The organism is Bernardetia sp. Wsw4-3y2 (genome assembly GCF_037126295.1).
Lineage (GTDB): Bacteria > Bacteroidota > Bacteroidia > Cytophagales > Bernardetiaceae > Bernardetia.
The window spans coordinates 2,878,061-2,993,403 of record NZ_CP147017.1 but is presented as its reverse complement, the minus strand read 5'-3'; the positions used below and the strand labels follow the sequence as shown (position 1 = coordinate 2,993,403).

97 protein-coding genes (2 of these 97 running past the window's edge) are annotated in these 115,343 nt (G+C 30.8%); 45 read left to right on the top strand and 52 right to left on the bottom strand.

The features are described from left to right. The 4 genes from V9L05_RS12180 to V9L05_RS12165 all read right to left on the bottom strand — a co-directional run. Positions 1-849, bottom strand: the 5' portion of a protein-coding gene (locus tag V9L05_RS12180) for an alpha/beta hydrolase (protein ID WP_338812157.1). Its footprint begins 27 nt before the window's first position; the window shows 849 of its 876 coding nt (coding positions 1-849); it begins with the start codon at positions 847-849; its stop codon lies beyond the left edge, outside the window. Between the two features lie 85 nt (positions 850-934). Continuing rightward, on the bottom strand, positions 935-2,113 hold the full coding sequence (locus tag V9L05_RS12175; RefSeq protein ID WP_338812155.1) for a type I restriction enzyme HsdR N-terminal domain-containing protein: 1,179 nt from the start codon (positions 2,111-2,113) through the stop codon (positions 935-937). Positions 2,114-2,297: 184 nt separating this feature from the next. Beyond that, positions 2,298-3,458: a glycosyltransferase gene (locus V9L05_RS12170; RefSeq protein WP_338812154.1), complete on the bottom strand. Its 1,161-nt coding sequence runs from the start codon at positions 3,456-3,458 to the stop codon at positions 2,298-2,300. 75 nt (positions 3,459-3,533) lie between these two features. Continuing rightward, positions 3,534-4,271: a YjjG family noncanonical pyrimidine nucleotidase gene (locus V9L05_RS12165; RefSeq protein WP_338812153.1), complete on the bottom strand. Its 738-nt coding sequence runs from the start codon at positions 4,269-4,271 to the stop codon at positions 3,534-3,536. Here V9L05_RS12165 and V9L05_RS12160 point away from each other — a divergent pair. The 3 genes from V9L05_RS12160 to V9L05_RS12150 all read left to right on the top strand — a co-directional run bounded on the left by V9L05_RS12160 (position 4,242) and on the right by V9L05_RS12150 (position 10,446). Continuing rightward, a complete protein-coding gene (locus V9L05_RS12160; RefSeq protein ID WP_338812152.1) occupies positions 4,242-6,293 on the top strand; it encodes a DUF885 domain-containing protein in 2,052 nt (683 codons plus the stop codon). The genes V9L05_RS12165 and V9L05_RS12160 overlap by 30 nt on opposite strands. Positions 6,294-7,734: 1,441 nt before the next feature. Continuing rightward, the gene (locus V9L05_RS12155; protein ID WP_338792983.1) at positions 7,735-8,244 is read left to right on the top strand and encodes an META domain-containing protein; all 510 of its coding nucleotides are present in this window, start codon (positions 7,735-7,737) and stop codon (positions 8,242-8,244) included. Positions 8,245-8,322: 78 nt separating this feature from the next. Next, a complete protein-coding gene (locus V9L05_RS12150) occupies positions 8,323-10,446 on the top strand; it encodes an OmpA family protein (RefSeq protein WP_338812151.1) in 2,124 nt (707 codons plus the stop codon). Positions 10,447-10,563: 117 nt separating this feature from the next. On the opposite strand, the gene V9L05_RS12145 is transcribed toward V9L05_RS12150, so the two are convergent. The 6 genes from V9L05_RS12145 to V9L05_RS12120 all read right to left on the bottom strand — a co-directional run bounded on the left by V9L05_RS12145 (position 10,564) and on the right by V9L05_RS12120 (position 15,743). Beyond that, positions 10,564-11,295, bottom strand: a complete 732-nt coding sequence (locus tag V9L05_RS12145; protein WP_338812150.1) for a YwqG family protein — start codon at positions 11,293-11,295, stop codon at positions 10,564-10,566. 135 nt (positions 11,296-11,430) lie between these two features. Continuing rightward, positions 11,431-11,781, bottom strand: coding sequence for a hypothetical protein (locus V9L05_RS12140; RefSeq protein ID WP_338812149.1), 351 nt, complete (start codon positions 11,779-11,781; stop codon positions 11,431-11,433). 115 nt (positions 11,782-11,896) lie between these two features. Continuing rightward, positions 11,897-11,998, bottom strand: coding sequence for a riboflavin kinase (locus tag V9L05_RS12135; protein ID WP_338812148.1), 102 nt, complete (start codon positions 11,996-11,998; stop codon positions 11,897-11,899). A 54-nt stretch (positions 11,999-12,052) separates the two neighbouring features. Further along, entirely contained in the window at positions 12,053-13,174 is a 1,122-nt protein-coding gene (locus V9L05_RS12130) for a serine hydrolase domain-containing protein (protein ID WP_338812147.1), read from the bottom strand. Between the two features lie 196 nt (positions 13,175-13,370). Next, entirely contained in the window at positions 13,371-14,618 is a 1,248-nt protein-coding gene (locus V9L05_RS12125) for a hypothetical protein (RefSeq protein ID WP_338812145.1), read from the bottom strand. 189 nt (positions 14,619-14,807) lie between these two features. Next, positions 14,808-15,743: a bifunctional riboflavin kinase/FAD synthetase gene (locus tag V9L05_RS12120; protein ID WP_338792988.1), complete on the bottom strand. Its 936-nt coding sequence runs from the start codon at positions 15,741-15,743 to the stop codon at positions 14,808-14,810. 237 nt (positions 15,744-15,980) lie between these two features. Here V9L05_RS12120 and V9L05_RS12115 point away from each other — a divergent pair, with 237 nt between their 5' ends. Next, entirely contained in the window at positions 15,981-16,520 is a 540-nt protein-coding gene (locus V9L05_RS12115) for a transcriptional regulator (protein ID WP_338812143.1), read from the top strand. 68 nt (positions 16,521-16,588) lie between these two features. Then, positions 16,589-17,362, top strand: a complete 774-nt coding sequence (locus V9L05_RS12110) for an SDR family oxidoreductase (RefSeq protein WP_338812141.1) — start codon at positions 16,589-16,591, stop codon at positions 17,360-17,362. A gap of 25 nt (positions 17,363-17,387) precedes the next feature. Here the strand turns inward: V9L05_RS12110 and V9L05_RS12105 are convergent, their stop codons facing one another. From V9L05_RS12105 to dinB, 4 genes are all read right to left on the bottom strand, one after another. Continuing rightward, a complete protein-coding gene (locus V9L05_RS12105; protein ID WP_338812139.1) occupies positions 17,388-18,533 on the bottom strand; it encodes a hypothetical protein in 1,146 nt (381 codons plus the stop codon). A 2-nt stretch (positions 18,534-18,535) separates the two neighbouring features. After that, positions 18,536-19,774: an HD domain-containing protein gene (locus V9L05_RS12100; RefSeq protein ID WP_338812137.1), complete on the bottom strand. Its 1,239-nt coding sequence runs from the start codon at positions 19,772-19,774 to the stop codon at positions 18,536-18,538. 241 nt (positions 19,775-20,015) lie between these two features. Beyond that, positions 20,016-20,984: a bile acid:sodium symporter family protein gene (locus tag V9L05_RS12095; RefSeq protein WP_338812136.1), complete on the bottom strand. Its 969-nt coding sequence runs from the start codon at positions 20,982-20,984 to the stop codon at positions 20,016-20,018. A 67-nt stretch (positions 20,985-21,051) separates the two neighbouring features. Further along, positions 21,052-22,143, bottom strand: a complete 1,092-nt coding sequence (gene dinB / locus V9L05_RS12090; RefSeq protein ID WP_338812135.1) for a DNA polymerase IV — start codon at positions 22,141-22,143, stop codon at positions 21,052-21,054. A gap of 252 nt (positions 22,144-22,395) precedes the next feature. Between dinB and asd the strand changes: the two genes are divergently transcribed. After that, positions 22,396-23,280, top strand: a complete 885-nt coding sequence (gene asd / locus V9L05_RS12085; protein ID WP_338812134.1) for an archaetidylserine decarboxylase — start codon at positions 22,396-22,398, stop codon at positions 23,278-23,280. A gap of 346 nt (positions 23,281-23,626) precedes the next feature. Here asd and V9L05_RS12080 read toward each other — a convergent pair whose 3' ends face one another. Continuing rightward, positions 23,627-24,283, bottom strand: a complete 657-nt coding sequence (locus tag V9L05_RS12080) for a hypothetical protein (protein ID WP_338812133.1) — start codon at positions 24,281-24,283, stop codon at positions 23,627-23,629. Between the two features lie 90 nt (positions 24,284-24,373). Next, positions 24,374-25,459 carry a glycosyltransferase family 9 protein gene (locus V9L05_RS12075; protein ID WP_338812131.1) on the bottom strand — a complete coding sequence of 362 codons (1,086 nt, stop codon included), beginning with the start codon at positions 25,457-25,459 and terminating at the stop codon, positions 24,374-24,376. Between the two features lie 134 nt (positions 25,460-25,593). On the opposite strand from V9L05_RS12075, the gene V9L05_RS12070 reads away from it, so the two are divergent. The 5 genes from V9L05_RS12070 (at position 25,594) to V9L05_RS12050 (ending at position 31,166) form a co-directional block, all read left to right on the top strand. After that, positions 25,594-27,375, top strand: a complete 1,782-nt coding sequence (locus V9L05_RS12070; protein WP_338812129.1) for a M61 family peptidase — start codon at positions 25,594-25,596, stop codon at positions 27,373-27,375. 341 nt (positions 27,376-27,716) lie between these two features. Beyond that, positions 27,717-28,970 carry an alpha/beta hydrolase-fold protein gene (locus V9L05_RS12065; RefSeq protein WP_338812127.1) on the top strand — a complete coding sequence of 418 codons (1,254 nt, stop codon included), beginning with the start codon at positions 27,717-27,719 and terminating at the stop codon, positions 28,968-28,970. A 214-nt stretch (positions 28,971-29,184) separates the two neighbouring features. Continuing rightward, positions 29,185-29,976 (top strand): 3-deoxy-8-phosphooctulonate synthase, encoded by a 792-nt coding sequence (gene kdsA, locus V9L05_RS12060; RefSeq protein ID WP_338812126.1) that lies wholly within the window; start codon positions 29,185-29,187, stop codon positions 29,974-29,976. A 114-nt stretch (positions 29,977-30,090) separates the two neighbouring features. Then, complete coding sequence (locus V9L05_RS12055; RefSeq protein ID WP_338812125.1) at positions 30,091-30,834, top strand: SDR family NAD(P)-dependent oxidoreductase; 744 nt, start codon at positions 30,091-30,093, stop codon at positions 30,832-30,834. Between the two features lie 152 nt (positions 30,835-30,986). Next, the gene (locus V9L05_RS12050; protein ID WP_338793001.1) at positions 30,987-31,166 is read left to right on the top strand and encodes a hypothetical protein; all 180 of its coding nucleotides are present in this window, start codon (positions 30,987-30,989) and stop codon (positions 31,164-31,166) included. Between the two features lie 62 nt (positions 31,167-31,228). Here V9L05_RS12050 and V9L05_RS12045 read toward each other — a convergent pair whose 3' ends face one another. Both V9L05_RS12045 and V9L05_RS12040 read right to left on the bottom strand, forming a co-directional pair. After that, positions 31,229-32,446, bottom strand: a complete 1,218-nt coding sequence (locus V9L05_RS12045; protein ID WP_338812123.1) for a GTP-binding protein — start codon at positions 32,444-32,446, stop codon at positions 31,229-31,231. Positions 32,447-32,481: 35 nt separating this feature from the next. Beyond that, a complete protein-coding gene (locus tag V9L05_RS12040; protein ID WP_338812122.1) occupies positions 32,482-32,847 on the bottom strand; it encodes a MerC domain-containing protein in 366 nt (121 codons plus the stop codon). Between the two features lie 165 nt (positions 32,848-33,012). Between V9L05_RS12040 and V9L05_RS12035 the strand changes: the two genes are divergently transcribed. Continuing rightward, positions 33,013-33,384, top strand: coding sequence for a transcriptional repressor (locus tag V9L05_RS12035; protein WP_338812121.1), 372 nt, complete (start codon positions 33,013-33,015; stop codon positions 33,382-33,384). Between the two features lie 155 nt (positions 33,385-33,539). Here V9L05_RS12035 and V9L05_RS12030 read toward each other — a convergent pair whose 3' ends face one another. The 10 genes from V9L05_RS12030 to V9L05_RS11985 all read right to left on the bottom strand — a co-directional run bounded on the left by V9L05_RS12030 (position 33,540) and on the right by V9L05_RS11985 (position 48,066). Beyond that, positions 33,540-35,651, bottom strand: a complete 2,112-nt coding sequence (locus V9L05_RS12030) for a VWA domain-containing protein (RefSeq protein WP_338812120.1) — start codon at positions 35,649-35,651, stop codon at positions 33,540-33,542. Between the two features lie 238 nt (positions 35,652-35,889). Beyond that, positions 35,890-36,585 (bottom strand): hypothetical protein, encoded by a 696-nt coding sequence (locus V9L05_RS12025; RefSeq protein WP_338812119.1) that lies wholly within the window; start codon positions 36,583-36,585, stop codon positions 35,890-35,892. Positions 36,586-36,617: 32 nt separating this feature from the next. Then, complete coding sequence (locus tag V9L05_RS12020) at positions 36,618-38,828, bottom strand: M48 family metallopeptidase (RefSeq protein WP_338812117.1); 2,211 nt, start codon at positions 38,826-38,828, stop codon at positions 36,618-36,620. Between the two features lie 91 nt (positions 38,829-38,919). After that, the gene (locus tag V9L05_RS12015) at positions 38,920-40,107 is read right to left on the bottom strand and encodes a glycosyltransferase family 4 protein (RefSeq protein ID WP_338793008.1); all 1,188 of its coding nucleotides are present in this window, start codon (positions 40,105-40,107) and stop codon (positions 38,920-38,922) included. A gap of 31 nt (positions 40,108-40,138) precedes the next feature. Further along, the gene (locus V9L05_RS12010; RefSeq protein WP_338812114.1) at positions 40,139-41,440 is read right to left on the bottom strand and encodes a hypothetical protein; all 1,302 of its coding nucleotides are present in this window, start codon (positions 41,438-41,440) and stop codon (positions 40,139-40,141) included. A 9-nt stretch (positions 41,441-41,449) separates the two neighbouring features. Beyond that, on the bottom strand, positions 41,450-42,727 hold the full coding sequence (locus V9L05_RS12005; RefSeq protein WP_338812113.1) for a hypothetical protein: 1,278 nt from the start codon (positions 42,725-42,727) through the stop codon (positions 41,450-41,452). Further along, positions 42,705-44,027, bottom strand: a complete 1,323-nt coding sequence (locus V9L05_RS12000; RefSeq protein ID WP_338812111.1) for a glycosyltransferase — start codon at positions 44,025-44,027, stop codon at positions 42,705-42,707. The genes V9L05_RS12005 and V9L05_RS12000 overlap by 23 nt, the downstream gene beginning before the upstream one ends. Before the next feature lie 443 nt (positions 44,028-44,470). Next, a complete protein-coding gene (locus V9L05_RS11995) occupies positions 44,471-45,694 on the bottom strand; it encodes a hypothetical protein (RefSeq protein WP_338812109.1) in 1,224 nt (407 codons plus the stop codon). 24 nt (positions 45,695-45,718) lie between these two features. Beyond that, positions 45,719-47,065 carry a glycosyltransferase gene (locus V9L05_RS11990; RefSeq protein WP_338812108.1) on the bottom strand — a complete coding sequence of 449 codons (1,347 nt, stop codon included), beginning with the start codon at positions 47,063-47,065 and terminating at the stop codon, positions 45,719-45,721. Between the two features lie 47 nt (positions 47,066-47,112). Continuing rightward, a complete protein-coding gene (locus V9L05_RS11985; protein WP_338812107.1) occupies positions 47,113-48,066 on the bottom strand; it encodes a glycosyltransferase family 2 protein in 954 nt (317 codons plus the stop codon). Between the two features lie 315 nt (positions 48,067-48,381). On the opposite strand from V9L05_RS11985, the gene V9L05_RS11980 reads away from it, so the two are divergent. Then, positions 48,382-49,392, top strand: coding sequence for an IS110 family transposase (locus V9L05_RS11980; protein WP_338789949.1), 1,011 nt, complete (start codon positions 48,382-48,384; stop codon positions 49,390-49,392). A gap of 89 nt (positions 49,393-49,481) precedes the next feature. Here V9L05_RS11980 and V9L05_RS11975 read toward each other — a convergent pair whose 3' ends face one another. Genes V9L05_RS11975 through cmk form a run of 4 tightly spaced genes read right to left on the bottom strand, consistent with a single transcriptional unit; the run spans position 49,482 to position 54,975 of the window. Then, positions 49,482-51,752 carry an NAD-dependent epimerase/dehydratase family protein gene (locus V9L05_RS11975; RefSeq protein WP_338812106.1) on the bottom strand — a complete coding sequence of 757 codons (2,271 nt, stop codon included), beginning with the start codon at positions 51,750-51,752 and terminating at the stop codon, positions 49,482-49,484. A gap of 57 nt (positions 51,753-51,809) precedes the next feature. Continuing rightward, complete coding sequence (locus tag V9L05_RS11970) at positions 51,810-52,757, bottom strand: glycosyltransferase family 2 protein (protein ID WP_338793016.1); 948 nt, start codon at positions 52,755-52,757, stop codon at positions 51,810-51,812. 8 nt (positions 52,758-52,765) lie between these two features. After that, complete coding sequence (locus V9L05_RS11965) at positions 52,766-54,259, bottom strand: hypothetical protein (RefSeq protein WP_338812105.1); 1,494 nt, start codon at positions 54,257-54,259, stop codon at positions 52,766-52,768. After that, positions 54,259-54,975, bottom strand: a complete 717-nt coding sequence (cmk, locus tag V9L05_RS11960) for a (d)CMP kinase (protein WP_338793018.1) — start codon at positions 54,973-54,975, stop codon at positions 54,259-54,261. Before cmk ends, V9L05_RS11965 begins: the two co-directional genes overlap by 1 nt. Before the next feature lie 211 nt (positions 54,976-55,186). Between cmk and V9L05_RS11955 the strand changes: the two genes are divergently transcribed. The 6 genes from V9L05_RS11955 (at position 55,187) to V9L05_RS11930 (ending at position 62,457) form a co-directional block, all read left to right on the top strand. Beyond that, positions 55,187-57,493 (top strand): transglycosylase domain-containing protein, encoded by a 2,307-nt coding sequence (locus V9L05_RS11955; protein WP_338812104.1) that lies wholly within the window; start codon positions 55,187-55,189, stop codon positions 57,491-57,493. A 23-nt stretch (positions 57,494-57,516) separates the two neighbouring features. Continuing rightward, positions 57,517-58,758: a hypothetical protein gene (locus V9L05_RS11950; protein WP_338812102.1), complete on the top strand. Its 1,242-nt coding sequence runs from the start codon at positions 57,517-57,519 to the stop codon at positions 58,756-58,758. 139 nt (positions 58,759-58,897) lie between these two features. Continuing rightward, positions 58,898-60,049: an endonuclease/exonuclease/phosphatase family protein gene (locus V9L05_RS11945; protein ID WP_338812101.1), complete on the top strand. Its 1,152-nt coding sequence runs from the start codon at positions 58,898-58,900 to the stop codon at positions 60,047-60,049. Positions 60,050-60,155: 106 nt separating this feature from the next. Further along, the gene (locus V9L05_RS11940) at positions 60,156-60,692 is read left to right on the top strand and encodes a YcxB family protein (RefSeq protein WP_338793022.1); all 537 of its coding nucleotides are present in this window, start codon (positions 60,156-60,158) and stop codon (positions 60,690-60,692) included. Between the two features lie 69 nt (positions 60,693-60,761). Beyond that, positions 60,762-61,307: an NADH-quinone oxidoreductase subunit A gene (gene ndhC, locus V9L05_RS11935; protein ID WP_338812100.1), complete on the top strand. Its 546-nt coding sequence runs from the start codon at positions 60,762-60,764 to the stop codon at positions 61,305-61,307. 79 nt (positions 61,308-61,386) lie between these two features. Then, positions 61,387-62,457, top strand: coding sequence for an MraY family glycosyltransferase (locus V9L05_RS11930; RefSeq protein WP_338812099.1), 1,071 nt, complete (start codon positions 61,387-61,389; stop codon positions 62,455-62,457). Positions 62,458-62,598: 141 nt separating this feature from the next. Here the strand turns inward: V9L05_RS11930 and V9L05_RS11925 are convergent, their stop codons facing one another. From V9L05_RS11925 to V9L05_RS11885, 9 genes are all read right to left on the bottom strand, one after another. Next, positions 62,599-63,042 carry an STAS/SEC14 domain-containing protein gene (locus tag V9L05_RS11925; protein WP_338812097.1) on the bottom strand — a complete coding sequence of 148 codons (444 nt, stop codon included), beginning with the start codon at positions 63,040-63,042 and terminating at the stop codon, positions 62,599-62,601. Positions 63,043-63,150: 108 nt separating this feature from the next. Continuing rightward, the gene (locus V9L05_RS11920; RefSeq protein WP_338812096.1) at positions 63,151-64,233 is read right to left on the bottom strand and encodes an aminotransferase class V-fold PLP-dependent enzyme; all 1,083 of its coding nucleotides are present in this window, start codon (positions 64,231-64,233) and stop codon (positions 63,151-63,153) included. Between the two features lie 7 nt (positions 64,234-64,240). Beyond that, complete coding sequence (locus V9L05_RS11915) at positions 64,241-65,053, bottom strand: lysophospholipid acyltransferase family protein (protein WP_338812095.1); 813 nt, start codon at positions 65,051-65,053, stop codon at positions 64,241-64,243. Between the two features lie 268 nt (positions 65,054-65,321). Next, positions 65,322-66,044 carry a tRNA pseudouridine(55) synthase TruB gene (gene truB / locus V9L05_RS11910; protein WP_338812094.1) on the bottom strand — a complete coding sequence of 241 codons (723 nt, stop codon included), beginning with the start codon at positions 66,042-66,044 and terminating at the stop codon, positions 65,322-65,324. A 31-nt stretch (positions 66,045-66,075) separates the two neighbouring features. Then, on the bottom strand, positions 66,076-66,705 hold the full coding sequence (locus tag V9L05_RS11905) for a TMEM175 family protein (protein ID WP_338812093.1): 630 nt from the start codon (positions 66,703-66,705) through the stop codon (positions 66,076-66,078). 36 nt (positions 66,706-66,741) lie between these two features. Beyond that, a complete protein-coding gene (locus tag V9L05_RS11900) occupies positions 66,742-67,032 on the bottom strand; it encodes a rhodanese-like domain-containing protein (protein ID WP_338812091.1) in 291 nt (96 codons plus the stop codon). A gap of 181 nt (positions 67,033-67,213) precedes the next feature. Beyond that, positions 67,214-67,672 (bottom strand): rhodanese-like domain-containing protein, encoded by a 459-nt coding sequence (locus tag V9L05_RS11895; protein WP_338812090.1) that lies wholly within the window; start codon positions 67,670-67,672, stop codon positions 67,214-67,216. 97 nt (positions 67,673-67,769) lie between these two features. Beyond that, positions 67,770-68,669, bottom strand: a complete 900-nt coding sequence (gene lipA / locus V9L05_RS11890) for a lipoyl synthase (protein ID WP_338793032.1) — start codon at positions 68,667-68,669, stop codon at positions 67,770-67,772. Positions 68,670-68,781: 112 nt separating this feature from the next. Then, positions 68,782-69,801, bottom strand: a complete 1,020-nt coding sequence (locus tag V9L05_RS11885; protein WP_338812088.1) for a hypothetical protein — start codon at positions 69,799-69,801, stop codon at positions 68,782-68,784. Positions 69,802-70,069: 268 nt separating this feature from the next. On the opposite strand from V9L05_RS11885, the gene V9L05_RS11880 reads away from it, so the two are divergent. The 8 genes from V9L05_RS11880 to V9L05_RS11845 all read left to right on the top strand — a co-directional run bounded on the left by V9L05_RS11880 (position 70,070) and on the right by V9L05_RS11845 (position 77,784). Continuing rightward, on the top strand, positions 70,070-70,381 hold the full coding sequence (locus tag V9L05_RS11880; protein WP_338793034.1) for a hypothetical protein: 312 nt from the start codon (positions 70,070-70,072) through the stop codon (positions 70,379-70,381). Positions 70,382-70,495: 114 nt separating this feature from the next. After that, positions 70,496-71,572 carry a class I fructose-bisphosphate aldolase gene (locus V9L05_RS11875; protein ID WP_338793035.1) on the top strand — a complete coding sequence of 359 codons (1,077 nt, stop codon included), beginning with the start codon at positions 70,496-70,498 and terminating at the stop codon, positions 71,570-71,572. Between the two features lie 288 nt (positions 71,573-71,860). After that, complete coding sequence (locus tag V9L05_RS11870; RefSeq protein WP_338812087.1) at positions 71,861-72,379, top strand: hypothetical protein; 519 nt, start codon at positions 71,861-71,863, stop codon at positions 72,377-72,379. Positions 72,380-72,534: 155 nt separating this feature from the next. Continuing rightward, positions 72,535-73,620 carry a pyruvate dehydrogenase (acetyl-transferring) E1 component subunit alpha gene (gene pdhA, locus V9L05_RS11865; RefSeq protein ID WP_338812085.1) on the top strand — a complete coding sequence of 362 codons (1,086 nt, stop codon included), beginning with the start codon at positions 72,535-72,537 and terminating at the stop codon, positions 73,618-73,620. A 57-nt stretch (positions 73,621-73,677) separates the two neighbouring features. After that, complete coding sequence (locus V9L05_RS11860) at positions 73,678-74,535, top strand: hypothetical protein (RefSeq protein ID WP_338812083.1); 858 nt, start codon at positions 73,678-73,680, stop codon at positions 74,533-74,535. A 38-nt stretch (positions 74,536-74,573) separates the two neighbouring features. Then, complete coding sequence (locus V9L05_RS11855) at positions 74,574-75,404, top strand: hypothetical protein (protein ID WP_338812082.1); 831 nt, start codon at positions 74,574-74,576, stop codon at positions 75,402-75,404. A 127-nt stretch (positions 75,405-75,531) separates the two neighbouring features. Further along, a complete protein-coding gene (locus tag V9L05_RS11850; protein WP_338793043.1) occupies positions 75,532-76,416 on the top strand; it encodes a DnaJ C-terminal domain-containing protein in 885 nt (294 codons plus the stop codon). 69 nt (positions 76,417-76,485) lie between these two features. Further along, positions 76,486-77,784, top strand: a complete 1,299-nt coding sequence (locus V9L05_RS11845; RefSeq protein WP_338812081.1) for a ribonuclease D — start codon at positions 76,486-76,488, stop codon at positions 77,782-77,784. A 16-nt stretch (positions 77,785-77,800) separates the two neighbouring features. Here the strand turns inward: V9L05_RS11845 and V9L05_RS11840 are convergent, their stop codons facing one another. Further along, the gene (locus tag V9L05_RS11840) at positions 77,801-78,595 is read right to left on the bottom strand and encodes a class I SAM-dependent methyltransferase (protein WP_338812080.1); all 795 of its coding nucleotides are present in this window, start codon (positions 78,593-78,595) and stop codon (positions 77,801-77,803) included. A 115-nt stretch (positions 78,596-78,710) separates the two neighbouring features. After that, a complete protein-coding gene (locus V9L05_RS11835; protein WP_338812079.1) occupies positions 78,711-79,583 on the bottom strand; it encodes a 1,4-dihydroxy-2-naphthoyl-CoA synthase in 873 nt (290 codons plus the stop codon). A gap of 85 nt (positions 79,584-79,668) precedes the next feature. Between V9L05_RS11835 and V9L05_RS11830 the strand changes: the two genes are divergently transcribed. Together V9L05_RS11830 and V9L05_RS11825 are read left to right on the top strand one after the other, a co-directional pair. Beyond that, positions 79,669-80,001 carry a hypothetical protein gene (locus V9L05_RS11830; protein ID WP_338793047.1) on the top strand — a complete coding sequence of 111 codons (333 nt, stop codon included), beginning with the start codon at positions 79,669-79,671 and terminating at the stop codon, positions 79,999-80,001. Further along, positions 79,998-80,456, top strand: coding sequence for a PIN domain-containing protein (locus V9L05_RS11825; RefSeq protein WP_338793048.1), 459 nt, complete (start codon positions 79,998-80,000; stop codon positions 80,454-80,456). Before V9L05_RS11830 ends, V9L05_RS11825 begins: the two co-directional genes overlap by 4 nt. 3 nt (positions 80,457-80,459) lie before the next feature. Here the strand turns inward: V9L05_RS11825 and nth are convergent, their stop codons facing one another. The 3 genes from nth to V9L05_RS11810 all read right to left on the bottom strand — a co-directional run bounded on the left by nth (position 80,460) and on the right by V9L05_RS11810 (position 83,325). Then, the gene (gene nth, locus V9L05_RS11820; protein WP_338812076.1) at positions 80,460-81,152 is read right to left on the bottom strand and encodes an endonuclease III; all 693 of its coding nucleotides are present in this window, start codon (positions 81,150-81,152) and stop codon (positions 80,460-80,462) included. A gap of 123 nt (positions 81,153-81,275) precedes the next feature. Further along, the gene (locus V9L05_RS11815; protein ID WP_338812075.1) at positions 81,276-82,454 is read right to left on the bottom strand and encodes a phosphatase domain-containing protein; all 1,179 of its coding nucleotides are present in this window, start codon (positions 82,452-82,454) and stop codon (positions 81,276-81,278) included. A 40-nt stretch (positions 82,455-82,494) separates the two neighbouring features. Then, positions 82,495-83,325 carry a hypothetical protein gene (locus tag V9L05_RS11810; protein ID WP_338812074.1) on the bottom strand — a complete coding sequence of 277 codons (831 nt, stop codon included), beginning with the start codon at positions 83,323-83,325 and terminating at the stop codon, positions 82,495-82,497. 98 nt (positions 83,326-83,423) lie between these two features. On the opposite strand from V9L05_RS11810, the gene V9L05_RS11805 reads away from it, so the two are divergent. The 4 genes from V9L05_RS11805 (at position 83,424) to V9L05_RS11790 (ending at position 86,425) form a co-directional block, all read left to right on the top strand. Further along, entirely contained in the window at positions 83,424-84,296 is an 873-nt protein-coding gene (locus V9L05_RS11805) for a nitrilase family protein (protein ID WP_338812073.1), read from the top strand. Positions 84,297-84,312: 16 nt separating this feature from the next. Beyond that, complete coding sequence (locus V9L05_RS11800) at positions 84,313-85,065, top strand: OmpA family protein (protein ID WP_338812071.1); 753 nt, start codon at positions 84,313-84,315, stop codon at positions 85,063-85,065. A gap of 177 nt (positions 85,066-85,242) precedes the next feature. Beyond that, positions 85,243-85,689 carry a hypothetical protein gene (locus V9L05_RS11795; protein WP_338793054.1) on the top strand — a complete coding sequence of 149 codons (447 nt, stop codon included), beginning with the start codon at positions 85,243-85,245 and terminating at the stop codon, positions 85,687-85,689. A 190-nt stretch (positions 85,690-85,879) separates the two neighbouring features. Further along, a complete protein-coding gene (locus tag V9L05_RS11790) occupies positions 85,880-86,425 on the top strand; it encodes a hypothetical protein (protein WP_338812070.1) in 546 nt (181 codons plus the stop codon). Positions 86,426-86,656: 231 nt separating this feature from the next. Here V9L05_RS11790 and V9L05_RS11785 read toward each other — a convergent pair whose 3' ends face one another. Then, positions 86,657-88,672: a LysM peptidoglycan-binding domain-containing protein gene (locus tag V9L05_RS11785; RefSeq protein WP_338812069.1), complete on the bottom strand. Its 2,016-nt coding sequence runs from the start codon at positions 88,670-88,672 to the stop codon at positions 86,657-86,659. 580 nt (positions 88,673-89,252) lie between these two features. On the opposite strand from V9L05_RS11785, the gene V9L05_RS11780 reads away from it, so the two are divergent. The 4 genes from V9L05_RS11780 (at position 89,253) to V9L05_RS11765 (ending at position 93,826) form a co-directional block, all read left to right on the top strand. Then, positions 89,253-90,266 (top strand): sugar phosphate nucleotidyltransferase, encoded by a 1,014-nt coding sequence (locus tag V9L05_RS11780; RefSeq protein ID WP_338793057.1) that lies wholly within the window; start codon positions 89,253-89,255, stop codon positions 90,264-90,266. 110 nt (positions 90,267-90,376) lie between these two features. Beyond that, positions 90,377-92,062 carry an ATP-binding protein gene (locus V9L05_RS11775; RefSeq protein ID WP_338812068.1) on the top strand — a complete coding sequence of 562 codons (1,686 nt, stop codon included), beginning with the start codon at positions 90,377-90,379 and terminating at the stop codon, positions 92,060-92,062. Between the two features lie 77 nt (positions 92,063-92,139). Further along, a complete protein-coding gene (locus V9L05_RS11770) occupies positions 92,140-92,541 on the top strand; it encodes a hypothetical protein (protein ID WP_338812067.1) in 402 nt (133 codons plus the stop codon). Positions 92,542-92,674: 133 nt separating this feature from the next. Then, positions 92,675-93,826, top strand: coding sequence for a hypothetical protein (locus V9L05_RS11765; RefSeq protein ID WP_338812065.1), 1,152 nt, complete (start codon positions 92,675-92,677; stop codon positions 93,824-93,826). A 121-nt stretch (positions 93,827-93,947) separates the two neighbouring features. Here the strand turns inward: V9L05_RS11765 and V9L05_RS11760 are convergent, their stop codons facing one another. Further along, the gene (locus V9L05_RS11760) at positions 93,948-94,748 is read right to left on the bottom strand and encodes a M48 family metallopeptidase (protein WP_338812064.1); all 801 of its coding nucleotides are present in this window, start codon (positions 94,746-94,748) and stop codon (positions 93,948-93,950) included. Between the two features lie 131 nt (positions 94,749-94,879). Beyond that, entirely contained in the window at positions 94,880-96,742 is a 1,863-nt protein-coding gene (locus V9L05_RS11755) for a hypothetical protein (RefSeq protein WP_338812063.1), read from the bottom strand. Positions 96,743-97,147: 405 nt separating this feature from the next. Between V9L05_RS11755 and lepB the strand changes: the two genes are divergently transcribed. From lepB to V9L05_RS11740, 3 genes are all read left to right on the top strand, one after another. Beyond that, a complete protein-coding gene (gene lepB, locus V9L05_RS11750) occupies positions 97,148-98,317 on the top strand; it encodes a signal peptidase I (RefSeq protein ID WP_338793064.1) in 1,170 nt (389 codons plus the stop codon). A gap of 233 nt (positions 98,318-98,550) precedes the next feature. Continuing rightward, positions 98,551-99,303 (top strand): glycosyltransferase family 2 protein, encoded by a 753-nt coding sequence (locus tag V9L05_RS11745; protein ID WP_338812062.1) that lies wholly within the window; start codon positions 98,551-98,553, stop codon positions 99,301-99,303. Positions 99,304-99,370: 67 nt separating this feature from the next. Then, positions 99,371-102,169, top strand: coding sequence for a toll/interleukin-1 receptor domain-containing protein (locus V9L05_RS11740; RefSeq protein ID WP_338812061.1), 2,799 nt, complete (start codon positions 99,371-99,373; stop codon positions 102,167-102,169). An 87-nt stretch (positions 102,170-102,256) separates the two neighbouring features. Here the strand turns inward: V9L05_RS11740 and V9L05_RS11735 are convergent, their stop codons facing one another. Next, entirely contained in the window at positions 102,257-103,057 is an 801-nt protein-coding gene (locus V9L05_RS11735; RefSeq protein WP_338811837.1) for an IS5 family transposase, read from the bottom strand. A gap of 815 nt (positions 103,058-103,872) precedes the next feature. Between V9L05_RS11735 and V9L05_RS11730 the strand changes: the two genes are divergently transcribed. From V9L05_RS11730 to V9L05_RS11715, 4 genes are all read left to right on the top strand, one after another. Beyond that, positions 103,873-104,271 (top strand): hypothetical protein, encoded by a 399-nt coding sequence (locus V9L05_RS11730; protein ID WP_338812060.1) that lies wholly within the window; start codon positions 103,873-103,875, stop codon positions 104,269-104,271. Between the two features lie 239 nt (positions 104,272-104,510). Further along, positions 104,511-107,456: a M43 family zinc metalloprotease gene (locus V9L05_RS11725; protein WP_338812058.1), complete on the top strand. Its 2,946-nt coding sequence runs from the start codon at positions 104,511-104,513 to the stop codon at positions 107,454-107,456. A 144-nt stretch (positions 107,457-107,600) separates the two neighbouring features. Beyond that, entirely contained in the window at positions 107,601-108,020 is a 420-nt protein-coding gene (locus V9L05_RS11720; protein WP_338793068.1) for an STAS/SEC14 domain-containing protein, read from the top strand. 92 nt (positions 108,021-108,112) lie between these two features. After that, positions 108,113-108,955, top strand: coding sequence for a hypothetical protein (locus V9L05_RS11715; protein ID WP_338812056.1), 843 nt, complete (start codon positions 108,113-108,115; stop codon positions 108,953-108,955). Positions 108,956-109,048: 93 nt separating this feature from the next. On the opposite strand, the gene ahcY is transcribed toward V9L05_RS11715, so the two are convergent. Continuing rightward, positions 109,049-110,371 carry an adenosylhomocysteinase gene (gene ahcY, locus V9L05_RS11710; protein WP_338793070.1) on the bottom strand — a complete coding sequence of 441 codons (1,323 nt, stop codon included), beginning with the start codon at positions 110,369-110,371 and terminating at the stop codon, positions 109,049-109,051. A 389-nt stretch (positions 110,372-110,760) separates the two neighbouring features. Between ahcY and V9L05_RS11705 the strand changes: the two genes are divergently transcribed. Continuing rightward, entirely contained in the window at positions 110,761-113,466 is a 2,706-nt protein-coding gene (locus V9L05_RS11705; RefSeq protein ID WP_338812054.1) for a CHAT domain-containing tetratricopeptide repeat protein, read from the top strand. A gap of 161 nt (positions 113,467-113,627) precedes the next feature. Here the strand turns inward: V9L05_RS11705 and V9L05_RS11700 are convergent, their stop codons facing one another. After that, a protein-coding gene (locus tag V9L05_RS11700; protein ID WP_338812053.1) for an acyl-CoA dehydrogenase family protein crosses the window boundary here: on the bottom strand, positions 113,628-115,343 show its 3' portion. 108 nt of this gene lie beyond the right edge of the window; only the last 1,716 of its 1,824 coding nucleotides appear in the window; the start codon falls outside the window, past its right edge; its stop codon occupies positions 113,628-113,630.

The window sequence follows — 115,343 nt, the reverse complement described above, 5'->3', positions numbered from 1 at the left end:
TGTAGATTTTTCAAGTGCATCTAAAATATTAGCTTCATTAAATCCATGTCCCTCTTCTGGATAAATATAATATTCGTTTGTAACATTAAACTGACTTAGAGTTTCTTTTAACACTTCGCCTTGTTGAAAAGGAACTAATCTATCTATACCACCATAGAACATAATAGTAGGAGGAGATTGAGAATTAATAGCATACTTTGGACTAATATTTTCAAAATAAGTAGCATCATTTTCAACCGTTTTTCCTGTCAAAAGTTGTATTGCTAAAGCAATTTGTTGAGTTTCTGGATTTGGGCTATTCGTGTAGGAAGAATGTAGAAAATCAGTAGGTCCTACTACATCACAAACTACCTTTACTTGATTTTCTGTATCATACTTATAACTGTACAACATGGATAAATGCGCTCCTGCACTTACTCCCACAAACGCATATTGATTCAAAATTCCGTATTCTTGACTTTTATTTTTTAAATCTTCAACTATACTTTTTATATCATCAATTTGCATAGGAAAAGGTTCTCTAGTGAAATTGGCTAGTCTATAATTGATATTTACGACTGCATATTCAGGTGCAAAAGTTTTTAGATAATCATAAATTCCATTCATATCAGCCTTATCTCCTTCTACCCAAGCTCCTCCGTGTACTAAAACAACTACTTTGGTTTTAGCAGAACTACGTTGTTTGGGCAAATAAATATCGTATTTTTGCTGTGGGTCGTCTCCATAAGCAACATCTTGAAGTTCTTTTTCTTGTTCGAAGGTAGTAGTTTCTTTTTCAGAATTAGTGTCTTCACAAGATGACAAGAAAATCACAAAAATAAACAGATATAAAAAATATTTTTTTTTCATTATTTCAAAGTTTAATTAATTCAAAAAATTCGTTTTTGCTCAACCGTCAACGAGGTCTGAACCTTCGTTGAGGATTTATAAAACCTTATCTTACCCTAGAAAAAGCCTCAAAAACCCAGTTCAAAATCACCATCATAAATGCTTGAAGAGGAACACCAATCACAAAAGGTACAAAATAATTCATCAGTCGCCATGACTCTTCTACTTTATAATAATGTTTTCTACTCCACCAACAATACCAGTATTCAGAACAACAGGTGCGACACAATTCATCTGTTCCAAATAAAAATTCACTCAAAACAAGCGAAGGGATAACAACAATAAGTGTAGCAAAAATAACTTTATTATGGAAGACAAAAGGTAGACTTTTACCTTTTTTCTTACGATTTCTTGCTGTTCTTTTTTCTGTCAGTTTGGGGAAAAGTTTGCGTTTGAATCCCCACATTATAACTAAAGTAGTTAGAATTGGAACAAACCAATACAAATGACCATAATGAATATGTTCTTTTACAAGCCAACGAGTATGATTGTCAATTTGTGCGGTCAGCACTTTTGCATTAAACCAACTTAACATAAAGCCAATAAAAACAAATACAAAGGTGAAAAGCAAAAAATCAGAAAGCCAAGGTTTTTTGGTTTGAGGAAGAATATAGTTTTTATAAAATGCTTTTAATGAGTGTTTTATTGTCCAAAAAGTTTCGTTAAATGCTCCAGTAAACTTTGAAGAAGTAGAAAAAGAAGGCAAATTATCGATTTCTATATATTGCCTTCCATTTTTTTCAGGTTTGGTTTTATAATACGTATTTAATTTTTGAGAAGTAACCCAAACATATTTTCCATAGAGTTGATTATCATAAGACTTGCCTTGCTCAACAGCTTCTAAAAATGCTCTTTTTCCTACATCTGCACGTTTGCATTCTATAATTACCTCATCGTTTTGATGCTGATTATCTGAAAAAATCACAATATCCACAAATCTATAGCTAGAACCCATCTTTACTTTGCGTTCAAAAGCTATTCTACTAGGAGAGTATTTTTTTTCAGTCACCAATTTTATATATGCCCATGCTCTGACTTCTTCTTCAGGTTCCCAACGTAAGCGCATAGATTGATGAGGATAAAAAACATAACGGTCTGTTCCTGTTCCATCGAAACGAATGAGTCCTTCCAAAACACCTTGTTTGAGTATTTCAGTCATTTTGTAAGGGTCTAATGATTTTACAGATTTTCTATTGTTTCTTTTTGAAGTAGAATTTGTAGCCAATTTATTGAAAGAGTTGAATGTGTAAGTTGGATAGAATTGAGCTAGGATACAGCTAAACTAAAGTTAATACTAAAAATCCGTTTTTTTTACTAAAAATCCTAACTTTCATTTATCAAAATGACATCTTTTGCTATTTTTTTTGGCAAAAAAGCAAATTATGTGATTTGTTATAAGCAATTTTATCCTAAAACTCTCTCCCTTTCCATTTTACTTTTTTAGTTTTCAAAAAATGAATTCCTACTAAGAGATATAAAAATTGTTCTAGTAGACAAAAAAGAAAAACTTGCAAAAAAATAGACAAAGAAATTTTGAGCTTTAATTTTACCAAAAATGAAAGAATTAATAAATAATTAATCCCCAAAATAGTAAAAACAGCTAGAATCAAATAACTATTCCCACCCAAAAATATTCCTACTACTATCCCTATAAAAAAAATAATTCGAAACAAATAAGTAATTAAAAGTCCTTTTTTGATAAAATTAGAAAACTGCCAGGCACCACAAAACCAACGATGACGCTGCAAAATCCAATCTTTTAGAGTGAGTTCGGCTTCTGTAAAAGCTAGAGATTTTGAATTGAAAAGTTGAAGGAAAAATTGATTTTTATTTTTTTGTGGATTGCTTACTTGTCTGACACTCTGAAGTGTCTGACAATTTTGTTTTTTTTGCTGTTGTCTCCACCAACGACCATTTATATAATTTTGAAAGGCTTTAAAAAGAGCTACATCTTCGGTTACTGAAAATTGAATGTTTTCGTAGCCTCCTAGTTCTTGATAGATTTTTTTGTCAAATGCAAGATTATTTCCCATTGCTGTTTGTGGAAAACCTAACTTTGAGAAAATAGCTAAAACTCCCTGTCCGAAAATCCAATCTATTGTTTGAAAATTAGTAAAAAATGATTCTTGATTAATCTTGGGAATTGTCGTTCCCATTACCATTTTTATACTCTCTTTTTGATAGTATTTTTTTATTAATTCTTGTAGCCAATTTTGGTTTACAAGAATATCAGCATCAAGCAAAATAAGCGTTTCTCCTTCTGATTGATTAATTAATTGATAAATAACATTTACTTTGCCTTTCAGATTATTTTGATTTATTTTATTTAATAATTTATCAATTTTGAAATAGGTATAATTTGTATTCTGATTTTTCTTAATAAATTCATTTATAATTTCTGCGCTTTTATCATCAGAATTATCATCTCCAAGTAGAATTTCTATTTCAAAATTATTTTTATTCTTTTCACCTTGGTAAAACTCGTTTATAGCCCTTTTTAAATTCTCTAAACAAGACAAAATTATTCTTTCTTCATTTCGTAGAGCTATTAAAATACTTATTTTTTTCATTTGAAATTATAAGTTATGGGTTTTCACTTTAGAATAGAGGGAGAATGATAATTAAAAAACTCTTGCCTTATCCTTTTACAAAATACCTTCAATTTCTCTCCAACAAGCAATATCATAACTAGCGACAGAATGTTGAGGTGTTTTTTTTAATGGATTATAAAAAATAGTTTTCATTCCTAAAGAGCGTGCGCCCAAAATATCAGCGTCAAAACTATCTCCAATCATAATAGAGTTTTGAGGTGTAGCGTTAGAGATAGCGAGTGCATGATTGAAAATAATAGGATTAGGTTTGGTAAATCCTGTACAATCTGATGTAACAATATTTTTAAAAAAATGTAAAATACCTGAATGTTCTAATTTTAGTTTTTGGCTTTCCTCAAAACCATTGGTAAGGATATGAAGTTGATAGCCTTTAGATTGCAAATAAGTAAGCATTTCTAAAGCAAAAGGTAAAAGATTGGGCTGACGAGGACAATTATATTGATATTCGTTTTCTAATTCTTCCAAAAGATTAGTGTATAGATTTCTATCAAATAGTTCTTCTTTCTTTTTCATTTTATGTAGCTCTTCAAAGATATGTGTAAAACGACGTTGTCTTATCTTTACTTTGTCTACCAAGCCTTCATGATGTTGTTTCCAAAGAAATTTAGTCGTAGTTTGGAAGGCTTTCAAAAAATCGTCAAAACTTATTTTTTCATTATTAATAATTTTATCAGATAATTCATACTTTTGATACAAACTAAATAAAGTTTGTTTAGAATTTTGCTCAAAATCCCATAATGTATGGTCGAGATCAAAGAAGATATTCAACATAATATTCCCAGCAGAAATACTACGCTCAATATGGCGAGTAGAGGTGATGTGGTTCATACTAAATTTGCGTGGCGAAGGTTATGGATTCATGTAAGTCATAAAACAATTTCTTACCTAGAACAACTAAAAATAGGAAAAGTTATTTTACGTATGTTTGTTTTTTCATTTATTATTTTTAGTATTTGGGTCTGTAACCTAATTTGGTTTAAACCTTTTAGTGTTGAGCTATTTTATGAGCGCATGTTTATAGAATATGGACAAGATGACCCAGAGCTTATGAGTCGTCTGCATCTTTTAGACAATTATGGAATAACTTATTACAATAGCCTCTTGACAGATATTTCTGATGAGGAACGTGATAGGCGTTATGAAGAAAGTATCGTTCGCAATTTTGAGATGCTAAGAACTTACAAACGTTCCCAACAAAACGAAGAAGAACTATTATCCACTGAAATATTAGACTGGTATTTAGAATTAGAAATTTATAGAAATGCTTTCCGTCAGTACGAATATCCTGTAAATCATATTACAGGCATTCAAGTGGAGCTACCTCGTTTTATGATGGAGGTACATCAAATTGAAACGCTTGGAGATGCAGAAGACTATTTAGAACGTTTATCAAAATTTGATGATAAATTTGACCAACTTATTCAGCTTTTACAATCAAGAAAAGAATCAAATGTAATTCCTCCTCGCTTTATATTAGAGCGTGTAATCGAAGAAACAAAAGATTTTATTGCTAGAAATGTAGAATATAATGTATTGTATAGAGATTTTTCTCGTAAAGTAGAGTATTCAGACCGAATTTTGCCCCTTGCAAAACATGAACTACAAGTAGAAGCAAAAGAAATAATAGAAGATGATGTTTTTCCTGCTTATCAAAAACTATTAAATTATTTAGAAGAAGAAATTGAATTATCAAATAATGATGCTGGAGTTTGGAAATTGGGCTATGATAGCGCAACAGCAATCATGTATTATAATACAATGCTGATGGTTCATGCTCATATTTCACAAGAAGAGTCGGCAGAAGAATACCATTTTAGAGGATTAGGAGAAATTAGTGATTTAAAAGAAGAACTAACAGGTATTTTTGATTCCTTAAATTTCCCACAAAAAGATTCTATTTCAAAAAATTTAGCTAAAATAAATAATCGTTTGCCTACTGATTTCAATATTGGTAATAATGATAAAAATTATTTAGCCACTTATCAGCACTACTCAGATTCTGCTTTTGAGGCTTTTGATAATTTCTTCTTGCATCAACCCAAAGACCCACTTAAATTAGTACGTGTGCCTTTACCTTTAGAAAATAGTGCGCCTTTATTGGAGTTTCATGGAGGACACGATAAAACACGCCCAGCCTTATATATTAATCTAAAAAATGCTGAAACTATTCCTCAAAATAAGATTCCAGTTTGGGTATATGAAAAAGCAGGAGGACGTTATATACAATCTTGGTACGAACAACAACTTACAGACATACCTACTTTTAGAAAAGTTTTGCAGTTTGATGTCTATTATGAAGGATGGGAGGGATATTTTGCTGATTTACTGACCGAACAGAATAGGAATTCTATTAATTACTACGATGACTTATATGTCAAGATTGGAAAAATTCAGAATGAACTTTTTATTACTTCGCTTTTGGTAGTGGATACGGGAATCCATCTAAAGCAATGGACTAGAGAAGAAGCGATTGATTTTTTGGTAGCAAATACAGGACTTCCTAGAGAAGACATGAGAGATGAAGTTGATAAAATAGTAGTTCGCCCTGCACAAGCTACCATTTATAAAATAGGGAAAATATACTTCAATAACTTAAGAGAGTATACAGAAGATGCCTTAGAAGAAAATTTTAACCTTAAAGAGTTTCATGAAATTTTATTAAAAAATGGACATATTCCTCTTCCTGTTTTGAAAAAGCAGGTAGAACATTTTGTTACTGAAAAAAAGAAACTCATCAGAGAAGCAGAAATGAAACAAGAAGAAGCTAAAGAAGAGGAAAAGGGAAAGTCTTAATAAATATTTTAAAAAATTTCATAAAAACTTGCATTATCAAAATTTAATTTCTATATTGTATCAAGTTACAGAATTAAAAAACACAAACGGTGATTTTTAAAGAATATTAAATCATTTACTTTTAAGATTTGTTTCTAATAAATATATTAAAATCATTAATCTATTTTAGAAACTCTTACTAAATTGTTGATAAGTTTCATCTCATCTAAATTAAAGTAGTATTACTTTTGAGACCTTCAAATTTGTTTGAAAAGGTAATAGTACAAAACAATTTTGCTACACATATAAAGTAAATTATTGTAACTCTCAGTTTATGTAGTTCTTTCTAATATAAATCATTCAATCGGGATTTTTTAGTTTTAGAAAACCTACTTCATTTTTATTCGTATTTTTAATTTCAATTAAAATTATATGGTATAAAAAATATTCAGATTTGTTTTTTAGAAAAAGTTTATCTGTGCAAAAATAGAATAACTTGATGTTTTGTTAGAAAATTAGTAGTAAAAAGACTTAGGTAAAATCTAAGTATATATAGTTATGAATAGCTTAAATAATTATTCATAAATTCTTTTAAAGAATCTTTTAAAAATAATTTTCTGTTTCTAATTTTATATGAATAAGAAAACATATAAAACGATAACAAAACTCTTATGAAACGTTCAAAATAATAATGCAGCATATTATAGTATGCAATTATTTCCTTTGGAGAGTAATGAAAGCCAAATACTTTGCTTTTAACCTTTCATATCAAAGCGACCACATTAGTTTTAATTTTGAAGTCTAGTAATTTGTGATTCTTGTTTTAGCATACATAAAAAAAAGGATAGACAGTTTATTTTCAAAAAAACATTTCAATCAGTTATTATTTACTCAATTTATTGATAGTAATAACTTCATTTGTATCTTTACTTATGTTTCACCTTTAGAGCCCCGAAAATTTGCTCAACTTATTTGTTAATTTCAACTTGAGATGTATTTCTCTTGCTCTAAATTCAGGTCTCAACTAATAAAGTAAGCACACAGGAAATCAGATAATGTATCATTGATTTAATATAGTAAACAAGTAAAATTTGTTTTCGTATCCTTTACAAAATCTATTTCACGATAATTCGTCATTCTCGCTTACTTGTCAGATAAAATGAAATTTATCTAGTTGTATTTTATCCTGTCTAACCTACCAAATCAATTTTATTTGACTAATAGTTATTTATGTATTGATAGTTTGAGTTAGAATCAATTTAGGACAAAAAAACAGCGAACAAAGTCAGTTTTATTTATTGTATTTTTATTAAAATTTGTTCATTTGTTATGAAAGCATCTTATATAAAATAATCCTTACTATTTCATAAATAGTAGGGATTATTTTTTTGTGAAAAACATTCTGTAGAAAAAATCAGTTTATGAGTAATAGTACTATTTTTCATTAAAACTAAATCAAACAATGTTTATCAAATCAATTTTTTTATCTGTTATCCTAATTTTTTCAACTTCTATTTTATTTTCAAGCTGTAAAAGCAATAAGAAAACATCAAATCTTACTGACAACCAAAAATTAGCTAGAGTTTGGATGATGACAGATATGAATCTAAATGATGGAAATAATTTTTCAAAAGAAGACTTTATAAAAGCCAAAGCTAAAGTAGACCTTACAAAACTAAAAGAAATCACGACTGACTTGGATGGTAAAAGAATTGCCCAAGGAAATGCTTTTATGGGTTGTAATAGTATTTTTTTCACAGTCTCTACAAGTGCACAAAATGAAAATAAGAACAATATAACTTTTTCACAAGCAGGAATGACCAAAATGGCATGTCAGGAAAATATGGAGTTAGAAGCCAGCTTTGGAAAAAATATTTCTAACATGACAACTTACCAATTAGAAGGTCAATTTTTAACTCTTTCTTCGGAAGACGGAAAAAGAATGAAATTTGTGGCTCAAGATTGGGATTAATCAAAATAGAAAAAAGGAAATAATTTTTAACCTTTTTATTTCTATTCTCTATCTCTATTCTTTGCCTATATTTGTGCTATGCAATCAACACTTTACTTTTTAGATATTTTTTTAGCTGATTTTTTTTCTTATTCAAGAAAAGTCAGCTTTTCTTTGTTTATCTTTTTTTTTGGAATCTTTTTTTTGCCTTCTCTATCAGAGGCACAAACGAATACAAACGTTCTTTGGGCAAGCGAAGTAATTGATTTTTCTTCTGAATATTTCGATGAAAATAATCCTACTCAAAACACAGCAAAACAAATTTTGGGCAAACCTAATGTTCTTCCTGCTATTTGGCAAAGTCCGTGTGCTTGGTCACCAGCTCGTCCAGAAGCTCGTCAGGATGAATGGATAAAAGTAGGTTTTGAAAAAGCTATTTTTGTAAAGCAAATTGCCATTGCTGAGAGTTTTGGTGCAGGTGCAATTTCAGCAATTATTCTTTATGATTTGCAAGATAAAGGACATTTAGTTTATAAAAATCAGCGAACTCAGCCAGCTCCTATACAAGGACAATTACTCAACATTTATCTAAAACAAAAGACTACTTACAAAGTAAAATCTGTAAAAATAAAACTTAATACAATTGATGTTGGAGGTTGGAATAATATTGATGCGATTGGAATTTCTGAAAGTGATATTCCTATAAAAGCAGAAATAAATATTACAAAAGATATTCCTTTTAACGAAACAGAACGTCTTCCAAGAACTGTAAACTCTCCATATAGTGAAATTTTGCCTATTATTTCTCCTGATGGAAAAACACTTTTTTTTGATAGAAAAGATCATCCACAAAATACACCTTCTATCTCAGCAGGAAAAGAAAATGATGATGTTTGGTTTTCTCGTCATATTTCAGATACGGTCTGGAGTGAAGCGCAGCGATTAAGTGAACCTGTCAATAACAATCAGCATAATTATGTTTGTTCGGTAACACCTGATGGAAATGTTATTTTGCTTGCCAATGCTTATTTGCCTTCTGGAAAAATGGAACAAGGCGCATCAATTTCTTATAAAACGATTGATGGTTCGTGGTCATATCCTGAGCCTTTAAAAATAAAAGATTTTTATAATACTGATAAATACGCAGAGATTTGTCTTTCGCCAAACCGAAAAGTTTTGATTATGGCAATACGTAGAGAAGACACTTTTGGCTCAAGAGATTTGTATGTTAGCTTTCTACAAAAAGATAATTCGTGGTCTGTTCCAAAAAATATGGGTTCTATGCTCAATTCGGCAGCTTCTGAAATTACTCCTACACTTTCTTCAGATAACAAGACACTTTATTTTGCTTCAGATGGAAGAAGTGGTTATGGAAGTTTTGATATGTATGTAAGTAGAAGATTAGATGATACGTGGGCAAATTGGAGTGAGCCATTAAACTTAGGAAACGTCTTAAATTCAGCAGGTTGGGATGCAGGTTATTCCATTGATGCAAGTGGAGAATATGCCTATTTTGCATCTTCAAAACATTCAAACAAAACTACTGCTTCTGAATTGGATATTTATCGTGCAAAACTTCATGTAGAAGTTCGTCCAGATCCTATTTTGCTTATTTCGGGAACGGTTTATAATTCCAAAACGAAAGAACCAATTGGTGCAGAGATTTTTTATGAGATGTTGCCATCAGGAGAAAATGCAGGAACAGCTCAAGCAGACCCACAAACAGGAAATTATAAAATTGCTCTTCCTCCAAATTCAAATTATGGTTTCTTGGCAAAATCAAGAGGTTTTGTTTCGGTAAGCGAAAACATTGATGCCACAGGAAATGAAGTATATAAAGAAATAAAAAGAGATTTGTATCTTACTCCTATTGAAGTAGGACAAAAAATTCGTTTGAATAATGTCTTTTTTAGACAAGGTACAAATGAATTATTGACAGAGTCTTATCCCGAACTTGACCGATTAGTTTTATTTATGCTAGAAAACCCTACCATAACTATTGAAGTAGAAGGACATACAGACCTTGAAGGAATACCAACTATGAATATGAAACTTTCTGCACTGCGAGTAAAAGCCATTCAAGATTATTTAGTTAAGAAAAAAATTGATAAAAAACGCATCGAAACTCGTCCGTATGGAAGTACAAATCCTATTACAAGAAAACGAGATGAGGAAAGTAAAAAACTCAATCGTAGAGTGGAATTTAAGATTTTGAGTTATTGATTTTTCAAAGTTTTTTTATATAGAATACCAACGTTTCAAAGCCGACAGAGACGCAATATGGAACACAAAGCCAATGCAACAATGGAGTATTTGTGTATTTTGAGGAGGTAGATTTGACTATCCTGCGTCAGATTTTATATAAGAAAAATCATTCTGTTTGAGTTTTTCTTTTTCAATAAATAGCATAAGAAAATCTCCATCATGCCAACACCAATTCAGTTCCTCAATAGAGGAGAGTGTAAGCAAAGATGTCCAATCTTCATCAGGTCTTGGGTCGTAGGCTAATGATGAGTAAAGGGGATAACCAAGTAGATAATTTAGCTTTTTATCTAATTTTTCCATTATATCATAACTTAATTCATCTAACTGACTGATATTTAAAGGATTTTTTTTAAGTAATTCATTTCTAAAAGGAATATCAATAGAAGTTTTTAGGTCTATTGAAATAGAAGGTTGATTGGAAAAATATTGATTTGTACATGGGTTTAATATGCTTTCATCATCAAAAAAATAAACTTTAGCATATCCATCATCCCCCCAAAAGTTCTCTCCTTCTTCATCATCTGCTATGAAAATACTCAAAAGTCCTTCTTTGGGAAGGTGAGAAAAAGGTTGAGAAATGTCTTTTAGATTAAACTGAGCTATAAAACGATAATATCCATACTTGTGTTGAGGACATTCAAAATCAGATGGAATATCTGGAATACCACCTAGTTTGCTAGAAGCTATCTTAATTTCAGAATTATTTTTAACTATTTCAATAGAGGGTAGTATTAAAGAGTTAATATATTCTTCATACATAGAAAAGGAAGATTCTTGAATAGCCTGTTTTAGATCTTTTATCGTCATAGTACAAAATATTTTCAGATGAATAAGTGTAATTTTATTGTTTATTTATTTCTTCATATAATTCAGTACAAATGTTTTTTAGTTTCTCTGTTAGTTTGATTTCAGTTGCGATTTCTTGGACGTTTCCAAAAGTTTTTAATTCTTCTTATATTTCTCAAGTATTAAAGTTAGATTCAATATTTGTTTGGATTTAAACTCTTTGATTCCAAATTTTGGTTCATGATATACGTTGATTCCAATAGAATTATCTTGAATATAGATAGAATTTTCTGCTAATAACTCTCCAACAAAAAGATATTCAATTTGATAATGATGTTCATCAAACTCCATTTCTTCCCAAGGTTGATTAAAATCAATACCAATATTTATACAATTTCTCTCTGCTGCTTCAATAATTTTATGTAGATATTGATTTTCTATTGCTTTATTTGTAAAACTATAATCTAGGTTTTTATAACCTTCTTGAGTTAAATTGTAATCGAACAAGAATATTTTAGATTGATGGTGTATCATTTATCAATAGATTTTTAACCTAATTTCTATAAATATTTAAAACGTTTATAATGGATTGATAATCTAACCTTAGTAATCGTTGAAAATATCAAACCTTCAAAACCTCCAAACTCTCCTCCTTATCTCTAGCCAGTTGTGCTTTGAGTTCGTCTAAAGAATTATATTTTTCTTCTTCTCTCAAAAATTTCACAAACTGTAATATCAGATTTTTATCACAAATAGCTGTATCAAAAATGTTTTAAAACTATTTCAAATCCTCAATCAATCCTTCAACTACTTTCATTAATTTATCTGCTGTTTCAAGGTCACTTTGATTTGTAATTACAGAAATTCCTAAATCGTATTCTGGTAAAATAAATAACCAATTTTGACTTCCAAAAGCTCCTCCATGCATACTAAAGTAGGTTGCGTGTTCTTCACTATTTCGAATAGGTAAATAATAAGCTATTTGTCTATTTCCATTTTTATAAAGAACAGTATGTGCTTCTAAAACAATACTATTAGAAGTATCTAATTGGAGTTCCATATAGTTTACCAAATCAGGCATTGTTGTTTTCACTCCCCCATCAGCACCAAACAAGACAACTTCATGAGGTACAAGTTTTCCTGTCATTCCATAACCATTAGCTAAATAAAATTTTTGCTCATCTGAAAGATTAATTTGTGTATTTTTCATATTAGCTTTACTGCTAAAATATTCTTTTACTATTTCATTAAATGATTTATTATAAACATTTTCTAGTATTTTTGCCATAAGTTCTGTATCAACATTAGAGTATTCGTATGTTGAGCCAGGAATAGTATCTAATTTAATTTTATGTAAATCTAAGAAAAAGTCATTTTTACTATAATTTTTTTGAATCTCATAAACTTTAAATGGTAAACTTTCATTAAAGTCAGAGAATAGAGCATTTATACTTTCAGGTAAAAATTTTGACATTCCACTCGTATGTGTTAGTAGATGTTTAATTTTTATAGGTTTTCCATCGTACTCAAAATTTGGAAAATCTTCTTTTAAATATTTTCTTATATCATCTTCTAGGTTTATTTTTTCTTCAACAACTGCATTTGCTACCAAAATACCAATAAAAGTTTTGCTTACTGAAGCAATTTCATAGATAGTTTTATCCGTAGGTTTATTAGCTTTACCTTTATCTAACTCTCCATAATGTCCTGTATATTTTTTACCATCTTTGTATATTCCAATTGAGGCAGAACTAATTTTGGGGTCATCAATCAAAGAACTTGCATGTCTATCCATAGAGATTTGAACTGAATCAACAGAGGAATTAGATGTTATTTTTACTGAACTCTTACAATTGGAAAGTAAGATAATAATTAGAAATAAAGTGATTTTGAGTTTCATTGGAGAATGTATTTAAGTGATTATTAGTGAGATGCTTTTTTTGTAGTTATGGTTGCAAAGAATTAAATTTCACCTAAACTTCAAAACCTCCCAACTCTCCTCTTTATCTCTAGCTAATTGTGTCTTTAGTTCGTCTAAAGAATTGTATTTTTCTTCTACAATACTAATTTTATAGTAAACACATTTTAGATACTTTCTAACAAGCTATTGAATACCCAATTAAAATTACTTCCCATCCTTTTTTTGTTTTTATTACTAAATATTTTTTACTTTCGCCTCCTGAATGACTACGGAAAATATAAGTATCTTTTTCATCATCAACTTTAAAAAGTGGAGAAATACTTATACTACTAGCTGTATTTCGAAAGGATTGTTTTCTATATTTCTCTGCTGAAATAAGGATTACTCGCCTCCATTTAGGTTGGATCTCTTGTAGATGTATATCGTCTGCGATTATTATCAATGTCTCAGTCGTATCAGTTGCATAAGCTATTGGAGGAATATCAGAAATAGAGAACTCAACAGGGGTATATAACATAATTTCTCCTTCTATGACTTTCTCAAAGATAACTGTTTTATCTGTTCTATTACTTGAAAAATGAGGATTCAAATCTAAATCATCAGGTATTTTATCACCGTCTGTATCTACGTTATTTGGATCTGTGTAAAGAGATTGTTCTTCTATATCTGTCAATCCATCTAGATCAGAATCTTTTCTGAGATCGTCTAAGTTAAAAACTAAAAGAAATCCATCTTCTAACACTTCATAAGGAGCTGGATTGTAGCGAGAAGATATAGTTAATTGTCTAACTATGGCTGCTTCAATTTGCAGTTCTGTTTCAGACTTAAACAATGAAGTTTTTGAGTACCATTTTAAATTTAAAGGTCTGCTTTGGCTAATGCCTGTATAAAGATGTTCCCAAGAATTTCCATTGTCTTTTGAAAATGCTATCCAAATGCCTTCTCGCACATCATATTTATTACTTGTATAAATAAATGATTCTAAATTTCCTTTCTTCTCTTGCTTAATGATACTATTTTTATCTATTCCTGCAATGTATTCAGACTTGGGATAAGTAAATTCTTTATTATCAAGATCAAATTTTATCTCAAAGATAGAATCTTGGTACGGAGTCCATGACAATGAAACATCATAAGGAGTGTAGTCAGTTATTTTGTGATATTCAATAAGTTCTTTTGCACGTAATACAAACTCTTCATTACTTAAAAAATCAAATTTTATATGTTCTAGTTTCTTGTAGTATTCGTCTTCTTCTTTGCTCTTGTATTCGTCTTCATTCTTATATTTATAATCATCTTTGCTGTTTTCTTTTTCTTCTTCATGCTTATACTCCACTTCTTTTATATCTGTATATTTTTCATATTGCACAGCAATAACAGATAAAGTTAATAGTAGGAGAATTATTTTTATGATTCTTTTCATTAGGATATTTTTACGTGAAAAATTAAACGTTATTACGGTTAATTTAGTAATGTTAATTTTTCCATAGCGACAGTCACTACGGAAAAATAAGCACATTTTGATTTTTAAATAACTTATTGATTATCAAAGTTATAAATGACTGTGGTAACATCTATTATATAATAAATAAATTCAAAAAAATATTACGTATTATACCTTCAAAACCTCCAAACTCTCCTCTTTATCCTTAGCAAGTTGTGCTTTTAGCTCATCTAAAGAACTATATTTTTCTTCTGGACGCAAATATTTCACAAACTGCAAAGTCAAATCTTTATCATAAATATCTTTATCAAAATCAAAAATATTTACTTCAATGGTTTGTTTAAGATTTTTTCCTATCGTCGGACGAACACCAATACTTAGCATTCCACCATAATATTCATATTTATGATAAATTCGGACGGCATAAATTCCCTGTTTTGGAATAAGTTTGTGTTTGTCGGTCAGCTTTAGATTTGCTGTTGGATAGCCGATTGTTCTTCCAATTTGCTTTCCTTTTACTACTTTTCCAGTAATTGAAAATTCATAGCCCAAAAGTTCGTTTGCTGTTTGTATATCTCCATCAAAAAGAGCTTTTCTAATTCTTGTACTACTGATTGCATTGTCTTCAATGTCTTGTCTTGGAATTTCTTCTACTTTAAATCCAAATCTATCTTCATTTTCTTTTAAGTAATCAAATCCTCCTTCTCTATTTTTTCCAAAACGATGGTCGTAACCAATCACAAATTGACGAGTTTGCAGCTTTTTTTGAATAATTCGTTTGATGAAATTTTCAGAAGAAGTTTCTGCAAACTTTTTGGTAAACGGAATCACACATAAATGGTCAATTCCTAAATCTTCTAACAAAATGATTTTTTCTTCTAATGAAGTCAGTAACTTTAAGTCTTTTTGGTCTGGGAAAAGAACCAAACGAGGATGAGGGTGATAGGTCAGAACCACAGTTTGAGCATTTGGAGTGCGTTTTTTGAGGTCGACAACACGCTGAATAATTTTTTGATGTCCTAAATGTACGCCGTCAAACGTTCCACTTGTCAGGATTGTATGTTGAAGTTCGGGAAACTCTGAAACCTTACGGTAAATTTTCATCTAGGAAGAAACAGATTTATTAGTAGAAATTTGGAAATAAAAGCAAAGATAAAGTATTCAATTACGAATAAAAAACTAAAAATCCAAAGCAATAACTAAAATACGTATTTTTTCGTTAGTCTACTACTTTTACAGACTTTCAAATGAGATTGAAATTTGAGTTGAAATTTTGTACTTTTATAATAAATTAGAATGTAAAAATTACACTAAGAACAGAAATAATAAATTGATAACAGAATGAAATTAGACGACGCAAAAGCAAAATTTATTCAAGCTTGGGGTGTTTTGGGAACAAGTTGGGGGATTAGCCGAACAATGGCACAGATTCATGCGCTCTTGTTAGTTTCTGCTGAGCCTCTTAGCGCACAAGAAATTATAGATACTTTATCGGTTTCTCAAGGAAGCGCAAATATGAATTTGAGAGCTTTAATAGACTGGCAACTTATCGAAAAAACAGTCAAGATAGGAGAAAGAAAAGAATATTTTTCTGCCGAAAAAGATATGTGGGAAATCACCAGAAGGGTAATGAGAGAACGTAGAAAACGAGAATTAGAGCCTATTTTGAAAATGTTGGAAGATGTAAAAAATATAGAGCTTTCAGAAAAAGATAAAAAAGAATTAGAAATAAATGGACTGTTAGAACAAAAAAATAAAGAAGTAGAAGAGTTTAAAGAAATGATGGAACAAATTGATTCCTTCGCTAGTCGTGCCGAAAAAGCATTAGATGTAATGATAAAAGCCTCTGAATCTAAGATTGTTGAGCGATTCTTGAAATAACGATTAGTTGTTAGTGATAAATTATTAGTTAAATACAAATTACCTTTATAATTGAATATTATTTAAAAATGAAAACTTCGTGGAATCTCAAAAATAAAAAAGCCTTTGTTACAGGTGGCTCAAAAGGAATTGGAAAAGCAACTGTCATTGAGTTTTTAGAACTTGGTGCAGATGTTTTGTTTTCGGCTCGTAATGAAGATGAAATTCAAAATTTAGAAAAAGAACTTAAAAAAGAGTTTCCAAACTCGTTTGTAAAAGGACTAAAAGCAGATGTTACAAGCAAAAGAGAGCGAAAAACTATTTCTGATTGGATAGAAAAAAACTTTCAAAAACTAGATATTTTGGTAAATAATGCAGGAATAAATATCAGAAAATCAGCTTTAGAATATAGCGAAGAAGAATATCGTAAAATACTGGAAATCAATTTGATAGCTCCTTTTGAAGTTTCAAGAATTTTATATCCATTACTCCAAAAATCTCAAACTGCATCTGTTATCAATGTGGGTTCAGTAGCAGGAAGTCAGGATGTAAATAGTGGTTTGCCGTATGCAATGTCAAAGGGTGGACTTAATCAACAAGCACGTAGTTTTGCCGTTGAGTGGGCAAAAGACAACATTCGTGTAAATACCGTTTCGCCTTGGTACACCAAAACTCCACTCACAGAAGCAGTATTTGAAAATAAAGAAAAGCTAGAAAATATACTTTTAAGAACGCCGTTGGGAAGAATAGCTGATGCAGAAGAAATGGCTTCTGTAATTGCATTTTTGGCAATGGATAAATCTTCGTATCTGACAGGACAAAATATAACCGTTGATGGTGGAATGAGTGTGAGTGTTTTTTAAACTTCACAAGTTTTTAAATTATCATTTATTCTACTACTCTCAAATCCATTAAATATTCATTTTTTAAAGTTTTGAATTGCTCATCAGTAAGAGATATGTATAAAGTACTATCTGTATCTTCCTTCAAAGTGTAAAATTTCTTCTTAGTTCCACTTTTTTCTAATTCTTGATTGAATAGGCGTATAAATTTAGCATTATCGATTGAAGTATCTTTTATAAGGATTGAATAAAATCCATTATTTACCTTAAATCTAACATTGGTATCTTTGCCACTTTCTAATTGCAAAAATATGCTAGGAGAGTTTTCTACAAGGTATTTTATTGACTCATCAATACTATTTTTATGTATAGTACTGTCTATAGGATAATTGAAAGGGTCTTCGACACCATACATATGCCCTCTTAAACTAACAAGTAAATCTTTTAAAGAAATTAAATGAGTACCATTTAACTCTATCAAATGAACAGCCTTCTCTACTTCTGACATTTCTGAAAGTAAGCCAATAGAATCAAGCAAAACAAAGGAACTTTTGATTTTTGCGTTTGAAAAGACGTTAAATGGATTGTAGTCTAATTTTATTTGAATAGAATCAGAATGAGTAAATCCAGTTTTTATTATTCTTTCGTACTCAAATCTTTCTAAGAAAAGAAGTACTAATTTTCTATCGTGAATATTATCAATACTAACAAAGCGATATTTAGAGTTATTATCAGCCAACATTTTATTATATAGGGTATAAAAATTATAGTTAGGCTTTAAACTATCAAAGGAAACTCTATAGTATTCTTCATCTACTTGAATGTTAAAAGTAATCTCTTTCTCTACTCTATTAGTAATAAAAAGCTTTAAGTCAGTTTTATCTGTTGCCTTTTCATATTCTTGTATGTTTATTTCCTCAATGTAAGCTGTGTTAGTAGCCACTCTTTCATTTTTTATATTTATATCAGTATTATTCACACAAATATTTAATACACTTCTAAAAAGAAAATCATACCTTTTTTCCAAGTAAATAGGCAAAGTATCTGTATCAACTATAAGTGATTTTGGATATAATTTCTTGATAGAATTTAATTCATCATCATTTAGAATAGTATAATCATTTTCAGTTTTTGAGTTTTGTGCAAAAGAAAAGCAAGGAATTATAAAGCAAAGAAGGAATACAAATCGCATAGTTATTTCATTTTAGGATAACAAAAATAATTTTTAGTAACAGCTTGTGTAAGTGACTGTAAATAAGGAATATCAGAAGCATTTGTAATGTCTATCACTTCACCATTTTTTTTCAAAATACAGATTTCTTCACCTGTTCCGAGTGCATAAGCTGAGTTACTAATCTTTCCTTCACAGACTAAAAAAGAAATTTCATCATTGCCTATTCCAAACTGTTTTTTTACCTTTTCTTTTATTTCAATCTTGAAGTTCTGATCTAATTCTTCTGTTGTCAAATGTGTTTTGAAAAGCCTTCTATTTACTAACATATTGCTAAGAGAAGAAAGAATTTTATCTTCGTTTTTTGTCCAAACTTTTATACTTGCCCAAATATCATAATCATCTAATTGTACAAAGAAATCTAAAACGCTTTTATCATTTTTAAATTGATTTAAAGTAATTTCATTTTCTAAAAAAAAAGAAAGTGAAGGAGTAGCAAATAGTTTTGTATTATTTTGCACCAAAAACCTAGCTCTTCGAATGGTTTGTATGAGCATTTGTTCCGTCGAAACGGTTGTTTTGTGTAAATAAACCTGCCAATACATCATTCTACGAGCATTCAAAAAATGTTCGATGCTATAAACACCTTTTTCTTCTACAACTAATTTGTCATCGCTTAAATTAAGCATTCTGATAATTCGTTCTCCTCCAATTGTTCCTTCCGAAACGCCTGTAAAAAAACAATCTCGCTGCAAATAGTCCATTCTATCAACATCTAACTGTCCTGAAACAAGCTGATGAAAAAATGGACGATGATAATTTCCTTTAAAAATTTCTATTGCTGTTTTGAGTTGTCCATTAAACTCTTCATCTAATTTTTCCATGAGCAAAAGTGATAATTCTTCATGATGACAATCTTTCAAAATTGTACATTCTAGCGCATGAGAAAAAGCACCATGACCAATATCGTGTAGCAAAATAGCAATCAAAGCCGATTCGTATTCTTTATGAGAAATTTTATGCTCCTTTAATCGCAATGTATCCAAAGCCATTCGCATTAAATTCATTGCGCCCAAAGCATGATGAAAACGAGTATGCAATGCCCCTGGATAAACAAATTCTGTAAGTCCTAACTGCTTTATTCTTCTCAAACGTTGAAAATAAGGATGATTGATAAGTTTCAGAATTAGTTTTGTAGGAATTCGAATAAAACCATGAACAGGATCGTTAATGATTTTTCTTTGTTGTGGATAATCGCTCATAAAGGAATAAATTTTTGTTTTTTATCTCAATGAAAATATAGCAAAATAAACCATCGTTGAAGTTCAAATGAAGCCGTCAACGAGGATTAAAAGAATGATAGAATAGATATACAAAAATACAAAGAAAAAAACGCTTCGAAGTTTATAAATTTATTTTTGAGTTCTCACAATATGCCACAAAATCATAGTAAGGAGAAAGACAATATTCTCCTCCTTGAGTTCACTTAATCCTAAGTTCACGTTATTTGTCTATTCGTCTTGCTAATTTTGAAGCTATTATGCTTATTATGAATATTTGTAAGGCGTGAAATAACATGAGTGGCAATAATATTAATCCTACTGGGTAAGTGGCAGGAAATAAAATTTTAGAAAATATTGTACCGTGTACTAATGATTTTTTAGTTCCACAAAATTGTGCTGTAATGCTATCTTCCTGATTAAAATTTAATTTTTTAGCAAGATAGCCAGTCAAATAATACATAAAATAAAATAGCAAAATTACAGCTAAGGCAATAATTAAAAGGTCTTTTACTTGTAACGAACTAAATACATTGTCTTCAAACGACTCTGAAAAACTTCGATATATAATCAATAAAATAATAGATTTGTCGAAGGTAGCTAACTGTTTTTGATATTTTATCGCATATTTCCCTAGAAATTTTTGTAACACAAATCCCATCACAACTGGAATAAGTATCTCTGTGAAAAGTTTAATGTAAATGACTCCTAAACTAAAATCGGTATTTTCTTGTGTTAAAAACAATCCCATCCAAAGTGGCGTAATGACAATACCTATCAGTCCTGAAATACTTGCATTAAATATGGCTGCTGGAATATTTCCTCTTGCCATTGAAACCATTACTACTGAAGATGATACAGTGGATGGTAATGCTGCTAAAAAGAATAAAGATAACCACAATGTTTGACCTTGTTCTGTATTTATAAATGGATAAAATAACAGTACAAGTAGTGGAAAAACAAAAAATGTGGAAAGTTGCACTACAATATGTAGTTTCCAATTTTTCAAGCCATTCTTTAGTTTTTCAGGACTTAATTTTAATCCATAAAAGAAGAAAATCAGTGCAATACCAATACTTCCAATTATATCAAGAGGTATAGGACTTGTTTTGCTTCCCCATTGAGGTAGAAAATAGGCAATTACAATTACACTAATTATTGCCAAAATAAATTTATCAATCTTTATTTTCATTTGCTATATAAAATTTGAAATACAGTTATGTGTTGGGATTATAGAATTAAAGTTTCAATAAAATACTCTAAAAAGACAAAGTAAGTTGCATACCTATTTTGTTGCTTGTTTCTGTCTTTGACTGACTACTTAGATTAGAAACTTGTAAACCTAATAATCTAACACCTATTTTTAAAGGAAAAATACTTCGAAGTAATGGTATATAAATTTTTGCTAAATCTTCTTCAGTCTGTAATCCTTCAAGGCTGGTCTGGCTACGAGTAATCTGTTTAAAATCTGCATATTTTATTTTGAGAGTAAGTGTTCTGCCTTGTATATTTCTGTCTAAAAGTAGTGGCGATAATTTTTGTGTAATTTTTTGGAGAGCTTCTATCATTTCATTTTCTTCAAACAAATCTTCCGAAAAAGTCCGTTCTGCTCCAATAGATTTTCGAATACGATTTGGATTTACAGGACGGTAATCTTGTCCTTGAGCAATATGAAAATAAAACCCTCCTGCTTTACCAAAGTGTTTGAGTAAATCGTTCTTTTGCCATTTTTTCAAATCTTTTCCTGTATAAATACCTAATTGGTGCATTTTTTTGGCTGTTACTTTGCCAATGCCATGAAATTTTTTGATAGGAAGTTCATCTATAAACATTGAAGAATCAGCAGGAACAATAGTAAATAATCCATTTGGTTTGTTAAAATCAGAAGCTATTTTGGCTAAAAATTTATTAAAGGATATTCCAGCAGAAGCTGTTAATTGAGTTTTGGCTTTTATTTCTTCTTTAATTTGACGAGCCAGCAAAGTAGCAGAAGGAAACTGTTTTTTGTTTTGTGTTACATCTAAATACGCTTCATCTAAAGAAAGAGGTTCTATCAAATCTGTATATTTTGAAAAAATTTCTCTAATCTGTAACGAAACTTCTCTATATACTTCAAAACGAGGACGTACAAAAATCAAGTGAGGGCATTTTTGCAATGCAATTTTAGAAGACATGGCAGAATAAACTCCATACTTACGTGCTTCATAACTTGCTGCTGCTACTACACCTCGTTTGCCATCTCCACCCACAGCAACAGGTTTTCCTTTTAGTTCGGGATTGTCTCTTTGCTCTACTGAAGCAAAAAAAGCATCCATATCTATATGTATTATTTTACGAAGTGAAGCTGTCAATTTACTTTATATTTTGTGATAGGCTAAAAACCGAACTCAACAAGAAAAGGTTTAGCTTTTATTGGTCTTAATTATGATTCTGAGTAGCTCAAAAAGAGTAGAATTTTATTTAGAAGTCCTTTTTTATTTTTAATTATAAAAATGATTTTAGTGGAAATTCATAAATTGCGTAACTAAAATAAACTATCAAAACTAACAAGGATTCGACTACTTAAATAAAGAAGGCAACTAATCAAAAATTAAATTCATAAAATGGAGATTAAATACATAAATAGAGCTACTGGTAAGATAAAAATTGAGCATCCTCCAGCACAAGGATTGATAAATTTTTTATATAATAATTCATTTGGAGAAAAATTAATTTTACCTATAGCCAAACAAAAATTTATAACACAATTGTATGGCAAAATGATGGAGAGTTCGTCTTCTATAAATAGAATTCAATCTTTTATTGACGCTACAAACATAGATATGAGTCAGTTTAAGAAAGATATAAGCGCATTCAAATCTTTTAATGATTTTTTTTATAGAGAATTGAAGGAAGGTGCTCGCAAAATTGAGGAAGGTCTTGTTTCACCTGGTGATGGGAGGATTTTAGCTTTTGAAAAGATTTCAGAAGTCAATAGTTTTTATGTAAAAGGACGAGAGTTTACGCTAACAGAATTTTTAAAAGATAATGAATTGGTAGATAAGTATAAAGATGCTTCAATGGTTATTTTGCGTTTAGCTCCTGAAGACTATCACAGATACCATTTTCCATTTAAAGGAATTCCATCAAAATCAAAGGAGATAAAAGGAACATATTATTCGGTTTCTCCAATTGGTTTGCGTGATAATTTTACGAAAGTTTTTTGTGAGAATAAAAAAGAAACATGTGAATTAAAAACAGAAAATAAAGGGGATATATTAATTATTCCTGTTGGTGCTACAATGGTTGGAAGTCTCAATTCGACTTATCAACCCAATACAGTTGTAGAAAAAGGAGATGAGATGGGCTATTTCGCCTTTGGAGGTTCTACTATCGTATTGTTATTTGATTCTACTCATTTTAAAATAGATGAAGATTTACTCCAAAACACTAAGAATGATTTGGAAACGTATGTAAAAATGGGTGAAAAAATAGGACAGGTAATTTAAGCTGATAGATATTTTTGTAGTAATAATTCTTATTGACCTTCCTAATCTAAAAAAAATTCTTACCATTATAGATGTCTCACTCAACAGATATATAGAAAAAACAAAAAAGCATTGTTCATACAAACAATGCTTTTTTCAGTAAGGGGAAAGATAATACAGTCTTGAATTTCTTTAAAGCATACCTTTTGATGAGTTGCTTTACTTCTTTATACCCAAAACTTATTTTTATCACCCTCTACTTTTGAATTTATTTGTTAAAAAACATTAATCAGTAATTCTATAATTTCAAAAACCTGTTTTGTTTTTATACTCTCTGCAGATAATAAGAATAATCGTTCTGCTGAAGTTATTTATTTACTCTTTTTGAAAATCGTGAAAGAAATTCTCCATTCAGTGAAATATATTTTAGTTTTTTGTAATTTTCTTCATAACCTTCAATAGCAAAATACTTATTTAGTTGATAAGTAACCTTATATTCACAATTACATGCACAATGTGTTTCGCCATACGAATGATAAATACAATTTAAAGTAGAATCATTGACTAACTCAAAATCTCCCAAAAATGAAAAACAACAATTGTCTATTACCTGCCAAGTAATATTTAAGGTCGTATCATTTTCAGAAATGTCAAGAAGTTTGTTGTTCTTGCCTTCTGTTCTAGTATTTACACATTCTTCTACGTTTAGCTTTCCATTCCATAATCCAATGCCACGAGCTCCGAGTTGATTATTTGTTTGGGGAAGCATAGTAGATTCAAATAATAAGTGTAAAAATGATTGTTTTTGGGAAACAGTATCTATAATGTAAGTACTATCTATATTCAAATTAGTATATTTCAAAACTATTCTATTATCTGGTTTTGCAGTATCATTTTCTTGTTTTGACTCTTTAGATGGAATGCTTTCTTGTGCATACAATAAAGGGATGTTTTGAGTAGGTTTATTCTCATTACAGGCTGTAAAGATGAATAAAACAATAATAATAAATAGATGATTTTTCATTTTTGAAATATTTTTTATGTTAAAATGTATGTCAGACTTCCCAGTCTGACCAATAATGTTTTTCTGATTAAATAGAAAAAAATGTCTGTTTTACAAAATACTATTTACAATCTCCAAAATCTGTTCTGTTTTTATGCTCTCTGCACATTCAAAATGACCTTTTGGACAAGATTTAAAGCCGTGCAAACCACAAGGGCGACAATCTAACTGTTTTTGAGTTTCGACAATAAATGATTTATCAGAAAGAGGAGTAAATCCAAAAGCAGGAACAGTCGAACAAAAAACGGCACAAACAGGCGCATTGACAGACGAAGCCAAATGCAAAGGCGCAGAATCATTTGCCAAAACAAGTTTTGCATGTTCCATTAAAGCAGCCGATTGCATCAAGGATAATTTTCCTGCTAAATTTATGATTCTATCTTTTACTTTGAATTTTAAATTATTTTGATTTAACTCTTTTGATTTCAATTCTATTACATCAATAATTTTCTGACAATTGTCTGCATCTGATGGCGCACCTAGTAAATGAATAGTAAAATTTGGAGGTAAAACTTTACTATTATCTTCACTTTGTTGTCCTTTGAGAAGTAATTTTTCTATAAAATCAATCCATTCATGCAAAGGAAATTGTTTGGTAAACCAAACCGAAGTAGGCGCAATACAAATAAAATCATTTTTGATAAACTCCTTTATTTTATCTTTATCAGACTGAGAAGGATATAATTTTGGCTTCGAAATTTCATTTATTTTTATACTCTCTAATACTTTGCTATTTCTCTCTATTTCATGAGGCGAGTTTTTGTCTGTCGTAATTATGTGTTGATATTTGTGCGTAAAAGCCCAAGAAAAAGGATTTTTTTTGAATCCTGCTTTTATTTTTGAATTTGAAAAGGCTGTCAAAAGTCCTGTTGCACCAAAACGCTGTAAATTCAGAACAGCATCATAAGACGACTTTCTGACTTTTTTTATAAGGTCAAAAAGACTTTTATATTTATTTTTTTTATCCCAAATCAAAACTTCATTCAATAAAGGATGTTCTTGAAGTAAATTTTCATTTCCTTTTCGCAATAAAAAATCAATTTTTGCAGAAGGATATTTTTTATAGATAGATTCAATAAGCGAAGTAGCCAAAATTACATCGCCTATAAAAGCTGTTTGTATTAGTAGAATTTTCATTAAATTATCATTTTACTAGCGCAAGATTCTATCTTGTGCTTATCACTTCGCAAGTATATGCTTGCTGCAACAGAGCGTCCAAGCAACATGCTTGAACGATTATATTTTTTTCAAATTTACTCTATTCTTTTCAAATGTTAGATTATAAAATTTCATACACACAAGCGCATCATCATTTTATCAATATTGAACTTACCATAAATCACGTAGATGATATTATGGAAAAAGAACTTTCACTTCAACTTCCTGCGTGGCGACCAGGGCGTTATACACTTCAAAATTTTGCCAAAAATATAGCTCAATTTAATGTTTTTAACGAAAACGACAAGCCCTTAGAATTCTCAAAAGCTACAAAAGATAATTGGAGAGTAAAAACAGATGGCGCAAAGACAGTAAAAGTTCATTATACCTACTATGCCAATCAAATGGATGCAGGAGGTTGTTATGTAGACGAAAAACAAATTTATTTAAACTTTATTTGTTGTTGTTTAGAAGTCAAAAATCGCCCAGATTCTATGTACAGAATGCATATAGAAATGCCTTCTCGCTATAAAATTGCGTGTGCATTAGAACAAAAAATTGAAAAAACACAAGACAAAGACAAGAATTTTCTGATTGCTGAAAACTTCTTTCATCTTATAGATTCGCCTTTAATTGCCTCTGACACATTACAACATAAAAGTTATAAAGTAGCCAATTCGGAAGCAAATTTTCATATTTGGATTCAAGGAGATTGGAACATTAATTTTGAAAAAGCAGTAGATGAATTTCAAAAATTTACGCAAGACCAAATAGCTCTTTTCAAAGATTTCCCAAGTACAGATTATCATTTTATGTTCCAGATTTTGCCATATCCAAAGTATCATGGTGTAGAACATTGCCATTCTACTGTCATTACATTGGGAGCAGATTATGATATGGATGGAGTAGTTCGTTATAACGACTTTTTGGGAATTAGTTCGCATGAGCTTTTTCACTTTTGGAATATTATGCGAATTCGTCCGAAGGAACTTATGCCTTACGATTTATCTAAAGAAACCTATTTCAAAACTGGTTTTGTAGCTGAAGGATTGACTACTTATTATGGCGATTATGTTTTGTGTAGAAGTGGTGTTTGGTCGCAAGAATATTATCTAAAAGATTTTGAAACTTTACTAAAAAGACATTTTCATAATAATGGAAGACTTAATCTTTCTGTTGCTGATTCGTCGTATGATTTGTGGCTTGATGGCTATGAATTGGGTATTCCGAACCGTAAATCTTCAATTTATGTAGAAGGTGCAATGGCTGCTTTTATCTTGGATATGAAAATCAGAAAGTCTAGCAATAATGAAAAATCATTGGATAATGTAATGGTAAAAATGTGGGAAGATTTTGGCAAAAAAGAAATTGGATATTCGTTAGAAGATTACCACAATGTAGTTGATCAAGTAGCAGGCGAGCATATCAAAGATTATTTTGAGAAATGTATTTATTCACCAAATGCTTTAAATACCTATTTGAAAGAAGCCTTTGATTATATTGGAATTGAGAAAGAGTTTATCCATAACGACAATGAAATAGAAAGAAGATTAGGCTTAAAAACGGTCTTTCAAACCAATGGAGTAAATAACGGATATTTTGTGGTTGGTTTTTCTCCAACAAGTGAAGTAGCCAAATTCTTGACTGTCAATGATGAGATTGTAGCTATTAATTCCTATAAACTGGATGCTATCAATCCAAATACAATTTTGAAAAAAGCTGTCAAAGAAGGAAAATCAGAGATAGAAATTTCATTTTTTAGAGATAATCAACTTCATACTATCAAAACAAAATATGATGAAAATCAATATCCCAATATTAAATTGACTGTGAAGGAAGATGCAAGTGAAGAACAAAAAGAGAATTTGAAAAAATGGCTGATGCCTTTGGTATAACTTCGAAACCCTAAGGGTCTTGAAGACCCTTAGGGTTTAAATTTCGCAAAATTGAATAAATATGAAAAATAAAAAAAGAACAGGTTCGATATTACTTCTAATTGGAGTTTTTATTCTCTTTAGAAAAGTAAAAGTTCACTTTGGGTGTTTTGGAGGATATTCAGATGATTCTTTAGGAATACTTTTTAGTAGTTTGATAGTAATTATAATTGGTTTATTTTTTCTTCCTATAAAAACCTTAAAAAAAATTTATTTTACCTCAGTCCACACTATTCTTATTTTTTTTGTATAGATTGGTGGAGATATTTGAAATTAATACCACTGAAATTAACTACAAAATAATGAAGCCTAGAATACAAATAGTGTTGGTAATGAGTTTGTTTTTTTTCTTACCACAATTTACAAATGCTCAAAGCAATAAAAACATTCAATTTTTATCAAAAGTGGGCGTTTTAGATAGTTTATATTCCAAAACTCTAAAAGAATATAGGCAGTTTTATGTGCAACTTCCTCAGGGGTATGATGCTACTAAAAATGACAAATATCCCGTTGCTTTTATTTTAGATGGAGAAGTATTTTTGCCTACTGTTCATAATGTGCAAAATTTTTATAGTGGTGGGTTTACACCTGAAATGGTTCTGATTGGCATTTCAAATGCTGATAACAGAATGAGAGATTTGACAACTTCCAAAATAAAAGAGATGAATGGAATGCCATTTAATCAAGAAAACGGAGAAGCAGCTAATTTTAGTAATTTTATAGAAAAAGAACTAATTCCATTCATAGAAAATAAATATCCTGTAACTAATTTCAGGACATTAATTGGTCATTCCTATGGTGGTTTGTTTACACTTCATACATTTCTCCATAAGCCAAATTTATTTTCTAATTATATTGCCATAGACCCAAGTTTGGATTGGGATAATCAAAAATTATTAAATAAAGCTAAAGAAAAACTGGCAAGTAATGATTATAAAGAAAAGTCTTTATTTATGTCTTTAGGTGGACAATTACACTGGCAGAAACCAGAAATAACTATTGATAATGTAATGACAGATACCTCAGATTTTACTTTGTTTGGAAGGTCTAATATTATGTTTTCAGATATGATAAAACAAAATAAGGTAGATGGGTTAGCTTTTGAATGGAAATTTTATCCTAGAGATTTGCACGGTACAATTCCTTTTCCTTCTATAATGGATGGATTAATTTCTGTTTTTCAATGGTATCAAATGGAAAACACTCAAAAATTTAACCTGCCAACAACTTCAACAGAAGAGTTATCCAAAATAATAAAATATCGTGCAGAGAAGCTAGAAAAGTATTTTGGATATTCAGTTCCACCCTATCCTGAATTTCTTTTAAATATGTCTGGTTATATGAGTATGGATATGGAGCAAATGAAAAGAGCTAAAATGTTCTTTGAGTTTGCTATTGAATATTATCCAAAAAATGCCAATGCTTATGATTCTATGGCTGATTATTACGAAAGAAATGGTGATAATACTACTGCTATAAAATTTATTGAGAAGGCTCTTGAAATAAATGATGATGAGTATTACAAAAAAAGAATGGAAGAACTAAAGAAAAAATAGATAATTATTTACTCTAAAGCAAGGGTTTAACTTGTATCTAGCACTAGAATAATTATTCTTTTCTACTCCAAAAAATAGCACTACTAACACCTCAAGTATTGCGTTTTCTTAAATGGCAATTAGATAATCGCCACTCATTCTCATAGAAAGCTCTCTAAAAGCTATGTTTTTTTCGTAGTTTTGTACTTTCAATTTTCTCCAAAAACAAAAAATTATGACGCTCTACGAACGCCTACAAAAAGAAACTTTCCTTATTGCTGGTCCGTGTGTAATCGAAAACGAAGAACTACTCTTTGAGGTAGCCGAACACATGGTTGAGCTTTCCAAAAAAATGGGTTTTCTTTATATTTTTAAAGCCTCTTTCGATAAAGCAAACCGTACTTCTATGGAATCTTACCGAGGTCCTGGTTTAGAAAAAGGATTGGAAGCTCTAGTAAAAATCAAAAATAAATATCAAATTCCGATTACTACTGATATTCATGAAGCCTATCAAGCCGAAATTGCTGCTGAAGTAGTTGACATCCTTCAAATTCCTGCTTTTTTGTGCCGTCAGACCGACCTTTTAATTAAATCAGGAGAAACAGGAAAAATTGTAAATATCAAAAAAGCACAATTCTTAACAGGTAGAGATATGGTTTATCCTGCAAAAAAAGTAGAAAGTACAGGCAATCATCAAATTATGCTAACTGAACGTGGAACAAGTTTTGGAAATCATAATCTTGTTGTTGATTTTAGAAATATAATTGATATGAAAGAAATGGGTTATCCTGTCGTGATGGATGTAACTCATTCAGTTCAGAAACCAAGCGCAAACAACGGAACAACTGGAGGAAATAGAGAATATATTCCTTATTTTTCGAAGGCTGCTGCTGCTATGGGAGTAAAAGGATTTTTTATGGAAACACATCCAAATCCTGATAATGCTCTTTCTGATGGACCTAATATGGTAGAATTAGCAAATATGGAAAATGTATTGAAAGAAACTTTCAATCATATTATGGTATAAATAAAATTTAAAAAAAGCCTCATTTTTTGTAATAACAAAACAAAAAGTCTTTTAAGTAATTCTATAATGGAATTACTTTTTTTTATTCTAAAATTCTGAAAAAATAAATACATCATGAAAACGCTTTATTTCATCACAGGTACAAGTAGTGGCATTGGCAACGCACTTACAAATCATATTTTATCAACTGAAAAAGATGTTTTAGTAGAAGGAATTTCTCGTACTCAAACTATTCATCATGGTAACTACAAACACCATACTTTTGATTTATCAAAAATAGATGAATTAATTGGCTTCTTTGGAAAGCTAGATTTAGAAAAAAGAATAAAAAGTAAAATTGATAAAGTAGTTTTGATAAATAATGCAGGAACTTTAGGACAAGTAGGTCATGTAGGCAAAATTCCTAGTCAAGATATCGTAAAGACAATGAATATCAATACGATTGCTCCTTTTGTCTTGATGAATGAGTTTTTGCATACATTTGATACAAATACGTTTGGAAATATAGAAAAAGTAATAATTAATATTTCTTCTGGTGCTGGAAAGCGTCCGATTGATGGGTGGTCTGTCTATTGTGCGTCTAAAGCTGGTCTGAATCTTTTCGCAGAAGTAGTTAAGGAAGAAGAGAAAATATTGAATCAAAATACGCAAATCTTTAATATTTCGGTAGGTGTTGTTGATACAAACATGCAAGGAGAGATTAGAAAGACGACTCAAAATGAATTTTCAAGTGTAGAATACTTCAAAGAATTAAAGGATAATAATCAACTTGCAAGTCCTGAATTTGTAGCTGAAAAAATTTATTCTATTATAGAAAAACCACAAAACTTTGAGGATATTTGGCAGAAATTGCAGTAACAAACAATTACGAATTTTGTATGATTTGGCTTTACCAAAGTTTTGGTTTTATGATAAAAGGCAGGATAATGACGAATTGCAACTTCTTATTTTAGAACAAACCTGTCTAATTAACCGTAAAATGATAAAAAAACCTCAAAATTTTTGCAACAATGAAACAGCATCAAAATAAAAAAGAAGACAAAGAAGTAGAAAAAAATTCTACTCAAGAAGAGAAAACTCATATTGAAAATTCAAAAGATAAAATTACAGAACTTTCAGAAGAAGAACAAGAAGAGTTGAGAGCAGAAGCTAGAGAACGTTATAATCGTTTGTTGGGGTGTGGTGGGTAATTTTTTTCAAAACAAACCCTCGTCGTAGTTCAATAGAAACCAACGACGAGAGCTTGTTATGTTTACATTTCGTAAGGAAAGGGATCAATAAATTTAGCTTTCGAATCAAATAATTTTTGTTCATTTTGTTGTAATAAACAGTCTTCAAGTTCGGCTATCATTTTTTCTTTGTCTATATCTTGTCCAATAAATACAAGTTCGTTCATTCTATCTCCCCATTTTTTAGTCCATCTACTTTCAATTTCTTCTCTATTAAAAGCAAAAGATTGATATTTCATTCGTTCTGAAAAAGGCATACTTACCCACCAAACACCTGCTCTTTCGATACGAGAAGAACCTCCAGCTTGACTAAAATTAATCGCATCGTTAGGTCTTGATGCTAACCAAAATAATCCTTTTGCTCTAATTACTCCACTTGGATAGGCTTTACTCAGATAATTCCAAAATCGTTGTGGATGAAATGGTTTTTGATTCCTAAATACAAAAGATGAAATACCATATTCTTCCGTTTCAGGAGTATGTTCTCCTGCTTGTAACTCTTTCTGCCAACCAGCCGAATTTTGAGCTTCTTCAAAGTCAAAAAGTTTAGTATTCAAAATTTCTTTTGGTTCTACTTTGCTGAACGATGAAGTAATTATTTTTGCAGCAGGATTGAGCTTTTGAAGCATTGCCTTTAATGTGCCTAATTTAGCCTCATCAACCAAATCTGTTTTGTTCAAAATAATTACATTAGCAAACTCTATTTGGTCAGTCAGTAGATTTACAATAGTACGATAATCACCTTCCATATCGGTCAGTTTTCTGTCCAAAAGCAATTCATTTGTTCCAAAATCTTTAAAGAAATTAAAACAATCTACAACGGTTACTAATGTATCTATGTAACTAAATTTAGATAAATCAATTCCTTTTTCCTCATCTACAAAACTAAATGTTTGTGCCACAGGAACAGGTTCGCCAATGCCTGTATTTTCGATAAGCAAATAATCAAATCTATTTTCATTAGCAAGTTTTTCTACTTCTACCATCAAATCTTCTCGCAACGTACAACAAATACATCCATTACTCATCTCTACGAGCTTTTCTTCTGTACGTGAAAGCGTATTTTGACTTTTTACTAAGTTGGCGTCTATATTTACTTCACTCATATCATTGACAATAACGGCTACTTTTAAGCCTTCTTTATTGTGTAAAATGTGATTGAGAAGTGTCGTTTTTCCTGCGCCCAAAAAGCCACTCAATAAGGTTACAGGGAGTTTTTTTACTGTTTTTGTGATTTTCATTTTGAATAAAATAAATATGTTATTAATGAATAAAATTAATGTTGAGTAGTCGTAATTTTACATGTCTGACAATATCTTATATTCAAAATATGTCCGATAATGATAAGTATCGCAAAAAAATAAGCTACATATTCTAATCCTTCATGAGCATCTTCAAATAAAGTAGAAAGTGAAAAAGCAATAAAAGAAAACCACAATAGAATATTTATTTTTTTATTCGAACTCCCTTTTGTGGTTTTTAGAATCGCCAAAAAAGAAATTAAAAGAAAGAAATAAGTAAAAATGGGTTGAGTAACAAAACTCATTTCAAAGGCTATAAATACAGGAGTAAGCATACAATGTATCATACAAGTACAAGAACTTATTATGCCTGTGATATCTGCCAAATTATATTTTTTCATGAGGTTATTTTTTTGGTCTCAGAGTATTCTATCAAATAAAAGCAGTACGAATTAGAATAATTCTGATTTTTTTCAAAAATTATTACTAAATGCAACATTGTTGCAAAAACAAAGTCAATATAATTTGTATTGACATAATTTATTTTTATTTAATGTGCAGCATTCATGAAAAATACCGTAGCAAAAACCCAAATTAAAGAATTAATTGAGTCTTCGTCTGTGGCATTATCGCCCAACGAAATAAAAAAAATAGTAAAAAAAGTATGTAGTAAAGTAACAGTCTATCGTATTTTGGATAGATTAGTAGATGAGGAGTTCATTCATAAAGTCATGACACCTGAAGGAGGAGTCAAATATGCAGCGACTTCTAAGTATTGCGAAAACTACAAGCCTAATCATGTTCATTTTAGCTGTAAAAAATGCAATAGAATTACCTGTCTTAAACATATTGAAGCTACTTGTAAATTACACAAAGCATACGAAGTGGAAGAAGTATATTGTACAATAGTGGGAGTTTGTCCCAGATGTAAAAAGTAATAAAAAAGGTCTTTTATTTCTAGTTTACCTAAAATCACTGGCAAGCACTTTAAATAATTGAGTTTTTTTCAACCGTCAACGAGACATAAAGCCGTCGTTGAGGGTTGAAGAATTGTATTTAACTGATAACTAAATAACTGATTACTGGTAACTGGCTAGTATCCTCCTTGAAATTTACGTATGCCCCACTCAAAACTAGCAAAACCAACAATCAAAAGCATAATCCACCACAGATTAATGACATCTGAAAGCTGTTCACTTCTAAAAACAGTTGGTGTTGGAATCTGATTTTGTAGAGAATCTTGTAAAACTTGTAAATTATTGAGCGTATAAAAATTACCTTTATTTTGCTGTGCAAGTCTTCGCATGACACCAAAATCTGCTGTTGCATTTAGGCTTTCCAGTTTTATTTCTCTCACTGTAAATTGTCCGATTGAAACTTCTGTTTTTCCGTCTAGTTGAGTAGTTGCTTTGAACGAATATGCACCCTCTGGAAGCGCAGAAGCCGAATATCTAAATGGCGAAGAATTGTTTGTAAAGGTATAAGTTCTTGTTTTTCCTTCTTCGTCTTTGATTTCTAAACGAATATTTTGTCCTAAAAGAGGTTCATAAATCGCATTATAAACTTCTACATCAAAACTTACACCATCAGAAGTAGAAAATTGAGAAGCTGTTGGGGCAACTCTAAAACGTCTTTTATCTTCTTTTGTAGAAAGATATTGAATAATTTTACTCAAAAGGGCATCATATCCTTCTTGGTTTTTATTATCTGCATATTCATTCAAACGCCATTTCCATGTGTTTTCAGCAAGCCACACTCCTGTTTTTTTGCCATTTTGTTCACTCATCACAACTAAAGGTTTTTTAGTCTGAATATTTCCCACTCGTTGATACAGCATTATTTCAGCCTGTGAAGAAATTTCATAATCAGCAAAAGGAACGAGTGCAGGAGGATAGGAAGCAAAACGACTTTTTTGTTCATCTGTCAGATAAAACTTTGAAAAATTAGAGTTCCAAAACGGAATTACTTTATCGGATTGATTTCCTAAAGGACGAATTTTTACGCCAGTATTTAATGAATTAAATACATTGTAGTTGCTTTGCGCTCCAATAATGAAGAGTTCGGCAGAAGTCATTTTTCTGAGTTTTTCTAAAATAGGCGCAGATCTTCCCATTTTATCAGGAAATTGATGATAAATAATAAGGTCATATTTATCCTCTAATTTAGTTGAACTCAGATAAGGCAAATAAATATAAGGCAAGTAAATATCAAACTTATAATTTTCATTTTTTTCTATTGCTGCACGAAAGGCTTTTATATCTGGATGAGGCGCAGCAGCCACCAAAAGAATTTTTTCTTTACTATCAATTATATCAATATAAGCATGTGCTGTGTTATTTTGAGTAGTAAACTCTCCTTCTTGTGGCACAATTGTAACAACATAATGCTGAATACCTTTTGAGATTGCTTTTACCAAAAACTCAATGCTTTTAAGGTCGTTTTGATTCGAACTAAACTTCACTTTTTGAGTAGAAATAGTCTTTCCATTTTGTGATAAAACGGCTGTAACTTCCCTGTTTTCAAAACCTGTATGCGTAACTTCTGCTACTATTGGAAATTGATTTCCTAAATAAGCCATTTTGTTATGAAAAAGACTTTTAAGAATAATATCCTTTTTTGGCACAGTATCTCCCACTCCAATAGTTTGAAGTGAAAAAGAATAAGGAGAAATATCAGGCGCAAGTCCTTGATTATAAGCACCATCAGAAAGCAAAACTACATTTGAAAGATTGCGATTTTCGAATTCACTTTGAATGCTTTTTAATAAATCACTAATTGGCGAAGAAGTATAATTGAAATTTATTTTATCAGAATTATCTTTTATACTGTCATTTTCTATATTATTTAGTGTCTTAAACTCTACATCAAATCCTTTTTCTTGCAGGTTTTGAGCTGTTTTTTGGATAGAGCTTAAAGCATTATTTATCTTTGTAGAATCCTCTTGCAATAAAATAGAAGCCGAATTATCAATCGCAAAAACAACTGTTGGATTTTCGTAACGAGTAATAAATTGCTGCATCAAAAGTCCTATCAACAGGATTGCAAGAACAGAAACCCACAAAAAACGAATGGCAGCCAATACTTTTTGCCAGCTTTTGCCCCAAGGCGAACTTCTTTTGTAATACAACAAAGCTGCATAACCTGCTCCTAAAAGCAAAGCTACAATTATCCAAGCACTAGAATATTCTGTTAAAAAGATAGGCATTTATGTTAATGAAATTACGAATGACAAATTAAAAATTACGAGAAAATACATTTTTAACCACAGAGAATGAAGAGTTTAAGGAGAAATGAAAATCAGTGTGGCTAAAATACATTTTCCAAAACGAAAATACACAATTCTACTTCTTTTAAGAAACAAAAAACAAAACCTTATGAATTTTTGAGGTTCATAAGGCTTTATCTATTCTTATAAAGTACAATTCTGAAATTAATTGTTACTATTATAACTTCCAAGCGAAACCTAAAGTTGGAGCTAATGATGGAGTAAATGGACTTATCTGAACAGGTTTGAAAGTAAGTGAAGAAGGTTTAATATTTTGATAGAAGTTTTTTTCTGTTTTATCATCCAAACGAGAGTTATATTCTGCTAGACGATTTTTTATAGGAGTTCTTGAAAGAATGACTAATTGTCTTCCTCCAAACCAAACACCTCCTGATATTGCTAAGACAGCTAAACCTTGCGATGCAATATTACTTTCTCCAGTACTAGTAGCAGCAACAGAAAAACCAATAAAACCACCCCAATATCCTATACCTTGTAGTATTCTTCCTCCTACAGTTCCTAATCTAGATTTATCGATGGCTTGTACTACTTTTCTTTCTCCCATTTCTTTCATTAACTTCCTTCCTTCAGCCATAGTAATAAGCTTTTTTTCATCTTTTAGATAAAATTTGGCTTTTCTTTTATGGAACTCTATTGGTTTACTTTTCCATTCACTTGTATAGTTGCTCATCCAACTGTATGAAATTCCATTTAATTTTGTTGTTGTCATGATTGTACTACTTTCTACCTCAACAGTAGAGCTTACATTTTTTTCACGTTGTTCATTTCCATATACTCGCTGTTTGAAAAAAACTTGTGCAGAAACTGAAGTGCTGATAAAATAGATTAAAATAATTAAAGTTATATATTTCATAGTTGTATAGTATTTTATAGTTTATTTTAATATTAATAAAGAAATAATTCTCTAAGTTTTCTTCTCCATGTGTCTTCTTTCTCATAAGAAGTTTTACCTCGGATAAGTTCTGTTGTTACTAAACCATTTTTCAAGTTTTGTACTTGCATAAATACACCATAATCATCCTTGTCTAAAATGATAATTATACGAGCCAAGTATTTTGTATCATATTTTTTTTCTAGTTTTTTGAGTTGAGGAATATCAACTAACTTCATTTGTTGTACTGCACCTCTACTGTAATATGAACCCAAAGAAGAATACAGACTACCCAAATCATTATATTTTTCTACATCTTGAGCCGTAAAGACATCAGGACTTACAACAGAGAATTTACTTTTTGTATCTCTTAGTTCATTGAACTCTTTTACTTTTGCTGTTAGTTCCTTTTGTTCCTTATCAAAAAAATCTATCCAATTTTCCTTCTTTTTCTTTTTATCAATTCGGACTAAAACTGGACGAACCAAAATCATATTTTCTGTAAGAATAATACCTGGTGTACCAGCAGTTACTCCAAAAGAAGAGAAATTTCTTTCATAATCATCTGCTGCCCTTGTAATATAAGCTTCAAACTCTCTAGCAGCTTTTACTTGTTCTGAAATGGTATCTTTTTCTAAATAGCCCAACTCAAAAAGTTTTGCCAAACCTCTTCTTAATCCCTTTTCTTCCTCTAATAAACTCAAATCCTTTATTTTCTGATTCGTTTTTATTTTTGTCCAAGCATCTTGCATAACTCCCATATCTGTTAATTCTCTAAGCGAAACAGAGTAAGTTCTCTCAACATCAGAGTTATAGGAATAAGTCGTTCTTTCTTGACTAATTTTTAATTCTTCTTCAAAAAATAATTTTGGAACAAAATAATAAAAATACTCATACTCCTTATACTTATCAGCAAATTCTATCAAATGAGAAGCTGCCAAAACGGCTAATTGGTCGTGATGTAAATCTTCTAAAGCATAAAACCAATTTCTACCTTTCCAGTTAATTTCATTATAAGGGTGTTCTAAATAAATTCGTTTTCCATATATATCATAAGCTGCCAAACCATACAAAGCCTTTACAATACAAAGTTCTGAATATTTACTTTTTCCATATTGAGATTCCAAAATCAAAGCATTATAAATAGCATCAACAAACTGCTCTTCTTGTAAATAAAGATTGCAAAGTTCGAAACGAGCTATTTTTTGAGCCAGTTTGAAACGTTCTTCTGAAATTAAATACTTTTCGCCCTTATCATTAGCTTTTGAAGCTATTTTTGTTAAAGCGATTTTTTTTCTTTCTTCAATATCTGGGTGAGTTTGTAAAGACTGTATCTTTTCTAGGTCTTTTTTACTCAGTTTTGGCATTTCTACAAAATGAGTAGTGTCTCTGTAATAAAAACTATTTGGAAGATTGACGATTGAATTATTCAAAAATTTACTTTCAAAAACAAGTGTATCAAAAGGATAGCGAGAGTTTTTCAAGGCTTCAAAAGCAGCTACGGCTTCTGATAAATCATAAGAGGTTTTACTAAAAATATCCCATCCTTCATTATCAGCTTCTATCTCTTGTTCTTTTGAATAAGAACTCTTCTTAGCTTGCTCTTCATAAAGTGATTTTGACCTAGCAAGTAAACGAGCAATACTTCCTTTACTTTCATTTCTTACTTCTTCATTATAAAGAAACTGATTAATACTATGTTTTTTGGTAAAATGAGTAATTTCATGAGCTAGAATAAAGGCAAGTTGTGCTTCATTATCTAAGTGAGCCAAAAGTCCTAAATTGACAAAAATAAATCCTTCTGGCGTAGTAAAAGCATTTACAGAATGTTCTTTGGTTACATAAAAATAGATTTTTCCCTGTAAGTCTGGGTAGTTTTCTAATACTTTATTACCTACCTCTTGTACATAAGTAGTAATTGTGTCTCCAAACAAAACCGAACCACTCCAAAGAAGTTGATTCAAATGGTAACTAGAAATCACATCAAACTTATCTTTATTCTCTTCTAAATCTTTATCGACAGTAAGAATATTCTTTTCTCTTTTTGTTTCATAAAAATCACTCGTACGTTTCAAAAATGGCTTTGGAATTTCTCCTTTTGCTTTTAAAGTTTGGTAGTTATTGAAGTCTAAAGTAGTCTTTTGAGCAAAACTATGCGAACTAGTAAACAGAAGCAACAAAAATATGCTACTAAAAACAATGCGATAAATAGAAGTAGAATTCATTCGACAGAATATGAAACTTTTTTGATAAATAAATTAAGAACTACAAAAGTAAGGTTTTATTTAAAAAATAATCTGTAAATTTTAAAAAAAATTAAAAAAAAGAATCTTCTAATTTTTCAGCAATTTTCTCAAACGACCAATTTTGAATAATTTGATAAGATATTTCACCCATTTCTTTTGCTTGTTGTTGCGATTTAATTTTATTCATAGCTTCTTTCAAAGATTCTATATTTTCACTTTGAAAAACAAAACCATTTTCATTATTTTCTTTGTCTGATTGAATCAAATCTACTGCACAACCTACTTTTGTACTGGCAATAACTGCTTTTTTGGCTGCCATTGCCTCATTGATGGCAAGCCCCCAAGTTTCGCCAGCACCTTTTGAAGGAAGCACAAACACATCACACAACAGATAAACAATTGGCATTTTAGATTGATTCTGAAAAGGCAAAAAATAAATATTTTGATATGATTCTGATTTTTGTTTTAGTTCGTTTTCTAATTCTCCATTTCCTAAGAAAATCAAATATTCTTTATTTTTTTCTTGCTCTTTTTTTTCATTTTGCCTTTGAATAAATGCTTCTAAAAGTAATAGAGGTGATTTTTTGGGTTCAAATTTTCCTGCAAAAAGCCATACTAATTCAGTTTCTTTTATCCCTAATTCTTTTCTCCATTGTTTTGCTAATTCTGTGTTTTTTTCTGTTGGCTTAAAGCGAGAGTTGTCGATGGCGTGTGGAGCAAAAGTGAGTTTTTTGTCATTTAATGCTGCCTGTTGGTAGTAATTTTTATTATTTGTTCCGACAAAAAATGCTTTATCAATATGAGAATAGAGCCAAGTAAGAAAGACTTTACGAGCTATCTTTTTTGGAAATGAAATTTCATCTAATAGATGAGAATCGCCACGAAACCAAATAGGAGTTTTATTTTTGAAATGACGAATAACTTTCAAATGACTTTTATAGCTCCAACCAAAAACCAAAATTGCATCAGGATTATAGTTTTTAATTTCTTGAATAATAATTGGGTTATCAATTCCTTTAAAGTGATGTGAGCCTTTATCTTCTGCTATGTTTTCTAAAAACTGATACTTATATCCTTCCAAAAGAGGAATATCCCATTCTATTTTTTTGCCAAAACCTTTATCAAATTTATCTTTTAAGGCATCTTTTCCCCACGTATAAAAGACACAGATTTCTATCTTTTTTCGATCAGAAAGCAATTTGAAAATAGGTGCATAATACTGAATTGGATGAGTGGTAATAATGGCTAGTTTTTTCATATTTTTTTAAGTCACTTCGTTAAAGTGTTTGCTAGTTTATTATTTTATCAAAAAATTCAGCTTGTTTTCTTGTCATTTCTTTAGCTGTATAAGGTTCAAATTCTTGCCAATTGGTTTTTGGTTTTTGGACAATATTTCCTAAAAAATCAGTAAAAATTTGATAGGCTTCATTTATTTTTTCTTGGTTATACTTTTCTTCTAAAAAAGGAATTACTACTCCAGCATTTGTCTTTCGGAGAATAGTAACAGCACTACTTTTTTCATAAAAAACAGCACAGATTGGTTTTTTAGAAAGAATATAAGGATACAGTTTTGAAGCAGTATAATCTTTATCAATAGTTCCAAATATCAAAAGTCCGTCAGCTTTTTGCAAAATGTTTAATACCTTTAGGTAATCTATTCGCTTTACATGTTCGTTTACAATGCTCTCTAATCCAAATTCTTTGGCAATAGGCAGAAGTCTAGGAACAGGATTTAAAGGGTCATAATTTGTACCAATAAAATAAAGTTTTAATTTCGAATAAAGCTCTTTTTTCTCTATTAATCCTTTTTTAATTACTTCAAAAAGAATACTTGATGAAGTTCGCATATACTCGCCTGCTACACCTGCATATACTAAATTGATATTTCCTTCATTTTGAGTAAAAAATGGGTTTTGATATTCTAAAGTAGCAGCTACTTCAAAATCTTTATCAAAAGCTCCAAAAGGAAGTGTGATACAATTATGAGGTGTAATATTTTGATAGCGTTCTTGTAATGTCTTGCAATATCCTTCCGAAACTGAAACGATACCATTTACTTTTTTCATAGCAATCGGTTCAAGGAATTTATGTAAACGATACGAAAACCAAAACTTTGCAGGACGTTCAGATTTTGGACGAGACAGATAATACTCTGAATGCCAAGGGTCTTGCATATCAATTATATAAGGAACATCAAACTTTTTTTTCCAATATGCTCCCAAAACACAAACAGCAAACATGGTGGTAGAAAAATAAATAAGTTCAATTGGATTTCCTTCTTTTCTCTTTTGTCTGATAATCTGATTTACTTTTTTTCTATAGAAGTACATAGAACGCAAAGCCAAATCGCCTAAACCTACTTTTCGTGTATATTTGGTAGAAAATGCTTTTACATGATGAATTTCTAAATCATTAGGAATAGTTTTCAGCAAAATTTCTTCTTTTGGAAATTCTGTAAAATTAGGCTCTACACCTACTATAATCGGATTCCAGCCAAAGTCTTTCCAATAATTTACACCTTGTCGAACACGATGCATATCGACAGCATTATTAGGAACAAAAGTAGGAGAAATAATAAGAAGGTTTTTCATTTTATGCTATTAATTCAAAGTCTTTTCTAGTAGTTGTATAAATTTTTGCCCTTCAATAGTCCAATTATATTTGGTTTCAGAGAGTTTTTTAGAAGCTCTTTTTTGATTTTCTAATAAGGTATTTTCTTTATTCTGTTTGCTATTGGCTAGTAACTCTATTTTATGAGCAAAATCTTTTGTGTTTTGAATATCTATCAAAAAACCAATTTCAGTATGTTTTGCCATAATCCATTTTTGAGCCTTTGTATCAGAAGCCAAAATAGTTAAACCTGTATTTATATATTGAAAAATTTTGTTTGTAATACACAAATCTCTATTTACAGTTTCTATAAGTTCTAACGCTAGTCCTACATCATGTTCTGCTGTTCTGAAAGCAAGTTCTTGGTTTGAAACTAACTCATGAAAGAAGATATTTTGCTTTACATTTTTTGTTTTAGCTAAAGAAAGAAAATAGGTTATTGTTTCTTGATTTGTCTCTCCTCTCAAATGTAATTCTATATCATTTCTATCTAATAAATTTAATGCTTCAATGACCTGTTCGATACCTCTTCCCTTTCCTGTAGTTTGAGAAAACCAATAGAGAGATAAATTATTAGTGTTTTTTCGGTCTTTATATTCTTTACGTTCTGCATCTTTTATATCCTCAAAAACATTTAATATTGGAGTGATTATAGGTAGATTTTGATAGAGGTTATTATAAAAATCTACATATAAAGGGCTTGCAGCCGTAATATAATCAGCTTTTGGAAAATATTTTTTTTCTATATCTATAATATTCTTTTCTCCTTCTTTTAGTATTTTAGCTGTAATAAAAGCGTACGCATCTTCGATATCTATTGCAAATTTTGCCTTATTTTTTTGTGCTACTTTATAGACTAATGGTGTAAGATAAATATTATGATTAATATACATATTAGCTTTTATATTCTTCAATAAAGTGTAAAAAGGAAGCCAAAAAGGAGTATTTATACTTATTTTTCCATACTCAAAAGAATTTGCTAAACTTGGTGCTAGTTTGGCTATATGATGACAAAGTGTTCCAAAAATATAAAGTAATTTCTTTTTGTAGAACGGATAAATATAGGTTTGCCAAGACGGATTTTGAGCTAAGAGTTGGTTTTCGAAAGGCACTAATTTTTCTAGTGTTTGGATAGACACAATAGAAACAGTATATCCTTTTTGAGTAGCTAAAGTAGCCTCTTTGATTAATCTAGGATTAGAAGAAAGATGTCCTGCCGAAATAAAGCAAATATGTTTTTTTGTATTATTTAGTTCTTTGTTTGTCATGATGAATCAAAATCTGTTCTTTTACTGTTGTAGCTGTTTTGTTTCTAAAATTTTCCCACTGCCAATTTTTGGCTGTTTGTATGGCTTCATAGCCTATTTTGGGAAGCAAATTTCTGTTTTCTACACACCATTTCATTTGTTGTAATAAAGCATCTTCATCTCCTACTGGCACAATCCAGCCATTTTTTTGATGTGTTATAAAATCAGGTGCCATACTGTTTTGAGTAGTAATTACAGGTACACCTTGCGACATAGATTCAGAAATAACCATGGCAAAACCATCAGCTAAAGTAGGCAGTACAAAAACATCAGCTTCTTTATAAAGTTGCATCAATTCATCTCTAGGAATGCTATCTTTAATCTTGACACTTCCTTGTAAGTCGTGTGTCAGATTTTTAGGCAAAGAGCTTCTGCCAATGAGCCACAATTCCGCTTCTTGTGATGAAAAATTTGCTTTTCGCCACGCATTATACAACAAATGTACACCTTTCCGAAGATTTTGAGTTCCTGCATTTAGAAAAATAACTGGTTTTTGCTTTGTTGCTCCTAATTTTGATTTATTATCTGTATTTATTTCTGTTAAAATTTTGGGAAATCCATGAGGAATAACTTGTATTTTTTTATCATCAATATCAGCAGCAATAAGAGTACGCTTAGTAAAAGACGAATTACAGATTACTAAATCAGCTAACTGAAGCTCTTCATCTTTTCGCTGATTGTACTTATCATATTTTTTATCTACTAAAATATTAGTTTCATCAGATTGTAGTTCAGGATACTTTTCTAGCTGTTGTTTAACAATGGGAGCAAAGAAAGAATGGTGCTGGCTAGGTTGTTCGAAAATAGTAAAGATTCCTTTTTGCTTTGCTTTTTGAAGACTAGATAGAGCAGCATGTTCATAGACATGAATTGCATCAATTTTTTGTTTTTTAGACTCTTGTGCAATTACACTTGCTACCCAATTATCAAAGGCAAGTTCTGACCACTCCCAAATATGATGAGTAACCATAGGAGAAGCATAACGACTTGAAAAAAGGCGAATTAATTCTCTGTAAGGATATAATTTTAGTTTTTCGAAAGGTAATTCATTAATTGCTTTCCGACTTATATCTCTTTTGAGCTGGGGAACTATTTTTGTAATAAAATTGGATAGAAAATATTTTTCATGAGATACAAAAGTAGTCAAGAAATACTCTAGCATATCATTTTCTAGATAAGACAAAGCTGATTGTCTTACAAAAATACCAGCTCCTGGGTGGGCATGTATAACTTTTACTTTTTTACTCTCTTTATTTTCCATCGTTTACTTCACTTATTTTTTGATATATATTTAGTCTCTTTGCCTACTTCTTTAGTAGTTTTAGAGGACTTTATATTTCTCTCAAAGTAGAGATTAATTTTGGCTATGTTGCTATTTTTAGTGTTTTTTTAGAAATCTATAGCATTAAATTATAAGACTCCATTTTTTATCCTCTACGAGTTCTAGCACTCTTTATATAAAGAAGTTATTTAAGAATAGAATACGTGTATTTGTTGATGTCACTACGCTAAAACACCAACAAAAGCTAGTTTATTTTTCCTTAGAATTAGGTTTGCAAATCCAATTCTAAGGAAAAATTTGCATTCTTAAACAACTTCAAAATATAATTTTTATAAGTGTTATACTAAAAATAAAGACTTAATTGCTTATTTATTTTTTAAACAACCTCTAAGTTATATACACAATGAATTTTGTTCCTCTATTTAAAAGTAATACTTACTAACCAATATTCTTCCCATATACATTACTCCTGACATGCTATGCAAAGCTATTAAAAACCATATAATTATTTTTTTAAAATCTAATGGTTCTGTTAAGGTACGTTTCATAGACTCTATTCCAAATACCAAAAACATAATATAATTGCACATAGTAACTTGCCAAATAAAATTACCAGATGGGGCAATAGAACCATTATGTACTTCTGCAAATAAAATAAAGATAATAAGAGCAAGTATAGAAAAAGTCAGAGATAAATACACTATACTACTACGTTTTTTATAAAAAATAAGATATAAAATTGGTAATATAGCCACAGAAAAAAATGAAAGTATAGGAGATAATATAGGATTACCCAGTTGCAATTGCCATACAGAAAAAGGAGAAAATATAATACTTGGTTGGTTTGCTTGTGCATAATCACCTCCATAGGTGGAGTGGAATAATATTATAGAATGTACTAATAATAAGACAAAAGGGATTATACAAGCTGGTAGAGCCAACCAAAAGTTTTTTGTTAATTTATACTTATAGAAAATACAACAAAAATAAATAGGCGAAAAACATAAAGTAAAGTTCGGTTTGACAAAAAAACAAGTTACAGCTAGTATAGTAATTAAAGTATTTAGTCCTTTTTGATTCAGAAAGACTTTTTTATATGCCAAATAAAACAGAAGCACACAAAAGGGTAACATAAAAGTAGTGGTAGAATTATGCCAAGTATTAGGAGATAATTCACCCATATAGAAATTTAAGTGATTTCTATTTAAAATGGTATTAAATGGAATATGACCTACAAAACATATTCCTATCGCTAAATAAGTAATATACTTATCAAAAACCTTTGTATCTATGTTGTAAATAACTAAATAATCTTCTATAACCCATTTACTTATGCTATATTTTGCAGCCCATGATAAAGAAAGCACAATAGCAGAAACAAAACCCAACCATTGAAGATTAGCATAAAACCCTCCCAATACTATGATTGTACCAAAGTATAAAAAATTTAGAGGAGCATGAGATAACCCTTGTTCTATCCATAGTTTGGCAAATCCAGCATGTGGTTTTATGTCTGTGAAATTTTTACCTGCTAAAGCTGGATGCAATAAATAAACATACATTAAAAATGCAACAAAAAATATTACGTAAAAAAATTTATCTTTCAAAACAAATTTTACTATTGCTGATATTTTTTCTTTATTCATTTTTTTCTTATAAATAATATAGATTCACAAAGATAAATATATTTTCACCATTTCTCTTCCTACCTCTTTCGTAGTTCTAGGAGCTTGCAGGTTTCTTTTAAGTTTACGAACTAATTCTGTTTGATGAGCTACTTTTAGTAGTATATTTTTAAGTCCATTATTATTGTTGTGTGCATACAAAAATCCTGTTTTATTATCTTCGACAAGTTCTGCCAAACCTCCAATATTTGCCCCAATAATCGGAATTTGATTTGCAAAAGCTTCATAAGCTACAATAGGACCTGTTTCTAGCCACGTAGAAGGAATACATAGATAGTCTAGTTTTGCCATAAATAGACTTACCTTTTCTGCTGGTAGACTTTCTTGATAAATTATATTAGGCAAAGATTTTATTTGTTCTTGTAGTTGCTTGTAATAATCAAGGTGAAGCTCTTGCTTGACGGCTACAATATGAAGTTCAAGTTTTATATCTGTATTTTCTCTCACTACTTTTTCATAGGCATCTAACAAAATATGAAGTCCTTTTATGGGTTCTAGTCTTCCAATAAAACCTATTTTGATGTTGTGAGAATCATCTTGCAGCTCTACGCTTTCTGTTTTAATTTGACTTGCTAAGTAGCTTGTACTTACTCCTTGTCTACAAATTTTCAAATGATTTGGAGAAACATTATTTATCAAAAAGGCATTGTAGAGCCACTGACAAACTGCAATAATATGATTTGTATTTTCTTCTAATTCTTGAAGTGTGTTTTTTTTCTGACTAACAATACTAAATTGAGGTATTTTTTTTTCTAATAAACTAGATACAAAATTTGATTTAGCAAGCGTTCCTGTAACTTCTGCCACTATTTTATTTTTGTGTCTCTGTTGGGCATAACAATATCCACAAGTCGAATTGTGTAGTTTCCCATTACAGACTTTATTAGGATATTGTATAAAATCACCTTTAGGACAAATAATACCTGGGATATGTGCCGTAAAAAGTGTTTTGATTCCTTTTTCTTTTGCTATTTTGAGATGACGATAATTGAGTGTTGTGGAAAGTGTATGCAAATGAAAAATATCAGGTTTTAGTTTGTTCAATAACTCTTCAAAATTTTGCCACCCTCTACAAATTACTTTATCTGTTATTTCTTCGTGGCTTAATTCTTTAGGAACTTCAAACCTGTATACTGTATATTCTTTTCCTTTTACATCATTATTTTGATAAGAATAATTTCCTGTTGCTTTACAGTCTTCGGACGAACTAGGCGCAATAATACTAACTTCTATATTTTGAGAAACAAGATAAGTAGCCAAATCGTGTACATATTTTTCTGTTCCTCCAATAGAATCGGGATAATAATAACCTACACCTAATGCAATTTTCATGACTTAAATAGTTTTTTGAATATCGTTTTTTTTAGTGACTTTATAATTTATTTCTCCCTAACTTTTCGATATTTGTTTGCTAATCTTTCAGCCTTTGCGTAGCCTAAAACAGAACTCAAATATTTCATTCCTTTTGATTTTTGAGGAATAAAATGAGGTTCTATTTCATAAATTTTAGAAATTGCTTCTTCGAAAAGTCTTTTTTCATCATTCAATCCAAATACCTGAATACAATATCTATAACAAGAAATAATAGCATCTGCTTTATCTTTTCTAGTTGCTAGTTCTGCTTTCCATAACTCATGGATTTGTTTGGCATTTGTAAAAACATCATTTACAAACTTTACTTCGCCATGGCGTTGCGATAAAGAAGTTCCTTCTGAGACTCTATATTCTGCCATTACTCCCTCAGTATAAACAAATTTACCTTTATGAATAGCTGCATCTAAAAAATAACGAGCATCTTGAATGATTGGTAAATCCATGTTCCAACTTCCTATTTTATGGACAATAGATTTAGAATATAAAATAGCCGCAGGAGGACACCAAAAGTCTGTAAAAAGAGCCACTTCTTCATCTCCTTCTATTTGTCTTTCTGTTTTATCCAAAAGAGTTTTAGTATTATTTCTTTCAGAAAACTTTTGCCAATCTCCATAGGCTACATCTGCCTGATTTTCTTCCAATGCTTTATATTGAATTTCTATTTTCTGAGAAGTAAGCAAATCATCACTATCCAAATATTGAATATATTCTCCTTTTGCTATATTTCTACCTGTTTCTCTAGCAGCACTTACTCCTCTATTAGGTGTATCTATCAAAGTAATTTGATCTTGCTTCTCATATTCTCTTAAAATAGATAGAGTATTATCTGTTGAGCCATCATTAATCAGTATTATTTCTAGATTTTCTATTCCAATACTTTGATTAAATACACTCTCTAAAGTTTCTTTTATAAAAGATTCACAATTATAAGCAGGAATAATAACAGAAATGAGTTTCATAGTTGGTTGTGTTTTTGTTGGTGTCGTTTCACTAAAACACCAACCTTTAGGTTTGCACTAGATAAATAGAATGAAATACTTATCTTGTATTTAAGTATTCATCAAGTAGGTAGAGAACCTGTAACACCAACAAGAACATAGATTCTATCCGTTGAATTAGCCCCTACCTACATTTATTCAATCGCATACTTATATAGAATTCGGAGAACTTTTATTACTCTAAATAATAAAAATTACCTCATTAGATAAGGTTTTAAGTTTGATTGACTAATTGATGAACTACTCTATTAAATAATCACTTAAAATTAACTTTTTATGCAAACTTATCAAACTTTTTTAGGAATCGATGTAAGTCGCAATCATTTAGATTGTACTTTATTGAAAGATGGTGTTATAGTAAGCCAAAAGCAAATTAAAAATAACTTAGCTTCAATAGAGAGTTACTTAGCAAAATTAGAAACTCAAATAGATATTTCTTTTTTATTAGTTTGTTTAGAGCCTACAGGCGTATATATAAATTTTTTATTGACTGCACTACTAGACAAAAAAATGAATGTTTGGGTAGAGAATGCCCTTCAAATAAAACAATCTATGGGCTTTACTAGAGAAAAAAATGACAAAGAAGATGCCTATAGAATAGCTTTGTATGCTTTTCGTTTTCAAGACCGTTGCAAACTGTATACCCCTGTAAGTCAGTCTATTAAGACCTTAAAAACATTGCAATTAGTTCGTAAAAATTTAATCAAATGCAAAAAACAACTGGAAACATTTTGGAAAGAATCTCAAAAATTTGAAACAGAACAACAAAATGAATACTTAACAGAACATCTACAAAAGCCAGTAGAGCAGATAAAAGAACAAATTATAGCAGTAGAAAAAAGCATGAAAAATGTAATTAGAAATGATGAGAAATTAAAAGAACTCTATCGACTCACTACTTCTGTTGTTGGAGTAGGAGATGTAACAGCTATAAAATTACTTGTTGTTACACAAGGTTTTACAAAGTTTAAATCTGCTAAACAACTAGCTTGTTATGCTGGTGTTGTTCCCTTTGAAAAATCATCAGGTAACCACAAAGGAAAGCCAAGGGTATCAAAAATAGCTGATAAATCACTTAAAACATTGTTACATATGTGTGCTTTAGCTGCTATAAAAGTAAAAGGGGGAGAATTAAGTGAATTTTATGAACGTAAAATAAAAGAAGGCAAAAATAAAATGAGTGTTTTGAATGCTTTACGAAATAAAATACTTCAACGTGTAGTAGCTTGTGTACAAAATAACAAAATCTATGAAAGACAAGGAGTAGGATTTCAAAATGCAGCATAAATTTATCCTAAATTTCTAAAGATTAGGCTTGACTTTGTCATAGAATTCAAAGGCTGTGGAAATGAGTTTTACTTTCATTTTTTTAAATATTATTCTACATCTAAAAATACTTGTTCTTTAAGCCATTTTGTCGTCAGTTCCATTCCTTCTTGAAAATCAATTTTTGGATTCCAATTCAATTGGTCTTTTGCTTTTTGAGAAGAGAATTTTGTTGGAGTATCAGCAAATAAACTATTGAGCCAGTTTGGAGGATTGAAAGTTGGTTCACTTGGCTTCATTATAGAAGTAAAATCTGCTGTATTTTCTCTATGTTGATAGACTGTTTGCTTTACGTTTGGTGTAATTGATAAAGCTATTTTTTTGAGTGATTTCAAAGAAGGATTACGATTTATGATTTCCATCATTTCATAACTTCCAAGCAGACTTTTGGCTGTAACTATAAGATTTTCTGATTTAGTAAAACTTCCTTTTTCTAGTTCATTTTTCGTCAGAGAAGGAATATTCTGAGCTTTATCTAATAGAAGAGGAGTCAAAAACTCTTTCCAAGTCGTATATCCATCATTGATAATATAATTTTCGCCATGTGCCTTTGGTGTATGCAAGGCTAGTAACATTGCTTCTAAAAGATTATCAATATAGACATAATTTGCAATTCCTTGTCCATTGTTTATCCAAGTAAAACGATTTACATCTCTTAAAAAATAAGGCAGTGTTGTATAAGTTTTACCCTCTACTCCATATACACACGTCGGATTTACGATAGAAAGATGTAATTCTGGGTGTTTTTTTGCCCAGTTTAACGCCCATTTTTGCATAACAGCTTTAGTCGCACCATAATTTTGCCCCGCAGGAACTACTTTTTTATCATTCCAAGACTCATCGACAACTCCATTTGTAGCTGGTGATGTAGGAAATCCATATACATTCATAGTACTTGTAATGACTATTCCTTTTACTCCATTTTCTGTTGCAGCTTTTACTAAATTTTTTGTTCCATTTACATTTACTTCATAGGCATTACTTCCATCAGTAGCTACTGCCAAATGAAAAATATACTCTTTTCCTTTTGTAGCTTCTTTTACAGCTTCATAATCTAATAAGTTTAGACGAGGCATTTCTACATTTTCCCATCTTGAAATAGAAGCACAATTTCGGTAATGTCTGACAGGTGCAGTGATTTGATGTCCTTCTTCTGCCAAACGATTTATTAAAGCTGTTCCTATGAAACCTGTTCCTCCTGTAATGAAGTATTTACTAGCCTCTTTACTTATAAAAGAAGTAGAAGTATTTCGTTTTTTGTATGCCCATTCTACTAAAGCTACTGTTTTTGAGGCTTGCTTAGCATCCACATAGTTAATTTCTTTTTCACCTTCTTTTTTAGCTTTTACTGCTTGAGCAAAGTCATAAATTTGTTGTACAAAGGCAGCTTCAAATGTATGAGTAAGTAGATCAGAAGCTGAAAAAGGCTCTTCATTTCGTAGTGTGCGAATAGATAAATCTTTTTTGTTTTGAAAGAATGCTTTTTCAAAATTATCTTTTTCTATCCATGCTTTCCCATTCTCTCCAATTATTTCAAGTCTATTTTTTAACGTATGTGTACGAGAAAACTCTAAAGTAACAGGAACATTTTCTTTTGTTTTAAGAGAATAGGTACAATTTGCTTCTGTTCTCCCTTTCCAATCTTCTTGATATTCAATAGGTTCTAAGTCTCCAAAAAGGCTATATAACATATCCAAATAATGAATACCCATATCAGCCAGAACGCCTCCATTTTTTCCATTATAAAAATCATAACTATCAGCTACCCAAGCAAAATTTCCTCCATCAGCTACTTTTATCTCTTTTATATTTCCTATTATATTATTCTCAACAATAAACTGTAATGATTTCAGACTTGCTAATTTTCTTCTAACCATGGCAGCAGCTACGATTACATTTTTTTGTTTTGCTTGCTCATAAAGCTCTAAAGAACTCTCTTTATCCAAAGTCAGAGGTTTTTCACACAAAACATCAAGTCCTTTTTCAATACAGATTTGCATTGCCTTAAAATGCAAAAAATTAGGTAATGCAATAATTACTAATGTTGGTCTATCTTTCTTTGGAGTATACTTATTCAAAAAGCTTTCAAAATCTTCTTGAACTACATTCACACCAAAATGATTCAATTTTTCTTGCTCTTTTTCAGAAGGTTCTATGATAGATATATTCTCTTTTAGGTCTAAATCTGTTTGTAGAATTTGAAAAACTGGAATATAGAATTCTTGAATGACAGCTCCACCTCCTAGTATAACCCAATCAAAACTTTCAATCATTTTTGCTTTATTTTTTATGCTTGTATTAGAAGGAGAAATTGTAGTCATGAATAGTGAAAATTAGTTCGTATTTTAAATTAAATGATTTCGTAGTATTTTGTAATACTATTTTATAAATAATGATTTTACTTTATTAGCTTGAAAAAACAATTTCATTCCTTTTTCTACACCAAAAAAATAACACCAGCCTGTTAGTCCTGTGCTTTTGAAGTTGGAAGCTGTTTTGAGTTGTTTTCTTTGTATACTTTGATAGATATATTTTTCAATAGTCAAATTGTTTTGAAATGCTTGATATACAAAATTCATAAGTTGATAATTAAGAGCTTCTGTTTTTTGATAATCAATTTTATTATTTTGTTTCAACATTTGATAAAGACGAGCAAAAAACTTTGCTGAATTAATTGGCTCATAATGATTATAAGCTGTTGTGATTCTATCCTCATTTTCGTAGTCGTTTATTTGGCTGACGTAATAGTCTGTAAAAGTACAAGAAAAATTATACTCTAGCAGAAGTCTGAAGAAATAATCTACTACTTCCCATACTTTCATGGTTTCATCCCATTTTATTTTATTGTTTCTTACCATTACAGCAGAGATAGGCCACCATTTTTTTATAAGACTTGCTATTGGGTTGTCTAAATATTCAAAAAAAGAAAAATCATTTTTTAAAAGTTCTTTCTTTGTATTTAGTGTTGTAAGCCCTACTACAACATCAGTATTTGTCTCTTTTTGTAATTCTACGAGATGAAAAATTGAATTAGGAAGTAGAATATCATCAGCATCTAAAAAGATAAAGAAATCTCCTTTAGCAATTTCTAATCCTGCATTTCGGGCAGCACAAACACCTTTGTTTTCTTGAAATATAGGTTTGATTTGAGATAATTGATGTGATAAATTTTCAACTACTTTCTTAGAAGTATCTTTAGAGCCATCATCAATAACTATTATTTCTACATTCTGATATGTTTCCTGAATACAAGAGTGTATAGCATTTTCTATAAAATGTTCTCCATTATAACAAGGAATAATTATAGAAATCAAAGGCGTTTTCATATAAATAATTATTTTCTTAAAAAGAGATTATAGAATTTTTTTTGAGGAAAAAATCGCATTGGAAAACTATGGTTTATTAAAAAATTGTACATTTTTAAATATAGAAAGCTGATATTTTTTTTACTTTCAAACCTATTATTTTTTGTAAAAAGAGGGTATTTATAATGCTTTAAATCCTCTCCTCTTTCGCTAATATAATAACCATAAATAATTGCAGCTTCTTTAGATAAAGGCTTGAGAGTTTTGTTTTTTAGTGTTTCTATCAAATTTTCAAAAGAGCTTGGAAAGTAGGCAGCATTTGGAATATTTTTATAAAATGCTGAACCATATACTATTGAAGGTTTTCCCCAAAAAGTTGCTTCTATCCCTGTCGTAGACCCAAAGCTAAGTACTTTATCACTCTCTTTCATAAGTGCATAAGTATCTATATCTTCGGCTGGAAGAATAACTTCTACATTAGTATATTTTTGAGGTATCTGAATTATTTTTTGAACTTCAGCTGAATCAATTAAGTTTTTTTGATTCGGATGTACTCTGATATAGAAAACATAGTCTGGATTATTTTTATTAAAGTCTTCTATTACTTGATTCATAATATCACTCTGTCTTCCATACGTTTTCCAAATATCATTGCCTAATGAAGCTATTTCATCTTCTGATGAATTAAAAATAGAAATGATATGTTTTCCGTCTTCTTTATACTTTTGGAAACTTTCTGGTAATTTATGTTTCTTTTGATGTCCAATATAATTAATATCTATTTTATCTTTGGCAACGCTTCCTTGTTTTCTGTTTATAAACCAATCTGTTCCTTTTTCTTGAGATTCTTTAGGATTTTTATTAGTAAAATCTACTGCAAGTTGTCCACTTAAATTAGTATCGTGAGGCAATGTATTTTCAAAAGTTGTATATTTATTAATTGTACTTCCTACCTCATAAGTGGTAAAAGGTATATTTTGATTTTTACAATATTCTAAAACAGTTCTATACTCTACAACTCTTCCATTATAAAAATATACCTTATCAGGTTTTACCTCCTCAAATATTGGAATTATCGAATCAATTATTGTATGGGCTGTATTTGTTATGGCTTTTAAGAGTTCTTTATTGTCCTTTATATCGGCATCTACATCTCTTGTAGAAGAAATAAAAGAGGAAGCAATACCTATTCCTAAATTTATATCTCTATAGGTATAAGATTTTACTTCTTCTATATGTTTTGAGGCTTCGAAAGGATAAGGTTTGGCTGTATTTTTCTTTAAAAAAAACATATTCTTCTCTCCTATTTGTAAATCTTTTAGAATTGTTCTTTGTTGATATTGACATTTGATACAAGTGATATGAGACTCCTTATTTTTGATGGCAAAACAGTGATCTATACTTGCATTACAACCTATAAAATAGATTTCATTACCTTTCTCTTTTTCTAGTTTAACCAATTCTGCTGTTTCAGCTAACATATCCTCATATGAAGCTACAGTATTAAAGAACAAGCTTTTCATTAACTTATAGTTTTAAATATTTTTTCATTCATTAACTCTAAAACTCTCTCCACCTGCTCTTCAAATTCTAAATTGGTAGTATCGATTTCAATAGCATCATCAGCTTTACGAAGAGGACTTTCCTGACGAGTAGAATCTATCAAATCTCGCTTTTCAAGATTATTAATGATTTCAGAAAGCTCTACATTTTGTCCTAAACCTTCCAATTCCTTTTGACGACGTAAAGCTCTAGTAGCCACTTGTGCCGTCATAAATACTTTAAGCTCTGCATTAGGAAAGACAACTGTTCCGATATCTCTTCCATCCATAACAATACCTTTGTTATTTCCCATCAAACGCTGCTGTGCCACCAAGAAATGACGCACTTCTGCAATCGTACTTACCTGACTTACACGCTCTGAAATGTGCATTTGACGAATAAGTGATTCTACATTTTCGCCATTTAAAAAAATATGGCTACTTTTAGTTTCTTCATCAAACTTAAATTCTAATAAAATAGAAGTGAGTGCTTTTCTGACCTGTTCTTTGTCTGTATGTTCGATACGATGACGATAAAAATAGAGTGTTACAGCTCTATACATAGCTCCTGTATCAATATAGGCATAACTTAAACGAGAAGCGACAGTTTTTGCAGTGCTACTCTTACCACAGCCTGAGTAACCATCAATGGCAATGATGATGTTTTTAGTTTGTATATCCTGATTAGAATGACTCATAACTTTTAATATCTTTCTATTTAAAAAATAACATGGTGCAAAGGTACAAAACTTATATAAATAATTTTAACTGTCCCCATTTCAAAACAAAGTCATTTTGTTAATTCTAATTTATAAATGTAATTTTACTGTATTGATTCTAAAAATATTTTTTTTGCTAAAAACCTAAATGAAAAACTACCTTTCAATTTTAAAGCAATCAGCAAATAAATTGCGTTTATTATTCAGTTTTCCAAGAGGAGAATCGAAGATAATACGTTTTTGTCGTGTGTTGTGGTGGATAACAGGCATAGGACTTATGAGTATAATCTTATTTTTTGCTGCCATTGCTTTTAATTGGTTTGGCTTTTTTGGTACAATTCCATCTTTGAAAGCTCTTGAGAATCCAAAAACGCCTTTACCTTCTGTCGTTTATACAGCTGATAGCATAGAAGTAGCTCGTTATTATAGTCAGAACAAAACACCTTTAAAATATGAAGATATAGACTCAATGACAATCTTTTCTCTTTTGGCTACCGAAGATGCTCGTTTTGAAAATCATTCAGGTATTGATGCAGAGGCTACTTTTGGTATTTTCTTAGCTCTTTTAAAAGGAGATAACAGAGGAGGCAGTACAATCAGTCAGCAACTCGCTAAAAATATGTTTGATACTCGTTCGCAAGAAAACGTAGGAAAACTAGGCGATAAAGGACTATTAAGTACCATTGTAGCAAAGGCAAAAGAATGGATTATGGCTGTTCGTTTAGAGCGTTCCTATACAAAAAGTGAGATTTTGACAATGTATCTCAATGAAGTTACCTTTGGAAATAATACTTTTGGACTTCATGCAGCAGCAAAGAAATATTTTTCTACTTCTCCTGATAGTTTAGAAATTCATCAATCAGCTCTACTAGTTGGTCTTTTGAAAGCTCCTTCTACTTATAATCCTCTTCGTAATCCTGAAAAGGCAATAAATAGACGAAATACGGTTTTGAATCAGATGAGAAAATATAAGTATCTAACTCGCCACTTAGTAGATTCTCTTAAAGAGTTACCTTTAGACTTAACTATTTTTTATGAAGTAGCCGAAACAGGAAATAGCACCTACTATAAAAACTATGTCACACAAAAGTTGAAAAATTGGTGTGATAAAAACGGATATGATTTATATGCAGACGGATTAGAAATTTACCTTACCATTGATTCCAAAATTCAAGCCCATGCAGAGGCAGCCATAGCCAAACAAATGCCTGTTCTTCAAGAAAAATTTCATCAGCAATGGAAAGGTTTAGTTCCTTGGACAGATAGTAACAAAAAACCAATTGAAAATTATATTGAGAATAATATAGCCAAAACAGATTACTACAAATATTTAGTAGAAAAATATGGAAAACAAAGCGATTCTATTCAAATTTTGCTAGAAAAACCTAAAAAAATGACGGTTTTTAGTTGGGAAAATATAAGTCATAGAAAAGACACTACACTTTCTAGTATTGATTCTATAAAATATTATAAGCAAATTATGAGGGCAGGAATGATTTCTTTAGATCCTTATAGTGGACACATAAAAGCATGGGTAGGAGGACTTGATTTTGAATATTTCAAGTATGACCAAGTGCGTCAAGCCAAAAGACAACCTGGTTCGACTTTCAAGATGTTTGTTTATGCAACAGCTATTGATTCGCTGAATATGTCCCCTTGTGATACTATTTTAGATACAAATCCAATCATTAGATACGAAGAAAATGGAGAACAGAAAATTTGGACACCTCATAATGCCGACTGGACAAACACCAATAGAAATATGACTTTAAGACATGCTATGGGGCGTTCGATAAATACTGTAACAGCCAAACTAACCGAGAAAGTAGGTTGGACAACTGTTGCTCATTATGCTAAAAAAATGGGAATTACTTCACCTTTAGCAGAAGTTCCTTCTATTGGATTAGGCTCTAGTGATGTATCGCTCTTCGAAATGGCTGGAGCTTATGCAACAATTATGAATGGGGGAATGTGGCAAGAACCTCAGATTTTATGGCAAGTAAAAGACAAACATGGCAAAACCCTTCATTATTTTCATGGCGAATCTCATCGTGCTTTATCCAAAGAATCAGCTTGGCTAATGGGTTATATGCTCAAAGGAGGTACACAAGAACCACACGGAACATCATTAGGTCTGTGGTCGTATGGCATTTTGGGAAATAACAATGATGTAGGAGGTAAAACAGGAACTTCTTCCAATTTTGCAGACGGTTGGTATATGGGTGTAACAAGAGATTTGGTAACTGGTGTTTGGGTAGGAGGAGAAGACAGAGCTATTCGTTTCCGTACCTCCGATGTAGGAGAAGGCTCAAAGACAGCACTTCCTATTTTTGGACTCTATATGCAAAGCCTTTATGCTGATAAAACTTCTGGAATCAGAAAAGCTCCTTTTTTACAGCCTTCTGTCGAAATAAAACGTCGTTATTATTGTCCTACACCTTATTATGAGCGTTATCCTGAAAAAGATAGTACATTAGTAGAGGAAGCTGTTGAGTAAAATTTGAATAATAGAATTATTACATGGAAAATGTACAAGGAACTTATAAATTAGTTAAAAAAGCAAGTAGACACACCTTCTTAATAGGTTTAGTTGGTATGACTATGAGTACTATACCCTATATTTTTTTAATTAGGGCAGAACTTTGGAAACCAACCATGTATCTCTCAATTTTATTAGTACCATTTTTTGTTATGAGTCTAGTACTAATAGTACATTCTTTCTATTATAGAGTTATCATAACAGAAAATACAATTTTACTAAAATTACCTTCTACTAATCGTTCATTTTCTTTTGATGAAATTAGAGGTTTTAAAATAACTCCAAGCTACGTTTATATTTACTCTAATAAGAAAAAAATATCCATTTCCATATATACTGAAGGTATTGATAAAATATATGGATGGTTACAGCAAAATTTCACAAATTTAGATGAACTACCACAAGAAGAAAGTGATTTTATCAAAAAATTCAATGCTTTTTCCGATAGACTTTTTTCAAATTTGAGTGAAGACAACACAACTAATTTTGATAATAATGATATTACCTCCTCAGAATCTTATAAGACAAAACTAAAGAGAGCTAAATACATTGTTTCTATATATAATATTTTATCTTTTTTTAGTATAGGTTGGTTATTCTTCTACCCTTTTATTTATAAAATCTCTTTTCTCAGTAATTATAAACATGTCCTTATTTTAGCTGTTTTACTTACTATTATAGGTATTATTCTTCCTAAGATTTCAACTGAATTTATTAATTATTCAAGCAAGGAAGAAGATAAACCATATATAAGAAGAATCTTTTTTTTACTTGGAATGAGTTTATTAATACGATTTATGCTTGATGTAAATTTATTAGACTACTATACTACTATTTTGTTATATAGTCTTAGCATAGGCTTTTTTCTTACCTTTTTTATAATGACAAGCAGAGAGTTTAATTTCCGACAATTAAAAACTTATTTTCAAGGTTTGTTCTTTTTACTTTCTTTTACTGCTTTTGGATATGGAGCAATTGGAATAGGAAATTTTTTGTATGATGAATCAATACCAAAAATGTATAAAGCTAAAATTCTAAAAAGAGAAATGTATTCTGGAAAAGTAATCTTATTTAGTTTGAAGGTAGAAAAATGGCATGAAACTTCTGATATGAACAAAATAAAAATTTCTCAAGAGAAATATCAACAATTAGAAGGAAAAGATAGTATTAGCATTTATGTAAAAGAAGGAAAATTTGGTATTCCTTGGCTGATACCTAATTAGATAATTTCTAAAAAAATAACCAAAAACCCTCAACGTAAAACCAAATCATTACGTTCTACTTTTATAAACTTCAAAAAAAATGTATATTCTATAAAACAGACATTTATCCTATCTAAAAAATAAGCTGTAAAAGTTTTCTATGCCTTCTACAAACCGTTCTCGTAGTTCACGAAGAAGAAAAGTAAAATATGACTCTTGGCGCAGACGAAATGCACGTCGTACATTTCGTTTTATCAATAGTCTTATTTTGGTAATTTCGGTAATTTCTTATTTATCGGTTCTTGTTTCCCCTGAATATTTTTGGATTTCAGGTTTTGTATCAATGCTTATTCCTTTTTGTTTAATAGCCAATGTATTTTTTGTTTTTCTTTGGTGGTGGCGCAAAAGATGGTACGCACTTTATTCCTTATTTGTCTTGATTATAGGTTTTCCATTTTGGCAAGCCAGCATAAGTTTGGGAGGAGTTTGGAAAGAGAATATAGAAAGCAAAAAAAAATCTTTATCTATTTTGTCTTATAACGTACGAGAATTTGATGTCTATCAAGAGAGAGATAATAAGCATACTATAACAAAAAACACAATTAAGTGGATAAAAAATGACACTTCAGAGATAAAATGTATTCAAGATTTTTATAATTCAGAAAGTGCCAAAACGTTTAATACTAGAGAACAATTATCAGCACAAGATTCAGACAATCCCTATTACTTTCATGTTCGTTATACCTCTGCTAATCATAATAAGGGACAGTTTGGTATAGCCATTTTTTCAAAATATCCATTTATAAGTAAAGGAGAAGTTCCTTTTAGAGTTAGGACTGATAATGGTGCTATTTTCGCTGATATAGTAAAAGGAAAAGATACAATCAGAATTTATAATGTTCATTTAGAATCAATGAGTATCAATCAAAATGAACTTCAACTCATAGACCAGCCCGAACAAACTTTTTGGTATGCAGGCAAACGGCTCAAAAGAGGCTTTTCTATGCGAGCGCAGCAGGTTCAGACTATTATCAATCATATAGCAACAAGTCCATATCCAGTTATTTTGTGTGGCGATTTGAATGATTTGCCTTATAGTTATACCTATTTCAAACTTCGTAGAAACCTCAAAAATTCTTTTGAGAGTAAAGGATTAGGAACAGGATTTACTTTCAATGGGAAATTATTTTTTCTTAGAATAGACAATCAGTTTTACGATAGTGAAAAGTTAGATTGTATTTACTTTAATACTCATAGAGAAGTTCCCTTTTCAGATCATTATCCTGTTCGTGCAGTTTATGAAATAGAATAAGAAAAAAATTATGTTTTTGAGCATAAATAACTTTTGAAAGTTAAAATGTTTTGATTTTTTGGTATTCTATTCTTTATTTTTGCTTAAAAAAAGCGTTATTTGTAGTATGAAAGAAGAAAAAGAAAAAATAATAGAAGTAAAGGCAAAGCTCAATTTTGAAGAATATCTTCGACTAAATTTTTCGCTATTATTACGTAGCAAAATGGTTTGGTTGAGTATTTTTTTAGCGACCATGCTCATCGTAATGCTTTTAGAAAAACGTATTACAGATGGACAATGGGCTGACTCAGACCTAAAACTTGGTTTACTTTTAAGTTTGATGGTGGTTTTATTTTTAGTTTTACCCATCCTTACTTATTTGAGGACAAAGACTTATTTCGAAAAAAATCCTTCTCTTTCAGAATTAACTACATTTTATTTTGAACCTGAACGCATAGAAGTAGTTACTTTAGAGAGTCATACCACTCTTACTTGGCGAAGAATATATAAAATAAGAGAATTCAAACATTATTTGCTTATTTATCAAAATAGGCATATTGTGTATGTTGTTCCAAAAAAATCATTTGATTCTGTTTCAGATATGGACGCAGTAAAAGAAATGATTCGCACCAAAACAAGATTAGGATATAGGCTCAAGGACTAATTTTGAACCAATAAAAATTTATGAACAGGTCGAAATAATAATTTTTCTCTACTTTATAATTAATTCTATATGCTTTGTTCTGTTTCTAGTTTTGGTTTAGTTTTACTTTTTTTAATTATAGGAGCTTTTTTTGCTTTAATTTCTTTGAGCATTGGAAAAATCTTTCGCCCCCATAATCCAACAAAAGAAAAACTATCTACTTATGAATGTGGAGAAGAAACTGTAATTGGAAGTTGGGGTAAGTTTAATATTCGTTTTTATTTGATAGCCTTAGTTTTTGTACTCTTTGAAGTAGAAATTATATTTTTATTTCCTTGGTCAAAAATCTTGATCGATTCTAAATTACAAGCAATAGAAAGTAGTTGGAAAATATATGCGTTCACAGAAGGGTTATTATTTATTCTTATATTAGTAATTGGTTTGGCGTATCTTTGGAAAAATAATTTGTTAGATTGGCAGTTTGATTTTTTACAGAAAGATGAAAAACAAGTATATATATCCAAAAACTTGATACCATCTCAACAAGGCACAAACGAAAAACTAGATATGACAAAAGATTCTAAAAAGGCTATTCCTAACTCTATTTATCAAAAAATAAATACACGTTACACCTAAAGAATTATTATTTAATTAAAATGAATTTGAACAGATAACATCTCACTTTTTATCAAAATCATTATCTAATAACCTCATTATGACTTGGATTAAATTACTTCTTAGCCTAGGTACTGCTTTTGCAGTCTGTTTACTCCTCATTCCCGAAATCATCAAGATTGCTAATGCTCGCAACATACACGATGTACCCAATGAACGAAAAGTTCATACTGGTAAAATTTGTTCTTTTGGAGGAGTAGGAATTTTTTTTGGTTTTATTATTTCTACATTAGTATGGTCTTTTGTAGATATGACGCTGAATATGGAATTTTTACTTGGTGCTGTCTTGGTTATGGTAGTAGTAGGTATGCGAGATGATTTTTTACCTTTGAGTGCTTTTTGGAAATTGATAGGGCAATTTGTAGCAATAGCTGTACTTCTAATTGGAGATATTCGTATTTATTCTCTATATGGTTTTTTGGGAGTATATGAATTACATATCATTTTTAGCTATTTAGTTACTGGTTTTATAGTCATTGTAATTACAAATGCTTTTAATTTAATTGATGGAATTGATGGATTAGCAGGTTCGGTTGCCTTAATTGTTTTTAGTTTCTTCGGACTTTGGTTTGCCTTAGAGGGTAGTTTTGCCCTTTCGGCTATGTGCTTGGCTGTTTTGGGAAGTGTAGGAGGTTTTTTGTATTATAATTACAGTCCTGCCAGAATTTTTATGGGCGACACAGGCTCTTTAATGCTTGGTTTTTTAGCTACTGGTCTTTTAATTATTTTTCTGAATAAAAATGCAGCTTTACCTGAAACAAGCGAGTTACATATTGTTGCTCCTTTGGCTTTGCTTTCTGCTCTGATGGTTTATCCTCTTTTTGATACCATTCGTGTCTTTATGCTGAGAGCTTTGTCTGGGCGTTCGCCTCTTTCACCTGACCGTAATCATATTCATCACTTGCTTTTAGACATTGGTTGTAGTCATTATTATATTGTAGGAATTGTGATTTTTTTGAATATTTTATTTGTGTTTATTTTTACTTTTATCGGACAAATGGGCTATTTATCTGATAATTGGTTAGTTCCTATCATTGTTCTGACAGCAAGTAGTTTAGCCATTTTTTTACATAGAAAAGTAAAACGAAAACGAGAAACAGTAAATATTTAAAGTGGTCTATAACAGATTTATTCATCTGAGTAAATCTTAGCTACTTGTAATTTATAATTCAAGCTAAATAAAAAAAACAGTATTCCATTTCAGAGAATACTGTTTTTTGTTGAAAAATGTTATTTTATTATCAATTCTTGTTTAGGCTTCTTCCTGTTTTTGTTCTGCCATAACAGTTTCTTTGTCTTGAATTTGATAGTTCTTTAACCACTCTTTTGCTTCCTCAAGATTATCAAAAAATTGCATTGTATAATTATTATCAGTCATCTCTTCTCCTATCTTTTTGACAGCAAGTTGATTAAAAACATCTTTTGACATCACCACAGCAGCCGTTCTGATTCCAGACTCTAAAAGACGAGGAAACCAATCTTCATTTGTCCATTTTTGGTCTTCTGGCGTAATAGCTCCCATTTCTGCCATGTTTGCAAGCCACCTAGTAACTTCTTTTTCTTTCACTTTCTCCAGTCCTGTATTCATTCCGTGTCTGTACTTTTGGGAAGTGGCAAAACCAATCCATTGCATATGAATACAATTTGTATCTTCGTCATGATGAATAGTAAGGTGTTTTTCTTCAAATAAAGGCATATTATAAAAATTAATATAAATAGTAGTAGTTGATTAATCAAAGCAGAATTTGTTTATCACTACAATTTATATATTTTACTAAAGAATTAAAAATTTAGACTTCATTATTTATTTGCCATATTCCATCAAGAAATCAGCTACCTGTTCTATGAGTTCTTTAGAATGAGTTGGGAAATTAGCAATACGGATTTGAGAATCTTTAAAATTCCCATATCCTTTTCCAATTATAATTCCCTTTTTTTCTAAAAAAGCAACCACATCAGAAGAAGTTCCTTTCTCTACATTTGCTACAATAACTGTTTTAGAGCGTTGAGATTTTTCTTTTACTAAAGGCGATAAAAACTCAGATTGCTCTAAAGTATGATACAATAATTCTGCTTTATAATCAGTTTCTCTTCGAATCATTGCAATTCCCTTTCTATTCATTGCTTCAATTACTTTTCCCAATACAAAAATGGCTAAAACATTTGGCGTTTCAGGAGTTTGATTGTCTTGAGCATATTTGTCAAGTTCTAAAAGAGAGTGATATGTTCCGATGCTTTTACCTTTAGCTTCTAATTGTTGAGCTTTATCAATCATTTTTTGATTATAAACCCAAACACCTAATCCAGCAGGAACACCAAAACCTTTTTGTACAGAAAAATAAACAGAATCTATTACAGAAAAATCAAGATTGGCGTAAGGCAATGAAGAAACAGCATCGACAACGATAAGTTTGTCTTTGTTTAGTTCTCTAATCTTTGCAATATTTTCGATGGGAAACTGAACACCACTGCTTGTTTCGTTCTGAATAACAGCAATAAGCTCAGCAGAATCAGAAACACCAATATTTTCTACTAAAAAACCCTCACTAAAATCAACTTCATATTTAGATGGGCTAAGATTGAGCTGCTCAGCAAACTGATAAAATTTCTTTGAAAAAGACCCATTTACTAAATGAAAACTTTCTTTTTCTACACAATTTTGAAGAATTCGTTCCCAAATTTCATTGGCAGAACCTGTAAAGGCAATAGAAAAATTATCAGGAATTTGTAAAAGTTCTCTAAGCTGTGTAGTTGTATGCTCAAAAATTGCTTTAAAATCTTTACTACGATGCGAAATTGCCGTTATTTTTTTTTGTAAGGCTTCTTTTATAGCTTCTTCTACTATAAAATAATTTTCAGATGGTCCAGGTGTAAGATAGATTTTCATAAATTATTTAATTTTTCAGATAAGCATTTTGCATCATTTCAAAGGCTTGCAATTTGAGTTTTTGTAGGTCTTGAATCGCCATTCCTTCAGTAGAAATAGGTTCTAAAAATTCTACTTCAACAAATCCTGCTTTTACTCTCCAACTATTTTTAGGAAGCATTTTTCGTGTGTTTTTTATTACAATAGGCGCAATAGGAGTTTGGGTTTCGATAGCAACTAAGAAAGCTCCTTCATGAAAACGCAACATATCATGCCCTGAATTATTCATTGTTCCTTCTGGAAAAATCATTACATGAATCTGTTTTCTTAGTTTTTCTTTTACTTGTCTTAGACTACGCCTTTTACTTTCCATACTACTTCTATCAACGATAACACCAATGTATTTGAATATTAGACCAAAAACAGGCATTTTCAAAATCTCAATTTTTCCTAAAGCTCTAAACTGATTTGGAATAGCAAGAGTAATAGCTGGTGAGTCTAAAAATGAATTGTGATTAGCTACAAAAATATAAGGTTGATCTTTTTGAAGTGTTTTTTTGTTTTTTATTTTATAAATAATTCCACTCAAAAAGCTGAAACTAAATCCCCAAATCTTCATGATTTTAAAAGCAAAAGTTCCACCTCTCTTCTCATCAATCAAGATTGGAATAATAATAAAAGGCGCACAAACGACCATAATCCAAAAAAAATTAAAGAACGTCCACATCGAAAATGCAATTTGAAAAAGGGTAGTAAAAGGACGCATCAAAACTGTAAGTCCTCTATCTTCAATATAAAGCAAAAATGAATTTCTCAATTCATATAATTTTTCCTGTATCATAATTTAAAAATTCGTTTTTTTTTTCTAGCAAGAAATAGAGGTTATTGTTGTTTATTGGTATTGTTAAGCTAAAATACCAACAAAGATTATGTTAGTTTTTTGGTCAGTTTTACTAAAAACGGTTAGAAAAAGAAACTTCAAACTAACCTATTTTAAAATACTATAACGCAAAAAATTCAATAAAAAATCAAATAATTACAAATATAAGTACAAATAAAGTATCTACCCACAAAAAAACTACTTGAAATAGTTAAATTATTTTTTATAATTATTCTTTTACTGCTTTTGGCTTCCACTCTTCCAAAAACTGCTCAATGGTCTGTGCTTCTTCAACGTTGAAGTCGCCTATTTTTGTACGACGAAGTCCTGAAAGATGTGCGCCTGTTTCTAATTTTTGTCCTAAGTCATGAGCTAAACTTCTGATATAAGTTCCTTTACTACAAACAATTCTCAAAGAAATAATTGCTTCATTTTCTGATAAATTGGAGGCTATTATTTCTAATTCTGAAATTGTTACTTTTCTTGATTTGAGTTTGACTTCTTCGCCTTCTCGGGCAGATTGATAGGCTCTTTTTCCATTTACTTGAACAGCCGAAAAAATAGGTGGAATTTGGTCTATTTCTCCCTGAAAGTCTTTTAATGCACTTTCAATTTTTTCTAGGGTAAGATTAGAAACCTCTTTTTGATTTTCTAATTCTGATTCCAAATCATAAGAAGCTGTCGTAAATCCAAAAGTAATTTGAGCAACATATTCTTTTTCTTTTCCTTGAAAATCTTCAATTTGCTTTGTCATTTTGCCCGAACAGAGAATTAGTAAACCTGTTGCTAAAGGATCAAGCGTTCCTGCATGTCCGACTTTTACTTTTTTCTTTTGTTCATATTTTTTGATAGCATAACGGATTTTGTTTACTACATCAAACGATGACCAAGTAAGAGGTTTGTCTATCAAAATTACTTTTCCTTGTGAAAATATTCCTTGTTCTTCTTGCATTTTTCTTTACTCCTATTTTATAAATTTATTTTTAAGAAATATTCTCTATTTCTTTGTCATTCCCTTCCTCTTGATTTTTTCTTATTTCTTTATAAAGTGTATTTTCTATTCGTTTATCAGGAACAATCCATAAAAAAGCAACACCTAAATATATAGAAATAGAAATCCATTGACTTACAAAAGAAAGAGGAACGGCAAGAGCATACAAAACTAGTGAAATTTTACTTTTATAGTTTTTTCCAATAGCTTTATTCAATACTGAGTCTTTCCCATGAATTTTGAGAATCAAATATTGCAAAATGAAATAAGCAACAGCACTCATAAACAAAACCACTCCATATAAGGCACTTGGAACAGCTGAAAAATTAGTTCTTCCTACCCAACCAGAAGCAAAAGGAATCAAAGAAAGCCAAAAAAGCAAATGTAGATTTGCCCAAAGCACTTTTCCATTTACATACTCAGTAGCTTGAAATAGATGATGATGATTGTTCCAATAAATCCCTAAATATAAAAAACTCAAAATATAACTTAAAAAAATAGTATATACTTCACCCAAATCGTGTAAAGCAGCCTCTGCCGGAACTTTCATCTCTAAAACCATAATGGTGATAAGGATTGCCAAAACACCATCACTAAACGCTTCTAACCTACTTGATTTCACTTGCTTCTATTATAAAGATAAACTTGAAAAAATTATTTATTCAATGCCATGAGTTGTTTCTACATTGGCATCATTCCAGCTTTCAATTCCTCCATCTAGTTCAATGATATGTTCGAAGCCCATTTCTTTTGCTTTTTCTACAGCTTTTGCACTACGTCCACCTGATTTGCAGTAGATAAAAAGTGGTTTATTTTTTTCCAACTTATTCAATTCTTCTCCAAAACTAGTATCATTAAAATTAATGTTTTTTGCTTTAGAAATATTTCCTTGTTCATATTCTTGAGGTGTCCTGACATCAATGAGATTAAAATTCTTCAACTCTGTCATTTCAACTGCAAAATCCTGAGGTATTAACTTTTCTATTTTTTAAGTGGAAATATTTTCTGTAGAACTTTTATTTTCAACTGTATTATTGGTACAAGAAAATAATAAACTAATGATGATTAGAAGAAAGAATATATTTTTCATTTTATGTTTGTTTTTTGTAGGGAAAAATAATTTTTGATTGTTAAATAGCGTGTGCAGTTTCCATTTTAGCTGCTTTCCAACTTTCCATTCCACCATCTAATTCGATAATGCGTTCAAAACCCATTTCTTTTGCTTTTTCTACAGCTTTTGCACTACGCCCACCTGATTTACAGTAAATGAGTAATGGTTTAATTCGTTCTAGTTTATCTAAAACTTCTTCAAAATTACTTGCATTAATGTCTATATTTTTGGCTCTCGGAATACTTGCCTGATCAAATTCTTTTGGCGTTCTGACATCAACAATATTATAAACTCTCAATTCAGTCATTTTATTACTAAATTCTTGAGCTTCAAGTTTCTCTATTTTTTGATGTATAGTATATTCTGTATTTTCTTCTACAACTTTCGTATTTGTAGAGGTTTCCTCAGTTTTTTTAGTTTCATTACAAGAAGTAAGAAAAATAAATAGACTAAAGAGAAGTAAGATTGATTTTTGCATTTTTTTTTGTAATCTTAATTAATGATTTTTTTATAAAAAATAACAGCCTTTTTTAAAATAAAAAGACTGTTTATAAATTTTATTCAGAAAATATAGTTTACACATTTACGTGTCTTTCGGCGTGGTAGGAAGAGCGAACTAAAGCACCCGATTCTACATATTTTAAACCTCTTTTTAAGCCTTCTTCTCTGTAAAAGTCAAAAACTTCAGGATGAACATATTCAGTAACAGCGAGGTGCATACGTGTAGGCTGCATATATTGTCCGATTGTCAGAATATCACAACCATTTTTTACAAGGTCGTCCATTGTTTTCAAAACTTCTTCGTTTGTTTCTCCCAAACCTACCATAATTCCTGTTTTGGTACGTTTTCCGTATTCTTTTGTACGCTTAATTTGTTCCAAACTACGTGCATAACGAGCCTGTGGACGTACACGTTTGTAAAGTTTTTCAACTGTTTCTATATTATGAGAAACCACTTCTTGTCCTGCCGAAATCATTACTTCTAAAGCTTCCCAGTTTGCTTTTGTATCTGGAATAAGCGTTTCTATGGTTGTAGATGGAGAAAGCTCTTTTGTAAATTTTACGGTATTGTGCCAAATTTCTGCCCCTCTATCTTTGAGTTCATCACGATTTACAGAAGTAATAACAGCATGTTTGACTTTCATAAGACTGATTGCTTCAGCTACTCTTCTTGGCTCATCAGTATCATATTCAGGTGGTCTTCCTGTCTGAACAGCACAAAAAGAACAACCACGAGTACAAACATTTCCCAAAATCATAAAAGTTGCTGTACCTGCCCCCCAACATTCGCCCATATTCGGACAATTTCCACTTTGGCAAATAGTATGTAATTTATGTTTACTCACAAGCTCATTTACTTGTTTGTAATTTTCTCCAACAGGCAAACGGACACGTAACCAATCAGGTTTTTTGCCATTTAATTCTTCTGGAGTTTTATTTTTTTCGTTTATATTTATAACTGGTAATTCTATCATATATATAAGAAGACAGTTTTAAAGCTGTCTATTTTAAGTAATTTTATATTCTCAAACACCTTTTAAGGCATTTGCTTCTTTTAGACAAAGATACAAAACTCTACTCTTTTTATCATACTTTTGTGTATTGATAATCTATCGTCTTACTTAGTGTTTCGCCTTCGTAATGACGTTCTCTTATCAGTTTGGCATCTTTAAAAATAGATACTTTTTTGGTAAAAGTATTATTTGTAGAATTTGTTTTTATTTCAGACTTAGCAAACGGACTCATAAAATTTTGATTGATTATTTGCCATAATGTTCCATCTTGATAAATATATTCTAAACTAGAATAGGAAAGTAAATTTTCTCCTTCTCTCACTTCAGTTCTGACAAAAGTAGGTGCATTTGTTTTTTCTTGATACGAATAAAAAACGACAGTTTGAACATTAGTTTCGTAATGAGTATAATGTGTTTTTTGAAGCAAAACTTGATTATTTACTCCTTTTGTATAGGTATAAATTTTATCTTCTAATGGCTTTTTGTCATCTATAAAAACGACTTCTTTAGTTCGCTGACGTGTATTTTCATCAAAATAAGTAATATATTTTTTATGGACTGGGTTTTTTATCTTTTTATTTCCTCTAAAAATAAAACCTAAAGTTGGTGTTATTTTGCCATCTTTTGTAGGTTCGTAAAAATTAACTACTTCTCTACCAAAAATACTATCAAAAGCTGTATAAGAATACAAAATTCGCCTTACAAGTTCTTTATTGTGATAGATTTTTTCTTCTGTGATTTTTCCTCTTTCATCTTTGTATGAAATTCGTTTTTGTTCTCCCCAAACTGGATGTGTGATAATAGTTGTGGGTTCTGAACCATATAAATATTTTACATTTACAATTCCTTCTGTTGTATATACGTCAAGTCTTTTCAACCTAGCAAGTGTATCATAAATATAGTTCGTTTTTAGGTCTTGTAAAGGTTCTTCAACACTCATTAACCTTCCTTGATTGTCATAATTATGAACACTATGTTTTTGAGAAGCTTTGTCTGAGGTAGTAGTTTGCCAAGCAACGATCTGATTTTGGGCAAGCGTTTTTGTAAAAAACAGGCTAAAAAGTAACGCAAAAAATAAATTCAATGTACGCATAAGTGATAAAATTTGGTTTTTCTTTCTGATATTTTCTCTTTACAACCTCAACGTAGAATAATAGTTTTTTGATACAACTTTATGAAGCAAAATTATAATCTGTAATGTATGTAGTAGAAAAAATGTATTTCATCTTTAATTACCTTGAAGTTTATACTCTACCAACCCTAGAAATTTAATAAAAACAAATCATTTTACCTTTAGTTAATCAATACATAGAAAATCTAGTAATTAAATTAAAAAACGTTTAACAAAACTATCTAAAATTATGGCAAGTACATTCATAGTCGTCTATAAAAACGGTGAAACCAAAGACTTAGAAGCTCAAAACAAAGCAGACCTTATTGTGGAATATTTTGAAGGCAACAGACAAAAGTTTAAAGATGAAGTAAAACTCATTCGTTGGCAACAAGGAACAGTTAGCTACTCAGAAGATATAGAAAATGGAGAAATAGATGAAAATATTGCTACTGCTGACACCAACCCTTATGGCTGGAGAAATGAAGCAAATGAGGCAGGAAAGCCTATTGATACAGAGGAAGATGTCGATAATATACCCAAATCAACAGATAGATTATAGTTTTGATTATTTTTACAGTCTAATTTTATTCAAAATTGAATTCAAATTGTTACCTTTGTAGCACTTTTAAAAAATTCAAAATTCATTTTCTGTTAATTTTTTCTCAAAATAATTATGGTGCATACTGCAAACCTCTCTACAGACCGTATTTCTGAACTTCTAGGTCAAGATTCTGAAACTCTTCTTAATTTTTCTACACCTGCTATTTCAAAAGAGCGTTTACACGTTCCTAGTCCTGATTTTGTAGATAAAATTTTTACTAACTCAAATCGCAATCCACAAGTTTTGCGTAGTTTGGGACAGCTTTATGGTTCAGGTCGTTTGGCTAATACAGGTTATGTTTCTATTCTTCCTGTTGATCAAGGCATCGAACATACAGGAGGCGCATCTTTTGCACCAAATCCAGATTATTTTGATCCAGAAAACATTGTAAAATTGGCTATTGCAGGAGGCTGTAATGCTGTTGCGACCACTTTTGGCAATCTTGCTTTAATGTCAAGAAAATATGCTCATAAAATTCCTTTTATTGTAAAAATCAATCACAACGAACTGCTTACTTACCCAAATAAATTTGACCAAATTATGTTTGGTTCGGTAGAAAGTGCATGGAATATGGGTGCAGTCGCTGTTGGAGCAACTATTTACTTTGGTTCAGAAGAATCTACTCGTCAAATTCAAGAAGTAGCTGCAGCTTTTGAAAGAGCACACGAACTTGGAATGGCTACAATTCTTTGGTGTTATGCTCGTAATAGCAACTTTAAAAAAGATGGCGTAGATTATCATGTGGCTGCTGACCTTACAGGACAAGCAAATCACTTAGGCGTAACTATTCAAGCTGATATTATCAAACAAAAATTACCTGAAAACAACGGTGCTTTTAATAATATCGCTTTTGCAAAAACACATAAAAAAGTATATTCAGACCTTTCTTCTGATAACCCTATTGACCTGTGTCGTTATCAAGTAGCTAACTGTTATATGGGTAGAATTGGTCTTATCAACTCTGGAGGTGCATCTTCTGGAGCATCAGATATGGCAGAGGCAGTAAAAACGGCAGTTATCAACAAACGTGCTGGTGGTTCTGGACTTATTTCTGGACGTAAAGCATTTCAAAGACCATTCAATGAAGGAGTTGAACTTCTTAATGCAATCCAAGATGTTTATTTGAATGACGGAATTACAATTGCATAATTTTTGAGTTTAAATCTTTTATAAAAATAGAAACCTGTTTATTTCTTTCTGAAATAGACAGGTTTTTTTGTATCTGTGAGACATCAAAAATGACAATAAACTTCAGTATTAATAAATTATTGATTAAATTATCAAAAGCTATTTCAACTTTCCTTTATTTGCGTCTCACCGAAGACTTCTAGCAAAAACTCTATAAAATATTCAATGCCGTTGTTACTGTTTTAGCGAAGCGATACCAACAGCCAAATAAGCTCTATAAAACATTTCTTTTGAAAAACCAATTCACTTATGAAATTCTTAGATTCTTTACTTCCAACCAAAGAGGTAGTTTATCAAACCTCACTTTCTCCTCAAAAGGTAATACAGAGAATAGAAAGTAAAATTAGTTCAGAGCCTAAAAGAAAATCTATTTTTGACAGACCTCCTTTGACGTATCATGGAAAAATAGAAGGAGATAGTTTTGAAATTGGAAGACGTTCAAGAGGAAACAAAGACCATCCTCCCACAGCTTATGGAATAGTTGAAGAAAACTCAAATAATCCATTAGAAACAGTTGTAGGAGTAACGATTCTTCCAAATCATAACTTCAAAACAGGAATGATTTTATTTATTATCTTAGTGTGTGTAAGTTGCCTACCAGCTATCTGGTCATTTATGAGTAGTTATTATGATTCTATTGGATTCTTCATCTTTCTACCTATCTTTTTCAGTCTTGGTTTTTTGATGAATTATTTGATGTTTTTAAATTATAATAAAAAATTAGCAAAAGATATTCAGCAATTAATAGATGGAAAAATTATTAAATAAATGATTCCACGAATTCAAAATTATCGTTTTTCTGAAAAAATTGGTAACTTGCCTTACTATAAAATCTATATTCAATTTAAATTAGATTTTAGCAAAAAATATTCTAAATAGACACAAAAAAGCACAAACGCCAACTTCTATATAAATTTATAATTATGAGCGACGCAAAAAATACAACCAAAACGACAGCCAAAAAGCCAGTTCGTAAAGCAACAGCAAAAAAAACAACTGCTAAAACTCCTGCAAAAAAGGAATCTTCTTTTTCAAAAGAGGTTTATATGAAATGGTACGAAGATATGCAGCTTATGCGTAAATTTGAAGAAAAAGCAGGACAGCTTTACGGACAGCAAAAAATCAGAGGTTTTTGTCACTTGTATATTGGACAAGAAGCCTGTGTAGCTGGCGCAGTTTCGGCACTTACAAAAGATGATAAATGGATAACAGCTTACCGTGACCATGCTCATCCACTTGGTTTGGGAACTTCGCCAAATGCAGTGATGGCAGAGCTTTTTGGTAAAGAAACTGGTTGCTCAAAAGGAAAAGGTGGTTCGATGCACATGTTTGACAAAGAGGTCAATTTTATGGGTGGACATGGAATTGTTGGAGCGCAAGTTCCACTCGGTGCAGGAATTGGTTTTGCAGAAATGTACAACGAGACTGGAAACCTTTGTATATGTTATATGGGTGATGGTGCAGTTCGTCAAGGAGCAATTCATGAAGCCTTTAATATGGCAATGCTTTGGAAAATTCCTGTCATTTTTGTGATTGAAAACAATGGTTATGCTATGGGAACTTCTGTAAGCAGAACTTCAAATGTAATTGATTTATCAACTCTTGGAGAATCGTATGATATGCCTTCTGAAGCTGTTGATGCAATGAGTGTGGAAGCTGTTCACGAAGCGGTTGCAAGAGCTGCTGATCGTGCTAGAAGTGGTGAAGGACCTACTCTTTTGGAGTTCAGAACATATCGTTATAAAGGACACTCTATGTCTGACCCTGCAAAGTATCGTACTCGTGAAGAAGTAAACGAATACCGTAAAAAAGACCCAATAGAGCAAGTGAAAGATGTTATTTTGGAAAAAAAATATGCTTCACAAGAAGATTTGGATAAAATTGATGCAGACATCAAGGAAAGAGTAGAAGCCTCTGTAAAATTTGCAGAAGAATCTGATTTCCCAGATGCAAAAGAAGCATTTACAGATATTTATAAACAAGAAGATTATCCATTTATTATGGATTAATTTATTTCTAAACCCTAAGGGTCTTCGAAGAGCCTTAGGGTTTAAATTCTATTTTTAATGAAGAAAAAAGAGGTCGTAAAACAGAGTTATCAATCACAGGAATACGATAAAATCTTTAAGGAAAATATCGAAGAATTGATTATCCCTTTTGCTGAAAAGCTATTGAATATCAATCCTAAGAATTTACGAGAAATTCCGAATGATTTACAAACTACTTTAGAGCGAAAGCCTGATTTTTTGAAAAAGGTGATTGCAGATAAATCACAAAAGGAGAAAATAAAAGATTTTATCCTTCATATAGAATTTCAAACTGTTGATGAGAAAGATATGGCTCATCGTATGAATGAATATTATGCTATTCTGTATAGAAAACATAAATTAGATGTTCATCAGTATGTCTTTTTCATTGGAACAGGAAAAGCCAAAATGAAACAAATTATTGAAGCTAAAAATTTATCTTTTCGTTTTGATGTGATTAATATGCAGGATTTTAGTTATGAATTATTCCTAAATTCTAATAAACCAGAAGAGGTTATTTTGGCTATTTTGGCAGATTTTGGAAAAACAGATTCAGATACTATCATTAAAAGTATTCTTCAAAAGATAAAAGACCTTCCAATTGAAAACTCTATTCAAAAAAAGACCGTTATACAGTTAGAAGTTTTATCTAAATTAAGAAAATTACAACCTCAAATTATTAAACATATAACAGCTATGGCACTAACTTATAATATTGAAGATGATGTTCGTTATAAACAAGGGGAAGAAAAGGGAGAACTTAAAGGAGAACTAAAAAGAGCAGTAGAGTCCATTATGGAAATGCTCAAAGATGGATTAGCCTATGAAAAAATAGCAAAGTATGCTAAAGTATCAAAAGAATTTGTAGAAGAAATTGCAAAGCAAATTAAAAAATAATTGTGTTTAGTTAATCAGAAATCATTCATTAAAAAATCATGCAAAAACTCGTTTGGATAGTCGCTTTTTTAGGTCTTTCGCTTGGTCAAGAGTGGTGGAATCCTGTATATATATTCCAAACCAATAGCGCAAAGAAAAAAGCTACTCAGTTATACGAAGATAAAAACTATAAAGAAGCAGCCTCAGAACTTCTTTATATGAATAATATTTGGAAATTAGAAGAACCAATAGTTACTCTTAATTTGGCACATGCTTATTTTGAGCAGCAAGATACGTCTGCTATTTCTTCAGCTCTGACCTATTATTCACAAGCTGTAAATAGCAAGAATGATAAAGTACGCAGCATTGCAAACCTTCAAGTAGGAATTTTGAAGGCAAAACGTGCAGGTTCGGAAAAAACCAAACCCAAAGACAAGAAGAAAATTTATGAAGATGCTTTAGTTAATTTTAAAAATGCTCTTCGTGCTGATGAGTATAATGAAGAAGCTCGTTTTGATTATGAACTCTTGAAACGTCTTTTAGAAATTGAAATGCAAAAACAGGAGCAAGAACAAAAGGATAAAAGCGAAGACCAAAAGGAAGAACAAGAACAGCAAGAACAAGACGAACAAAAAAGTGAAGAAGACCAAAATCAGGATGAGCAAGACGGACAAGAAAACAGAGAGCAAGACCAAAGTAAAGAAGAAAAAGATGCTCAAAAACAAGCTCAACAACAAAAGTCTGCTGCTGATAAACTGAAAGATATGGATATTTCACAAGAAAAAGCTGAACAGATTTTGGATGCTATGAAGCAAAATGAAGCACAATATTTACAGCAACAACAACGCAAAGGCAAGAAACCACGTAAAACAGGAAAGCCAGACTGGTAAAGATTAATTGTCGTTGGTGAAACATCAATAATGGCAGAAATCGAATACCCAAAAACGGTAAGATGTCTATCATAAAAATAAAAATATAGCCGTTGCTTGTGTCCTCACAAGCAACATAATACATACCATGCAATACAAAGATTATTATAAAATTCTTGGTCTTCGAAAAAATGCAAGTGCCGAAGAAATAAAAAAAAAATATAGAGAACTTGCTAAAAAATATCATCCTGATCGTAATCCAAATGATATTTTGGCTGAAAAAAGATTTAAAGATCTCAATGAAGCTCATGATATTTTGAGTGACCCAACAAAAAGGGCGCAATATGATTTGATGGGCAAAAATTGGGGAAGCTATAGCAAATTTGCTGATAAAGCAAAAAGTGCATACCAAAAAACACAAGAAAAAGACTTTGAGTTTAAAGACCTTTTCACAAGAGAGCGCATGAGTGAAGCTTTCAAAAATGTGGTTGATTTGGGAAGAGAAACTATCTTTAAAAACGAAAAAGAGACAACAGGAATAAAAAGAAAACCCAAAGAAAAAGAAATCAAAACAAGTATTTCTTTAGAGGAAGCATACGCAGGAACTACACGAGTAATTACAGTAAATAAAAATCGTATTCGCTTAAAACTAAAGGAAGGAATTGCTGATGGTCAGAAACTAAAACTAGGAGCAAAGGGGGAAAAAGATGAAGATATTGTAGTAGTTGTTGAGATAGATGAAAATAAAGATTTTACAAGAGAAGAAAACGATTTGCATACAACAGCAAAAGTTTCTTTGTATGAGGCTATGTTGGGAGGAAAGATTTCTGTTCCGACAATGAAAGGCAAAATCTTATTTCCTATTGCTGCCGAAACTGCCAACGGAAAAGTATTTCGCATTAAAGGAAAAGGGATGCCAGTTTATAACCAAGCTGGTCAGTTTGGAGATTTATATATCAAAATTGAAGTTGAGCTTCCTCAAAATTTATCTCCAAGAGAGAAAGAGCTTTTCCAAGAATTATCAAAATTATAATATTATTTATTTTTAAACCCTAAGGATCTCTTCAAAAACCCTTAGGGTTTATTATGTTCATACAGAAAGATGTCAAAAAATTCAACCAACTCATTAGGCGATTTATTAAGTGATTTACAACGTAATCAATTAGGTGCAAAAAAAAGTTCTCCAAAAATCCCCAATCCAATTTATATCAAAACTATCGAAGAGCTAGAAAAAGTGGCGCAAAAGTGGGAAAAATGTTCTCAAATTGCCATTGACACCGAATTCGATGATAATAATAATTATTATGGTAGGCATTTGTGCTTGGTTCAGATTTATGACAAAGACAAAATTTATTTGATTGATACTGTCAAATTAGAAGGAAATATAAAGCCTTTACTTTCTGTTTTAGAAAATCCAAATGTTGAAAAGTTGTTTCATAGCTCTTCTTCTGATTTGATTGTGATAGGAGATGTCTATAATTGTTCTATCAAAAATATTCAGGATACAGCTCTTATGTATCGTTTTTTGCTCAAGTCTAGTAACGATATTGGTCTTCAAAGTCTTGTAGAAGAAAAGTTAGGCATTGAATTAGAAAAGCAAGAACAGATTTCAGACTGGGCAAAGCGTCCTCTTTCAAAGTCACAACTTATTTATGCAGCTACTGATGTAATTTATTTGTTCGAACTCTTTGAAATTCTAAAAAAAGAGCTTCAAAAATTAGATAGATGGAAATGGTATGATGAAGAGAGAGAGAAATTAGAAGAAATTGGAAGGGAAAATACAGACAAAAGTGTAGATAATGGAAATAATTTGGAAAATAAAAATACTGCTACAGCTCTAAAAGCAGCTATTAAATACAAATTTCCAGAAGAAAATACTGTTCGCTTCGCTATGTATTGGAATCTTAGAGATGCAATAGCGAAAAATGTAAATCGTCCTCATTATAGAGTAATTTCAAATAATCGTTTGGCAGAACTTGTCGTAAAGCCACCTCAAAAATTAGAGGAATGGGAAACTCTGCGTGGTTCTTCTCATCATTTTAAGAAACGTGCCGATGAGTTTTTTGAGCTTTCAAAAATAGATTTATCAGATAGAAAAAATCGTTTTTTTAGAGAATTAGACAAACGAGCAGAAGAAAAAGAAGAGTATTATCAAGAGAAAAAACAGCATCAGAGAATACTTCATCAACGAGAAATTATCTTTACTAATCTGCGTGATGCACTTACAGACTACAAAGGATTAAATGTTCAATCGCTTATTCTTTCCAATAAAAACAAAAATGATGTTCTTTGGCATGGAATAGAAATTGTTACCAACTCTTGGAAAATGGAAGTTTTACAAGAAATTGCGAAGGAAAATGAATGGAATATTGATGTTTTGAAAGGAAGTTTGAAAAAGTAGTTTTTGAATACTATTTTTAATCTCTATATTTTTGCTTTTCAATAAAAAACAACAAAGAAACTCCGAAGGAAAATGAAATATTCTTTTGGAGTATTTTTTTTTCTGCTCTAAAAATTCCTTTCAAAATTGAATCTAAAAAACGGTTTTCTTTATAAATCTCAAAATCAGAACCTGAACCTTTTCGAATAAACTGCTGAGGAATCAGAAAGTTTAGTTTTCTGAAAAGCCAAATAGGAACGAATAAAAAAGAATTAAAATAAGTTTTTCGAAGAATCTTGAAAGAAGAAGTATTATCTATATTTTCACTTTGCAAATCAAATAAATTTAAAATTTCATTCATTTTATATCTTTTAAAATGTTGGTTTATTTCATCGTGATGACTCCAAAGGCTTTGAAACGCAGGGACAGTTATACAAACTTTACCTTTATTTCTGCAAACTCTATTCATTTCTGAAATTGCTTTTTTGTCATCTTTTACATGTTCGATAACATCAAAAGCACAAACCCAGTCAAAACTATTCTCTTCAAAAGATAATTCTAAAATCGAACCTTCAATAACTTCAATATTTAATTTTTGTCGTACAAATTCGGCACAAACAGCATCATATTCTACTGAAGTTACTTCTCCAAATTGAGAAAGCATTTCAGATGTTTTTCCTGTTGCAATTCCTATGTTTAATATTTTTCGTTTAGATTTTTTCTCTAAAACAGCTATTTTTTGAAGTTCTTGTTTTAATATTTCTAAACGTACCACAAACCACCAATGATTTCGTTCTAGGTGATAATAATTTTTATAGTAGTCTTGGTTCAATCAATTACGAATTAAAAATTACGAATTACGAAAAAATTTAGAATTCTAAACTCTACATTCAGAATTCTAAATTTTTTCAACTGGTTACTAATAACTGATTACTGGTAACTGAAAATTAAGGAATCCATTTAATATCTTTAAAGTCTGGTTTTCTTTTCTCTAAAAAGGCGTTTCTTCCTTCTTTTGCTTCATCAGTCATGTAGGCTAGGCGTGTTGCTTCTCCTGCAAAAACTTGTTGTCCGACCATTCCGTCGTCGGTTAAATTGAAAGCAAATTTGAGCATTTTGATAGACGTAGGCGATTTTTCTAAAATTTCTTGCGCCCACTCATACGCTGTGTCTTCTAATTCTTCGTGAGGAATAACAGCATTTACCATTCCCATTTCGTAGGCTTCTTGTGCCGAATAATTACGACCCAAAAAGAAAATTTCTCTCGCTCTTTTTTGTCCGACCATTTTAGCCAAATACGCAGAACCATAACCACCATCAAAACTGGTTACATCGGCATCGGTTTGTTTGAAAATAGCATGTTCTTTACTTGCCAAAGTCAAATCACAAACGACATGCAAACTATGTCCACCACCAACAGCCCAACCATTCACAACAGCAATAACAGCCTTTGGCATAAAACGCATAAGACGCTGAACTTCCAAAATATTAAGTCTTGGCATTCCATCTTCGCCTACATAGCCTTGATGTCCTCGTGTACGCTGGTCGCCACCACTACAAAATGAATAAACTCCATCTTTTGGTGAAGGACCTTCTGAAGAAAGCAAAACTACTCCGATAGAAGTATCTTCTCTAGCATCTAAAAAAGCTCTGTATAATTCGGTTACTGTTTGTGGACGAAAGGCATTTCTGACTTCTGGACGGTTGAAGGCAATACGAGCCACTCCGTTTGATTTTTTGTAGGTAATATCTTCAAATTTGATAGTATTTGATTCAGTACCTAATTCCTCAATGACTTTCCAGTCTGCTTTTTGATTCATATTTTTGTTTTTAAAGTGAGTTTTTAATACCTTCAATAAATAATTTATCTAAAAAGTATCTCTGTATAGTGTTAATAATAAGATTATGCGAACTATTGTTTTTAAATCGAATGAGGAACAAGATATAAAATTATTGATAGCTTTGGCAAATCGATTAGGTATTTTATATCAAGAAATAGAAGAAGAAAATTCTGAAAAAGAAGAATTTATTGATTCTGATACTTCTTTGTTGTATGAAAGTTTAGAATTAGATGATTCTTCTATGATTATGAGCTATGATGAATATGAAAAAGCAGATAAAAGTATAGAAATTTCAGAACAAAAAACAGATAGAGAATTAGCTAAAACTTCTTTTGGTGCTTTGGAAGATGATGATGAACAAACAATAGAAGAACTTTTAAATATGCTTACTCCATGAATTACATTTTAGATACAAATATTCTTATTTTACTTGTAAAGAGTAGAATTTTCGCAGAGTTCTTTGATGAAAATTACTTTTCCAATACTGATAATACATTTTTCTATACTCATATTACTTTGGGGGAGATAGATTCAATTTCTAAGCAAAATCAATGGGGACAAAAAAGATTAATTTTACTCAAAAATCTTTTGAAAGGATTTAATCTTGTCAAATCTACTTCTATCGATGTTGTGCAAAATTATGGAACTATTGATGCGTATAGTCAAGGAAAATTGAAAAACAACCCTCTTCCTATTGGAATGAGTGCAAGAAACATGGGCAAAAATGACTTATGGATAGCAGCATCAGCTATTGTACTCAAAGCTACTTTGCTAACAACGGATAAAGATTTTGACCATTTATCTCCTAATTTTATAAATATAGATTTGATAGATATAAGTACATTTTATTGAAATCTACTTCCCTTTCATTTCTTGTTCTTCCAAATATTTATCAAGATATTCTATATTTCCATATTGACTACAAATCGGACATTCCAATGGATTATGACTTCTTGCAGGACAATATTCTCTACCAAAATAAATAATTTGAATATGTAATTCATTCCAGTTTTTCTTAGGAAAAAGTGCTTTCAGATCTTTTTCTGTTTGAACTACATTTTTTCCGTTTGAAAGTCCCCAACGATACGCCAGTCTGTGAATATGCGTATCGACAGGAAAAGCAGGCTGCCCAAAATATTGCGAAACCACAACCGAAGCCGTTTTGTGTCCTACACCTGGTAATTCTTCCAAAAGCTCCATTTTATCAGGAACTTCTCCACTATATTTTTCTAATAAAATTTCTGATAATCTATGAATTGCCTTTGATTTATTGTTTGAAAGCCCACAAGGACGAATGATACTTTTTATTTGTTCTGTGGTAAGTTGTACCATTTTATTTGGTGTATCAGCTTCTTCAAATAAAATTGGCGTAACTTGATTTACTCGTTTGTCAGTACATTGAGCAGAAAGCAAAACTGAAATAAGTAAAGTATAAGCGTCTTGGTGGTCTAATGGAACAGCAGGATTTGGATATAATTCTTGTAAAATTTTAGCTATTGCATTTGCTTTTTTTTGTGGGGGATAGTTTACTGACTTTGGAAATTTCATTTTTTGGGAAATTGGGGATTGGGAATTAGGGATTGGAAATTAGAAAATACAAGATACATTTATCTTTGAGAGTATAAAAAAAGTCAGTAAGAAATTGTTTTATCTTACTGACTTTTATTTGTTTTAATTTTTCACCTCAATCTCTCCTTTCACAACAGCTTCCTCCAAAGTCAGAGGAGCTTTTTTATCTTCTTCTTTTGCTTGCTGTACTTTTTCAATAGATTCTTTTGTAATAAATCCTTGTGAGGCTGCATGCAAAGCTACCAAACCCGAATCAGCTATTAGTTGAAAAGGAACATTAAATTCTTTTTCTGCTTGGGTAGCAATTTTGTCTACTTCTGCATCTCTAGCATTGTCACTTACATCACGAATATAAATTGCTTTTATTCGTTCTGGAAACTCTTGAAGCATTTTATAATAAATTTCGGCATCGTGCTGTCCACTATCTCCTATCAAAATAAATTTTAGGTTGGGATAATAACTAAAAATACGTTTTATTTTTTCTTCTTTATGGCTATGGTCGCCTTTGAAAAACATTTTATCATCCAATCCTAAATCTCTCAAAAGTAAAGGAGCTTTTGGAAGATTTCTTATTTCAAAAAAATCAGTTAGTAAATCGTACAAATTCCACATACTGCTAGAAACAAAATACAATGGATTTTGCTGATTACCATCACTTCCTTTTACAAGTGCTTCATAGAGTTCTCCGACTCCTAAAAATGGTTTTCTAAGATGTGCATTTCCTAAAAAAGTGAGCTTTGCAGAAGCCAACATGCTTGTGGCTTGTGTTTGCAAAACAGTATCATCAATATCTGAAATGATTCCGAATTCTTTTAAATCATCATGAATTTGAACTTCTCCTAAAGCAGTAACATCACCTTGATTTGGTCTTACATTTTCTAAAAGTTTGAATTCTACTTTTTCCCACATAGATTCATGGGGTGTGATAGGTTCTGACAATTCTATTTCCGTAAAAAAATACCCTTCTTCATCTGTTTTAGTTTCTTTTGTAATTCCTTTATAAGTTACTGAAAGCCGTACATTTGGAATTTCATCACTTTCTAACCTTCTATATGTATTGAGAATATTATCCCAAAACTTATCATCTTCTTTTACATTGATTTTTTCATCTTCCAATACTCTACCCCAAAAAAAGGCTTTTTGAGTATTTCCAAAACTGCGATAAGGTAAAATCATGACAGGTTCATCTAATCCTAAACGAGTTTTGAGATTTGTTTTGAGAATATCCCATTTTTGTTCTCCTTGATGAGATACTTTGTGAATAATATCTTTTAGATTCATAATTTTTAGTGTGTTTGGTGTTATTAATTTTTTTTAGTGTTTATATTTCTCCTCGTTTCCATTTCAAGAAAGGAGATGTTTTTTGATTTAGATAACCATGATAACTAGAAGCTAGAAACAGTATAATGGCACTAATAAGAGCCACATAAGCAATTGAAGGCTCAAGATTCCATTGATGGTAAGTAATAGCTCCCAGTGCCCAAACCCCAACCATTGCAGTTTCTCTCAAATTTCTTTTGGCAATTAAAAACAAGTACAAACCTGTTGCAGCTATAATCATCAAAACTGTCCAAGTAGAAGCAAACAAAGGTTCTCCTTGCCAGCCAATACTTACAAAAAATGAAGACACATTTGCAATAGACGCCACCATAATCCAGCCCAAATAGGTAACAATAGGCCACCACACAAAGGCAATAATTCGGACAGGAGCATCCCAAATTTCTAAACGTAAATTTTTGGTAAGTTGAATAAGCGAAAGCAACAGAAAAAACATAACCATAACAGAAAGTGCAACATATTCGTTTAACCAAACATATACCCAAGCAGCATTACAGAGATTAGCTACAATAAGCCAAAAACTAGTTTCATGAATCGTTTTAATGAAAATATTATTAGAATTATCATAATCACTTTCAGAACCTTTAAATTTGTAAAGGACATACCATTGAAAACCTACAAATGCAAAAAGCATCAAAAATATAAGTCCCCAAATAGAAAAAGCATAACTTGCAGGAACAAAAAGCGTTTCGTATTTTTTGCTGATTTCTCCAATCGTTTTGCCTCCAAAAAAACCTGTATTGGATAAATAATTTAGAAATACTGTAAAAATTAGGGTGAGTGTATTAAATAATACAAGTAATTTAGTTTTCATAATGTGTGTTCTAGTTAAAAAAATATTCTACCAAGAGTTCAAAAAAATATCCTTTAAAAAATAGTTTAAAAAATTTTATCAATCATTAAACAAAAGATATGAAACCCTTACTCTATATAAGCCTTCTACAAGGTAATTTGTTTTGGGAAAATCCTATTCAAAATAAAAAGCATTTTGAAAAAATATTTTCTTCTTTACTTACAAATAATCAATCTCAAAAACTTCCTAACTCAAATATTGAGGATTTTGACAGAACAAATAACACAGATATTGTAGTTTTACCTGAAATGTTTACTACTGGTTTTACTATGAATATAGATTTAGCAGAAAACTTTAAACAAAGTAGTACACTCAACTGGCTAAAAGAACAAACCAAGAAATATGATATTGCCATTACTGGAAGTATAATTATAGAAGAAAATAATAAATTTTATAATCGTTTGTTTTTTGTAGAACCAAATGGAGACTTCCAAACCTACGATAAAAAGCATCTTTTCAGAATGGCAGGTGAGCATAAAGTATTTTCGGCAGGTAAACAATTACCTATTTTTGAATATAAAGGATGGAAAATTTGTCCACAGATTTGTTATGATTTGCGTTTTCCTGTTTTTTCTAGAAATGATTTAATGGTTGATGAAAATGGAATAGCTACTTCTGGCTATGATATTTTATTGTATGTAGCAAACTTTCCTGCAGCTCGTAAATTGGCTTGGAATAGCCTTTTGCCTGCTCGGGCTATCGAAAACTCTTGTTATTGTGTGGGTTTAAATCGCATAGGAAAAGATGGAAAAGAAATTGAGTACAATGGAGATTCAGCTATTTACACTCCTAAAGGAGAAAAATTAAATTCTATTACTAAAGAATTTGAAAACACACAAATTTTATCTTATTCTGTTTCGGCAATGGATTTGCAGGACTATAGAAAGAAATTTGCCGTTTATTTAGATAATGATACATTTGAATTAAAATAGATTTGAAAAGATATATATGAAAACAACTTTTTTTTATTTATCACTGTTTTTTTGTTTTTCTACAACACTTCTTTTTGCTAAGCCTGTACAAAGTCAGACAAATATATTAACATATAGATTGTTGTATCGTTTCATTGATAAAGATACAGGTAAACCTATTGATGGTGTAAATGTACGCATTCTAAACACGAGCAATAACTCTGAGCAAGTAACAATCACTACAAAAGATGGAGAAACACTTGTCTATTTAGAGCCTGAAACTACTTTTTTGATTCGTGCTTATAATAGACATTATTTTTCTACGGATACTATTCGTTTACACACCCAAAAACTTCCCTCCGATATAGCTAAAGAAGATAAAAGGCGAAATATTAAAAGAGATATTCCTTTAGAAAAAATAAATATAGGTGTAGTAAAAAAGCTAATTGGTGTTCATTTTTCACCTAATAGTGACAAGGTTTTGCCTGAGTCTACACTTATTTTGAAACGATTAGCTTATATGATGCGCCTAAACCCAAGTATAAAAATAGAAGTTGCTGCCCATACTGATTCTAGAGGAGAAGATGAGTATAATCTTGAACTTACACAAAGGCAAGCAAACTCATTGAAAGAATTTTTGATAGAACAAGGAATTGCACAAGATAGGATAAAAGCAAGAGGATTTGGAGAAAGTCAGTTAATCAATCAATGTAAAAATGATATAAAATGTAGCTCATCAGAACATATACAAAATAGAAGAATAGAATATGTTATTATTAAAATAGAATAATTTGGAAAAACTACAATAATACACAATTTAACATATATTTTTTATTTAGAATCAATATAAATTGATTACATTAACAAGTTTGCACCAAACATATATTTTTTTTAAAGGTTTTTAAGCTATATTTAAATAATCAGGAAATATAACCTATGAATCAGCTTAAATAACTTAACCTCTTTTATGCAAAAAAATAATATAAAGCGATTGAAGAAAATAGCCATTTGGACAGCTAGTATTTTTAGTGTATTGATGGTAGTTTTAGTAGTTCATATTTATCTTGTTACTCGTCCTAAAGCACCACTACCTAGTGAACAAATTTTTTTGAGTCGTATTGATTTTGAAAAAAGTGTAGATTCTCTTGAAGCTATACGTATTATGAACCATGTACAAGCAATGAAAGGCATAACAAGTGCTCATTTTAATCATGAAGCTGGCTTGTTTGCTTATGGTTATCAAAAAGGATTACAAACTCCTGAAGCCGTTCATGAAGAGGTAACTAAATTTACTACTCTCAAATCTAAACGTCACATTGTATCAGAAGAAGATCTAGCTAAAGGTTGTCCTGCTTTTGATAAATCTAGCTTTACATATAAGTTTGGAGAATTTGTAAAAAACGTATTTCATTAATTTTCAACTAATACTCTTTTTGCGCTATAAAGAAAATTACAAGATAGTTTTCACTTCTTAATTCAATTATTTTTCACACAAAATTAAATTTTATCAAGATATAACTCTGATATATTTTTTTGTATTACTTTAAATTTAAAAAAAAATTATGAACCTATTAAGATTTCATTCAAGAATTAATCAACTAGTTATGTTATTGCTAGTTGGCTTTTTAGCATTTTCTATTTCGTCATGTAAAGATGATGATGATGACGATGAGCAAGTAGATACTCCAACTCTGTATGATAGAGTAGGTGGTACAGAGATGGTAACTGATCCAGTGAATGGAGGTCAGATTCAAAAGGGGCGTCTTACTTTACGTGCTGTTGTTGATTCAGCAGGTCCTATTATTGTTACTGACCCTAGATTAGCTGGAGATTTCCAAATTCTTTTAGCAGAACTTAATGATGGAAACACAAGTGGATTAGCTGCACTTAGTAAAAACTTGACTGACTTTTTTGTAGTTGCTACTAGTGGAGGCGAAGTAGGCTCTTACACAGGTCTTAACATGAAAGATGCTCATGATCCTGCCATAAATGATGATAGATTAGTTTCAAAATCAACTGATGCAGAAATGGATGCATTTATAGAAGATGTTGGAAAATCATTAGCCAAGAATGGTGTTACAGATCAAGCTCTTATTAATGATTTAGTAGCTTTGTTAGAAACATTACGTGGTGATATCGTTCAAGAATAAAAAGTTATTTGTATTCAATAACTGAAAATATAAAAAAGTTTAGCAGAGCTTAAATTAAGTTTTGCTAAACTTTTTTTGTCAACTGTATTAAAAGTACTAGCTACACATACTTTTATTTTTATAGAAATAAATAGGCTTTACTTTTAATAATTTATAAAAAAACATCCTTCACTTAGTATGAATAATCATAATAAGTGAAGGATGTTTTTTGTGATTGTATTTTTTGCTTGTTTACATCACTTTTAATTTCTGTCCTATATTAAGTTTGTCAGAACGTAAATTATTTAGTTCTTTTAGTCTTGATACCGTAATTCCTGCATTATTTGCAATTCCCCAAAGTGTATCACCATATTTTACGACATGATAAGAAGAACTTGACTTACCTGAATTAGAAGCCGTTGATTTAGTGGTAGAAGTTTTATTTGAAGCTGTTACAGCAGAATTATTTGTAGAGCTTTGTTTTACTCCATACATAACTATTTTTTGTCCAATATTTATTCTTGAACCTGAGATTCCATTCCAACGTCTAAGAGAAGAGATAGAAGTATGATATTTTACTGCAATTCCTCCAAGTGTTTCACCTTTTCTTACTGTATGATATGATTTAGAACCAGAAGATTTTGGAGTATATGTTTTTTGAGTAGTTGTTCTTGCAGAAGCTGTATAACTCTGTGCTGTTGATGTATTTGATACTTTTGTAGTTTTATAACTACTTATAGAAGCTGTATGAGAAGCTGTTGAGTGGCTACTTGTATAATTTTTATTCTGACAAGCTACTAAAATTTCTTCTTGACCTTTCCAAAAGAAATCTGCTCTATTTTTAGGAATTCTGATTGGATGTTCTCTCGCATAATGAGGAATTATTCCTTTTTTTGCTTCTGGATTCATTGCCTTTAAATCAGTTGCACACATACGAAGTTCATCAGCTAACTTATCCAAATTTACATACTGACTAACAAAAACAGTATCATATTCAATGGCATAAATAGGCTCTTCTACTACCATTCCATGGTCTTCTGCATAATTGAAAAGATAAGCATAAGTAGTATAAAGAGGAACATAGGCACGAGTTTCTCTTGGTAAATAATTATAGATTTCCCAAAAAGTTTTTTTGCCAGAACGGCGCATTGCTTTCTGTACATTTCCAGGTCCACAGTTGTAAGCAGCAATGGCAAGTTCCCAATCTCCATCAAAGAAATTATTCAAATATTTTAAATATTTACAGGCTGCAATAGTCGAAGAGGTAGGGTCCATTCTTTCATCAATATAAAAGTTTTGATTCAGACCAAAGACTTTTCCTGTACGTGGCATAAATTGCCAAAGACCAACAGCACCTGCATGAGAACGAACTTGTGTTTTGAAAGCCGATTCTACCACAACTAAATATTTTAGTTCTTCAGGCATTCCTTGTTCTTTCAAAATTTTCTCAAAAAGTGGAAAATATTCGTTTGACTTTGCAATTAAAGTATTTGTGTAATTATAATACTTTACACCATATTTTTCAATAAAATTTCTTACTTCAGGTGTATAATTGAAAGGAACTTCTTTTTCAATTGCCTTCATACGAGCAGCCACCTCTTTATCAGAAAGGGCATTTCTGAAATTTCTAGCTAAATCTAGCCCTTCTAAAAATTCAATAGTAGAGTCTTGATGATCAAAAAATAATTCTGCATCTACCATCAATGCTTCATCACTCACAATTTCTTCTATTTCATTGAGGTATTCAACAGGCTGACCAGAAATATATGAAATAAAATCAGCCAACAGATGATAAGAGAAGCGTTTTTGGTCTTGCAAATCACTAGAATCAGAAGGTGTAAGAGGGCTTCCTACAATTAAGCGTTCGACAGAAGGAGGCGCACCTGCTGGCGCAAACATCGATTCTTTTAGTTGATGCGAATTCCATTTGACAGTATCAGAGTTTGAATAATAATGAAAGGTCTGATTTGTAAAAGGTTTGTTGTTTGTTAGAAATGTAGTTTCTAAAAAAGTAGTATTGTTTAAAGCATTTATTTCTTGTTTTTTAGTATGGACTGTTTGATTGTCGTCATTTAGTAGACTAGAAGTGGTTATATTTTTTATAGTAAAGTTGTAGGGTTCGTATTTTAATCCATTTTGTGCTACTGAAAAATCAGCAGTACAAAAAACGAATGCAGAAGCTAAAAAGAATTTGATAACAGAAGTTGTTTTTGTTGATATACTACTATTATTTAATTCTTTTTGAGTAGATAATTTGCCTATTAGCATAAATGAAAAAATTTTTGCGTAAAATTATACGTTTTTAGAATTTGACTGTAAAGATACCTCAAAGAATAAATAAATACAATTAACTGATTATCAAATAATTAGTTTATTTTTATTATTCCATTGGTTACAATTGTATTTATTTTGTATAACTTCGTTTTTATGTTAAATTATTTTAAATAATTTACTCAAAACAAAATTATATTTTTCTTACTGACAAATATCTTATTTTTTTTGATAGGAAATCGAATTGATAACTTATTTTTTTAATGATTTAGTCCAAATCACCAATTAATTTGTTAGAAATAGTACACAAATTAATCCTAAGTAGGTCTAAATTCAATTAGTATAGTGTATTGGTATGTTGTTTTCGATAAAATTACCAAACTCATCGGTTTAATTCAAATAGTTTTAGATTATTTTAGAGCTTATTGATTGAAAAGCAAAAAAATCAACTCATAGTAGTATTTATAAATTTTGATAGTATCTTAACTAAGAATTGTATTTTGCAGTATTATTCAGATTATTTTCATATTTTAGTTTAATAGTTTTATTACAGTTTTTTTTAGCCTCTTTGATATCCATGAAAGCAATTATTCCCGTAGCAGGAGCAGGTACACGCTTGCGTCCACATACTCACACTCAACCCAAACCCCTTGTTCCGATAGCAGGAAAACCTATTTTAGGACATATTATTGATAATTTATATGAAAATGGAATACGAGATTTTTTATTTGTTATTGGTTATTTAGGAAACAAGATTGAAGAATATGTAGTAAATACTTATAAAGATAGAATCAATGCAGAGTTTGTTTTACAAGAGCCTCGTATTGGTTCGGCTCATGCACTTTGGATAGCTCGTGATTTTATTAAAGACGACAAAGAATTATTAATTGTATTGGGAGACACAATTGTAGAGATGAATTATTCTAATTTCTTTAACATTAAAAATAGTGTTGTAGCTGTCAGAAAAGTTGATAATCCACGTATTTTCGGAATTGTAGAACCCGACAAACATGGAATAATCAAAAAACTCATTGAAAAGCCTCGCATTCCAAAATCTAATTTGGCTTTAGTAGGTGCATATAAAATTTCAAATATACCCTTACTTTTAGATGCCATAAAGACAATTATGAGTCATTCAGCTTCTGCAAATAGCTCTTGGGAATATCATTTGACAGATGCTCTTATGGAAATGGTCAATCAAGGAGAGAAAATTACTTTTATGGAAGTAGATAATTGGTTTGATTGTGGAAAGAAAGATACTTTATTAGAAGCTAATGCTAGTTTATTGAGAAGACATGGTTTTGAAACTTCTGTTTCGACAGATTATCCAAAATGTATTATTATTCAACCTGTTCGTTTTGGAAAGCAATGTAAGCTAGAAAATTCTATTATTGGACCTAATGTAGCAATTGGCGACCATACACATATTTCAAATTCTATTATTCAAAATAGCATTATTGGTTCTTTTTCTGAGCTTTCTCATGCAACACTCAACAAATCTATTATAGGCAGTGATTCTATTCTTAAAGGATTGGTACAAAGTCTTAATATTGGAGACAGTACTGAAATTGACTTTACAAGCAATGAATAACGAGGCAATAGCAATAGAGAATAAATGAAATTACTAATTTTACCAATTATCAACTGTCAATTATATTTAATTACATTCAAAATAGCATTCATTGGGGCGTTACAGACCTCATGCACACACAAGAAGCAGCAAGAATAAGGCTCATAAACTTAGTCTGTCTTTCTTTGTGCAGTGTTTTTTTAGGGGGAATAATTGTCTTATTTTTTTTAAATACATTTTGGACATCTAAGCTAATAGTAAATATTGCTCTAACAATGTTAGGCTTTATATTACCTATAGTTTTTAATAAATTTCATAAAGTAGATTTAGCCAAAATATTTTTTGTCTTTCAAATTATTATTTCTCACTTTATTTTCTTTTTGGTATTTGATAGAGAACCTGCTATGAGAGCCTTTATTTTACCAATTAGTATTATTATTATTATGCTCTTTTCTAGTCAGGAGCAAAGTTTACAACTTTTTTTCTTACTCGCTTTTGGAGCTATTTTGGGTTGGATAGAATTTTTGCCGAAAGGTTTTTCAGAACTTAGTGTTTATATGCCTGCTTCTACGGCTGCTTTTTTTAAGATTATTATTTGGGTAATGGCAGTCTGTATGAATCTCTTAATTGTAGCTACGGCTATGCGAATGGTTAGTCAGAGTGAAGATTTGTTGAGAAATTTACTTATAGAAGCTAATAAACAAAATGATGCACTTCAAGATCAAGATAATTCTTTTAAAGAAAATCAAGAAGAATTATTAGCTATGAATCAGGAATTGATGAACCAAAGAGAACGACTTGAAGAACTTATTGCAGAAAGAAGCACAAGATTAAGATATACAGAAGCACAGCTTTTAAAACAAGTAGAAGACCTTGCAGAATCTGAAAAAGAACTCCGAAAATATGCTGAAGAGATGCAGATTACCAACGAAAGATTAGCTGCTGCAAAATCAAAATTACAATATACATTAGAACGAGAACGAGAGGTAAATGAACAATTAGCCACAACAATTACAGAGCTAAAATCTACACAAGCACAACTTACACAAGCCGAAAAAATGGCAAGCCTAGGACAACTTACAGCAGGGATTGCTCACGAGATAAACAACCCAATCAATTTTGTTTATGCTGGAATGGATGCCCTTCATACTAATATAGAAGAGCTTTTATCTTGGACAAGTAAAGAAAATATTAGTGAAGAGTTTTATGAAGAATACGATGAATTGATAGATGAAACACGAACCTTATTAAAAGATATTCAGATTGGAGCGATGCGTACTTTCGAAATTGTGAAAGGTTTGCGTAATTTTTCTAGATTAGATGAAGAAGAAATTAGAAAAACTCATATCAACGATCATATCTCAACAACACTTATTCTTTTAAGAAATCAAATTAAAGAAAATGGAATTATAGTCAATAGAGAATTAGATTTTTCTATACACCCAATAGAATGTTATCCAGGGCAACTCAATCAAGTTTTGATGAATATTTGTAATAATGCTATTCAAGCTCTCATCGAACAAAAGCAAAAAACAGAAAACAATAGAAGTCCTGTTCTAAGTATTAAAACTAGAAATAATGAAAATTACATTACTTTGATAATAGCTGACAACGGTTCTGGAATGAGTGAAGAAGTAAAAAAACGAATTTTTGAGCCTTTTTATACAACTAAAAATGTTGGAGAAGGTACAGGTTTGGGAATGTCGATTACTTACGGAATTATAGAAAAACATAACGGAAAAATTTCAGTAGAAAGTAAAATAGGAGAGGGAACAAGTTTTGAAATACAGCTACCAAAACAGCTAATGAATAATTAATGTAAATCTGCTTTTCTATTTAGAATATTATAAGAATAGATGTTTTTATTAAAAATTTTGTAATTCAGGATTCTACTATGACTAAGTTTTTATTTTTCTTTGTTTGTATGGGAGTTATTTTACCTTTCATTTTTCTGAAAGATGTGTATCCTTTTCATCGTTTTGGAATGTTTGCAGAGCCTGTAAAACATCAATCTCAATATGAAAAGTTTTATATTTTCTATAAACTAAAAAGTCAAAATAAATTTACAGAATTAAACCCACAATCTATTCCTCTCAATGCAAATGCTTTTGAAATGCAACTTCGAAAACATCATTATCAAAAAAAACACGCTATTTTCATAACTATTTTTGAGGATATAATAAAGAATAAAATAAACTTGAAAGAAGATGAAAAATTAGAATGGAAATGGTATCATGTTATTCAAAAACAAGATTCGAAAAATGAAATAGATTCACTATGTGTATTTTCAAATTAAGTTTTAAACCTTATCACGGCTTGTATTAAGGTAGTTCAAACTTCCACTCTCAACATCAAAAACAGTATTTTATCAAATTCAACAGTTTGGAAGACTGTTATACAAAAATAAATGTGATAACCTTTTTTAACTAATGGATTTTATTAAAAAAAATAGATTTTGGATTCTTGTTTCTTTACTTGTTTTATCTCAACTGTTATATTGGTTTTGGATTCGAAACTATACATTAGCTTATTTTGACAAAAACACTAATTCTGTTACTTGGTTTTCAGACTTAGTAGAAAGTCTTTATCCACGCCTAAAAACAGAAAAATATCGTTTTGAATCTTCTTTTTTTATCAAAAAATCTGACCAAATAGCGATTCGTTTTTTAGTTATAGGTTCTATTCTATCTCTCTTTCTACTTCCAAAAATCTATAAAAAGGCAAAACTATTCTTTATTAAGAATACTATTTTTTCTCAAAAAATAACGCCAACACACCAAGTCCTTTTAGTAATTTATTTTTTGACTTCAAATAGTTTACTTTCCAATGAATGGATAGAAATTCTTACAGAATATAATCAGATAGCTGTTTTGTATGAACCTATTTCATTTTACAAATTGTTATCTTCTTCTTTTCCTTCCCTTTTCTTCCTCAAAAAAGCATTTAGTTTTTTCACAATCATAACAGGAATAGGAATTAGTTTTGGTTTGCTTTCATTGTTCTTTCAAAGAAAAATTTTATTTAAAACTATACTATTTTTCTGTGTAACCTTGAGTTCTATTTTATTTATTTATCTACAAGGTTTTTTATATGGATTTGGAAAAATAGAACATACTTATGCTACTTGGAACTGGGTTTGTATTCTGCTTCCTTTTTGGATGTATCAAACAAATTTCAAAAAATCAGATCCAACTACTCTAATTTCTCAAAATTATTTTCTTTTTTTGGCTGTTGGTTTGGTTTACACTTCTTCTGGACTAGAAAAAATATTTATTGGAGGCTGGAGCTGGATAAATGGAAATGTTTTTTTGAGCTACTTGAAAACCTCTCCTACCGATTGGGGACAAAATTTATCAAATTATCCTTTTTTAGTTACATTTTTTTCTATTCTTGTAATTTTTTGGGAAAGTAGCTTTTTGCTTATTCTCCATCAAAACAAATATATTAGACTTACTTTTATTTTTATAGGAGTTTGCTTTCACATAGGAACTTTTTTTTTTCTTGGTGTAGGACATTATTTTTCACCTTGGATTTGGGTTTATGTTTTTTTGTTGCCTGTGTTTGAGGAAAAAAGACTATAACTGAAAGTTGGTAACACTAAATATAAATTCTTTTTTCAGTTTATTCCTATCAAAAATCCTTACTACAATAAAGTAATAAGGACTTTTGATGAATTTTATAAGTAATTTTTATCGTAATTGACTATTGAGGAAGTGATGCCTTAAATGCTGCATAATTGTTTCCACTTGGTTGTATGCTACATCCCTCTTCTCTAGCTTTATTATTTATCGCTTCTACTCTGTTGTCTGGATTTGGGTGTGTACTCAAAAACTCTGGTGGCGAACTGCTTTGTCCTTCATTAATTATTTTTTGGAAAAATCCTGCTGCTCCATTAGACTGATATTCTGTATCACAAAGATATTTTACCGAAAAATCATCTGCTTCACGTTCTGCATCTCTGCCATATTTAAGAGTAAGCAAACCTTTTGCAATTCCAGCAAGCTGTCCTTGATCTTCTCCAAAGAAAATAGCAAAAAGAGTTTCATACCCATATTGCTTTGTCATTTGGTCGGTTACGTGGCGTTTATCTGCATGAGCTATTTCGTGTCCCATCACACCAGCAAGTTGATCTTCTGTATCTAAATATTTTATAAGTCCTGTATATACATAAATATATCCACCAGGGGCGCAAAAAGCATTTAGTGTTTCGTCATCTTGAATAATTTTGACTTGCCAAGGAAATTCTGTACGATAACGAATATCATTTGAAGCCAACACTTTTTCAGTAAGTCTTCTTATATATGCATAAGCTGTATCATAGTCTTGTTCGTTTAAAACAATCACAGAAGAATCTCCTTCTATTTCGGCTGCTACTTGCTGACCAATTTTGAGGTCTTCATTGATAGAAAAAAAGTTAATGCCTCCATCTTTATCACAAGAACCTAGAAAGAGTAAAAGACTGAATAAAAAAGGTAGGCTAAAAAATGATTTTAATTTTGTCATAATTTTCTGAATAATTTTGATAGAATGTTTAGTGAATGAAAAAAAATTCAAAAACCCTTAGGGTCTAGGAATATAAACGCTAAACTTTTTACTTATGTTTTTGAGAAGCTAAAAAATAAAAATTTGCTTCTCTACTTTCCACCCCTAGAAGAAGAACGAGAACGAGACGAAGACGAACTAGAACGGCTAGTTCGTGATGATGAACTGCTAGAAGAACTTCGGCTACTAGAAGAACGATAACCACTACTAGAACTTGAAGAACTTCTTGAAGATGAGGAGCTAGAAGAATATCCTTTACTTGAACGACTAGCTGTTGAGGTAGAGCGTCCATACGTACTACGATTTGAAGCTGTTGAGGTACTTGTATAACTACTGCGTTTCATAGGTTGTTTTCCATAATACCAACTTTTACTACTTGTACTGGCTGTACTTTTAGTAGAAGAACGAGAAGGAACGCTTTTGGCATAAAACCAGCTTTTTTGAGAACGATTATTTACCGTTTGTTGAAAACGAGGTGTTTGTCTGACTGCCGATTTCAAAGGAACATAAACGCTTCCATAATAAGGACGGTTAGAAGTTCGGTAATAACGATTATAGGTAGAATAGTCATCTCTATAAATACGATTTGAATTAAAAAGTGTACTCAAAAGTGCATATTTGCCATAAAACTCCCAAAAAGAACCTTCATCATTTTGTTTCCATGTTCCATATTGAGAATTTCCCACATAATTACTGTAACCTGCTTGAGTAATTTGTTGTCCTTTATTAGACAAAATTTCCATTCCTACATCATCTAAAAAGAAATTATAGGTGCTATCAGTTACCTTCAAAAAGTCAGTTGTTTTTGTAGTAGGCACAGTTCCATTTTGATAGACAATAGTATATTTAAACTTTTTATTAGTTTCTTCTGAATCAGACAAAATAACTGAATAAGTTGATTTATCATTCAAATAAGGAGAAAGCTGTTTTTTAATCTCTGTATATGCTTCTGTTCTTTTTTTGACTAAATAAGAGTCTTTGTGTTCTTTCTCTAATTTTTGAGAGATTTCTGTTATTTTTTTATTTGAATCATCATAATGAGGAGATTGTGGAGGAATTTGAGCAAAAAAGTGTAAAGATTCATCAAGATTTCCAGCTTTATACTCTTCAGTTCCCATTTTATAGGCTACTTCCTGATTGAGGTTTTCAAGTTCTGTTTTGGCTGCTGGTGCATACGTACTTGTAGAATCTACTTCCAAAAGAAGTTTGGTAACTCTTTCTATATCTTGCATTTCTCCATTCATATAAGTAAGCAGAGCAAATTTTTCATATTTTTTAGCTGCTTCTAATCGGCTATGATTTAAGGGTTCTTTAAGCTCGTTTTTATATCTTTCTTTTTCTGCAATATCCATTTTATTGTATAACGTAAGTGCGTCTGTATACTCTTTTTGATTATATTTTTGTAGAAAAGCTGGTTTGTAAAGAGAGCTTATTTTGGTTTGATAGTCTTTGTAACCTTGATCTGTATAATCAAAAACTGAATATAATTTTATAGCTTCAGATGGATCTTGGTTTTCTAACTTTTGAGCTATGGAACTTATTTTCTCTTTTTCTATTATTTTGCTTTTAGCAATTTCTGTATCTAAAGACACAGGAGTAATTCTATAAAATCCATATCTTCCATCTATACTTTTTAGATTTTTAAAAGAAATTAATAAAGAATCTATATTGTCACTTTTGATGGCTTTTTTAGCTCGTTCTAAAGTCGGAATAGCTTCTTTTTTTATACGTTCTATATCTGATTTACTTGCCCATGCTTCGTAATTATGTGTATCAAAAACACCTTCTTTAGTAGTTTGATAAATAGCCAAAGCCTTCTCAAACTTTCCCTCTTTATACAAAACATCAGCTTTTTCAATGATACTTTTGTTAGTAAAATATTCGTAGCCGTAAATGCTTCCTGCAATCAGAAGAAGGGCAAAAAGAACAATAAAGAAAATTTTAGATTTAGACATTTTTGAAAAGATTTTGAAAGTAAATTTGGTGTTATTTTTTTGATAGGAATTTAACCTAGTTTAAGATACTAAAAATAAAATACTTCTCAAAAAATCCTTTTTCAAGACAACAACCACGCAGAATAAAATTTCGTATAAACAACACAAAGCAATCTATTATTTTGATAAATATTAATATATTCTATAAAAACTTAATAAAAATCAATTTTAATCAATTTTAATAGAATTTATGGCGTGTTTTGTGCAACTGCTTAAAGTAAGTATCACTTCTTTAAAATAAGTAGTAATTATAGAATTCCTTCCCTATACTACTCTTAAAGTTGATACACATATTGATAAAATAAAAATCCTGTCTTAATAAAAAGATTATTATAGCTGCTTACTTATTATAATTATAAAATTACCATGAAAATTAAAAGAATTGATAGAATTAAGTTAAAATCCAAAAAATGGTGGTTTCGCCTTTATTTTCTTTTCTTTATCTGTATTTCTTTATTTGCATTGAAACAAATTGCCTTAGAATATTTTATTATTCCTACTTCCTCTATGGAGGGTTCACTTTTACGAGGAGACAAAATTGTTTGTAACAAACTTCCTTTTGGAGCAATGATTCCTCATAAAAAACAAAATTCAGCTACCAAAAAGGCTAGTTTTGATATTGATGTTTTTAGTTTTCTACCTGATAGATTACCCAAACTACGAGAAGTAGAAGCAAATGAAGTAATTATTTTTTACTATCCGTTGGATAGTGCTGAAAATATAGAAGACAAAACATGTTATATCAAACGCTGTGTGGGTGTAGCAGGAGATAGAATTCAGATTATGCGTCAAGATATTTTTAGGAATGGAGAATGGCAGCCCAATGCTTCCGATATGCAGCTTAGTTATATCGTCAAGACAAGTGAGAAGCCTGAAACTATGTTTCATCATACCGATGTACAGACATGGAAAGAAATCGAAACAGAAAGTAAAGAAGTAAAACGCATAAAAAACATCAAGAAAAGCAAGAAAAAAAAGGGAAGAAATAAAAAAGTAGAAGACGTAATTAAGGATACACCTCAAACAAAAACCTATTTACTTTATACCACTCCAAAACAAGCCAATCAGTTACGACAAGATTTGAGAATTGAAGAAATTACACCTAAATTTTTCGAACAAAATGATATTTCTGATAACTCAATGACTGAAAATAGTAAAAAATTAGGGTGGAATAGAGATTATTTTGGTTCGTATTATATCCCTAAAAAAGGAGATACCATTGCTATGCATGAAGGAACACTACTTTTATACGAGAATATTATCAAAAACTACGAATACAATAAAAAAGTAGAAGTAATTAATAATAAATTAATGATTGATGGAAAAATTGTTGAAAATTATATTTTCAAACAAAATTATTACTTTGTATTAGGAGATAATCGTCATAATTCTTCTGACTCACGCATGTGGGGACTTGTGCCTGAGGATCATCTTATCGGAACACCTTTAGTTATTTATCATTCCCAAACACCAGCAGATGGAATAAAAGATTGGGCAAGGGTTCGTTGGGAACGTTTTTTTAAGTGGGTAGATTAGAATTTAGAAATTTCTTCTTATTGTTTGTTGGTGTCGCTGTCGCTAAAACACCAACAATGGCAGTGTTCTTTTTTTATAAGAAAGCCCTGAATGAAGATAAAAAAGTTGATTTAGATTAGATAAAAATTTGTACTTTAGCTTTTTCCTTATCTCCATTACAGAATAAGGTTTATTTATTATTTCAACAACTTCAAAAAGGATAAATTTCCTAAAAATTTTGAATACTTTTTCTTATGAGTCATAAAGTAAGTGCTGTTTTGATTGCCTACAATGAAGCAAATATAATTGAAGAAACTCTAAAAGCTCTAACTTGGTGTGATGAAATCGTAGTGGTAGATTCTGGCAGCACTGATAAAAGTCAAGAAATTTATGCTAAATATAATTGTAAAGTTTTAGTAAGAGAGTTTGATGGTTTTGGTACACAAAAAGATTTTGCCTTTTCACAAGCAAAAAATGATTGGATTCTTTCTATGGATGCTGATGAAGTTCTTTCAAAAAAATTACAAGATGAAATACAAGAAGTATTAAGTCAAGAAACTATACAAGAGAGTGCATTTAACTTACCACGCACCTTAATTTTTTTAGATAAAAGAATTAGTTCAGAAACAAAAACACCTTGTCTTAGACTATTTAATAAAAATAAAGGAGGCGTTACTTTAGATAAAGTACACGAAACAATAAGAGTAGAAGGAAAAATAAGCAATTTCAAAAATGAGATGTTGCATTATAGTTATAGAAATATACATGATTACTTCAATAAATTTAATCGTTATACTACTTTGGCATCTGAAGAATATATTGAGAATGGAAAAAGTAAATCTAAATTTATGATAATAGTTCGTTTGCCTATTACATTTATCCAATTTTATATTATTAGAGGTTGCTTCTTAAACGGATTTGCAGGATTTATATGGTCACTCTTTTCTGCCTTTTATCCTGTAGTAAAATATACCAAACTTGTAGAATTAAAAATGCAGAGAAAATAATCTAGATAAAAATTAGTATTTTAGCTACACTCTAATTCAATTTATCATTTCAGATTATGTTATTTTTATGACAAAAGATGCTTTTATTTCGTATGGAAGAAAAGAAAGTTTGGGCTTTGTCGGACGACTCTATCAATCTTTGAAGCTAAAAGGCTATGAAGTTTGGTTCGATAAAGTCAATATTCCTGATGGCGATGACTATTCCAAACGTATTTCTCATGGAATTGAGTCAGCTCATAATTTTATACTTATTCTTGCGCCTCGTTGTCTTACTTCTGCATACTGTTTGATAGAATTAGAATATGCTAGAAAGTTAGGCAAACGAATAATTCCTATTGATCAAAATGTTATTTTTGATACAAAAGATGCACCTTTATCTTATGAAGAACGTAGTGTTTTGGTTCAATTTTATGAGGCGAATGGAATGAATGTTTTGCCTATTTTTTCTAAAAAAGATGTTCTGAATCGTTCGCATGAACTTTTGGGCAAAACTGATTGGGTTCATGCTCGTCAGCAACTTTCAGAAGATGCTATTAATCAGCTTTACAACTGGCAACTGACTTATGAAAACAGTTGGCGAAAACATGAAGAAATAGAATTTATAAAAGAAAATCCACTTCCTGTTTTTGGAAAAGATATTGATTATTTTGAAGATGGTTTTGAAAGTATTTTAAAAGTTATTGAAACTCAAAAAGAATACGTTTATCTCCATACAGAATTACTTCAAAAAGCTCTCTTATGGTCAAATCATAGAAGACAAACCAACCTCTTGCTAGTAGGAAAAGAACGTCAAGAAGCACAAAGTTGGCTTACTCAAGATTTTATTGCTCCCAAACAGCCTCCCTGTTTGCCTTCCGTTTTACATAGCGAATTTATTACTGATTCAAAGAAAAATGCTGATAATTTGATGTCAGAGATTTTCTTATGTTTCTCAGCGCAAGAAAAAAAGCAAACTGAAAAAATCAGAAAAGGATTAATAAAAGCGGGAATTACAGTTGTTTTGCCTAATAATTCGATACATAGAGAAACGCAAAAAGGATTTGATACTTCTACTTATACAGAAGAAATAAAAGAACAAATTGCTCACGCTGATAATTTTGTTTTTGTGCTTTCGCCTGCTGCTGTTCAAAATTCAGAGTGTTTGAGAGAACTCCGTTTTGCAATTACTTTTCATAAAAGAATTATTGTTGTGTTGGCAAAAGAAGTCAATATAGACCAATTACCAGAGCAATTGCGTTTGCTTTCTTCCTCTTACATTGACTTGACAGATAACCGAACAGAAGATAATTTTACAGATAATTTAGACTTTGAAAAAGATTTGAATGAGCTTATCTGTATTGTTGAGGACAATTATGACTATTACAGAAATCATAAACGCTATCTTGCACAGGCTTTAAAATGGGAAGAACAACATCAAAACGATGCCATTTTATTGCGTGGACATAATTTAGAAAAGGCTCAAACGTGGCTTAATCAAGGTAAATTGCAAGGAAACAATACCACAAATACAAAATTAAATACACCTACTGACTTACACGAAAAATTCATTGAAGAAAGTATTACCAAAATAGGAACACTTAGTAGTGAAGTTTTTATTTCATATTCTCGTACAGATGGCGATTTTGCTCGTTGGCTCAACGAAGAACTTCAACTCAATGGCAGAACAACGTGGTTTGATCAAGAATGTATTCCTGCTGGTTCAGATTTTGGCTTAGAAATAAAAAATGGCATCGAAACTTCAGATAATTTCTTATTTATTCTTTCTCCTGCTTCCATTTCTTCTCCTTATTGTAAAGATGAAGTCCTTCATGCTTTATCAATGGGAAAACGGATTATTTTAGTTCGCTTTCAAGCTGTGAAAGAAATACCTAGTTATTTTCCTAGCCATATTCAATGGATAGATTTTTCTAAAAATGGATTACAAAACGACATCAATACTGATAATGGACAGCAATTTAGAGAACTGCTACGAACACTAAACACAGACCGAGAACACACACAAAAGCATTCAAAATACCAACAAAAAGCCTTAGAATGGAATAAAAATGAAAAAAATTATGCTTTTCTTTTAATAGGAAACGAACTTGCTATTGCTGAAAATTGGTTAGAGGAGTGCAAAAAACATAATAAAATCCCGACTTCGACTCCTATTCAAAAAGAATTTATTTTAGAGAGTATAAGGTCGGTTGCATTACAAAAAAGAAAACAAGAAAAAACAATTTTGAGATTGCGTGTTTTACTTACTCTTTCCGTAATTGCACTTTTAGGTGCTTGTGGCTTAGGACTTTGGGTACACTCATTAAATATGAAAAATAAATCTCAATTAAGAGCGTTAGAAATAGCCCAAGATTCTTTGATACGAACCAACGAGAAAGAAAAAGCATTAAAATTTCAAAATTATTTTCAAACAGCCAACTACCAAAAATCTTCTACTAAGTATGAGGACGCAATAAAAAACTATGAGATTGCTTTAGATTTTGCAGATTCAAGTCAGACTATAAAAGTAAATCAAGAAATAAAAGAAATAGAAACTATTATGCCAAAGAAAGAAACTTTCTTCAAATTGGTAGAAGATGGCGAAAACGCCTTTAAGAAAAAACAATTTTTACGTGCATACAACTACTACAAACAAGCTGATTCGATTGGTTACAACTCTGCTTTAGTCAAAACACATTTAGAAGTTTTAGATGAGTATGTAAAACTAGAAGTAAATAAAATGAAACAAGAAACTGTATATTTATTGGACAATAACAAAGATAAACAGGCTTATGAAAAAATAATTAATGCTCTTCTTCTTGCACCAAATGACACTTCTCTTCTTAGTTTAGAAAAACGAGTGATGCGCCAAATGTTAGGAACAGAATAGTTTTTTATATCTCATTCTTTCTCTTTCTCATCATCTTCTATATATTTCTGCCTGTCTAACTCTAGCCCTTAGAGCCTGTTCGAGTTTTTATTTTTTCTTTCTTCTAGCCCCTTTATTTATGAGGTTTAAAATCATAGCTAAATACACAAATGCTTTAGCAGAATCTACAGTTTTCTCATAATCTACTTTTAGTCTTCTGTTTTGATTAAGCCAAGCAAAAGTTCTTTCTACTACCCACCTTTTGGGTTGAGGTACAAATGCTTTATCCTCTTTTTTTTCTCTTCTTGGACTATTGACAATCTCAATTTGTACTCCTGTTTGACTAAATATTTCAGCAGCCAAACTAGCACTTCTATAGCCTGCATCAGCAAGAATTTTAAAGAATTTTCTTCCTCTAAATTGAGCTAAATAAGCTAGATAAGCAAGTTGATTCACGTCAGCTTCATTGGCTGGACTAATCTCTAATTCTAGTAAATTTCCTTGCGTATCTACCAGTATATGCCGTTTACGTCCTTTTTTGAGCTTGTAACCATCTACACCTATAGCTTCCCCTCCATATACACTTTGTACACTTTGAGAGTCTATAGAACCCAAAGAGGGTTTAGCATTTCTACCTTGAGCCAACCGTTCTCTTGTGACCAACTTGTCCAAAAGTTTTTTGTACCAACCCATCTTCTGCCATTTGCTAAAGTAGTCATACAAACTACTCCAAGGAATACCATAACTACTGGGAAGTAAACGCCAACTACTGCCAGAACGAGTGATGTAAAATAGTCCTGAAAAGATATTATACAAACTGTGTTTGCGTTTTCTTTCCAAGTACGAAAAAGGTATAAATTTTTTCATATATTGCCAAAGAGCATCAGATAAATATTCATTAGTAAACATAGTCATTGATATTTTAATTAGTAACTGAAAATCAATAACTTAACTAATAAAAAAATCTGATGTTCTTTTTTATGTATCTAAACTCGAACAGGCTCTTACTATGTCTTTACATAAAATAAGTCTATTTTTTTGGCTCTTCCGACAATTTAGCGAAATTATAAAAGGGTGTGCGTTCGTTTTAGCTTCGCTGAGGGTTACACCGTTCTCAAAAACGAACGAAAGGCTTCCTCAGAAGCGTGATTTAAGCAATATCACGCTTCTGAGGAAGGTTTTTTTTCAGTTCTGAGGAACTGAACACACAATGTTTCGCTAAAAAGTCGGAAGAGCCATTTTTTTTAGATTTTCTTGGTAAAAAACTATTGTTTTATCATAGTCAGCTATTTCCACTATTTCAAAAAGCCTTTTAAAATCTCCTTCTTGTAATTTTTCTAGTAAATCTATTATTTAGAATATCTACTTTCCTCGAAAAATTTTCAACTAAAACACAAAACTGAAACAAATATCCCTTCTAAAGAAAATATGTGTATTACCAAAGTTTAGTTTTTATAGTATTAAAGTACACTTATTGATGTTTTTATTTTTTTATTAATTTTTATTGCTTCGTGTAATATTTTTACTAAATTTGTATTTTATAAACATTGGTCTATTTATTTTAATTATTACACATTTAATTAATACAACTAACTTACATTAATTAGATAATCTTTAGTATCTAAAACACTTAAAAAAACATGAAAAAATTATCATTATTTTTATCTTCATTATTCATTGCTCTACTACTTTTTTCTTGTTCTGTTGAGTCTAGTGAAGAAGCAATGGAAATTGTATCCAAAAAAGAATCTAAATTACAAAAAGTAGATGCGATAGAGTGTAGAATTGACGCTCCTTACCCCTTTGATTTAAGAGTACAATATGCTGGTACTACGTTTGGAAGTGGAAAATATGATATATATTGGGATCATAATTTCTTGATTTCTCATTTCGATCCTATGACAGCAACAAGAATATCTATTGTTAACTATTTGGAGCAGGAAATTTACAGTTTAGCAACTCCTAATGATGGATATCAACGTATTGAACTTCCTTATACAGGGAGTGTAAAGGTAAGAGTTCATTTTAATTGCTTCTGTGGAGGAGGCTGTGCTTCATATGATGAAGTTGATATGTATTTATTTTATATGGATGGTGGTTCAGGAAGTTTACAACCTCAGTAATAGTTAATTTACTTTTTAGATAAAAAAAACCATATTTAACTGTATGGTTTTTTTTATACCTCATCAAATATTCCTTGAAAAATATTAGATTTGAAATTCAATGCAACCAAATCTTACTTAGTCGAGTCCTCATAATAAATAGATAAGAAAGCATTCTATTTTTTACTTATTTTTTGTACTTTTACTACCTATTTCTCTCTGTTATTTCTGTCCTAATTTTGATATTTCTAAATATAGCTATGATGAAAACCAATTTCTTATCAATATTCTTACTTTGTTTTATTTTAATAAATAGTTTATTTCTGTTTTCTTGCTCTGAAGCATTTTCACAGCGAACTTGCCAAACTTTCGAAACAGAGCAGTATCTACAAAATAAAGATAAATCAGGTGGAAGTGAAGCCTTTGAAAATAAGCTAAAAAAATATATCAATCAGAAAAAAGAAGCTCAAAAAAATAACCCTTTACTGCATAAAGTAGAAAGAACAGAGTCTACCTATAGAATTCCTATTATTATTCATGTAATTCACAATGGAGAACCAATAGGAGAAGGAGCAAATATTTCGGCTGCACAAATTTATGGACAAATAGAAGTATTAAATGAAGATTTTAATTTTAGAAATTCTGATAAAGACGAAACGCTAGATATTTTTAAAAGTGTAGCTGCTAACCCAAGTATTGAGTTTGTACCTGCAACGGTTGATCCAGAAGGAAGACCTCTAAAGGAGGTTGGAATTACTCGTGCAAAAGGTTGCCTTACAAGTTGGAATGACTTTACATTTAATGCTTTGGCAAAACCTAATACAGTTTGGGATCCAAATCAATATTTTAATATTTGGGTAACAAAATATGATGAACTTGGTTATGCACAATTTCCTAATTTATCTGGTTTGGGTGGTATAAAAGAAGATGAAGGAGAAGCAAATACAGATGGAATAGTTGTTAGATATATAAACTTTGGCTCAATAGAAAAAACGCCTAACATTCCTCAACTCATTGAAGGTAGTCCATTTAACTTAGGACGAACTGCCACTCACGAAATAGGTCATTTTTTTGGTCTTTTGCATACGTGGGGAGAAGAAATTCCATTGAGTTGTGCAACAGATGATTTTTGTGATGACACGCCCAATACTTCAAAAAAACAAAGAGGTTGTAATCTAAATGAACCTTCTTGTGAAGCAGGCAAAATAGTAATGACACAAAACTTTATGGAATACACTGACGATAGATGTATGACACTTTTTACAGCTGACCAAGTAGAGCGCATGCAGGCTGTTTTGGAAATTTCGCCTCGCAGAAAAGAACTCTTAAACTCTTCTGTTGCAGATCCTCTAGGTAAAAGTGTCTTTTCTATTTTTGAACCTTCAAAAACAAGAGTAATTAAAAACGGAAAAATCAAATTTAATAATCAATCCATAGCTACTGGAAATGCTCAAATTCAAGGTTATGAATGGACTTTTGAAGGAGGAAATCCTGCTACATCTACTGAAAAAAATCCTTCTGTTACTTATTCACAAATAGGTAGTTTTACAGCTACCTTAAAAGTTATTGGGGGTGATGTTGCAGATAAAACAAGAACTGTACAGATTGAAGTAATAGATGATAATCTAACAGCTTTAGATGAAACACTATTAGATTTTGAAGACAGAAGTCTTACAAAAGAAGGTTGGAGCTTTGAACGAACAGATATAACAAATTGGAGACTTTTTGCAGATGGTTCTTATGGCTCAAGTGAATTTTCTATCTATGCTGGTAATAAAACCAACCGTTCTTGTGAAGCAGAACTCACTTTTATATCTCCATTTATTAAAGTGCCAAGTAGCCGTGTTATTGAAGTGCGTTTTGATGTTGCGTATGGTTTTGATAAAAACAAAATTTCAGATTCTTTAGAGATTTCTTATACTACTGATGCAGGAAATAAATTTTTGACCGTTTGGAAAAAAGGTGGAGAAGAGCTGCAAACAGCAATTAATCAAACAGCAGCCTTTAATCCATTACCAGCTCAATGGAATTCATATACATTCTATATAGAAGCAGAAGAAGGTTCTCGTTTTATGCAAGTGAAATTCAGAAATATAGGAGCAAATAATAATAATCTGTATTTGGATAATTTGCGTATTCGTCAAACTAATAATTTACAGCCTCCAGTTGTTGATTTTGATATTAATTACCCTTTGGTTTTACTTTCTGAAAAAGCTCATTTTTTTTCACAAACAGATTTTGGAATAGATTTTAATTGGACAATCGAAGGAAATACAACATTGCAGGCAAGTGGACTTTCTCCCCAAATTTCATTTACTCAAGAAGGAATTTATGACGTTACTCTTCAATCTTCTAATCCTTTAGGCACAAGAGAGAGTAAAAAAACTGATATTATTGAGGTTATTAAAGGAAAAAAAGTAAGCAATATTACCTCTAAAAATTTAAAAGCAGAAGTAATAAATAATAAACCACTGGCAGGACACGATGAAAAAAGCACCATAAGTAAAGCTGAATATTTTAGTGATTTTGGCTTTGTTAGTAAACTATATGCTGTCGATGTTTTTTTCGCAGATGCAGCTATAAGAAACCTCAATACAACTTTTGATGTTGTGATGTGGTCAGTAGATAGCGATGGAAAACCAAACGAAGAATTGTATCGCCAAAAAGTACTTTATTCGCTTATAGATAGAGATATTTTTAGAAGAAGACAGTTTACAAGAGTCGTTTTTGATGAACCACAAAATGTTCCTTCACAGTTTTTTATTAGTGTAGAATTGGAATATGAAAGTCTAAATAGATTCACTATTTTTACAGAAAAGAAACAAGAAGGAAAAGGGTGGGAAAGAAAAGCCAATGGTGATTGGCTTTCGTATGCTGCTAGTCGTGGAGAGAATTATTCGAATGCAATATCTGTAGTTTTATCTCTTGATGGAGTTCTAAGCAATGATGATGAAAATGTGAGTGATTTAGTAAATCTATATCCTAACCCAAATCAGGGAAGTTTTAGTTTGGAAACACAGAATTTGAGAGTACAATCAATTGAAATTTATAATTCTATTGGTCAAATAGTGTATCAAAAAAATGTCCCAAACACCTTTATTTCTAACTTTGATATTCAATTAAAACGACCTTCAAACGGAATGTATTTAGTCAGAATTCAAACTCAAAAAGGAATTATTACTCAAAAATTAATTATCCAAAATTAAATAGCACTTTGTAAGAGTATTTTTTAATTTAATTTTAGTTAAAAATTTCATAAAAGTAGTATTTTTGCTAAACGAGAATAAATTTTGTTCTTTTGTAAATTATAATATACTCACAAATAGCCATTACTTACAAGTCATACCGTTATGATGCCTTTTTACGAAAGCCCTGACAAATCCATTACTTCTTTTGTTAATAACAAAGAGGAGTATATACTTATTAAGATGGAGGGCGATATAAATGAAGAAGAATATAAAGAAGTTTTTATGCTTCTTTTAGACCCAGAAAAAACACAAGGTTATAATAAAGTTTTATTTAATCAAGAAAATGTAGGAAATGTTTCTTCCAAATCAAGAGCTTGGTTAGTCTTAAAATTTATGCCGATGCTTCAAAAACAACTAGGAACAAACTTTGAAGTTGCAGTAATAAAATCAAGTACAACCTTTCAACGCATTGCAGCACAAGTATTACTTAAATCACTTATGGCAATTAATAATAAATTTAGAATTGCTTATTTTGAAGAAAGAGCAGTAGCAAAAGAATGGCTAGTTTCTAAAAAGAAATAAAAATCTCTTTTTTAGACAATAATAAAAAGTAAACAGGCATTTTATTCTTATATTTAGAATGAAATGCTTTTTTTATATAATTTTCTGTAATTATGATAGCTAACAAACCTATTCAACATTCCATTTCACTTATTCATTTTACAATAGGGGTATTCTGTTTGAGTATTTTTGTATTATATCTATCAAATGAAGCAAAGTGGTCTTTGTATTCATTGATTAGAAAAAAAGAGTCTTTTTTTGTGATTTTGCTTGGAGTTATTAGTTTATTTTCATTTTTTGGAGCATTGAGCTGGCAAACTACTTCATCAAAAACTTCTAAGAACATTTCTTACCTTCTCTCTTTTTTTTTCTTGATAGAATATATCGCTATTCTTTTTATATCTTCTACGTCAAGAGAATTTGTCATTGCATTAACTCCAACTGTTACTCCTGCTGTTTTTTTATTTCTGTTAGCTTTCTCAAAAATCAGTCAATTTCAAGAAAATAAAATTGAGTACACTGAATATAATGACTATTTAGATGCCGATTTTTTAGTTGATAAAGAAGAAGATACTACTACTACCTTTTGGAAACCTAATCGTATTGTTTCTCTTACTTCTTTTATACTTGCCATTTTGTTATTTCCTTTACTAATGTCTGCTGGCGCACCTACTTGGACAATTGCCATTCCTAGTACATTTCTAGTTCTTTGTGTAGTGCTTTGGTTATTTCCAAAAATAGGCAGTTGGTTTTCTGCCATATTAGGTATATTAATGGGTATTGGTTTAATAGGCTTATTTATGTTTTTAATATTTAATAAGCCTTTTAATGGTGAAAAAGACAAAATGTATATACTTGGTTTTATATTTCTATTAGTATTGAGTATTACTTCCTTGGGTTGGGGATTAGCTATGTTTCTTTTGAGTAAAGAAGCACAACGAGAATGGAAAAGGTAAAACACAAAAACCACTAACAAATGAATGCTAGTGGCTTTTATATAAGTAAAAATTTTCAGCCATTACTAATTAATCACTAAAAATTTATTACTATTAATAACGGTAATATGTTGGCTTATAAGGACCTTCTGGAGTTACGCCAATATATTCAGCTTGCTCTTGAGAAAGTTCTTCTAATTCAATGCTTAATTTAGAAAGGTGCAAACGAGCAACTTTTTCGTCTAAGTGCATAGGAAGTGTATAAACTTCATTTTTATAAGCATCACGATTAGTATATAATTCTAATTGAGCCAATACTTGGTTTGTGAATGAGCTAGACATTACAAAAGAAGGGTGTCCTGTTGCACAACCTAAGTTTACCAAACGTCCTTCTGCCAAAACAAGAACTTGCTTGTCATTTTCTAAAGTATACAAATCCACTTGAGGTTTGATTTCTACTTTAGATTTTCCGTAAGTTCCGTTAAGCCATGCCATATCGATTTCGTTGTCGAAGTGTCCGATATTACAAACGATAGCTTTATCTTTCATGTTTAAGAAATGCTCGCTAGTCAAGATGTCTTTATTACCTGTTGCAGTAACGATAATATCAGCTTCTTTAACAGCATTTATCATTTTCTTAACTTCAAAACCGTCCATTGCAGCTTGAAGCGCACAAATTGGATCAACTTCAGTAACGATAACTCTTGCACCAGCACCACGAAGAGAAGCAGCAGAACCTTTTCCTACATCGCCATAACCACCTACAACAGCTACTTTACCAGCCATCATAACGTCAGTAGCACGACGAATCGCATCTACACAAGACTCACGACAACCATATTTGTTATCAAATTTAGATTTTGTAACTGAGTCATTTACGTTGATACAAGGCAATGGCAAAGTTCCTTTACGCATACGCTCATACAAACGGTGAACACCAGTTGTAGTTTCTTCAGAGATACCACCAATACCAGCAACTAATTCAGGATAACGATCCAAAACCATGTTAGTAAGGTCGCCACCGTCGTCAAGAATCATGTTTAATGGCTTACGATTTTCGCCTTCTCCAAAGAAAAGAGTTTGTTCGATACACCAGTCAAATTCTTCCTCATTCATACCTTTCCAAGCAAACACAGGAACACCTGTTGCAGCGATAGCAGCAGCAGCTTGATCTTGTGTTGAAAAGATATTACAAGAAGACCACGTAACTTCTGCACCAAGTGCAGTAAGCGTTTCTATCAAGACAGCAGTTTGGATTGTCATGTGAAGACAACCAGCAATGCGTGCGCCTTTAAGTGGCTGAGAATCTCCGTACTCTTCACGAAGAGCCATAAGTCCAGGCATTTCTGCTTCTGCTAATTGCATTTCACGACGACCCCATTCTGCAAGAGTGATGTCTTTTACTTTATAACGAGTGGCTTTTGTTGTTTCGACCATTTGGTTTTAACTAGTTTATTTTAAAAATTATAATTTAACTCAGCTTATTAGCCTAAGTTTATATTCTTGTTTATCAATCAGTTGTGGATAGTTTTTGTTTTGATAATTATTAAAAAAAACAGAATTTATTTTAAATGCTTAAAAAACATATCTATCTGTAAATGAGTGAGTTGCAAATTTCGTAAATACTTTTGACAATACAAAATTACACAGTAAAAAAATGTATTCCTAATTTAGCTTTTATACTATGTGTTCGTTGTTAGAGAAAAGTAAAAAGACTAATTATCACATAAATCTATAACTATATATTTATTAGTTTTTGTGATTTGTATAATAATTTGTCTTATTGTGGTTTTTAAAATCACTTTACACTACTAATATTCACTATTATGAAATTTACTTTATTCACTATTATTTTTTCGTCTTTTATTTGTTTTTCTTATGGACAAAATTTAGATAAACTAAGTTATCAAGAATTAGATAGTATTGGTTTAGATTTATTAGAAGATGAAAACTATAAAAAAGCTGAAAAATATTTTCAAGCCTCACTTTTAAAGATTGAAAATGAATTTGGTAAACAAGATACACTCTATTCTAATGTTCAAATCCATTTAGCATACTTATATATGGAAGAGTTACGCTACCCAAAGGCTAAATCAATTTTAGAAGAAGCTAAAAACATCAATAAAAATGTAGTTGGAACAAATCACTACAATTATGCTCGTTCTTGTTATTATTTAGCCAATTTTTACTTAGTAAATGCAAATTATGTCAAAGCTGAAAACCTTTTTACGGAAACAAGAACGATTTATGAACAGTTAGGAGAAAAAGAGAATGAATTTTATTTTCGTGTTTTAAGAGGACTTGCAGACATATATTACGAACAATCTTTATACAAAAAATCAGAACCCATTTACCTAGAGTTACAATCGCTTATTGAGAAGAAATTAGGTAAAAATGATTTGTGGTATGGCATAATATCTGAAGATTTGGCAAATCTTTACTCAGACCAAGGAGAATTTAAGAAATCGGAAGAATTATATTTTAAGGCAATGGAAATTTATGAAAAAAAGTTTGGACAGCAAGATGAAGGATATTCTTCTATTTGCAATAACTTAGGTAATTTATATTCAGACCAAAAAATGTATGAAAAAGCAGAACTTTATTATAAAAAAGCTATCAAAATAGATAAAAAAATTTTCAGCAAAAATGACCCTATATTTGCTGATGATATAAATAATATAGCTGACTTATATACAATGCAAGGCAAATATAAACAAGCTGAAAAATTTCATAAACAAGCTCTTTCTATCTATCAACAAGCTCTTGGAAAAGATCATCCAGATTATGCCCTTTCTTGCTTCAATCTAGCAAACCTTTACAAAGTTCAACAATACTATCAAACAGCTGATAGTTTTTATAAAGAAGCAATAAGAAACAAGAAAAAACAAATTAACATGTTATTTCCCACACTTTCAGAAGAAGAGAAAAACTTATATTATAACGATATAGTGTTTGTATTTGAGGATTTTACAGATTATGCAGTCTCTTATTATCCTCAAAATAAAAAAATGAGTGGGCAACTTTTCGATGAAATACTCTTTACAAAAGGAATTATATTTTCTTCTACTCAAAAAATGAAAAAGCAGATTTTGAATAGTAATGACCAAAAACTCATCAAACAATATGAAAATTGGAAAAAGAAAAAAGAAAATTATATCAGTCTTCTACAAACTCCAATAGAAGAGCGAGACAATAGTGTAGATATGAAAAAAATAGCTTCTGATATCAACGAACTAGAACGAGAAATTTCCAAAAAATCGGCTTCATTTAAACAAAATGCCACAAAAAAAGAATACAAATGGCAACAAGTCAGAGAAAGTATTACTGATAAAGAAGCTGCCATCGAAATGCTTCATTTGATAAAATACGATAGGGAAGGAAACGAAATAGATACAGTATACGTGGCACTTATTGTGACAAAAGAAACACAACAAAACCCAGAACTTCTAGTTTTGGAGAATGGACGAGAACTAGAAAACGGAGCTTTATTTTTTTATCAAAATAATGTTGATTTTCAATTAGAAGATAAGGAATCATACAATCAATATTGGAAACCAATTCAAGATAAATTAGATAATCTATCAGAAAAAGGATACTCAAAAATCTATTTTTCGCCTGATGGTGTCTATCACAAAGTGAATATAAATACACTTTTAAACCCCAAGACAGACAAATATCTGTTAGAAGAACAAAGTATTCAACTCATTACTAGCAGTAGAGATTTGATAGAGCGCAAAGAAAAAGGAGAACAAAGTACAGATTTGAGCAAAAATTTTGCAGACTACAAAACTTATTTATTGGGTTATCCTTCTTATAATCTGAATGGCAAAGACACTCTAAAAGTAAATGGTCAAGACAGAAGTCTGAATGGTTTACAACGTGTTGTGGGACAGCAAACGGTTGTTCCAGTATTAGAAGGAACAAAAGTAGAAACCAATGAAATCAATGATTTATTTTCTAAAAAGAATGTAAAAACAATATTACTACAAAACAAAGAAGCCACAGAAGAAAATATAAAAGACCTCCAAAACCCTACTATTTTACACTTTGCAACACATGGTTTTTTCATCAATGAAATTCCAAAGAGCAAAGTAACCACAATGCAAGAAGCAGAAGATAGAAATTTATTAGAAAATCCATTTCTTAGAAGTGGTCTTTTACTTGCAGGTTGCCAAAATCCACAAACAGGACAAGAAGATGGAATTCTATCAGCCGAAGAAGCCATGAACCTCAATCTTGATGAAACTGAATTAGTCGTTTTATCAGCTTGTGAAACAGGTCTAGGAGATATTCATAATGGAGAAGGTGTTTATGGACTTCAACGGGCTTTCCGTCAAGCAGGTGCAAAAACGCTTATTATGTCGCTTTGGAAAGTAAGTGATGAAGCTACACAACTTTTAATGATTACCTTTTATGAAAATCTTTTATCAGGAAAAACAAAACGAGAAGCCTTCAAAATGGCGCAACTAAAACTCAAAGAAAAATATTCTGAACCTTACTATTGGGGAGCTTTTGTAATGGTGGGCGAGTAACAATGATTTTATTTTTTAACCCTAAAAAAGCCTTATAAAATTTCTATAAAAGAAACTTTATAAGGCTTTAAATTTATTTATCAAAAATATAGAACTTCAAATTTATGTAGTTTATAGTAATTAGCTACCTTTCAGTTCGTAATTTTTGATTTCTAATCAAATTATGACCAAAGTTTGTAAGCATAATCATTTTTCTCAATCATAAAATCAGCAATTTCATGACGAAGTTCACGCTGATTGATTGGTTCGTGCTTAGTGAAACGTTTTAAGCCCATCAAAAGAACACGCATTTCATCACCTTTTACAAAGCAAGAGATTGCTTCACGTCCTTTTTCTTCTAATTTATTTACTGCTAATTGAAGGTAAAGAGTCGCTAATTTTGCTTTAATTCCATCAACACTTTCTCCATGACGACGAACTAATTTCTCAGCACGAAGAATAGCAGCCTCTGCAGCATATACTTCAATAATCATATCAGCAACTGCCATAAGCAAGATTTGCTCATCATTAAGTTTTGCACCAAATGTTTGAGCAGCTTTTCCTGCTACCATCAAAACAGCTTTTTTCATGCGAGCGATAAGCTCTTTTTCTGATGCAAAAGGCTGAGTACGATCAATATTTGCAGGGGCAGGCATTTGAAGAAGTTCCTTTCCTACTGCCGTTGCATGAGAAAGAATATCCAATTCTCCTTTCAAGGCACGACGCAAAATCATTCCTACCAAAAGCATACGATTGATTTCATTTGTACCTTCATAGATACGTGCAATACGTGCATCACGATATGCACGAGCCATTGGAGCATCTTCTGAGAAGCCCATTCCTCCATAAATCTGAACGCCTTCGTCTACTACATAATCAAGTGTTTCAGAACCATGAACTTTAGCAATTGCACATTCAATAGCAAATTCTTCTACCCCTTTAAGTTTAGATTCAGCTACATCCATACCTGATTTACGTAGGTAGGTAATACGATCATCAATATCTTGACCTGCTGTATAACATAATGATTCAGTCGCATAATTACGAGCTGTCATTTCTGCTAATTTATACTTAATAGCTCCAAAAGAAGAAATAGGAGTATTAAATTGCTTGCGCTCATTAGAATAACGAACTGAATGACGGATTACTTGACGACAACCATTAAGAACACCAGCACCCAATTTGATACGACCAATATTCAAAATATTTACAGCAATTTTGAAACCGTTGCCACGCTCAGAAAGCATATTTTCAACAGGAACAACTGTGTCATTAAAGAATACTTGACGAGTAGAAGAACCTTTGATACCTAATTTTTGCTCTTCTTCGTTCATTGTAATTCCACCAAAAGCACTCTCAACAATAAATGCAGAAAGATTTTTGTCGTCTTCGATACGAGCAAAAACAATCATTACATCTGCAAAACCTGCATTTGTGATCCACATTTTTTGTCCTGTAATAGAATATGATTTTCCATCTGCTGACAAAACAGCTTTAGTTTTTCCAGAGTTTGCATCCGAACCTGCATCAGGCTCAGTCAAACAATAAGATGCTTTCCACTCGCCACTAGCAAGTTTAGGAATATATTTTTTCTTCTGTTCTTCATTACCATAATACAAAATTGGAAGTGTTCCAATTCCTGTATGCGCTCCGTAAGCTGTTGAGAATGAACCTGCTGAACCTACTACATCGGCAATAAGCATTGTTGTATTAAAGTCCATTCCAAGTCCTCCCAAAGATTCTGGAACACCAATTCCTAAAAGACCTAATTCTCCAGCTTTATCCAAAAGTGAAGGCATAAGTTTTGGATCATTCATCTTATCAATTTTCTCTGCAATAGGAGTAATTTCCATATCAACAAAATCATCAGTGGCTTTCGCCATCATTTGTTGTTCTTC

Coding starts and splice junctions, on each gene's coding strand:
- V9L05_RS12170 (WP_338812154.1), bottom strand. CDS start 3,458: ATGAAAAAAATAAGTATTTTAATAGCTCTACGAAATGAAGAAAGAATA.
- V9L05_RS12160 (WP_338812152.1), top strand. CDS start 4,242: ATGGTCGAGATCAAAGAAGATATTCAACATAATATTCCCAGCAGAAAT.
- V9L05_RS12165 (WP_338812153.1), bottom strand. CDS start 4,271: ATGTTGAATATCTTCTTTGATCTCGACCATACATTATGGGATTTTGAG.
- V9L05_RS12155 (WP_338792983.1), top strand. CDS start 7,735: ATGTTTATCAAATCAATTTTTTTATCTGTTATCCTAATTTTTTCAACT.
- V9L05_RS12150 (WP_338812151.1), top strand. CDS start 8,323: ATGCAATCAACACTTTACTTTTTAGATATTTTTTTAGCTGATTTTTTT.
- V9L05_RS12145 (WP_338812150.1), bottom strand. CDS start 11,295: ATGACGATAAAAGATCTAAAACAGGCTATTCAAGAATCTTCCTTTTCT.
- V9L05_RS12130 (WP_338812147.1), bottom strand. CDS start 13,174: ATGAAACTCAAAATCACTTTATTTCTAATTATTATCTTACTTTCCAAT.
- V9L05_RS12125 (WP_338812145.1), bottom strand. CDS start 14,618: ATGAAAAGAATCATAAAAATAATTCTCCTACTATTAACTTTATCTGTT.
- V9L05_RS12120 (WP_338792988.1), bottom strand. CDS start 15,743: ATGAAAATTTACCGTAAGGTTTCAGAGTTTCCCGAACTTCAACATACA.
- V9L05_RS12115 (WP_338812143.1), top strand. CDS start 15,981: ATGAAATTAGACGACGCAAAAGCAAAATTTATTCAAGCTTGGGGTGTT.
- V9L05_RS12110 (WP_338812141.1), top strand. CDS start 16,589: ATGAAAACTTCGTGGAATCTCAAAAATAAAAAAGCCTTTGTTACAGGT.
- V9L05_RS12105 (WP_338812139.1), bottom strand. CDS start 18,533: ATGCGATTTGTATTCCTTCTTTGCTTTATAATTCCTTGCTTTTCTTTT.
- V9L05_RS12100 (WP_338812137.1), bottom strand. CDS start 19,774: ATGAGCGATTATCCACAACAAAGAAAAATCATTAACGATCCTGTTCAT.
- V9L05_RS12095 (WP_338812136.1), bottom strand. CDS start 20,984: ATGAAAATAAAGATTGATAAATTTATTTTGGCAATAATTAGTGTAATT.
- asd (WP_338812134.1), top strand. CDS start 22,396: ATGGAGATTAAATACATAAATAGAGCTACTGGTAAGATAAAAATTGAG.
- V9L05_RS12080 (WP_338812133.1), bottom strand. CDS start 24,283: ATGAAAAATCATCTATTTATTATTATTGTTTTATTCATCTTTACAGCC.
- V9L05_RS12075 (WP_338812131.1), bottom strand. CDS start 25,459: ATGAAAATTCTACTAATACAAACAGCTTTTATAGGCGATGTAATTTTG.
- V9L05_RS12070 (WP_338812129.1), top strand. CDS start 25,594: ATGTTAGATTATAAAATTTCATACACACAAGCGCATCATCATTTTATC.
- V9L05_RS12065 (WP_338812127.1), top strand. CDS start 27,717: ATGAAGCCTAGAATACAAATAGTGTTGGTAATGAGTTTGTTTTTTTTC.
- kdsA (WP_338812126.1), top strand. CDS start 29,185: ATGACGCTCTACGAACGCCTACAAAAAGAAACTTTCCTTATTGCTGGT.
- V9L05_RS12055 (WP_338812125.1), top strand. CDS start 30,091: ATGAAAACGCTTTATTTCATCACAGGTACAAGTAGTGGCATTGGCAAC.
- V9L05_RS12050 (WP_338793001.1), top strand. CDS start 30,987: ATGAAACAGCATCAAAATAAAAAAGAAGACAAAGAAGTAGAAAAAAAT.
- V9L05_RS12045 (WP_338812123.1), bottom strand. CDS start 32,446: ATGAAAATCACAAAAACAGTAAAAAAACTCCCTGTAACCTTATTGAGT.
- V9L05_RS12040 (WP_338812122.1), bottom strand. CDS start 32,847: ATGAAAAAATATAATTTGGCAGATATCACAGGCATAATAAGTTCTTGT.
- V9L05_RS12035 (WP_338812121.1), top strand. CDS start 33,013: ATGAAAAATACCGTAGCAAAAACCCAAATTAAAGAATTAATTGAGTCT.
- V9L05_RS12030 (WP_338812120.1), bottom strand. CDS start 35,651: ATGCCTATCTTTTTAACAGAATATTCTAGTGCTTGGATAATTGTAGCT.
- V9L05_RS12025 (WP_338812119.1), bottom strand. CDS start 36,585: ATGAAATATATAACTTTAATTATTTTAATCTATTTTATCAGCACTTCA.
- V9L05_RS12020 (WP_338812117.1), bottom strand. CDS start 38,828: ATGAATTCTACTTCTATTTATCGCATTGTTTTTAGTAGCATATTTTTG.
- V9L05_RS12015 (WP_338793008.1), bottom strand. CDS start 40,107: ATGAAAAAACTAGCCATTATTACCACTCATCCAATTCAGTATTATGCA.
- V9L05_RS12010 (WP_338812114.1), bottom strand. CDS start 41,440: ATGAAAAACCTTCTTATTATTTCTCCTACTTTTGTTCCTAATAATGCT.
- V9L05_RS12005 (WP_338812113.1), bottom strand. CDS start 42,727: ATGACAAACAAAGAACTAAATAATACAAAAAAACATATTTGCTTTATT.
- V9L05_RS12000 (WP_338812111.1), bottom strand. CDS start 44,027: ATGGAAAATAAAGAGAGTAAAAAAGTAAAAGTTATACATGCCCACCCA.
- V9L05_RS11995 (WP_338812109.1), bottom strand. CDS start 45,694: ATGAATAAAGAAAAAATATCAGCAATAGTAAAATTTGTTTTGAAAGAT.
- V9L05_RS11990 (WP_338812108.1), bottom strand. CDS start 47,065: ATGAAAATTGCATTAGGTGTAGGTTATTATTATCCCGATTCTATTGGA.
- V9L05_RS11985 (WP_338812107.1), bottom strand. CDS start 48,066: ATGAAACTCATTTCTGTTATTATTCCTGCTTATAATTGTGAATCTTTT.
- V9L05_RS11980 (WP_338789949.1), top strand. CDS start 48,382: ATGCAAACTTATCAAACTTTTTTAGGAATCGATGTAAGTCGCAATCAT.
- V9L05_RS11975 (WP_338812106.1), bottom strand. CDS start 51,752: ATGACTACAATTTCTCCTTCTAATACAAGCATAAAAAATAAAGCAAAA.
- V9L05_RS11970 (WP_338793016.1), bottom strand. CDS start 52,757: ATGAAAACGCCTTTGATTTCTATAATTATTCCTTGTTATAATGGAGAA.
- V9L05_RS11965 (WP_338812105.1), bottom strand. CDS start 54,259: ATGAAAAGCTTGTTCTTTAATACTGTAGCTTCATATGAGGATATGTTA.
- cmk (WP_338793018.1), bottom strand. CDS start 54,975: ATGAGTCATTCTAATCAGGATATACAAACTAAAAACATCATCATTGCC.
- V9L05_RS11950 (WP_338812102.1), top strand. CDS start 57,517: ATGGAAAATGTACAAGGAACTTATAAATTAGTTAAAAAAGCAAGTAGA.
- V9L05_RS11945 (WP_338812101.1), top strand. CDS start 58,898: ATGCCTTCTACAAACCGTTCTCGTAGTTCACGAAGAAGAAAAGTAAAA.
- V9L05_RS11940 (WP_338793022.1), top strand. CDS start 60,156: ATGAAAGAAGAAAAAGAAAAAATAATAGAAGTAAAGGCAAAGCTCAAT.
- ndhC (WP_338812100.1), top strand. CDS start 60,762: ATGCTTTGTTCTGTTTCTAGTTTTGGTTTAGTTTTACTTTTTTTAATT.
- V9L05_RS11930 (WP_338812099.1), top strand. CDS start 61,387: ATGACTTGGATTAAATTACTTCTTAGCCTAGGTACTGCTTTTGCAGTC.
- V9L05_RS11925 (WP_338812097.1), bottom strand. CDS start 63,042: ATGCCTTTATTTGAAGAAAAACACCTTACTATTCATCATGACGAAGAT.
- V9L05_RS11920 (WP_338812096.1), bottom strand. CDS start 64,233: ATGAAAATCTATCTTACACCTGGACCATCTGAAAATTATTTTATAGTA.
- V9L05_RS11915 (WP_338812095.1), bottom strand. CDS start 65,053: ATGATACAGGAAAAATTATATGAATTGAGAAATTCATTTTTGCTTTAT.
- truB (WP_338812094.1), bottom strand. CDS start 66,044: ATGCAAGAAGAACAAGGAATATTTTCACAAGGAAAAGTAATTTTGATA.
- V9L05_RS11900 (WP_338812091.1), bottom strand. CDS start 67,032: ATGACAGAGTTGAAGAATTTTAATCTCATTGATGTCAGGACACCTCAA.
- V9L05_RS11895 (WP_338812090.1), bottom strand. CDS start 67,672: ATGCAAAAATCAATCTTACTTCTCTTTAGTCTATTTATTTTTCTTACT.
- lipA (WP_338793032.1), bottom strand. CDS start 68,669: ATGATAGAATTACCAGTTATAAATATAAACGAAAAAAATAAAACTCCA.
- V9L05_RS11885 (WP_338812088.1), bottom strand. CDS start 69,801: ATGCGTACATTGAATTTATTTTTTGCGTTACTTTTTAGCCTGTTTTTT.
- V9L05_RS11880 (WP_338793034.1), top strand. CDS start 70,070: ATGGCAAGTACATTCATAGTCGTCTATAAAAACGGTGAAACCAAAGAC.
- V9L05_RS11875 (WP_338793035.1), top strand. CDS start 70,496: ATGGTGCATACTGCAAACCTCTCTACAGACCGTATTTCTGAACTTCTA.
- V9L05_RS11870 (WP_338812087.1), top strand. CDS start 71,861: ATGAAATTCTTAGATTCTTTACTTCCAACCAAAGAGGTAGTTTATCAA.
- pdhA (WP_338812085.1), top strand. CDS start 72,535: ATGAGCGACGCAAAAAATACAACCAAAACGACAGCCAAAAAGCCAGTT.
- V9L05_RS11860 (WP_338812083.1), top strand. CDS start 73,678: ATGAAGAAAAAAGAGGTCGTAAAACAGAGTTATCAATCACAGGAATAC.
- V9L05_RS11855 (WP_338812082.1), top strand. CDS start 74,574: ATGCAAAAACTCGTTTGGATAGTCGCTTTTTTAGGTCTTTCGCTTGGT.
- V9L05_RS11850 (WP_338793043.1), top strand. CDS start 75,532: ATGCAATACAAAGATTATTATAAAATTCTTGGTCTTCGAAAAAATGCA.
- V9L05_RS11845 (WP_338812081.1), top strand. CDS start 76,486: ATGTCAAAAAATTCAACCAACTCATTAGGCGATTTATTAAGTGATTTA.
- V9L05_RS11835 (WP_338812079.1), bottom strand. CDS start 79,583: ATGAATCAAAAAGCAGACTGGAAAGTCATTGAGGAATTAGGTACTGAA.
- V9L05_RS11830 (WP_338793047.1), top strand. CDS start 79,669: ATGCGAACTATTGTTTTTAAATCGAATGAGGAACAAGATATAAAATTA.
- V9L05_RS11825 (WP_338793048.1), top strand. CDS start 79,998: ATGAATTACATTTTAGATACAAATATTCTTATTTTACTTGTAAAGAGT.
- nth (WP_338812076.1), bottom strand. CDS start 81,152: ATGAAATTTCCAAAGTCAGTAAACTATCCCCCACAAAAAAAAGCAAAT.
- V9L05_RS11815 (WP_338812075.1), bottom strand. CDS start 82,454: ATGAATCTAAAAGATATTATTCACAAAGTATCTCATCAAGGAGAACAA.
- V9L05_RS11810 (WP_338812074.1), bottom strand. CDS start 83,325: ATGAAAACTAAATTACTTGTATTATTTAATACACTCACCCTAATTTTT.
- V9L05_RS11805 (WP_338812073.1), top strand. CDS start 83,424: ATGAAACCCTTACTCTATATAAGCCTTCTACAAGGTAATTTGTTTTGG.
- V9L05_RS11800 (WP_338812071.1), top strand. CDS start 84,313: ATGAAAACAACTTTTTTTTATTTATCACTGTTTTTTTGTTTTTCTACA.
- V9L05_RS11795 (WP_338793054.1), top strand. CDS start 85,243: ATGCAAAAAAATAATATAAAGCGATTGAAGAAAATAGCCATTTGGACA.
- V9L05_RS11790 (WP_338812070.1), top strand. CDS start 85,880: ATGTTATTGCTAGTTGGCTTTTTAGCATTTTCTATTTCGTCATGTAAA.
- V9L05_RS11785 (WP_338812069.1), bottom strand. CDS start 88,672: ATGCTAATAGGCAAATTATCTACTCAAAAAGAATTAAATAATAGTAGT.
- V9L05_RS11780 (WP_338793057.1), top strand. CDS start 89,253: ATGAAAGCAATTATTCCCGTAGCAGGAGCAGGTACACGCTTGCGTCCA.
- V9L05_RS11775 (WP_338812068.1), top strand. CDS start 90,377: ATGCACACACAAGAAGCAGCAAGAATAAGGCTCATAAACTTAGTCTGT.
- V9L05_RS11770 (WP_338812067.1), top strand. CDS start 92,140: ATGACTAAGTTTTTATTTTTCTTTGTTTGTATGGGAGTTATTTTACCT.
- V9L05_RS11765 (WP_338812065.1), top strand. CDS start 92,675: ATGGATTTTATTAAAAAAAATAGATTTTGGATTCTTGTTTCTTTACTT.
- V9L05_RS11760 (WP_338812064.1), bottom strand. CDS start 94,748: ATGACAAAATTAAAATCATTTTTTAGCCTACCTTTTTTATTCAGTCTT.
- V9L05_RS11755 (WP_338812063.1), bottom strand. CDS start 96,742: ATGTCTAAATCTAAAATTTTCTTTATTGTTCTTTTTGCCCTTCTTCTG.
- lepB (WP_338793064.1), top strand. CDS start 97,148: ATGAAAATTAAAAGAATTGATAGAATTAAGTTAAAATCCAAAAAATGG.
- V9L05_RS11745 (WP_338812062.1), top strand. CDS start 98,551: ATGAGTCATAAAGTAAGTGCTGTTTTGATTGCCTACAATGAAGCAAAT.
- V9L05_RS11740 (WP_338812061.1), top strand. CDS start 99,371: ATGACAAAAGATGCTTTTATTTCGTATGGAAGAAAAGAAAGTTTGGGC.
- V9L05_RS11735 (WP_338811837.1), bottom strand. CDS start 103,057: ATGTTTACTAATGAATATTTATCTGATGCTCTTTGGCAATATATGAAA.
- V9L05_RS11730 (WP_338812060.1), top strand. CDS start 103,873: ATGGAAATTGTATCCAAAAAAGAATCTAAATTACAAAAAGTAGATGCG.
- V9L05_RS11725 (WP_338812058.1), top strand. CDS start 104,511: ATGATGAAAACCAATTTCTTATCAATATTCTTACTTTGTTTTATTTTA.
- V9L05_RS11720 (WP_338793068.1), top strand. CDS start 107,601: ATGATGCCTTTTTACGAAAGCCCTGACAAATCCATTACTTCTTTTGTT.
- V9L05_RS11715 (WP_338812056.1), top strand. CDS start 108,113: ATGATAGCTAACAAACCTATTCAACATTCCATTTCACTTATTCATTTT.
- ahcY (WP_338793070.1), bottom strand. CDS start 110,371: ATGGTCGAAACAACAAAAGCCACTCGTTATAAAGTAAAAGACATCACT.
- V9L05_RS11705 (WP_338812054.1), top strand. CDS start 110,761: ATGAAATTTACTTTATTCACTATTATTTTTTCGTCTTTTATTTGTTTT.